Origin of the sequence: Leclercia sp. M-A074-M (assembly GCF_965195605.1) — a bacterium.
GTDB lineage: Bacteria > Pseudomonadota > Gammaproteobacteria > Enterobacterales > Enterobacteriaceae > Enterobacter.
The window spans coordinates 1-111546 of record NZ_CBDAHM010000003.1; the positions used below are offsets into that span (position 1 = coordinate 1).

At 54.4% G+C, this 111546-nt stretch carries 121 protein-coding genes, 5 tRNA genes and 1 pseudogene (1 of these 127 only partly in view); 54 read left to right on the forward strand and 73 right to left on the reverse strand.

The window, feature by feature from the left end; translation table 11 throughout:
- Window positions 1–138: 138 nt before the first annotated feature.
- Window positions 139–435: a hypothetical protein gene (locus ACOKCT_RS06675; RefSeq protein WP_420193294.1), complete on the reverse strand. Its 297-nt coding sequence runs from the start codon at window positions 433–435 to the stop codon at window positions 139–141.
- Complete coding sequence (locus ACOKCT_RS06680) at window positions 419–652, reverse strand: helix-turn-helix domain-containing protein (protein ID WP_219297507.1); 234 nt, start codon at window positions 650–652, stop codon at window positions 419–421. The genes ACOKCT_RS06675 and ACOKCT_RS06680 overlap by 17 nt, the downstream gene beginning before the upstream one ends.
- Before the next feature lie 119 nt (window positions 653–771).
- On the opposite strand from ACOKCT_RS06680, the gene ACOKCT_RS06685 reads away from it, so the two are divergent.
- The 16 genes from ACOKCT_RS06685 (at window position 772) to cmoB (ending at window position 9689) form a co-directional block, all read left to right on the forward strand.
- A complete protein-coding gene (locus tag ACOKCT_RS06685; RefSeq protein WP_219297509.1) occupies window positions 772–1461 on the forward strand; it encodes an XRE family transcriptional regulator in 690 nt (229 codons plus the stop codon).
- Window positions 1462–1644: 183 nt separating this feature from the next.
- Window positions 1645–1965 carry a hypothetical protein gene (locus ACOKCT_RS06690; RefSeq protein WP_420193295.1) on the forward strand — a complete coding sequence of 107 codons (321 nt, stop codon included), beginning with the start codon at window positions 1645–1647 and terminating at the stop codon, window positions 1963–1965.
- Complete coding sequence (locus tag ACOKCT_RS06695; protein WP_219297513.1) at window positions 1955–2152, forward strand: hypothetical protein; 198 nt, start codon at window positions 1955–1957, stop codon at window positions 2150–2152. The genes ACOKCT_RS06690 and ACOKCT_RS06695 overlap by 11 nt, the downstream gene beginning before the upstream one ends.
- 179 nt (window positions 2153–2331) lie before the next feature.
- The gene (locus ACOKCT_RS06700) at window positions 2332–2556 is read left to right on the forward strand and encodes a hypothetical protein (RefSeq protein ID WP_420193296.1); all 225 of its coding nucleotides are present in this window, start codon (window positions 2332–2334) and stop codon (window positions 2554–2556) included.
- Window positions 2557–2937, forward strand: coding sequence for a hypothetical protein (locus tag ACOKCT_RS06705; protein ID WP_420193297.1), 381 nt, complete (start codon window positions 2557–2559; stop codon window positions 2935–2937).
- Entirely contained in the window at window positions 2915–3157 is a 243-nt protein-coding gene (locus ACOKCT_RS06710; protein ID WP_420193298.1) for a hypothetical protein, read from the forward strand. Before ACOKCT_RS06705 ends, ACOKCT_RS06710 begins: the two co-directional genes overlap by 23 nt.
- A complete protein-coding gene (locus tag ACOKCT_RS06715; RefSeq protein WP_420193299.1) occupies window positions 3129–3347 on the forward strand; it encodes a hypothetical protein in 219 nt (72 codons plus the stop codon). The genes ACOKCT_RS06710 and ACOKCT_RS06715 overlap by 29 nt, the downstream gene beginning before the upstream one ends.
- Window positions 3344–3850 carry a hypothetical protein gene (locus ACOKCT_RS06720; RefSeq protein WP_420193300.1) on the forward strand — a complete coding sequence of 169 codons (507 nt, stop codon included), beginning with the start codon at window positions 3344–3346 and terminating at the stop codon, window positions 3848–3850. The genes ACOKCT_RS06715 and ACOKCT_RS06720 overlap by 4 nt, the downstream gene beginning before the upstream one ends.
- Before the next feature lie 12 nt (window positions 3851–3862).
- Window positions 3863–4711 (forward strand): ORF6N domain-containing protein, encoded by an 849-nt coding sequence (locus ACOKCT_RS06725; protein ID WP_219297521.1) that lies wholly within the window; start codon window positions 3863–3865, stop codon window positions 4709–4711.
- A 1-nt stretch (window position 4712) separates the two neighbouring features.
- Window positions 4713–5135, forward strand: coding sequence for a hypothetical protein (locus ACOKCT_RS06730; RefSeq protein ID WP_063135773.1), 423 nt, complete (start codon window positions 4713–4715; stop codon window positions 5133–5135).
- Window positions 5128–5373, forward strand: a complete 246-nt coding sequence (locus ACOKCT_RS06735) for an excisionase family protein (protein ID WP_029591919.1) — start codon at window positions 5128–5130, stop codon at window positions 5371–5373. Before ACOKCT_RS06730 ends, ACOKCT_RS06735 begins: the two co-directional genes overlap by 8 nt.
- Window positions 5374–5428: 55 nt before the next feature.
- Window positions 5429–6742: a tyrosine-type recombinase/integrase gene (locus tag ACOKCT_RS06740; RefSeq protein ID WP_420193301.1), complete on the forward strand. Its 1314-nt coding sequence runs from the start codon at window positions 5429–5431 to the stop codon at window positions 6740–6742.
- The gene (locus ACOKCT_RS06745) at window positions 6721–7494 is read left to right on the forward strand and encodes a DUF72 domain-containing protein (protein ID WP_156654800.1); all 774 of its coding nucleotides are present in this window, start codon (window positions 6721–6723) and stop codon (window positions 7492–7494) included. The genes ACOKCT_RS06740 and ACOKCT_RS06745 overlap by 22 nt, the downstream gene beginning before the upstream one ends.
- 50 nt (window positions 7495–7544) lie before the next feature.
- Entirely contained in the window at window positions 7545–7940 is a 396-nt protein-coding gene (locus ACOKCT_RS06750; protein ID WP_103180070.1) for an MAPEG family protein, read from the forward strand.
- A gap of 40 nt (window positions 7941–7980) precedes the next feature.
- Complete coding sequence (cmoA, locus tag ACOKCT_RS06755; RefSeq protein ID WP_103180071.1) at window positions 7981–8721, forward strand: carboxy-S-adenosyl-L-methionine synthase CmoA; 741 nt, start codon at window positions 7981–7983, stop codon at window positions 8719–8721.
- A complete protein-coding gene (cmoB, locus tag ACOKCT_RS06760) occupies window positions 8718–9689 on the forward strand; it encodes a tRNA 5-methoxyuridine(34)/uridine 5-oxyacetic acid(34) synthase CmoB (RefSeq protein ID WP_325940885.1) in 972 nt (323 codons plus the stop codon). Before cmoA ends, cmoB begins: the two co-directional genes overlap by 4 nt.
- Window positions 9690–9840: 151 nt before the next feature.
- Here the strand turns inward: cmoB and cutC are convergent, their stop codons facing one another.
- Together cutC and ACOKCT_RS06770 are read right to left on the reverse strand one after the other, a co-directional pair.
- Window positions 9841–10584 carry a copper homeostasis protein CutC gene (cutC, locus tag ACOKCT_RS06765; protein ID WP_159339519.1) on the reverse strand — a complete coding sequence of 248 codons (744 nt, stop codon included), beginning with the start codon at window positions 10582–10584 and terminating at the stop codon, window positions 9841–9843.
- Between the two features lie 84 nt (window positions 10585–10668).
- Window positions 10669–11229 (reverse strand): VOC family protein, encoded by a 561-nt coding sequence (locus ACOKCT_RS06770; protein ID WP_420193402.1) that lies wholly within the window; start codon window positions 11227–11229, stop codon window positions 10669–10671.
- A gap of 174 nt (window positions 11230–11403) precedes the next feature.
- Here ACOKCT_RS06770 and argS point away from each other — a divergent pair, with 174 nt between their 5' ends.
- Window positions 11404–13137, forward strand: coding sequence for an arginine--tRNA ligase (gene argS, locus ACOKCT_RS06775; protein ID WP_103180075.1), 1734 nt, complete (start codon window positions 11404–11406; stop codon window positions 13135–13137).
- Window positions 13138–13261: 124 nt separating this feature from the next.
- Here argS and ACOKCT_RS06780 read toward each other — a convergent pair whose 3' ends face one another.
- The 24 genes from ACOKCT_RS06780 to flhD all read right to left on the reverse strand — a co-directional run bounded on the left by ACOKCT_RS06780 (window position 13262) and on the right by flhD (window position 38840).
- Window positions 13262–14401: a glycoside hydrolase family 88/105 protein gene (locus ACOKCT_RS06780; RefSeq protein WP_420193302.1), complete on the reverse strand. Its 1140-nt coding sequence runs from the start codon at window positions 14399–14401 to the stop codon at window positions 13262–13264.
- A gap of 4 nt (window positions 14402–14405) precedes the next feature.
- Window positions 14406–15989: an MFS transporter gene (locus ACOKCT_RS06785; protein ID WP_159339520.1), complete on the reverse strand. Its 1584-nt coding sequence runs from the start codon at window positions 15987–15989 to the stop codon at window positions 14406–14408.
- Between the two features lie 259 nt (window positions 15990–16248).
- Window positions 16249–16761 (reverse strand): DUF805 domain-containing protein, encoded by a 513-nt coding sequence (locus ACOKCT_RS06790; RefSeq protein ID WP_180210368.1) that lies wholly within the window; start codon window positions 16759–16761, stop codon window positions 16249–16251.
- Window positions 16762–16802: 41 nt separating this feature from the next.
- Window positions 16803–17252 carry a hypothetical protein gene (locus ACOKCT_RS06795; RefSeq protein ID WP_103180079.1) on the reverse strand — a complete coding sequence of 150 codons (450 nt, stop codon included), beginning with the start codon at window positions 17250–17252 and terminating at the stop codon, window positions 16803–16805.
- Window positions 17253–17450: 198 nt separating this feature from the next.
- Complete coding sequence (flhE, locus tag ACOKCT_RS06800; protein WP_103180080.1) at window positions 17451–17843, reverse strand: flagellar protein FlhE; 393 nt, start codon at window positions 17841–17843, stop codon at window positions 17451–17453.
- Window positions 17843–19921 (reverse strand): flagellar biosynthesis protein FlhA, encoded by a 2079-nt coding sequence (gene flhA / locus ACOKCT_RS06805; RefSeq protein WP_103180081.1) that lies wholly within the window; start codon window positions 19919–19921, stop codon window positions 17843–17845. The genes flhE and flhA overlap by 1 nt, the downstream gene beginning before the upstream one ends.
- Window positions 19914–21062, reverse strand: a complete 1149-nt coding sequence (gene flhB, locus ACOKCT_RS06810; RefSeq protein ID WP_159339523.1) for a flagellar biosynthesis protein FlhB — start codon at window positions 21060–21062, stop codon at window positions 19914–19916. The genes flhA and flhB overlap by 8 nt, the downstream gene beginning before the upstream one ends.
- Window positions 21063–21335: 273 nt before the next feature.
- Window positions 21336–21980 carry a protein phosphatase CheZ gene (cheZ, locus tag ACOKCT_RS06815; protein WP_103180082.1) on the reverse strand — a complete coding sequence of 215 codons (645 nt, stop codon included), beginning with the start codon at window positions 21978–21980 and terminating at the stop codon, window positions 21336–21338.
- A gap of 10 nt (window positions 21981–21990) precedes the next feature.
- Window positions 21991–22380, reverse strand: coding sequence for a chemotaxis response regulator CheY (cheY, locus tag ACOKCT_RS06820; RefSeq protein ID WP_032611971.1), 390 nt, complete (start codon window positions 22378–22380; stop codon window positions 21991–21993).
- 16 nt (window positions 22381–22396) lie between these two features.
- Window positions 22397–23446, reverse strand: coding sequence for a protein-glutamate methylesterase/protein-glutamine glutaminase (locus tag ACOKCT_RS06825; RefSeq protein ID WP_156654806.1), 1050 nt, complete (start codon window positions 23444–23446; stop codon window positions 22397–22399).
- Window positions 23443–24312, reverse strand: a complete 870-nt coding sequence (gene cheR / locus ACOKCT_RS06830) for a protein-glutamate O-methyltransferase CheR (protein ID WP_103180084.1) — start codon at window positions 24310–24312, stop codon at window positions 23443–23445. Before cheR ends, ACOKCT_RS06825 begins: the two co-directional genes overlap by 4 nt.
- A 23-nt stretch (window positions 24313–24335) precedes the next feature.
- A complete protein-coding gene (tap, locus tag ACOKCT_RS06835; RefSeq protein WP_263950571.1) occupies window positions 24336–25937 on the reverse strand; it encodes a methyl-accepting chemotaxis protein IV in 1602 nt (533 codons plus the stop codon).
- Window positions 25938–25981: 44 nt separating this feature from the next.
- Window positions 25982–27637 (reverse strand): methyl-accepting chemotaxis protein II, encoded by a 1656-nt coding sequence (gene tar / locus ACOKCT_RS06840; protein WP_420193303.1) that lies wholly within the window; start codon window positions 27635–27637, stop codon window positions 25982–25984.
- 83 nt (window positions 27638–27720) lie between these two features.
- Window positions 27721–28683, reverse strand: a complete 963-nt coding sequence (locus ACOKCT_RS06845; RefSeq protein WP_103180087.1) for a spore coat U domain-containing protein — start codon at window positions 28681–28683, stop codon at window positions 27721–27723.
- Window positions 28680–31061 carry a fimbria/pilus outer membrane usher protein gene (locus ACOKCT_RS06850; protein WP_159339526.1) on the reverse strand — a complete coding sequence of 794 codons (2382 nt, stop codon included), beginning with the start codon at window positions 31059–31061 and terminating at the stop codon, window positions 28680–28682. Before ACOKCT_RS06850 ends, ACOKCT_RS06845 begins: the two co-directional genes overlap by 4 nt.
- Complete coding sequence (locus ACOKCT_RS06855; RefSeq protein ID WP_420193304.1) at window positions 31037–31792, reverse strand: molecular chaperone; 756 nt, start codon at window positions 31790–31792, stop codon at window positions 31037–31039. The genes ACOKCT_RS06850 and ACOKCT_RS06855 overlap by 25 nt, the downstream gene beginning before the upstream one ends.
- A 16-nt stretch (window positions 31793–31808) precedes the next feature.
- On the reverse strand, window positions 31809–32282 hold the full coding sequence (locus tag ACOKCT_RS06860; RefSeq protein ID WP_420193403.1) for a spore coat U domain-containing protein: 474 nt from the start codon (window positions 32280–32282) through the stop codon (window positions 31809–31811).
- Between the two features lie 86 nt (window positions 32283–32368).
- Complete coding sequence (locus tag ACOKCT_RS06865) at window positions 32369–32938, reverse strand: spore coat U domain-containing protein (RefSeq protein WP_159339529.1); 570 nt, start codon at window positions 32936–32938, stop codon at window positions 32369–32371.
- Window positions 32939–33415: 477 nt separating this feature from the next.
- On the reverse strand, window positions 33416–33919 hold the full coding sequence (gene cheW / locus ACOKCT_RS06870) for a chemotaxis protein CheW (RefSeq protein WP_032611989.1): 504 nt from the start codon (window positions 33917–33919) through the stop codon (window positions 33416–33418).
- A gap of 21 nt (window positions 33920–33940) precedes the next feature.
- Window positions 33941–35968: a chemotaxis protein CheA gene (gene cheA / locus ACOKCT_RS06875; RefSeq protein ID WP_159339530.1), complete on the reverse strand. Its 2028-nt coding sequence runs from the start codon at window positions 35966–35968 to the stop codon at window positions 33941–33943.
- A 4-nt stretch (window positions 35969–35972) separates the two neighbouring features.
- Window positions 35973–36902 (reverse strand): flagellar motor protein MotB, encoded by a 930-nt coding sequence (gene motB, locus ACOKCT_RS06880; RefSeq protein WP_103180093.1) that lies wholly within the window; start codon window positions 36900–36902, stop codon window positions 35973–35975.
- Window positions 36899–37786, reverse strand: coding sequence for a flagellar motor stator protein MotA (motA, locus tag ACOKCT_RS06885; RefSeq protein WP_103180094.1), 888 nt, complete (start codon window positions 37784–37786; stop codon window positions 36899–36901). The genes motB and motA overlap by 4 nt, the downstream gene beginning before the upstream one ends.
- Before the next feature lie 122 nt (window positions 37787–37908).
- Window positions 37909–38487, reverse strand: a complete 579-nt coding sequence (gene flhC / locus ACOKCT_RS06890; RefSeq protein ID WP_103180095.1) for a flagellar transcriptional regulator FlhC — start codon at window positions 38485–38487, stop codon at window positions 37909–37911.
- A 2-nt stretch (window positions 38488–38489) separates the two neighbouring features.
- The gene (gene flhD, locus ACOKCT_RS06895) at window positions 38490–38840 is read right to left on the reverse strand and encodes a flagellar transcriptional regulator FlhD (RefSeq protein WP_103180096.1); all 351 of its coding nucleotides are present in this window, start codon (window positions 38838–38840) and stop codon (window positions 38490–38492) included.
- A 790-nt stretch (window positions 38841–39630) separates the two neighbouring features.
- Here flhD and uspC point away from each other — a divergent pair.
- Window positions 39631–40059, forward strand: coding sequence for a universal stress protein UspC (gene uspC, locus ACOKCT_RS06900; RefSeq protein WP_103180097.1), 429 nt, complete (start codon window positions 39631–39633; stop codon window positions 40057–40059).
- A 19-nt stretch (window positions 40060–40078) separates the two neighbouring features.
- Here uspC and otsA read toward each other — a convergent pair whose 3' ends face one another.
- From otsA to ACOKCT_RS06930, 6 genes are all read right to left on the reverse strand, one after another.
- Window positions 40079–41503: an alpha,alpha-trehalose-phosphate synthase gene (otsA, locus tag ACOKCT_RS06905; protein ID WP_420193305.1), complete on the reverse strand. Its 1425-nt coding sequence runs from the start codon at window positions 41501–41503 to the stop codon at window positions 40079–40081.
- A complete protein-coding gene (otsB, locus tag ACOKCT_RS06910; RefSeq protein ID WP_103180099.1) occupies window positions 41478–42284 on the reverse strand; it encodes a trehalose-phosphatase in 807 nt (268 codons plus the stop codon). Before otsB ends, otsA begins: the two co-directional genes overlap by 26 nt.
- Before the next feature lie 165 nt (window positions 42285–42449).
- Window positions 42450–43430 carry an arabinose ABC transporter permease AraH gene (gene araH, locus ACOKCT_RS06915; protein WP_103180100.1) on the reverse strand — a complete coding sequence of 327 codons (981 nt, stop codon included), beginning with the start codon at window positions 43428–43430 and terminating at the stop codon, window positions 42450–42452.
- A gap of 14 nt (window positions 43431–43444) precedes the next feature.
- The gene (araG, locus tag ACOKCT_RS06920; protein WP_159339531.1) at window positions 43445–44959 is read right to left on the reverse strand and encodes an L-arabinose ABC transporter ATP-binding protein AraG; all 1515 of its coding nucleotides are present in this window, start codon (window positions 44957–44959) and stop codon (window positions 43445–43447) included.
- A gap of 68 nt (window positions 44960–45027) precedes the next feature.
- Window positions 45028–46017: an arabinose ABC transporter substrate-binding protein AraF gene (gene araF / locus ACOKCT_RS06925; protein WP_103180102.1), complete on the reverse strand. Its 990-nt coding sequence runs from the start codon at window positions 46015–46017 to the stop codon at window positions 45028–45030.
- 315 nt (window positions 46018–46332) lie between these two features.
- Window positions 46333–46890 (reverse strand): DJ-1 family glyoxalase III, encoded by a 558-nt coding sequence (locus ACOKCT_RS06930; protein ID WP_420193306.1) that lies wholly within the window; start codon window positions 46888–46890, stop codon window positions 46333–46335.
- A gap of 542 nt (window positions 46891–47432) precedes the next feature.
- On the opposite strand from ACOKCT_RS06930, the gene ACOKCT_RS06935 reads away from it, so the two are divergent.
- Window positions 47433–47936 (forward strand): non-heme ferritin-like protein, encoded by a 504-nt coding sequence (locus ACOKCT_RS06935; protein ID WP_103181106.1) that lies wholly within the window; start codon window positions 47433–47435, stop codon window positions 47934–47936.
- 167 nt (window positions 47937–48103) lie between these two features.
- On the opposite strand, the gene ACOKCT_RS06940 is transcribed toward ACOKCT_RS06935, so the two are convergent.
- Both ACOKCT_RS06940 and azuC read right to left on the reverse strand, forming a co-directional pair.
- Window positions 48104–48355: a DUF2766 family protein gene (locus tag ACOKCT_RS06940; RefSeq protein WP_039030868.1), complete on the reverse strand. Its 252-nt coding sequence runs from the start codon at window positions 48353–48355 to the stop codon at window positions 48104–48106.
- Window positions 48356–48451: 96 nt separating this feature from the next.
- A complete protein-coding gene (gene azuC / locus ACOKCT_RS06945) occupies window positions 48452–48535 on the reverse strand; it encodes a stress response protein AzuC (protein ID WP_098946254.1) in 84 nt (27 codons plus the stop codon).
- Between the two features lie 212 nt (window positions 48536–48747).
- Between azuC and ACOKCT_RS06950 the strand changes: the two genes are divergently transcribed.
- Window positions 48748–50169 carry an MFS transporter gene (locus tag ACOKCT_RS06950; protein ID WP_420193307.1) on the forward strand — a complete coding sequence of 474 codons (1422 nt, stop codon included), beginning with the start codon at window positions 48748–48750 and terminating at the stop codon, window positions 50167–50169.
- A 41-nt stretch (window positions 50170–50210) separates the two neighbouring features.
- Here ACOKCT_RS06950 and ACOKCT_RS06955 read toward each other — a convergent pair whose 3' ends face one another.
- Complete coding sequence (locus ACOKCT_RS06955) at window positions 50211–50849, reverse strand: RpiB/LacA/LacB family sugar-phosphate isomerase (protein WP_420193308.1); 639 nt, start codon at window positions 50847–50849, stop codon at window positions 50211–50213.
- A 293-nt stretch (window positions 50850–51142) separates the two neighbouring features.
- On the opposite strand from ACOKCT_RS06955, the gene yecR reads away from it, so the two are divergent.
- Entirely contained in the window at window positions 51143–51484 is a 342-nt protein-coding gene (yecR, locus tag ACOKCT_RS06960; RefSeq protein WP_103180106.1) for a YecR family lipoprotein, read from the forward strand.
- 206 nt (window positions 51485–51690) lie between these two features.
- Window positions 51691–52188 carry a non-heme ferritin gene (gene ftnA / locus ACOKCT_RS06965; RefSeq protein ID WP_103180107.1) on the forward strand — a complete coding sequence of 166 codons (498 nt, stop codon included), beginning with the start codon at window positions 51691–51693 and terminating at the stop codon, window positions 52186–52188.
- Window positions 52189–52222: 34 nt separating this feature from the next.
- Here the strand turns inward: ftnA and ACOKCT_RS06970 are convergent, their stop codons facing one another.
- Both ACOKCT_RS06970 and ACOKCT_RS06975 read right to left on the reverse strand, forming a co-directional pair.
- Window positions 52223–52462 carry a YecH family metal-binding protein gene (locus tag ACOKCT_RS06970; RefSeq protein WP_103180108.1) on the reverse strand — a complete coding sequence of 80 codons (240 nt, stop codon included), beginning with the start codon at window positions 52460–52462 and terminating at the stop codon, window positions 52223–52225.
- A 67-nt stretch (window positions 52463–52529) separates the two neighbouring features.
- Window positions 52530–52871: a hypothetical protein gene (locus tag ACOKCT_RS06975; RefSeq protein WP_103180109.1), complete on the reverse strand. Its 342-nt coding sequence runs from the start codon at window positions 52869–52871 to the stop codon at window positions 52530–52532.
- 249 nt (window positions 52872–53120) lie between these two features.
- Here ACOKCT_RS06975 and tyrP point away from each other — a divergent pair, with 249 nt between their 5' ends.
- Window positions 53121–54332, forward strand: a complete 1212-nt coding sequence (tyrP, locus tag ACOKCT_RS06980) for a tyrosine transporter TyrP (RefSeq protein WP_103180110.1) — start codon at window positions 53121–53123, stop codon at window positions 54330–54332.
- An 83-nt stretch (window positions 54333–54415) separates the two neighbouring features.
- On the opposite strand, the gene ACOKCT_RS06985 is transcribed toward tyrP, so the two are convergent.
- From ACOKCT_RS06985 to ACOKCT_RS07005, 5 genes are all read right to left on the reverse strand, one after another.
- The gene (locus tag ACOKCT_RS06985; protein ID WP_420193309.1) at window positions 54416–55084 is read right to left on the reverse strand and encodes a YecA family protein; all 669 of its coding nucleotides are present in this window, start codon (window positions 55082–55084) and stop codon (window positions 54416–54418) included.
- A gap of 165 nt (window positions 55085–55249) precedes the next feature.
- A complete protein-coding gene (locus tag ACOKCT_RS06990; protein WP_420193310.1) occupies window positions 55250–56824 on the reverse strand; it encodes a sulfatase-like hydrolase/transferase in 1575 nt (524 codons plus the stop codon).
- 283 nt (window positions 56825–57107) lie between these two features.
- Complete coding sequence (locus tag ACOKCT_RS06995; protein WP_103180113.1) at window positions 57108–57389, reverse strand: heavy-metal-associated domain-containing protein; 282 nt, start codon at window positions 57387–57389, stop codon at window positions 57108–57110.
- Window positions 57386–57742: a mercuric transporter MerT family protein gene (locus tag ACOKCT_RS07000; RefSeq protein WP_156654822.1), complete on the reverse strand. Its 357-nt coding sequence runs from the start codon at window positions 57740–57742 to the stop codon at window positions 57386–57388. Before ACOKCT_RS07000 ends, ACOKCT_RS06995 begins: the two co-directional genes overlap by 4 nt.
- Entirely contained in the window at window positions 57720–58862 is a 1143-nt protein-coding gene (locus ACOKCT_RS07005; RefSeq protein WP_420193311.1) for a transglutaminase-like domain-containing protein, read from the reverse strand. The genes ACOKCT_RS07000 and ACOKCT_RS07005 overlap by 23 nt, the downstream gene beginning before the upstream one ends.
- A 531-nt stretch (window positions 58863–59393) precedes the next feature.
- On the opposite strand from ACOKCT_RS07005, the gene ACOKCT_RS07010 reads away from it, so the two are divergent.
- The 4 genes from ACOKCT_RS07010 (at window position 59394) to ACOKCT_RS07025 (ending at window position 63866) form a co-directional block, all read left to right on the forward strand.
- A complete protein-coding gene (locus ACOKCT_RS07010) occupies window positions 59394–60377 on the forward strand; it encodes an autoinducer 2 ABC transporter substrate-binding protein (RefSeq protein ID WP_103822429.1) in 984 nt (327 codons plus the stop codon).
- Window positions 60378–60449: 72 nt separating this feature from the next.
- Window positions 60450–61931 carry a sugar ABC transporter ATP-binding protein gene (locus tag ACOKCT_RS07015; RefSeq protein WP_263950561.1) on the forward strand — a complete coding sequence of 494 codons (1482 nt, stop codon included), beginning with the start codon at window positions 60450–60452 and terminating at the stop codon, window positions 61929–61931.
- Window positions 61924–62904, forward strand: a complete 981-nt coding sequence (locus ACOKCT_RS07020; protein ID WP_103180118.1) for an ABC transporter permease — start codon at window positions 61924–61926, stop codon at window positions 62902–62904. The genes ACOKCT_RS07015 and ACOKCT_RS07020 overlap by 8 nt, the downstream gene beginning before the upstream one ends.
- Window positions 62901–63866 (forward strand): ABC transporter permease, encoded by a 966-nt coding sequence (locus ACOKCT_RS07025; RefSeq protein ID WP_420193312.1) that lies wholly within the window; start codon window positions 62901–62903, stop codon window positions 63864–63866. Before ACOKCT_RS07020 ends, ACOKCT_RS07025 begins: the two co-directional genes overlap by 4 nt.
- A gap of 6 nt (window positions 63867–63872) precedes the next feature.
- On the opposite strand, the gene ACOKCT_RS07030 is transcribed toward ACOKCT_RS07025, so the two are convergent.
- The 7 genes from ACOKCT_RS07030 to uvrY form a co-directional block, all read right to left on the reverse strand.
- Complete coding sequence (locus ACOKCT_RS07030; RefSeq protein WP_420193313.1) at window positions 63873–64055, reverse strand: hypothetical protein; 183 nt, start codon at window positions 64053–64055, stop codon at window positions 63873–63875.
- 211 nt (window positions 64056–64266) lie between these two features.
- A tRNA-Leu gene (locus ACOKCT_RS07035) sits at window positions 64267–64353 on the reverse strand.
- Window positions 64354–64365: 12 nt separating this feature from the next.
- Window positions 64366–64439, reverse strand: a tRNA-Cys gene (locus tag ACOKCT_RS07040).
- A 51-nt stretch (window positions 64440–64490) separates the two neighbouring features.
- A tRNA-Gly gene (locus ACOKCT_RS07045) sits at window positions 64491–64566 on the reverse strand.
- Window positions 64567–64718: 152 nt separating this feature from the next.
- Complete coding sequence (gene pgsA / locus ACOKCT_RS07050) at window positions 64719–65267, reverse strand: CDP-diacylglycerol--glycerol-3-phosphate 3-phosphatidyltransferase (RefSeq protein WP_032612063.1); 549 nt, start codon at window positions 65265–65267, stop codon at window positions 64719–64721.
- A 56-nt stretch (window positions 65268–65323) separates the two neighbouring features.
- A complete protein-coding gene (gene uvrC, locus ACOKCT_RS07055; protein WP_420193314.1) occupies window positions 65324–67156 on the reverse strand; it encodes an excinuclease ABC subunit UvrC in 1833 nt (610 codons plus the stop codon).
- Window positions 67153–67809: a UvrY/SirA/GacA family response regulator transcription factor gene (gene uvrY / locus ACOKCT_RS07060; protein WP_103180122.1), complete on the reverse strand. Its 657-nt coding sequence runs from the start codon at window positions 67807–67809 to the stop codon at window positions 67153–67155. The genes uvrC and uvrY overlap by 4 nt, the downstream gene beginning before the upstream one ends.
- Before the next feature lie 472 nt (window positions 67810–68281).
- Between uvrY and ACOKCT_RS07065 the strand changes: the two genes are divergently transcribed.
- Window positions 68282–68506 (forward strand): DUF2594 family protein, encoded by a 225-nt coding sequence (locus ACOKCT_RS07065; protein WP_103180123.1) that lies wholly within the window; start codon window positions 68282–68284, stop codon window positions 68504–68506.
- Window positions 68507–68572: 66 nt separating this feature from the next.
- On the opposite strand, the gene sdiA is transcribed toward ACOKCT_RS07065, so the two are convergent.
- The 10 genes from sdiA to ACOKCT_RS07115 form a co-directional block, all read right to left on the reverse strand.
- Window positions 68573–69295, reverse strand: coding sequence for a transcriptional regulator SdiA (gene sdiA, locus ACOKCT_RS07070; protein ID WP_156654827.1), 723 nt, complete (start codon window positions 69293–69295; stop codon window positions 68573–68575).
- A gap of 220 nt (window positions 69296–69515) precedes the next feature.
- Window positions 69516–70268 carry an L-cystine ABC transporter ATP-binding protein TcyN gene (gene tcyN, locus ACOKCT_RS07075; protein ID WP_103180125.1) on the reverse strand — a complete coding sequence of 251 codons (753 nt, stop codon included), beginning with the start codon at window positions 70266–70268 and terminating at the stop codon, window positions 69516–69518.
- Window positions 70265–70933, reverse strand: a complete 669-nt coding sequence (gene tcyL, locus ACOKCT_RS07080; protein WP_103180126.1) for a cystine ABC transporter permease — start codon at window positions 70931–70933, stop codon at window positions 70265–70267. Before tcyL ends, tcyN begins: the two co-directional genes overlap by 4 nt.
- A gap of 21 nt (window positions 70934–70954) precedes the next feature.
- Window positions 70955–71941: a D-cysteine desulfhydrase gene (dcyD, locus tag ACOKCT_RS07085; protein ID WP_103180127.1), complete on the reverse strand. Its 987-nt coding sequence runs from the start codon at window positions 71939–71941 to the stop codon at window positions 70955–70957.
- 105 nt (window positions 71942–72046) lie between these two features.
- The gene (gene tcyJ / locus ACOKCT_RS07090; protein ID WP_114314567.1) at window positions 72047–72847 is read right to left on the reverse strand and encodes a cystine ABC transporter substrate-binding protein; all 801 of its coding nucleotides are present in this window, start codon (window positions 72845–72847) and stop codon (window positions 72047–72049) included.
- An 88-nt stretch (window positions 72848–72935) separates the two neighbouring features.
- Window positions 72936–73487 (reverse strand): flagella biosynthesis regulatory protein FliZ, encoded by a 552-nt coding sequence (gene fliZ, locus ACOKCT_RS07095; protein WP_103180129.1) that lies wholly within the window; start codon window positions 73485–73487, stop codon window positions 72936–72938.
- Window positions 73488–73542: 55 nt separating this feature from the next.
- Window positions 73543–74262 carry an RNA polymerase sigma factor FliA gene (gene fliA / locus ACOKCT_RS07100; RefSeq protein WP_039030897.1) on the reverse strand — a complete coding sequence of 240 codons (720 nt, stop codon included), beginning with the start codon at window positions 74260–74262 and terminating at the stop codon, window positions 73543–73545.
- Window positions 74263–74441: 179 nt separating this feature from the next.
- Window positions 74442–77909: a methyltransferase regulatory domain-containing protein gene (locus ACOKCT_RS07105; RefSeq protein ID WP_420193315.1), complete on the reverse strand. Its 3468-nt coding sequence runs from the start codon at window positions 77907–77909 to the stop codon at window positions 74442–74444.
- A 305-nt stretch (window positions 77910–78214) separates the two neighbouring features.
- Window positions 78215–79117, reverse strand: a complete 903-nt coding sequence (locus tag ACOKCT_RS07110) for a CatB-related O-acetyltransferase (protein ID WP_420193316.1) — start codon at window positions 79115–79117, stop codon at window positions 78215–78217.
- Window positions 79118–79334: 217 nt separating this feature from the next.
- The gene (locus ACOKCT_RS07115) at window positions 79335–80315 is read right to left on the reverse strand and encodes a flagellin (protein ID WP_420193317.1); all 981 of its coding nucleotides are present in this window, start codon (window positions 80313–80315) and stop codon (window positions 79335–79337) included.
- A 392-nt stretch (window positions 80316–80707) separates the two neighbouring features.
- Between ACOKCT_RS07115 and fliD the strand changes: the two genes are divergently transcribed.
- The 4 genes from fliD to amyA are packed head-to-tail and all read left to right on the forward strand — an operon-like array spanning window position 80708 to window position 84473.
- Window positions 80708–82135: a flagellar filament capping protein FliD gene (gene fliD, locus ACOKCT_RS07120; protein WP_420193318.1), complete on the forward strand. Its 1428-nt coding sequence runs from the start codon at window positions 80708–80710 to the stop codon at window positions 82133–82135.
- 14 nt (window positions 82136–82149) lie between these two features.
- Window positions 82150–82554 carry a flagellar export chaperone FliS gene (fliS, locus tag ACOKCT_RS07125; RefSeq protein WP_156654831.1) on the forward strand — a complete coding sequence of 135 codons (405 nt, stop codon included), beginning with the start codon at window positions 82150–82152 and terminating at the stop codon, window positions 82552–82554.
- Window positions 82555–82559: 5 nt separating this feature from the next.
- Window positions 82560–82934, forward strand: a complete 375-nt coding sequence (gene fliT / locus ACOKCT_RS07130) for a flagella biosynthesis regulatory protein FliT (RefSeq protein WP_214422172.1) — start codon at window positions 82560–82562, stop codon at window positions 82932–82934.
- Window positions 82935–82988: 54 nt separating this feature from the next.
- Window positions 82989–84473 (forward strand): alpha-amylase, encoded by a 1485-nt coding sequence (gene amyA, locus ACOKCT_RS07135; RefSeq protein WP_420193319.1) that lies wholly within the window; start codon window positions 82989–82991, stop codon window positions 84471–84473.
- A gap of 50 nt (window positions 84474–84523) precedes the next feature.
- Here the strand turns inward: amyA and yedD are convergent, their stop codons facing one another.
- A complete protein-coding gene (gene yedD, locus ACOKCT_RS07140; RefSeq protein WP_103180136.1) occupies window positions 84524–84937 on the reverse strand; it encodes a lipoprotein YedD in 414 nt (137 codons plus the stop codon).
- A 68-nt stretch (window positions 84938–85005) separates the two neighbouring features.
- Complete coding sequence (fliE, locus tag ACOKCT_RS07145; protein WP_420193320.1) at window positions 85006–85320, reverse strand: flagellar hook-basal body complex protein FliE; 315 nt, start codon at window positions 85318–85320, stop codon at window positions 85006–85008.
- Between the two features lie 227 nt (window positions 85321–85547).
- Between fliE and fliF the strand changes: the two genes are divergently transcribed.
- The 14 genes and pseudogenes from fliF (at window position 85548) to rcsA (ending at window position 97042) form a co-directional block, all read left to right on the forward strand.
- Complete coding sequence (gene fliF / locus ACOKCT_RS07150; RefSeq protein ID WP_103180142.1) at window positions 85548–87227, forward strand: flagellar basal-body MS-ring/collar protein FliF; 1680 nt, start codon at window positions 85548–85550, stop codon at window positions 87225–87227.
- Complete coding sequence (gene fliG / locus ACOKCT_RS07155) at window positions 87220–88215, forward strand: flagellar motor switch protein FliG (RefSeq protein ID WP_103180143.1); 996 nt, start codon at window positions 87220–87222, stop codon at window positions 88213–88215. The genes fliF and fliG overlap by 8 nt, the downstream gene beginning before the upstream one ends.
- Window positions 88208–88915 (forward strand): flagellar assembly protein FliH, encoded by a 708-nt coding sequence (fliH, locus tag ACOKCT_RS07160; protein ID WP_103180144.1) that lies wholly within the window; start codon window positions 88208–88210, stop codon window positions 88913–88915. The genes fliG and fliH overlap by 8 nt, the downstream gene beginning before the upstream one ends.
- A complete protein-coding gene (fliI, locus tag ACOKCT_RS07165; RefSeq protein WP_103180145.1) occupies window positions 88915–90285 on the forward strand; it encodes a flagellar protein export ATPase FliI in 1371 nt (456 codons plus the stop codon). The genes fliH and fliI overlap by 1 nt, the downstream gene beginning before the upstream one ends.
- A gap of 20 nt (window positions 90286–90305) precedes the next feature.
- The gene (fliJ, locus tag ACOKCT_RS07170) at window positions 90306–90749 is read left to right on the forward strand and encodes a flagellar export protein FliJ (protein WP_103180146.1); all 444 of its coding nucleotides are present in this window, start codon (window positions 90306–90308) and stop codon (window positions 90747–90749) included.
- Window positions 90746–91945 (forward strand): flagellar hook length control protein FliK, encoded by a 1200-nt coding sequence (gene fliK, locus ACOKCT_RS07175; RefSeq protein ID WP_156654835.1) that lies wholly within the window; start codon window positions 90746–90748, stop codon window positions 91943–91945. Before fliJ ends, fliK begins: the two co-directional genes overlap by 4 nt.
- 111 nt (window positions 91946–92056) lie before the next feature.
- Window positions 92057–92524 (forward strand): flagellar basal body-associated protein FliL, encoded by a 468-nt coding sequence (fliL, locus tag ACOKCT_RS07180; protein ID WP_103180148.1) that lies wholly within the window; start codon window positions 92057–92059, stop codon window positions 92522–92524.
- Window positions 92525–92528: 4 nt separating this feature from the next.
- Complete coding sequence (fliM, locus tag ACOKCT_RS07185; RefSeq protein WP_103180149.1) at window positions 92529–93533, forward strand: flagellar motor switch protein FliM; 1005 nt, start codon at window positions 92529–92531, stop codon at window positions 93531–93533.
- The gene (gene fliN, locus ACOKCT_RS07190) at window positions 93530–93943 is read left to right on the forward strand and encodes a flagellar motor switch protein FliN (RefSeq protein ID WP_103180150.1); all 414 of its coding nucleotides are present in this window, start codon (window positions 93530–93532) and stop codon (window positions 93941–93943) included. Before fliM ends, fliN begins: the two co-directional genes overlap by 4 nt.
- A gap of 2 nt (window positions 93944–93945) precedes the next feature.
- A complete protein-coding gene (gene fliO / locus ACOKCT_RS07195) occupies window positions 93946–94320 on the forward strand; it encodes a flagellar biosynthetic protein FliO (protein ID WP_103180151.1) in 375 nt (124 codons plus the stop codon).
- The gene (gene fliP, locus ACOKCT_RS07200) at window positions 94320–95057 is read left to right on the forward strand and encodes a flagellar type III secretion system pore protein FliP (RefSeq protein ID WP_103180152.1); all 738 of its coding nucleotides are present in this window, start codon (window positions 94320–94322) and stop codon (window positions 95055–95057) included. Before fliO ends, fliP begins: the two co-directional genes overlap by 1 nt.
- Before the next feature lie 10 nt (window positions 95058–95067).
- Window positions 95068–95337, forward strand: a complete 270-nt coding sequence (gene fliQ / locus ACOKCT_RS07205) for a flagellar biosynthesis protein FliQ (protein WP_032612271.1) — start codon at window positions 95068–95070, stop codon at window positions 95335–95337.
- 2 nt (window positions 95338–95339) lie between these two features.
- Window positions 95340–96132 (forward strand): annotated as a pseudogene (gene fliR, locus ACOKCT_RS07210) (flagellar biosynthetic protein FliR); the annotation flags it as partial.
- Window positions 96133–96418: 286 nt separating this feature from the next.
- Complete coding sequence (gene rcsA, locus ACOKCT_RS07215; RefSeq protein WP_103180154.1) at window positions 96419–97042, forward strand: transcriptional regulator RcsA; 624 nt, start codon at window positions 96419–96421, stop codon at window positions 97040–97042.
- A gap of 91 nt (window positions 97043–97133) precedes the next feature.
- On the opposite strand, the gene dsrB is transcribed toward rcsA, so the two are convergent.
- Window positions 97134–97322 carry a protein DsrB gene (gene dsrB / locus ACOKCT_RS07220; protein WP_180209824.1) on the reverse strand — a complete coding sequence of 63 codons (189 nt, stop codon included), beginning with the start codon at window positions 97320–97322 and terminating at the stop codon, window positions 97134–97136.
- A gap of 127 nt (window positions 97323–97449) precedes the next feature.
- Between dsrB and yodD the strand changes: the two genes are divergently transcribed.
- Both yodD and ACOKCT_RS07230 read left to right on the forward strand, forming a co-directional pair.
- Window positions 97450–97677, forward strand: coding sequence for a YodD family peroxide/acid resistance protein (gene yodD, locus ACOKCT_RS07225; RefSeq protein ID WP_103180155.1), 228 nt, complete (start codon window positions 97450–97452; stop codon window positions 97675–97677).
- 299 nt (window positions 97678–97976) lie between these two features.
- The gene (locus ACOKCT_RS07230) at window positions 97977–98789 is read left to right on the forward strand and encodes a mannosyl-3-phosphoglycerate phosphatase-related protein (protein ID WP_103180156.1); all 813 of its coding nucleotides are present in this window, start codon (window positions 97977–97979) and stop codon (window positions 98787–98789) included.
- On the opposite strand, the gene dgcQ is transcribed toward ACOKCT_RS07230, so the two are convergent.
- The 3 genes from dgcQ to ACOKCT_RS07245 form a co-directional block, all read right to left on the reverse strand.
- Window positions 98771–100444: a cellulose biosynthesis regulator diguanylate cyclase DgcQ gene (gene dgcQ / locus ACOKCT_RS07235; RefSeq protein WP_420193321.1), complete on the reverse strand. Its 1674-nt coding sequence runs from the start codon at window positions 100442–100444 to the stop codon at window positions 98771–98773. The genes ACOKCT_RS07230 and dgcQ overlap by 19 nt on opposite strands.
- A gap of 126 nt (window positions 100445–100570) precedes the next feature.
- Complete coding sequence (locus ACOKCT_RS07240; protein ID WP_103180158.1) at window positions 100571–100753, reverse strand: YodC family protein; 183 nt, start codon at window positions 100751–100753, stop codon at window positions 100571–100573.
- A gap of 78 nt (window positions 100754–100831) precedes the next feature.
- Window positions 100832–101749 (reverse strand): DUF808 domain-containing protein, encoded by a 918-nt coding sequence (locus tag ACOKCT_RS07245; protein ID WP_420193322.1) that lies wholly within the window; start codon window positions 101747–101749, stop codon window positions 100832–100834.
- 177 nt (window positions 101750–101926) lie between these two features.
- On the opposite strand from ACOKCT_RS07245, the gene yedA reads away from it, so the two are divergent.
- A complete protein-coding gene (gene yedA, locus ACOKCT_RS07250; RefSeq protein WP_325940860.1) occupies window positions 101927–102841 on the forward strand; it encodes a drug/metabolite exporter YedA in 915 nt (304 codons plus the stop codon).
- On the opposite strand, the gene ACOKCT_RS07255 is transcribed toward yedA, so the two are convergent.
- Genes ACOKCT_RS07255 through drpB form a run of 4 tightly spaced genes read right to left on the reverse strand, consistent with a single transcriptional unit; the run spans window position 102813 to window position 105777 of the window.
- A complete protein-coding gene (locus ACOKCT_RS07255; RefSeq protein ID WP_420193323.1) occupies window positions 102813–103304 on the reverse strand; it encodes a very short patch repair endonuclease in 492 nt (163 codons plus the stop codon). The two genes, yedA and ACOKCT_RS07255, sit on opposite strands and share 29 nt — an antisense overlap.
- Window positions 103288–104718 (reverse strand): DNA cytosine methyltransferase, encoded by a 1431-nt coding sequence (locus tag ACOKCT_RS07260; RefSeq protein WP_420193324.1) that lies wholly within the window; start codon window positions 104716–104718, stop codon window positions 103288–103290. Before ACOKCT_RS07260 ends, ACOKCT_RS07255 begins: the two co-directional genes overlap by 17 nt.
- 49 nt (window positions 104719–104767) lie before the next feature.
- Window positions 104768–105463 (reverse strand): phosphohydrolase, encoded by a 696-nt coding sequence (locus tag ACOKCT_RS07265; protein ID WP_103180163.1) that lies wholly within the window; start codon window positions 105461–105463, stop codon window positions 104768–104770.
- A 41-nt stretch (window positions 105464–105504) separates the two neighbouring features.
- Window positions 105505–105777, reverse strand: coding sequence for a cell division protein DrpB (drpB, locus tag ACOKCT_RS07270; RefSeq protein WP_103180164.1), 273 nt, complete (start codon window positions 105775–105777; stop codon window positions 105505–105507).
- 639 nt (window positions 105778–106416) lie between these two features.
- Here drpB and ACOKCT_RS07275 point away from each other — a divergent pair.
- The 3 genes from ACOKCT_RS07275 (at window position 106417) to dcuR (ending at window position 109960) form a co-directional block, all read left to right on the forward strand.
- Window positions 106417–107490, forward strand: a complete 1074-nt coding sequence (locus ACOKCT_RS07275) for a porin (protein WP_420193325.1) — start codon at window positions 106417–106419, stop codon at window positions 107488–107490.
- 134 nt (window positions 107491–107624) lie between these two features.
- The gene (locus ACOKCT_RS07280; RefSeq protein WP_420193326.1) at window positions 107625–109238 is read left to right on the forward strand and encodes a sensor histidine kinase; all 1614 of its coding nucleotides are present in this window, start codon (window positions 107625–107627) and stop codon (window positions 109236–109238) included.
- Window positions 109235–109960 (forward strand): two-component system response regulator DcuR, encoded by a 726-nt coding sequence (gene dcuR / locus ACOKCT_RS07285; protein WP_103180167.1) that lies wholly within the window; start codon window positions 109235–109237, stop codon window positions 109958–109960. Before ACOKCT_RS07280 ends, dcuR begins: the two co-directional genes overlap by 4 nt.
- Before the next feature lie 161 nt (window positions 109961–110121).
- Here the strand turns inward: dcuR and ACOKCT_RS07290 are convergent.
- Window positions 110122–110211: transfer RNA gene (locus ACOKCT_RS07290), tRNA-Ser, on the reverse strand.
- A 92-nt stretch (window positions 110212–110303) separates the two neighbouring features.
- Here ACOKCT_RS07290 and mtfA point away from each other — a divergent pair.
- Both mtfA and ACOKCT_RS07300 read left to right on the forward strand, forming a co-directional pair.
- Window positions 110304–111101 (forward strand): DgsA anti-repressor MtfA, encoded by a 798-nt coding sequence (gene mtfA, locus ACOKCT_RS07295; protein ID WP_103180168.1) that lies wholly within the window; start codon window positions 110304–110306, stop codon window positions 111099–111101.
- Window positions 111102–111201: 100 nt separating this feature from the next.
- Window positions 111202–111277, forward strand: a tRNA-Asn gene (locus ACOKCT_RS07300).
- 85 nt (window positions 111278–111362) lie between these two features.
- Here ACOKCT_RS07300 and cbl read toward each other — a convergent pair.
- A protein-coding gene (gene cbl, locus ACOKCT_RS07305; protein WP_103180169.1) for an HTH-type transcriptional regulator Cbl crosses the window boundary here: on the reverse strand, window positions 111363–111546 show its 3' portion. It continues 767 nt past the right edge of the window; the window shows 184 of its 951 coding nt (coding positions 768–951); its start codon lies beyond the right edge, outside the window; its stop codon occupies window positions 111363–111365.

Genomic DNA, 111546 nt, shown 5'->3' on the forward strand with positions numbered 1-111546 from the left:
CCCTTACCCCCCTTTCCCTCTTCCCCATAAAAACGTACTACTTCCCTAGTACATATGAGGATTTGGGTCAGTTGGTTGCCGACCTAAACAGGCACCTTTAAGCCTGCTTCTGTTCGGGTACCTTTAAACCCGAAGTAATCAAGAACGCGCTTGCGTTCCAGCCAGGGGCGGTTCGGCGGTATATCCCTGTAATGCCCTGCCTTGATTCCTTACGAACAGGCGAAGCCGTGTGTTTGCTTCATGCCTTGCCCGGTTCTCCTTGCGGTATGAAACGGGCTCGGCTTCAAACGTTTCCTGATACACATCTGCATAGCGTTGAATGGCTTTTTGCCGTACTGCTGGCGTCAGGATTAATAATTGCTGCCTAATCCAATCCGAATCTGCCTGGCTATGGTTGTCAGGCATGACCAGGTGCTCATTACGGGTGATATCCATCAGAGCTAAACCTTTCGGGATAAAGAATCTGAATCTCTGTCAGTTCCGCGCTGAACAATTTGGCCAACTTCTCAGCAACTTCCGCAGATGGCCTCTGTATACCTCGCTCCATTCGACTAAGATTACCGGGGTCGCACTTAATGGATGATGCAACCTCCTGAATGGTCATCTTTGCTTTGAGGCGAGCTTTGCGTAGTGGTGTAGTAAACATGCGCATAACTCCATATGTGTTTTAGACATAATATGCGTGACAAACATATTATGCAAGTTGAGTTGTGTGAGTTGCAAAATTATGTATAAAATACAAATTAAATAACATTTGGCGGGGGTGCTTCGATGAACGTAGGGCAACGCATTAGAGAGCTGCGAAAAGCAAAAAAAATGACTATAAACCAGCTGGCGTCCCTGACTGACTGGGATGTCGGCAATATTTCTCGGCTTGAAAGAGGCATGCAGGGCTACAGTGAAGCCAGCCTCAAAAAGATTGCCGAGGCGTTAGAAGTTCCACTCTCTGAACTATTCTCTTTCCAAGATAAAAAAGATACTGTAGATACATACAGTATCAATTCACTTTCACCGGAAAGGAGAAGGGACGTGTATCGAGTTGATGTGATGGACGTTTCTGCAAGTGCAGGCAATGGCAACTCTACCCGTGACTTCATCGAAGTTATTAGTTCGATAGAGTACGTTACCGAAGAGGCGAGAAATCTCTTTGGCCACAGACCCGCAAATCAGGTCAAGCTCATTAACGTTCGCGGCGATAGCATGCAGGGCACAATCGAGCCTGGTGATCTCATTTTTGTTGACGTTGGTGTAAACCATTTCGATGGTGATGGCATATATGTTTTTGATTTTAGTGGCGATCTATTTGTTAAGCGCCTTCAGAAAATCAAGACTCAACTCCATGTGCTCTCAGATAACCCACTGTACAGAGAATGGCAGATCACTGATGAAGAAATGGACATGCTTCACGTTTGCGGAAAGGTACTTTTAAGCCAATCACAACAGTTCCGACGCCACGCGTAACTCTTCATTCCCGCACATACTAAAGAGCCTTTGGGCTCTTTTTTTTTGCTTTTGAAACATATCTTTTAAAGTCAGGAAAACAGTTGGTTAGACCTGAAATATGTTTGCCACGCATAAATATGTTTGACAGACAATTTTGGTGATCGTATGCTTATTTCATCGGCAAACATCGGAGCTAACTAAATGACCAGCCAGCCAACTACTGAGAAGTTTTTCCAGTTAGTTGATATCGAAGATTTTCGATACAGCAAAAATTGTTCTCATATTAACTATGGTGAAATTGCTTCTGATTGTGATAGCAAAACCATCTCTATTTTTGAAGCAATAAACCATCTGAGCTTAAGTATTTTTACTTTATCAGAAGAGGAAATTATCAATAAAGATAAAATCCTCAACCTCACCAGTATTATCGCTGACCTTGCTGAATTGGGTGTTGCGACAAATAAAATATCCCATACAGCTGCATATCTTTCTGGATTAAAGGATGCAAATCATGGCGCATGAAATTTCATTAGAGCAAGTAACAGAGCGTGCGCATCAAGCGGAAATTATTTGTCGAATGATGGAGTCTTATCCTGACCGAATGGCTGATTCCGAAGTGATAGCTATTGCCTCGCTACTGCGCAGACTCACAGGTGATGTATGCGCCTGGTTGATTGAAGAGCAGGCAGTTAAAGTTAAAAGCAAATAACCACCCCTTTAATTTAACCTGTAATAAATACAGTTTAATCGCTGGAGAATATTACATCCTTTTAATGGGTTTTTATTATGGTAAATAAATCCGCTTATAAAACAGCGCAATTAATGCGCAGCGCCGGATATTGGCACATCGCCAATCTCTTTTTAAAGAAAGCATATGGGAGATAATTTATGTCCACTCAACAACGGCAAGATATTCAGACACTGAATGTTAAAGCAGAACAGCTCAATTTCCTTATGCAAACCATCCACGCCCATCATAAGGATTTCGATTGCTACCAGCTTGATGGCCTTTTAGGTCTGGCTTATGACCTCGCTGGCTCTGTTTATTCCTGGACCGAAACAGAGGAGAAAATTGTACTGGCGAATGAAGACGCGCAAAGAAGGATTATTTAGATGGATAAATTAATCGAAACATATCGGCGTCGAATTCTTAAAGCAGCATTGCTCCGCCACCTGCGTAAGACAGGTAGCAATTGCATCATTATTAATCAGCCCAAAGGCGAAATAAAAACAATCGAATTAACAGAGATTCTTCTCGATGGCCTATTGAGTCGATTTGAAAAACAGGCCGTGGGCGAGTTCGGGAACATCGAAGGGGTTAAGGCGGTCAGGGGAATTTATAGCAGCGCCGTAGATGTGAATGGCCGCGGCGAGTTCCTGACAGAAAGCGGTAAAGAGTTAATCGACGATCTCATTAAGGAGCTGGTGGATTTTGCCAAAAAGCACAGACCAGCATTAGCGGAGGGTCAGCATGTTAAGTCAGCAAAACGCTAAACCGGGTTGCCGCCCGGTTCTGAATATCGATCTGCATGTTCTGCCTGACTTCACTGGTCGCGTCGTTCTCTACATCGAAAACGGGCAGGTGAAGTGTGATCGGCGGTTATCTCCCGACGAGCACATTTGCACTTTGGACACGTTTATTGAAATGGCTCGCGACATGGAGCTGCGGCTCGCGGAGGCGAAAAGTGACGCTGACTGCAATTCGAATTCCTGAGTGGGTTCACCTCAAAGCGGCTCACGTGTTGCGCCAGTTCAGAGCGAGGAGGATTCACCCCTGCCGCATGATCGGCTCCGGGAATCTGAGCCTGAAGGTTAATCACCGCTGGCGGCTGCTTTCACGCGATGGCGGCAAGAGCTGGGAAGTAATGAGCCATGAAACCTATAACCGGGAGAAAGATAAATGACCGACCATGAAAAAGAAAACGTGAAGCAGCTTGTTGCTCGCCTGAAGGAAATCCAGAAGCAATCCGACGTAACGATTCCTGGTTGGATGCTTGACGAAAACCGCTATGGCAAAGGCTCCCTTACGTTAGAAGAGCAGCATGAGTGGGCTCAAACCGTCGTCCAGTCCATGCGCGGTACGGTCGCCCTGCTTTATCTCATCAGCTGCGAAAACCGCTGGGGACTCCGTGATGGGCAATACCAGTTTAAAACCGAGGAGTTTACTTTCGGCTTAACCCGGGAACTTATTGAAAATCTGCTGATTAAGCATGTGGAATGCGCACTGATCGAGCACAAGCCTAAGGAACGCTATCTGGCGGTTTACCAGTTCTACTACGCCAACGATCAGCGCCTGAAAGAAGTCGGTCATTCGTGGTTCGCAGAGTTTCTCGACGAGATATTTGTAGATCTCGCTGCCCAGTTGCGCACCGGTAAAACAATGCCAGCCAACCACGTTTTGCATTAAGGAGCAATGAAGATGGCAATGAAAGCAGAATTAGCACCAGTAGCGGCCCGTGACTTGCAGATCATCGAGTATCGCGGCCTGCGCGTAGTGACCACCGAGCAAATGGCAGTGGGTTACGGTGCAACGGAGAAAATGCTCACAAATAACTTTTCTCGCAACGAATCGCGTTTCGTTGAGGGTAAGCACTTCTTCAAAGTGGAAGGTGCTGAATTGCAGGAGTTCAAAAGGCTCCCCTCTTTAAGAGGGTTGGTTAGTAAATATACGAGTCAGTTGATTCTCTGGACCGAGCGTGGCGCAGCCAATCACGCAAAAATGCTGGAAACTGATCAGGCATGGGGTTACCACGAAGACCTGGTGGAGTTTTACTTCACACAGCGTGACGCAATTGCCCTGCCAGTCAGCCGTAAAGAGCTGGCGCTGATGGTTATCGAGGCTGAAGAACGAGCCGAAGCCGCTGCGCTGGAAAACAAAACGCTCAGTGCCACCGTCGAGAGTCTGGAGAAGCACTTCACCAAAGGCATGACGATCCCGGCATTCTGCAAGGCGCTGAACGGCGTCAACATCAACAAAATGATGTGGTGGGCGTCCGAGCGTGACTGGGTTTTCAACGAGCAGCGCGATCCAGAAAAAGACCCACGCTGGCGCGTTGCCTCCTACGCCCGTGATAAATATCTGACCGAAGACCAGACGCAGATCACGCCGCACGGCAAGGATGCTTTCACGAAGTTTACGCCAGTGCTGCTGGAGAAAGGCTGCCACCGCCTGTATCAGCTGTACATGAAAGGTGAGCTGCCAATGAAAAAGACCTGGAATGGCGCGTACCTCCACGATAAAGCGATTTATACCCCTGAGGGGCGCTAGTATGAATAAGCAATTCTGGTATCCCGCTGGCTCACTGGAGGAAGCCCACCAGCAGGCGCTGACATGGGTGTGTGATGCCTACCTGTTCCATCTGGTCAGCCTGCACCGTCGCCCGGTATATCGCCACCAGTACGGTGATATTTCGCTAGACCAGCCAGCGCTGCGGGGTTTTATCGACTCGTATCTGGAAGAAAAGAGCTGGGATTTAGATCGCCGCCGCGCGCATTACATCAACATGCTTGACCTTATCCGCTATATGGGTCGAAAAAATTCGGACTTCATTGACTGGGGAACCGTGCCATCACTAACGCCTCGCGGGTTGCGCTGGATGAACGCCTGTTTCTCGAGGTTGGGAGAAATGGTCAACAGCTGCGGTGGTTGGGAAAACTGCGTCGAGAAGAAGATGGAGGGTACTAATGCGTGATACTGCCGATGTCGTTTTGCTGGTCCCGAATGATTGGGTAAGCGAAAAGGTGCTGATCGCGGTCACCGGGCTCAAGCCTGGAACCATCCTCCGGGCCAGAAAGGAGTGCTGGATGGTCGGGCGGGAATACGTGCACGTCTCACCGGACGGAAACCCGAAACCCTCCAGCGAGTGCATGTATAACCGGAAAGCGGTTGATGCATGGGTCGCCTCGATGAAAAACAAACAGCCAGGGTGATTTGATGCCATGAAAAAGGTAATCTCATATCGCTCTTGGGCGTCTGGAGGAGTTCATGGATAAAGTCACATATCCAACAGGCGTCGAAAACCACGGTGGCACATTGCGCATCTGGTTTAATTTTAAAGGTAAGCGTGTCAGGGAAAGTCTCGGTGTCCCTGACACCGCTAAGAACAGGAAGATCGCCGGGGAACTGCGGACGTCGGTATGTTTTGCCATCCGTACAGGCACATTTGAGTATGCGGCACAGTTTCCGGATTCCCCTAACCTCAAGACTTTTGGGGTGGGTAAAAAAGAAATTACAGTGTCAGAGCTTGCAGAAAAGTGGCTGGATCTGAAGAGGATGGAAATCTGCGCGAACGCACTCAACCGTTATGAGTCAGTCGCAAGGAACGTGGTGCCCAGGATCGGGGGAAATCGGCTGGTGTCAGCAGTGACCAAAGAGGAGCTGCTGTATATCAGGAAAGATTTGCTGACCGGTCACCAGACGCCAGTGAAGGGAAAGGCCCCGGCGAAGGGGCGAAGTGTTGTCACCGTGAATTATTACATGACAACCATTGCCGGAATGTTTCAGTTTGCCGCAGATCACGGCTACGTAGAGGCAAACCCCTTCGAGGGGATGAAACCTCTTAAAAAAGCCAGGGCAGAGCCAGATCCGCTAACTCGTGACGAATTTATTCGCCTGATCGATGCATGCCGGCATCAGCAGACGAAAAACCTGTGGTCACTTGCAGTTTACACAGGGGTACGTCACGGGGAGCTGACCTCCCTGGCCTGGGAGGATATCGATCTTGAAGCTGGAACAATAACAATCAGGCGTAATTATACAAAACTGGGCGAATTCACTCTACCGAAAACTGAGGCGAGTACAAACAGGGTCATACACCTTATCCAGCCCGCGATCAGCGTCCTGAGGAATCAGGCGGAAATGACCAGGCTTGGAAAGCAGCATCACATTGATGTGCAGCTGCGCGAGTACGGCAGAACGGAGAGCCACGACTGTACATTTGTTTTCAACCCTCAACTGGTCAGAAGATGTCAGCATGTCGGGTTCATCTACAAAGTCGACTCGATAGGTGATTTGTGGGATGCAGCGGAGAAGCGAGCAGGGATAAGGCACAGGAAAGCTTATCAGTCGCGTCATACGTATGCGTGCTGGTCACTGTCAGCTGGCGCTAACCCCAGCTTCATTGCCAGCCAGATGGGCCATGCGAGCGCCCAGATGGTCTTCAATGTGTACGGGGCGTGGATGGCTGACAGCAGCAGTGAGCAGATCGCGATGCTGAATCAGAGGCTTGCGAGTTTTGCCCCACAGATGCCCCAAAGCCTGCAAAGCAGCACCAGAGTATTATTGAAATCAGTAAGTTAAATACGAATGCCCGACATGTTAATTGCGTGGAAGGTAACACCACGCTCTATGCCCTGCCTAAACCTGAAGTGGTGGCGCGCTGGCGGGAGCAGACCGACGACGACTTTCGCTTCTGCTTTAAATTCCCGGCTACCATCTCCCATCAGGCTGCGCTGCGTAACTGTGACGATTTAACCGCAGAATTTTTTACCCGCCTGGCGCCGCTGGCCAACCGTATTGGCCAGTACTGGGTGCAGCTCCCCGCCACTTTTGGCCCACGCGATCTGCCCGCGCTATGGCAGTTTCTCGATGCCCTGCCCCGGGAGTTCACTTATGGAGTTGAGGTTCGTCATCCTGAATTCTTCATGAAAGGCGAGGCGGAGAAAGCGCTTAACCGCGGTCTGCATGAGCGCGGCGTCAATCGCACCGTTCTCGACAGCCGCCCGGTCCACGCCGCCGTGCCGCATAACGAGGCCATCATCGACGCCCAGCGTAAAAAACCGAAGGTGCCGGTACATGCGGTGATGACCGCCAGCAATCCGATGGTGCGTTTTATCGGTAGCGACAACATGCCGCAAAACCAGGCGCTGTTTGCTGTCTGGTTACAGACTCTGGCGAAGTGGGAACAGACCGCCACGCCATATCTTTTTTTGCATACCCCTGATATCGCCCAGGCGCCACAACTGGTCGATGCTCTCTGGCACGCCTTGCAGGCCGTGGCACCGTCCATCGGCGACGCCCCCGCAATTCCGCAGCAATCTTCTCTTTTCTGAGCTCACCCCCTATCATAGAAGTGCCATCTGCCAAAAAACAGGGAGTTTGTATGGTTTGCGCGCTGTATGCGGTACTGGGTGCGTTGCTGTTAATCAAGTTTTCGTTCGATATTGCGCGCCTGCGGATGTTGTACCGCGTCTCTTATGGCGACGGAGGTTTCTCTGAGTTGCAAACCGCAATCCGCATTCATGGCAATGCGGTGGAATATCTCCCGGCGGCACTGATCTTGCTGTTATTTATGGAAATGAATGGCGCAGAGACCTGGATGGTGCACGTCTGCGGCCTGCTGCTGATCCTTGGGCGCCTGATGCACTACTATGGTCTCCATCAGCGTCTGTTCCGCTGGCGCCGCTCCGGCATGAGCGCGACCTGGTGTTCGCTTGTGCTAATGGTGCTGGCTAACCTGTGGTATATGCCCTGGGAGTTGGTTTTCTCACTGCATTAGCGCACAATACGCCCCTTTATTTATCCCGGATTTTTACGTTATGTCAGATCGCGACACGCTTTTTTCTGCGCCTATCGCCAGTCTGGGCGACTGGACCTTTGATGAACGGGTGGCTGAAGTCTTCCCGGATATGATCCAGCGCTCGGTCCCCGGCTACTCTAATATCATCTCCATGATCGGCATGCTGGCGGAACGTTTTGTTCAGCCGGACACGCAGGTCTACGATCTGGGATGTTCGCTGGGCGCAGCCACGCTGTCGGTTCGTCGTAATATTAAGCACGACGGTTGCAAAATTATCGCCGTCGACAACTCACCGGCCATGGTTGAACGCTGCCGGCGCCATATTGACGCCTGGAAAGCCCCGACCCCGGTAGAAGTGGTCGAAGGCGATATCCGCCATATCGAGATTAAAAACGCCTCGATGGTGGTGCTGAATTTTACCCTGCAATTCCTGGTGCCCGAAGACCGTCAGCTATTGCTGGACAAAATTTATCAGGGGCTGAACCCTGGCGGCGCCCTGGTGCTGTCGGAAAAATTCAGTTTCGAAGATGCCACCGTCGGCGAACTGCTGTTCAACATGCACCACGATTTCAAACGTGCCAACGGCTACAGCGAGCTGGAGATCAGCCAGAAGCGCAGCATGCTGGAAAATGTGATGCTGACCGATTCGGTTGAGACTCACAAAGCCCGTCTGCACAAGGCTGGATTCCCGCACAGCGAGCTGTGGTTCCAGTGCTTCAACTTTGGCTCACTGGTGGCGCTGAAAGGCGGTAACGCATGATTGATTTCGGTAATTTTTATCAGCTGATTGCCAAAAACCACCTCTCCCACTGGCTGGAAACCCTGCCCGCGCAGATCGCCGCCTGGCAGCGTGAATCCCTGCACGGGCAGTTTAAGCAGTGGAAAAATGCGGTGGAATTCCTGCCGGAGATGACGCCCTATAAGCTCGACCTGCTGCACAGCGTTACCGCCGAGAGCGAACAGCCGCTGAGCGAAGGCCAGATGCTGCGTCTCGAAAACCTGATGCGCAACCTGATGCCGTGGCGCAAAGGGCCGTTTTCTCTCTACGGCATGCAGATCGATACCGAATGGCGTTCAGACTGGAAGTGGGAGCGCGTGCTGCCGCACCTCTCTGATTTAACCGGACGCACCATTCTGGATGTCGGCTGCGGCAGCGGCTATCACATGTGGCGCATGATTGGCGCAGGCGCCCATCTGGCGGTAGGCATCGATCCGACCCAGCTGTTCCTCTGCCAGTTCGAAGCGGTGCGCAAACTGCTTGGCAACGACCAGCGCGCGCACCTGCTGCCGCTGGGGATTGAGCAACTCCCGGCGCTGGCCGCGTTCGACACCGTCTTCTCGATGGGCGTGCTTTACCATCGCCGCTCCCCGCTGGAACACCTCTGGCAGCTGAAAGATCAGCTGGTCGACGGCGGTGAGCTGGTGCTGGAGACGCTGGTGGTGGAAGGGGATGAGAATACCGTGCTGGTGCCAGGGGATCGCTATGCCCAGATGCGTAACGTCTACTTTATTCCGTCGGCGCTGGCGCTGAAAAACTGGCTGGCGAAGTGCGGTTTTGTCGATATCCGCATCGCGGATGTCTGCCCTACCACTACCGACGAACAGCGCCGCACCGAGTGGATGACCACCGAATCTCTGGCCGAGTTCCTCGATCCGAATGACAGCAGCAAAACGATTGAGGGTTATCCGGCTCCGGTTCGCGCAGTGTTGATTGCTACCAAGCCGTAATTTATGCCGGGTGGCGGCTGCGCCTTACCCGGCCTACAAAAACGGTGCCGTGTCGCCGGAAAATGCATAAAAAAAGACCCCTGTTGAAATTGCAGGGGCCTGGTACAAACAAGCATCATATTGGGCGACATGATGCGCGGTAAAAACTGTTTTAGCGACAATAGCGTGCAATTATCGCCTTCATCTCTGCAACCGACTCTCCCTCGACGCCGTAGCGGGAATATTCATCCGCGTCGGCATCCGTCGACATCGACAAGCCTGTGTTGCGATAGCGCATGGGTGACGGTAGCCACTTCCCTGCTGAGCTGTGCAACTCTTCCACCCCTGCCCGCAAAAACGTCTCCAGATTGGCGGCGCGAACGCCAGCACCCGCCATTATTATTGGAACACCTGATTGGGCTTTTAGTTCCTTAATTAATGAAATACCTTTTTCGGCGGAGGCGTGTTGACCCGAAGTCAGCACGCGCGCAACCCCCAGTTCCGCGAGGTTTTCAAAGGCTTGCCGCGGATTTACACACATATCGAAGGCGCGATGAAAAGTTACCGCCATTCCCTTTGCAGCAGCCATAATCTGGCGCATGCGCGGCATATCGATATGACCATCTTCATTCAGCAGGCCGATGACCAGCCCCGGGAAACCCAGCGCCTTAACGAGGGCGATATCCTCCAGCATGGCGTTAAATTCGCCGCTGCTGTAGCAAAAGTCCCCGCCGCGGGGTCGAATAATCGGGTGAACCGGAATGCTCACCGCCTGACGCACCGATTTCAGCACCCCATAAGAGGGGGTCAGCCCGCCCTCTTTCGGAGCGGCACAGAGTTCAATACGATCGGCGCCATGCGCTTGCGCGGTCACGGCGCACGCCATGCTGTAACAACAGATCTCCAGCAATGCCACGAAATCTCCTTATAACCTGTTGGGTTTTGCATCATGCCATGCCGCTTTCCCCGCGACACGGCGTTACCTCACAACTCTTTCGCTTTATTGTTCGCTGGCGACAATCTCTTCGATTGTCCAGGGGTGAAACTTCACCGTCACGCTGCCGTCGGTAACCGCCAGGGTCGGATTTGGCAGTCGCTCGCGCTCCCCTTTTGGCGAGCTGGTTTTCACAAAAATGCCAGGCTGGCTTAAGCCCTCATCAGAGAGCAGCGCCAGGGCGCGGGCATTCAGGGTATCCGGGTCGCCGGGGAGGACGATCTCAATATGCTCCCAGCCTTCGTGGGGGTAGCGTTTTTCACCCGGCCACGGCAGTTCAACCACTGTAAAGCGCCAGTGGGCGACGCAGACGGGTTCATGCAGCTTAAAGAGGCAGATAGGACGGCCATTGATGATGTTCTCCGAGAGCAGTTCGCCGCACTGCTCAAACCCTCGCCACCAGCGCTCCGCCGTGGCATTCTGATGGCAGCGCAGGGAGATGTGGTCCGCCGCGAGCGGAGCGATATCCAGACCCAGGCGAGCGGAAAGCGCCGCAAAGGCGTCAGTGAAACGCGGTAAATCGGCTGCAATATCCTGCAGGTCGTCAATAGATTGCCAGTTCGCCATCATCAGTACTCTTATCGTCATGCAAAAGCGTTAATTTACTCTGTTGCTGGCCTGCGACCAACCGCTGTTTTGAGCCAGTGCTGACGGCAACGGGCAATTGCAGTATACTCCCGGCCTAAATTCGTTAACGGGCGCGGCAACGTGATGCGCGCGTCAAAAATGTAAGGTATCCCGGTGAATATTCAGGCTCTTCTCTCAGAAAAAGTCAGTCAGGCACTGATTGCTGCAGGCGCACCTGCAGACTGTGAACCGCAGGTTCGTCAGTCCGCGAAAGTACAGTTTGGCGACTATCAGGCTAATGGCGTGATGGCCGTAGCGAAAAAACTGGGCATGGCGCCACGACAACTCGCAGAGCAGGTTCTGTCCCATCTGGATCTCAGCGGTATCGCCAGCAAAACCGAAATCGCCGGACCGGGCTTTATCAACATTTTCCTCGATCCTGCCTTCCTGGCGCAGAACGTCGATGCCGCGTTGCAGTCCGATCGTCTGGGTGTGGCGCAGCCGCAGCCTCAGACCATCGTCGTTGACTACTCTGCCCCGAACGTGGCGAAAGAGATGCACGTCGGCCATCTGCGCTCCACCATCATCGGTGATGCCGCGGTACGCACCCTGGAGTTCCTCGGCCACAACGTAATCCGCGCGAACCACGTCGGCGACTGGGGCACCCAGTTCGGGATGCTGATCGCCTGGCTGGAAAAGCAGCAGCAGGAAAATGCCGGTGAAATGGCCCTGGCGGACCTCGAAGGCTTCTACCGCGATGCGAAAAAGCACTACGACGAAGATGAAGCCTTTGCCGAGCGCGCCCGTAGCTACGTGGTGAAACTGCAGGGCGGCGATGCGTACTTCCTTGAGATGTGGCGCAAGCTGGTGGACATCACCATGTCCCAGAACCAGATCACCTATGACCGCCTGAACGTCACCCTGACCCGTAAGGACGTGATGGGTGAAAGCCTTTATAACCCAATGCTGGCCGGTATCGTGGCCGATCTGAAGGCCAAAGGCCTGGCGGTCGAAAGCGAAGGCGCGACGGTGGTGTTCCTTGATGAGTACAAAAACAAGGAAGGCGAACCGATGGGCGTCATCATCCAGAAAAAGGATGGCGGCTTCCTCTACACCACCACCGATATCGCCTGCGCGAAATACCGCTACGAAACCCTGCATGCGGATCGCGTCCTCTATTACATCGACTCCCGTCAGCACCAGCACCTGATGCAGGCGTGGACCATCGTGCGTAAAGCGGGCTATGTACCGGACTCCGTACCGCTGGAGCACCACATGTTCGGCATGATGCTGGGTAAAGACGGCAAGCCGTTTAAAACCCGTGCGGGCGGCACCGTGAAGCTGGCGGATCTGCTGGACGAGGCGCTGGAGCGTGCCCGCCGTCTGGTGGCGGAGAAAAACCCGGATATGCCTGCCGATGAGCTGGAAAAACTGGCCAACGCCGTCGGCATCGGTGCGGTGAAATACGCGGATCTCTCCAAGAACCGGACCACCGACTACGTTTTCGACTGGGATAACATGCTGGCGTTCGAAGGTAACACCGCGCCGTACATGCAGTATGCCTACACTCGCGTGCTGTCTGTCTTCCGTAAGGCTGACATCGATGAAAGCGTACTGGCCCGGACGCAGGTGACCATCACCGAAGATCGTGAAGCGCAGCTGGCGGCGCGTCTGCTGCAGTTCGAAGAGACGCTCTCCGTGGTCGCCCGCGACGGCACCCCGCACGTGATGTGTGCCTACCTGTACGATCTGGCGGGCCTGTTCTCCGGCTTCTACGAGCACTGCCCTATCCTCTCTGCCGAGAGCGAAGCGGTGCGCAACAGTCGCCTGAAGCTGGCGCAGCTGACGGCGAAGACCCTGAAGCTGGGTCTGGATACCCTGGGTATCGAAACCGTCGAGCGTATGTAACATCGGTGCCTGGTTAACGCCTGATGGCGCTTCAACCGGTTATCGCAATAACACAAAACCCGGCGCAAGCCGGGTTTTGTGTTTGTAGCCCCGGTAAGCGTAGCGCCACCGGGGAGTGCAGTGGTCAAAAATACTTGCGCAGATACTCCGTCAGACAGAGGATTGCCATCGCCTGACCATACGGCATTGAGGTCAACGGGATCTGACGATAGAACGCCAGATCGCTGCCCATGCCGGTACCGAACGAGGTTTGCAGCAGTTCCCCTTCCGGGGAGATGTTCTTCACGATCCCGCGAATGGCTCTCTCCGCCACCTCCGCATATTCGGCTCCCACATAGCGCTTGCGTACCGCTTTCAGGATCCCGTAGCTGAACCCGGCGGTGGCTGAGGCCTCAAGATAGGAGTTGGGATCGTCGAGCAGCGTATGCCACAGGCCGCTCTCATCCTGACACTTCGCCAGGGCAGCAATCTGCGCGTTCAGCACCTGCACCAGATAGCGGCGCACGGCGTTATTTTCTGGCAGATCCACCAGCTCAAGGAAATCAGGAATAACGATCGTCAGCCAGCTGTTGCCGCGCGCCCAGCGGGCGTTGGCAAAGTTGTGGTGGCCATCGTAGTTCCAGCCGTGGAACCAGAGCCCGGTCTCCCGATCCATCAGGTTCTGCACGTGCAGCAGGAACTGATAGACCGCCTCCTCAACATAGTCGGGTTTATTGAGCAGTTTACCAATCTTCGCCAGCGGCAGGACGGTCATCATCAGGGTGTCGTCCCACATCTGCTGGTGGTTCTCCTCCGCCAGGGTGATGTGCTGCATACCGCCGTGATCGGTGCGCGGCATCTCGTTCATCGCCCACTCCGCCCAGCTCTCCAGCCACGGCAGCCAGGCCGGGTTGCGCGTCTCTTCATAGCGATATGCGAGGGTCAAAAACGGCGACATGGTGTTGACGTTTTTGGTGGTGGCCTCTTCGGCAAAACGCTCGGCAAACCAGCTGTCGATGATATCGCGCATCGCTTCATCCCCGGTCTGGCAGTAATACTGCCAGATACCGTAGAGACCAACGCCGTGAGTCCACTCCCAGCCCGCCCAGCCTTTGGTGTCGATTACCCGCCCGTCGTCCAGCCGCAGTAAAAACTCGCCGGTTTTATCGTGAATGTTCACCAGGTTATGCGTCACGTTTTGGATCAGCGTTTTCAGTTCATCTCTGGCGATAAAACGCTCTGGCTGACGCAGTAACGGGCTATGTTTGACAGGCCAAACCTTCATAATCTTAACCTCTGTTGTATGTCGAATTCAGTGGAGCACGTTCTTTCAGGGACGGTGCAGCGGGTTTATTGCGGTTCAGATAGCCGATGTTGTTGTTTCCCCACAGGCAGTCGTAAGGCATACCGGCCAGCATCTCAACCGTGGCGCGGGCCTGCGGCGTGGCGGCCTCCGGCATCGCGCGGCCAGATTCACGCATTTTGGCCGTCTCTTCACGCAGCGTACTGTGCGTCTGTAAATTCAGCTTAAAGCGCAGCGACACCAGGAAGCCGCAGGTCAGCACCAGGATAGTGCCCACGCTCAGGATCATCAGAATGGTGTGGCTTACCCCTTCCGGCTGCACCTTCTGGCCGCTGACAAAGCCAGACATCTGCATGACGATACCCACCAGCATGATGGCTCCCGCCTGGGACGCTTTACGGGTCAGAGTCATGATCCCGGCGAAGATCCCTTCGCGGCGCTGGCCGGTGATGACTTCATCCACGTCAGCGATATAGGTGTAGGTGTTCCACGGCACATAGTTGATCCCACCGCGACCCAGACCCGCCAGGGCAGAGACCAGCAGCAGCAGCGCGTAGATGTCGCTCATACCGGCGTAATACAAACCGGCATAGGAGAGCGACGCCAGACCAAACAGCACCACCACCATGCGGTACGACGGTGCCGGTCCAAAGCGGATGCAGAGCGGGATCATCGCGATAACGGCCAGGAACTGGAAGATAGCCATGGTGCCCAGCAGATTCGAGGCCATAGAAGCTTCCTGCATCAGCACAAAGACCACGTAGTAGGTAAAGACGGCGTTGAACACATCCTGGGCGATGTAGCCCCCAAGGTACATCCCCAGGTGCTGGCGGAAGATTTTGATCCGCAGGGTAGAGCTCAGCTCAACGAACAGACGGTTCAGGCTCTGGCCGAGGGTCAGTTTTTTCTTCTCCTCTTCGGCGCGCAGCGCGGCTTCGCTCCACTCTTCACGCGGACGTTCCCAGGTGAAGAACCAGACGAAGGTCAGCATCAGGGCGCACAGCACCGAGAAGACCAGGCTGGCATAGAAGAAGGAGATGGCGTTGTCTTTACCAAAGTGGGTTAACAGAATACCCGGCAGGAACGAGGCCAGAATCGCCGACATCTGCGCCATAGAGATACGCGCGCCGGAGAACTTGGTTTTCTGCTTGAAATCGTCGGTCATCTCCGGCACCAGCGTTTCGTATGGAACCAGGATCATGGTGTAGACGATATCGAAGATCAGATAGGTCAGCAGGTAGTACCAGAAGCCCATATCGCCGACCCACATCAGCGAGTAGCTGAAGACGCAGGGGATGCCGAGCAGAATAAAGAACTTGCGGCGGCCAAAGCGTTTGCCAAGCCAGGTGGTGCCAAAGTTATCGGTCAGGAAGCCCATCAGCGGACTGACGACGGCATCCAGAACCCTTGCCGCCGCAAAGATGAAGGTAGCCTCAATCGGCGTGAGGCCACAGAAGGTGGTGTAGAAATATAATAGCCAGGCAGCGGTCAGCGCTGTGGTCCCTGCCCCGAGAAAATCACCCGATCCGTAAGCAAGATAGTTCGCGAGTCCAATTTTACGTGTTTTCATTACCGTCGACCCTGTAAGTTTTAGATGACTCCCGGTTAACGCGACGCCAACGGGAGTGACTAGACGGTTACAGTAAGAGTATCGCTTACGGGATACCTTTCTGTTTCTGCCACCGCCAGGCGGCAACTGGCAAAAATGCAAAGAGAATTACTACGCGTGTCACTGTTTTATAAAACAGCGTTTCTTTTGCTTCAAAAGGAGGGGTCAGTTTTGCGAGCCAGTCATCAGAATAGCCTGATAACTGGCGAAAAAGCGATCACTAAACGGTCTGTTCAGAGGGTTGTGTTGGTAAGCAGCAAAGCCAGAGAATAGAGATAGCCGCTAATACATTTAGCGTAATCGTGATGAACGCCGTCACCTGCTCTGCAGAGTGATTATCTACCGGGATAAGCATAACCTGATGAATACCCGTCAGAATGAGCGGCAGGATCAGCAGAATGAAGAGTAGCGCCCCGCCAAACCACCACCCCGATTTTCCTGCATCGTGCATTCGGCGGATACCCAGTGAGACGACTGGTACGAGCAAGATTACCGGGGCAAGCGCCCTGAGCGGAAGCCAGACAAACCAGGCCCACACCAGTATCATTCCCCCGCGGCCGGTACGATCGGCAATCAATGCTATGAGAAAGCAATAACTCAGTGCGGCAATAAAGAGAACAATCGCTATATTAATGACGATAAATAACCAAAACTCTCTTCTTGTCGCTCGCCCCTTATAAACGAACGCCTTTTTCCAGCCGTCGAAATAACAATCCTTAATACTTTTATGCATACCTTCATCCTTTTAAAAGAATATCCCTGAGTGATTAAGCATTATTTATTTAATTTTCCTGAGATGATTACCGAACTGACCTTTAGCGCCTCTGAAATCAGCAATAAAAATAACGCCACCGCGACGTTCCCCGGAGTAATCCATTTCATAATCCAGGGTAAAAAGGTGAGAGACGGCACAACCACCAGCAGGCGCAAAGGGGTCTGCGCAGCTACCAGGTAGCCGACCTTATTCCATGCGGTAAGGAGAAACAGGGCAGAAAACCCAATGGACAGGGTTGTTATCATTGACAAAACAAAGAGAATAAGAAGCCAGTAGCTGCCACCCTGTTCTGAATAAAGCGCGCTAAAATTGATAATATCATCAACGAAAGGAATACGCCCCTGGGTACTACTCTTCCAGACATAGGTTGCCAGATATAAAACATCCATAACCCCCCAAAAGATGCATACTTGCTGAAAGCTCAATTTCATACCTGCTCCCTTTTGCATTATTGCGTTCCATCATTGATATGTATATCACATTATCTCAGCGCGTAGAGTATATTCTCCGGATGTTGACTTCCAGAGCTATTCTCTTAATGAAAAGAGTGAGGGAAAAATTAACAGGGCAAGAAGAGCAGGAAAAATAACGAAGCCTGTGGAATGACACCCCCATTCCGTTCGGGCGAACGGAATGGAGTCAGAGGGTTAGCGGTAGTTCACAATCACTTCGTTACGCTGGACCTTCAGGGCCGGGATGAGGCGACCACCGCCGGGGACTTCCCAGATAAAGCGCAGCGGCTCGACGGCGGGCACGTTGTTGAACGCATGGGTCGTGCCGCTGGCCCCATCCAGTTCGGTACAGCGCGTCTGGGAACAGAGCCGCACCCGCAGCCCGGCGGGGGTCGGGCCATTCAGCTCATAGCGCCAGGCCACCAGAGTCATCAGGCCCGATACCGGCTGCTGCGCCGACAGTGGGCGTGACGAAGCCGCCACGCCACGGTGGGCAAGGGTCAGGCCGATACTGCTGGCCTGCCATGCCCCCTCCCCTGCGGCCTGCGCCATCAGCGGCAGGGCCAGTAACCAGAGTAATTTACGCATTACTGGCCTCCGATGGTGGCGGTCATGCGGATATGGCGGTTGTCCGACAGTTCCATATTCGACAGCACGACCAGCTGCGACAGGCTGCGGCGCAGGAAGCGCGAGAGCAGCGGACGCAGGGCGTGATTCACCAGCAGCACCGGTGGCGCCCCCAGCATCTCCTGACGCTGCAACGCCTCCTGGGTTTGCGCCAGCAGACGATCCGCCAGCCCCGGCTCCAGCCCGCCGCCGCCCTGCAACGCCTGCAGCAGCAGACGCTCAAGCGGCGTGTCGAGTCCAATGACCTGCACCTCGCCGGTACCCGGGAACCACTGCTGAGTGATGGCGCGGCCTAACGCCACGCGCACCACCGCCGTCAGCTCGTGCGGATCGTTCTGCAGCGGTGCATGCTCGGCCAGAGTCTCCAGAATGGTGCGCATATCGCGGATCGGCACTTTCTCGTCGAGCAGATTTTGCAGCACCTTGTGCAGCGTGGTCAGGGTCAGGACACCCGGCACCAGATCTTCGGTGAGCTTCGGCATCTCCTGAGTGACGCGATCCAGCAGCTGCTGCGCCTCCTGGCGGCCGAACAGCTCTGCGGAGAACTGACCAATCAGGTGGTTAAGATGAGTTGCCACGACGGTACTGGCTTCCACCACGGTATAGCCTTGGATCTGCGCCTGCTCTTTCAGGGCACTTTCGATCCAGATGGCGGCCAGGCCAAAGGCCGGATCGATAGTTTGTTCACCCGGCAGCGTACCCGCCGCGGTGCCAGGGTTAATGGCCAGCCAGCGCCCCGGATAGGCATCTCCGCTGCCGATCTCCACCCCTTTCATCAGAATGCGATAGCGCGCAGGAGGCAGATCCATGTTGTCGCGGATATGCACCACCGGCGGCAGGAAGCCCATGTCCTGGGCGAATTTTTTACGAATACTGCGAATACGCCCCAGCAGTTCGCCATCCTGCTGGAAATCGACCATCGGGATCAGGCGGTAGCCCACTTCCATGCCCAGCGAATCTTCCAGCTGGACGTCGTTCCAGGTGGCTTCCACCGCCTGGGTGTTTTCCGGCATTTTCACCGGAGCAGGCTCGCTCTTCGGTTTGGCTTCGCGTCCGCGTAGCCACCAGGCCAGCCCCAGCAGTGCGGCGGTGAACAACAGGAAGACGAAGTTCGGCATTCCCGGCACCATGCCCAGCAGGCCAAGTACCGCGGCAGAGAGCATCAGCACGTTCGGGTTGTTGAACAGCTGCCCGACCATCTGCTCGCCGACGTCCTGATCGGTGGCGACGCGGGTTACGATCACACCGGCTGCGGTGGAGATCACCAGCGCCGGGATCTGGGCGACCAGACCGTCACCAATGGTCAGCAGCGTGTAGCTCTCTGCTGCCTGGCCCATAGCCATTCCGTGTTGCAGCACGCCCACCAGCAGGCCGCCGATCACGTTGATCACCATGATCAGAATACCGGCAATGGCATCGCCGCGAACGAACTTACTCGCACCGTCCATCGAGCCGTAGAAGTCCGCTTCCTGGGTCACTTCGGCACGGCGTTTTTTCGCTTCATCTTCGCCAATCAGACCGGCGTTAAGATCGGCGTCAATCGCCATCTGTTTACCCGGCATCCCGTCCAGGACGAAACGCGCGCCAACTTCTGCGATACGCCCCGCACCTTTGGTGATAACCATGAAGTTGATGATCACGAGGATGATAAACACCACGATCCCGATGGCGAAGTTGCCGCCGACCAGGAAGTGGCCAAAGGCCTCAACCACCTTACCTGCCGCCGCGCCGCCGGTATGCCCTTCCATCAGAATGATACGGGTGGAGGCGACGTTCAGCGCCAGACGCAGCAGCGTGGTGAAGAGCAGGATGGTCGGAAACGCGGCGAACTCCAGGGTGCGCTGGGTGAACATCGCCACCAGCAGCACCATAATGGAGAGCGCAATGTTGAAAGTGAAAAGCAGGTCGAGGATGAATGCCGGCAGCGGCAACACCATCATCGACAGGATTAGCAGGATGAGGATCGGCCCGGCAAGGATCTGCCATTGAGTCGATTTCAGGTTGCCGGGGAGGCGCAACATTGCCACCAGATTAGCCATCAGAGTCCTTCTCGTTCATAAAATCCAGCGCGGCAGGCACCGGGAGATTCTCAGGTTTGACAGGCCGTTGACCACCGGCAAGACGCCAGCGTTTCAACTGCCATACCCACGCCAGCACTTCCGCGACTGCGGCATAGAGCTGGCCCGGGATCTGTTGTCCTATTTCCGCATGCCGGTAGAGCGCACGCGCCAGTGGCGGCGCTTCCAGCATCGGGATACGGTTTTCATTACCAATTTCGCGGATGCGCAGCGCGATAAGCCCCGCCCCTTTCGCCACCACTTTAGGCGCGCTCATTTTGTTTTCGTCATATTGCAGCGCAACGGAGTAGTGGGTTGGGTTGGTAACAATCACATCCGCTTTCGGTACATCTTCCATCATCCGGCGACGTGCGGCGGCACGCTGCATCTGGCGAATACGCCCTTTGACGTGCGGGTCACCTTCCATCTGCTTATGTTCATCCCGGATGTCCTGGCGGGACATGCGCAGTTTTTTAATGTGGCTGTAGATCTGGAAGAAGACGTCAAATCCGACCATCGGGATAATCGAGAGCACCACCAGCAGCGAACAGAGCCCCACCAGATTGAGCGCGTTGCGCATGGCGGTGAACGGCGACTCGCTGATCAGGCGCATCATCTCCGGCCAGTTATGCCAGATAAAAAATCCCGCCACGCTGCCCATCAGCGTCGCTTTCATCAACGCCTTTAGCAGTTCGGCGGCGGTCTGCGCGGAGAACATTCTCGCGATACCAGGCAAGGGGTTCAGCTTGGAGAATTTAAACTGCAGCGATTTCCCGCTGAACACCAGCCCGCCCAGCATCACCGGCGATACGATAGCCACCAGCACTACGCCGGTGATTAACGGCAGCAGCGCGACCATCGCGCTTTTGATCAGCAAGATAATCTGGCTGAGGATCAGGTTAGGGTCGTTGACCATGCTGTGATCGAAGCGCAACCCGGCCGAGAGCATGCCGGCCAGTCTGCGGGCAAGGGACTCCCCGCCTATCCAGATAATGCACACGCCAACCAATAAAATCAGCAGCGAGGTGAGTTCTCGGGATCGGGGTATTTGCCCGTCCTCACGCGCTTTTTCAAGTCGGTGGGGTGTGGGGGCTTCTGTTTTGTCGTCGCTGTCTTCTGCCACGGCAAGCATCTCGCAGGTAGAGGTCTGGACGATATGATGCCAAAGCCGCGCCTGACCAATGCGTTAATTAGGGGCGTGAAAAGGGCTGATTTAGGGCTTTCGCCTGTGACAGGGAAAATGGAAGAACAAAACGCCACCTTTACAGGTAGCGTTTTTGCCTGGCGGCGCTTCGCTTGCACAGGCCTACCGGAACCGCGCAATATGATGATATTGCAGGTTTTGTAGGCCGGGTAAGCGCAGCGCCACCCGGCAATTCCAGCAAAACGCAGGCTATCAGAACCCTAAGCTGTCCAGCAGGTCGTCCACCTGGTCCTGGCTTGCCACGACACCGGCTTTGGTGGTGTCGAGCTGGGGGCCATTCAGCAGGCTTTCGTTTTCGCGTTGTGGACGTGCGGAAGGTTCCGGCATGTTCTCCAGCAGCACCATTAACAGCTGACGCTCAATCTCCTGGATCACGTCCATCATGCGCTTGATCACCTGACCCGTAAGGTCCTGGAAATCCTGCGCCATCATGATGTCCAGCAGCTGGGCATTAGTGAAGCTGGTATGGTCCGGCACCGCTTTCAGGTAGTGACGAGTATCGGTCACCAGTTCGCGGGCGTCGGAGAGTTCGATCGGATTTTCGAACCATTCGTCCCAGCGTTTGGTCAGCGCTTTTGCGCCCTTTTCCATCTCGTCCTGATGCGGCTGTGACGCTTCAACACTGTTCAGCGCACGCTCTGCCGCCTGGGCAGTCATCTGTACAACATAATCCAGACGGTCGCGGGCATCGGGAATCGCTTCCGCCGCTTCCGCAATCGCCTGATCCAGGCCCAGCTCACGCAGGCTGTCGCGCAACATACGCGTCAGGCTGCCGATGCGGGCAATTATGTCGCCGGGTGAATGCTCATCCGTAGGTTTAATCGAAGGCTGCATCATCTCCCGTACCTCACATGCCGAGTTTCTCGAAGATCTTACCGAGTTTTTCTTCCAGGGTTGCCGCGGTGAATGGTTTCACCACATATCCGCTTGCGCCAGCCTGTGCCGCAGCAATGATGTTCTCTTTCTTCGCTTCAGCCGTCACCATCAACACAGGCATAGAGGCCATCGCGGCATTCGCACGAATGGTTTTCAGCAGTTCCAGACCATCCATGTTCGGCATGTTCCAGTCGGAAATAACAAAACCAAAGCCGCCGGCATTCAGTTTGTTCAGCGCATCAACGCCGTCTTCTGCTTCTTCTACGTTATTAAAACCCAGCTCTTTAAGCAGGTTGCGCACGATGCGACGCATGGTGGAAAAGTCATCCACAACCAAAAACTTGAGCTCTTTGTCCGCCATAAAACTACACTCCTCGTTAAATACGTATTGCCTGTCCGGCACTGATTTTCGCCAGCATCTGCTGACTAACCTGACTAAGATCGACCACTTCGCTGACGCCACCCATATTGATGGCCTCGCGCGGCATGCCGAACACCACACAACTTGCTTCATTCTGCGCGATGGTCCAGGCGCCAGCCTGGTGCATCGCCAGCATTCCGGCGGCGCCATCGTTGCCCATCCCCGTCAGGATCACCCCAACGGCGTTGCGCCCCGCGTGTTTCGCCACCGAATGAAACAGCACATCCACCGACGGACGGTGCCGGTTAACCGGCGGCCCGTCATGAATTTTGATTTGATAGTTAGCGCCGCTGCGCGCCAGCTCCATATGCTTGTCGCCCGGGGCGATATAGGCATGCCCCGGCAGAACGCGTTCGCCATCCTCCGCCTCTTTCACGCTAATCTGACACAGCTTGTTCAGACGCTCCGCAAACGAGCGGGTAAAGCCTGGCGGCATATGTTGAGTGATCAGAATACCTGGGCTTGAAAGCGGCAATGGCTGGAGTACATGACGAATTGCCTCTGTTCCGCCGGTAGAGGCGCCGATAACCAGCAGCTTTTCCGAGCTCAGCAGCGGACCGGCTTTCAGGGTGGCCGGGGCCGCCAGCGGCTTATGCGTAGCAACCCGCGCCCTTGCCGCGGTACGAATTTTTTCCGCGATCATCTCGCTGTACGCCAGCATCCCCTCGCGAATGCCAAGCTGCGGTTTGGTGACGAAATCCACCGCCCCCAGCTCCAGCGCCCGCAGGGTGATTTCGGACCCTTTGCCGGTCAGAGAAGAGACCATCACCACCGGCATCGGCCGCAGACGCATTAACTTTTCGAGGAAGTCGATGCCGTCCATGCGCGGCATTTCGACATCCAGGGTCAGCACGTCGGGGTTATATTTTTTAATTAAATCCCGGGCTACCAACGGATCGGGGGCCGTCGCCACCATCTCCATGTCGCTGTGGCTGTTGATAATCTCAGTCATGATCTGGCGCATTAACGCTGAATCATCAACTGACAAGACCCTGATTTTACTCATGCTTTATCCTTACTCAGCGCATATACCGTCTGGCCACGCAGGCTAAACTCGCGCACAAGATTGCTGAAGTTCTCCGAGTGCCCGGCAAACAGTAAACCGTCAGGTTTGAGCAACGGCACAAAGCGGCGCAGGATCTCCTGCTGCGTCGTTTTGTCGAAATAGATCATCACGTTACGACAGAAAATGGCGTCAAAAGGCCCCGCCACGTTGTACTGCTTCTCCAGCAGGTTGACCATGGAGAACTCCACCGCATTTGCCAGTTCGCTACGCACCCGCACCAGCCCTTCGTGCGGACCGGTGCCACGCATGAAGTAGCGCTGAAGCTGCTGGGGTGACAGCGTTTTTAGCTCCTCCTGGCGATAGATCCCGCTCTGTGCTTTTTGCAGCACCTCGGTATCTATATCGCTGGCGATCACCTTCCAGCGGCCCGGGGCGGTACCCAGCGTGTCGGCCAGGGTGATGGCGAGCGAGTAAGGCTCTTCCCCTGTCGACGCCGCCGCGCTCCAGACGCGATATTCGCCGCCGCTGCGGCGGCGGGCATGCTCCGCCAGCACCGGGAAGTGGTGTGCTTCCCGGAAAAAGGCGGTCAGGTTGGTGGTCAGGGAGTTGATAAACGCCTGCCATTCCGCGCTGTTTGGATTTGCTTCCAGCATCCCCAGATAGCGACCAAAATCATCCAGTCCGAGCGTGCGCAGGCGACGCACAAGGCGGTTGTAGACCATGTCCCGCTTGTGATCGGCCAGCACAATCCCCGCGCGCTGGTAGATTAATTGACATATCCGACGGAAATGCGCGTCGGACAGCGCGAGGCGCTGTGTCATCTGTAACAATAATGACGATTGCCCTGAGGGCAGTGGTGATGTCATAGCGCCTTCTTACTTAATCACGTTCAGGTTCCGACTGGTACGGCCTGCGACCGCCCGACTTCTGTAACTGTTTCAACACGTTCATTCACATTAAATACTGCCACCAGCGAGGTAAGGTGATCCGCCTGGCCGGCTAACTGATCGGTGGCTGCCGCGGCCTCTTCCACCAGCGCGGCGTTCTGCTGAGTCACCTGATCCATCTGACTTACCGCCTGCGCCACCTGCTCAATACCGCGGCGCTGTTCATCGGATGCGGAGGCGATTTCGCCCATAATGTCGTTAACCCGGGTGACCGAGCTGACGATCTCGGTCATGGTTTTCGCCGCCGTATCCACCAGCGCCGAACCCTGCTGAACGCGGGACACCGACTCTTCAATCAGCACCTTAATCTCTTTCGCCGCGTTGGCGCTGCGGCTCGCCAGGTTACGGACCTCGCCGGCCACCACCGCAAAGCCACGCCCTTGCTCACCCGCGCGGGCGGCTTCGACCGCGGCGTTCAGCGCCAGAATATTGGTCTGGAACGCGATGCCATCGATCACGCTGATGATGTCGCCAATCTTTTGCGAACTGGCGGCGATCTCATTCATGGTGTTCGCCACGTGGGATGCCTGTTCGCCCCCCTTCTTCGCCGTCTGCGCCGCGCTCTTTGCCAGACCAGAGGCCTGGCGGGCGTTGTCGGCGTTCTGCCCGACGGTGGCGGTTAACTGCTCCATGCTGGCTGCCGTTTGCGCCAGCGATGCCGCCTGCTGCTCGGTGCGCGAAGAGAGATCGTTATTGCCCTCGGCAATTTCGGCGATCCCGGTGTGCATGGCGTAACTGCCCTGACGCACCTCCGATACCGTTTCACGCAGCGAGCCCTGCATCGCCTTCAGGCTGGCGAAAATGGCCGAAATTTCATTTTTGCCGTATACCGCCACCGGCCGCGCCAGATCGCCTTTGGCAATGCTGTCGAAATGGCTGCTGATAATTGCCAGCGGCTGGACAATCATCTTGCGCGACCAGAACAGCGCGGCGCTGGTCAGCAACACCGCCAGCACAATCATGGTGGCGAAAATCACGCCGGACATGTGGTAGCTGTTGCGGCTGTCATTCCCCGCCGCCTGCACAAAGTTATTGATCTCCTGCTGCCAGGCGTCGGTGCTGGCGTCAAATGCCGCCTGCGATTCCTGCACTGGTGCGGTCAGAAAATCTGACAGCTGGTTGTTCTCAAGCCACGTCGCCTGATGCTCCAGATCGCCATACCACTGGCTGAACGCACCCTGCATCGCTTTTTTCAGCTCTGCGTCCTTCGCGCTAATCGCCGCCTGGCCGCTAAAGGTTTTGAACAGGCCATCAGCCTGCTTCAGGCTACCGCGTGCGGTCACCATCAGCGCCTTAATGTCATCGGGCGGATAGCTCAGGGCGGTTAAGGTGCCCGCTTTATTCAGCGCCGTGCTGGCCTGCAACAAGACTGCCCGACTCTGGGTAAGCAGCTCACGCTGCTGATTACTGCCCTGCATCTCCTGTAAATTTTGATAACCATCGCGAAAAGCCCAAAATGACAAGCCGTTACTGCCAACCTGCAACACCCCACAGAGAATCAAAATCAAAAACAGGGTGGTCGAGATACGAATACGATTTAACATCCACGCTCCCATTTAGCGGCCAGCAGCCGCGATTTAACGTACAATCAAAATGTTTCCCAATTCTCATCTTTCCCGGTTGCCACTGCGCGTACGTAAGCCGGTGCGTTAACCGGCGCGGCCGGTTGCGGGCTGACGCGCGATGAAACCGTGCTTGCAGGTCCAGAGTTAAGACGAAACGCCGAGACGGCCATCTTCAGACGGCTCGCCTGCTCTTCCAGTTGCGCCGCAGCGGCTGCGGACTCCTGAACCAGCGAGGCGTTTTGTTGTGTGACGCGATCCATTTCCGATACCGCCAGGGCCACCTGGTCGATACCACGGCTCTGCTCATCGGAAGCGGAGGCAATTTCCCCCATAATGTCCGTGACGCGGGTAACGGCATTCACGATGTCATTCATGGTTTCGCCCGCGCTCTCCACCAGCACCGAGCCGGTGTCGACGCGCGCGACAGAGTCTTCAATCAGAGCTTTGATCTCTTTCGCCGCGTTGGCGCTGCGGCTGGCAAGGTTACGCACTTCACCGGCGACCACCGCAAAGCCGCGCCCCTGCTCACCGGCACGCGCCGCTTCTACCGCGGCGTTCAGCGCCAGGATATTGGTCTGGAAGGCGATACCGTCGATCACGCTGATAATGTCAGCGATCTTCTTCGAGCTTCCGGCGATGTCGTGCATGGTTTTCACCACGCCATCCACCACCTTGCCGCCGCGCTGTGCGGTTTCAGAGGCGCTGTTCGCCAGCTGTGAGGCCTGGCGGGCGTTATCCGCATTCTGTTTCACGGTGGCGGTGAGCTGCTCCATGCTGGCCGCGGTCTCTTCCAGCGCCGACGCCTGTTGCTCGGTACGGGAGGAGAGGTCGTTGTTACCCATTGCGATTTCGCTGGTGCCGGTGTAGATGGCCTCCGAGCCCTGACGCACGTTCGCCACCGTCTCGCTCAGCGAGCGCTGCATGTGGTCAACGCTGATGGCCAGCTGGGTGATTTCGCTGCGCCCGGTGATGGTCAGGGACTGGGTCAGATCGCCGCTGGCAATGTGACGGATATGGTCGATGACACGGTTTAACGGGTTAAGCAGGGTATGGCGAATGCCGTACCAGACCCCCACCAGTACGATCGCCAGCGCCAGGGCCAGGATCCCCATCTGCCATTTGGCGAAGGTGTAATCCTTCACGCTGGCATTAAACGCCGCCTGGTTACGCGCGTCGGACGCGGAAACGTAATCCCGCAGAGCGCTCCCCAGCGCGTTCTGTTTTGACTGGGTTGCCTGGGCGAAATAGGCCTCCATGTTGCCGTTATCAAGGAACTGGATCAGTTCAGTGAGCGCCGCTGCATAGTCCCGGTATGCCTCATTGATGGTCTGGCTCACCTGCTCCATCGAAGGCTGTGGAGGGATGGCGCTGTAAGCTTTGAAGTGTTTATCCGCTTCCGCCAGCGTAGTGCGGGCGCTGTTCATCAGTTCCGTTTGCGGCTTAGCGGGATCGGTCACCATACGTGCGGAGGCGCGGCTCAGGTTGATGCGCGTTTGCAGCAGGTAATCCCAGGTGGAGGTGATTTCACTTTGTTGAACCCGGAACGCGTTAGAAACCGCGAAACTGTCCTGGTTGGCTTTAATGGAAGAGAAAAAGAGACTGCCGGAAACGAGCTGCAGCAGAGCGAAGACAGCCAGCACCAACATCAGCATTGTCACAACGCGCATACGGTTCAACATACAACACCTTCTCATTGTTTTGTTCTCGGTGTTATCGGCACAACTGAGAGGAACTTTACATTTGCGAAAGGGAAAAGCGCGGTTCAGAACGCGACGTCTACCACGAGGGTATCGCTGTAGTTGCCGGCAGGGGGCGTGGTCTGGTTGGGGAGGATGCGGGCAGTGTAGTTATAGGTGCGCAGCAGGCCGTCGGTACTCACCTGGGATGAGGCTCCGCTCGACCAGCGCTCGGTGCCGCTTACGCCCCAGCGGTTGGCGGTGGCCTCTTTATAGATCTCATAGCTCATGCGGTTGTTGCCGCTGGCCATGCGCCGGACATTATTCAGGGCGTTGAGGCCGTTATTGATGCCGATGGTATAGGCGCTGCCCTTGGTGCAGGTGACGGCGATGGACTGGGAGATGGTAGGGAAATTCTGTACCAGCGGCGCGCTGTTAAAGTTGATGTTCGGGGTGGTCATGGCGCTGCAATCATTGGTGACGTTCATATTGAGGGTGATGCTGGTCACCGCCGTACCGGTCTGGGGGGTCAGGCAGAGCCCCACGGCCCCTACCTGGCAGACGTTGTAATTAACGCTGAAGTTAAGCGTCACCTGATAGGGCCCGGCGCTGACGTTCTGCCCGGCGACGGTGCGGAAATAGAGCGGAATATTGTACTGCCTGGAACCGAGCAGCCCCAGCAGCGTGCTACCGCTCCAGGTGTAGGAGCGGGCGATCTGCACTTCGCTGGTGCCGGTGCAGCCCGACGCACCGCACAGTCGGGTGGGAATAACATCGGTGATGGTGGCGTTATCGGTGCGTTTCAGGGTGGCGCGGCTGGCGGCGCTGACGGTGGCGCCGGTGTAGTTGAGGGTAATGGAGTCGTTGGTCAGCAGGTTTAGCACCGCATCGCAGCTTACCACCAGGGTGCCGGTGGTCTGTACCTCGTTGCCCCCACTCAGGGCGAAAGAGGTCACGCTGCCAAAGCTGGCGTTGACGGTACTGACGGTACAGGCCCCCCAGCCGGTACCGGAGACCAACAGCAGCAGTAACAGCAGCAGGCGCCTCATGGTGCCAGCCTGCAGGTCAGCGGGCCGTAAGTTTGCAGCTTATGGTCCGGGTTAGGGGCAAGGGTCAGGGTCACCTGGCAATATTTGCCCTCCGGGGTGCGCACCTCCAGTGGGTTAACGTCATTCAGGTTCTCCAGCCAGGCGATGCCATCATAGCCCACGGTGGCCGGGGCGCGTGAGGCGCGTCGCACCTGGCTGCCGAGCGGAATATCCTGGCCCTCGCCGTCGTGCAGGATCACGCTGGCCACCCGCTCCTCCTCCATCGGGAAATCCACCAGATACCCGCTGTTGCGGCGCAGCGCCACCCGCCGCTCGGTCTCTTTTAGCCGGGTATCGGCGGGCAGGTTCAGGGTGTTGATGCTGTAGCTCGCCGGATAGTAGGCGGATACGCCGCTCACCAGCAGGTAGCCATTTTGGTTGGTTTTTCCCACCGGCTGGTTTTCGTAGCTTACCGGCACGTCGGGCTTGCCGTCGGTGCTGATGACCACGAAGGCGTCGTTGATCTTATTGGCGGCAAAGAGTTCGCCGTCCATCAGCACCAGCGAGCCCAGCGCCTCGCCCCACCAGGTCATCATGTCGCGCTCGCCGTAGGTGCCGCCCTGCACTTCAATATTGTTGTTACGCCAGCCCAGCGAGGCCTGCTGGTAGCTGCGGGATCGGGACTGGTTCGCCAGGGCCATGTTCCAGCTAAAGCCGCCGTCGGTGGGCATGGCGTGGTTGTAGTTGATGCGCTGGGTGCTGCCCGCGTCCGGGGTGTTTTCCAGGGTGACGGCGGCACTGTCGCGTTCGCCGAGCGGAATTTGCAGCGACAGGGCGACCGTCCAGTCGCCCCGCTGCTGGTCCCGGCTGGCGGCAAGATAGATACTGCTGCTGCGCCACAGGTTGCGGCTCCAGGAGAGGTTGAGCAGCTCGGTTTTCTCGCTGTCGAAACTCTCCACCCCAATCCAGGCGGCGCCGATATTGCCATAATCACCCAGATTAAGGCTCAGGGAGTACTGGTCCGTATTGCGGCTAAGGCTGGCGATGGGCTGGTTGAATTCGTCGTATACCGTCGGCTGGTCGTAGAGGGCCAGGTTGCCAAAGCCGCGATCCCGGCGGCTGTGCTGGGTAGCAATGCTGAATTCGCTGGTGCTGTACTGGTAGCCCCAGTTAATCTGCCCCCCCTCTTCACCATACATCCGGCTGCGGGTATATGCGGTATTGACCACGCCGAAACGCCCCATTTTTACCACCGTACCCACACCGCCCAGCGCCAGCTCTTCGGCCCCTTCGCCATGTCCTTCGAGGGTCAGCCAGTCGGTCAGCCCATAGCGGTAAGAGCCGCTCCCCGCCGCCGGGCCGTAATCAAAGCTTTCAATACCGTAGTTGCGGCGCAGGCTGCCGAGGGTCACCGCCCCGTCGCTCAGCCCCGCCTTCAGTAGTTCGCTGGTGACGTAAAACGGCAGCGTGGTGCTCACCTGGCGGCCCAACGCATCGGTGGTGACCAGCACCGCATCTCCGGCGCCGTTGATATAGGGTAGATTGGTGAGGGTGAACGGCCCCGGCTGCAGGCGGGTGGAGCCGGCGCGATAGCCGTTAACGAACAGGTCTACCGAGGTGGGCACCGCCGCTTCCCCGGAGAACTCCGGCAGCGGCCAGGTGACCAGATCCGGGCGGAGGGAAAAGTCGCGGCCATAGCTGATGCCCCCCATGCGCACGCTGCTGCTCCAGCTGACGGCATCGCTGATGACATCCCCGGCGGTCCAGGTGGTGGCATTATCTTCATTGGTGACCAGCAGCGTGGTGTCGTAACGCACGTATCCCTCCTGCATGCTGCCGCCGGAGAGGTTTTTGCGCACAAAGCCGGTGGAGGAGAGAGAACCCCGCTCGTCAAAGTAGCGGAACTCATGCCAGAGCGAGGCTTGCCCGCCCGCATGATCGGTCTTGCTGGTATAGAAGTCATAGTTGAGCAGCGCCCCTCTGCCGTAGTGGGGAGTGCTCTGGGTCAGCTCGCCGCCAAAGGGGGTGACCCGGGCGGAGATCCACTCCCGGGGCACGCTCAACAGCAGGCGCTGCCCGGCGCTGTCATACTCGCTGCGCACATCGGCGAGGGTCGTCAGATTAACCTCCCCCGGCGGGACATTTTCCGGCGGCAGGCCTGCGCGCAGCAGGTCAGCGCTGGAGACCAGATAATCGCCGTTGCGCCGGGTGACAGGCACCACCAGCCCGGTATCGTAGTGGTTGACGATCAGCGCCAGCTGAAAGACCGCTTCGTCGTTCAGGGACTGGGGCGCGGGCGGCGGCGGTAGCGCATCGTCGCCGGTGTTGGCCCAGCCTGCCGTGGAGACGCAAAGCAGGATCATCATCGTGGGTTTCAGTTGACGGGGGCCGACTGCCATTCGGTATCCCTGGCATTAATTTGCGCACTCATCTGACCCGGCTGGGTGATGCCTGAGGGGAGAGGCCAGCTGCGTTCGCTGCCCGGCAAAACATACCCCAGCAGACCGTCCGCCATGGTCCTTTTCTGTCCGCCCTGAGTCAGGGAAACCTGACTGAGCCGAACGTGGACATCACCCCGGTTACGTACCTGCAGCGCGGGCTGGCCGTTTTCGCGGATAACCCGCCAGCTCAGGTTGCGCGGCTCGGCAAGGGCATGATGCTCCCCCTCTTTGATGGTTTCGATCCCCTGGCCGTAAACAAACAGCGGAATGGAGTAGCGCATCTGCAGCTTAAGGCCGATCTGCGGCGTGGTGTTGTCCTGAGGCTGGGGAATTTCGTCGACGATGATGCGGTAGGCCTGCTCAACCCCCATCGGCACCTCGCCCTGTTTTATCAGGCGAATAAGCTGCTTGCTGCCTTTGGCAATAGTGACAATCGGCGGGCTGGCTACCACCTCCTGCTGGGCGGTGTAGCGCTCAAGGCCGCCCTCCTGGCGCCAGCGCACAATGCGCACCTGCATGGTGGTGGCGCTGTTGCCCTGGTTTTGCACCCACAGCTCGGTCGCTTTGGTATCGGCCGATAGCCAGGGATCGATGGGCCACAGCAGAATGGATGCCGCGCCCTGGGCGGCGTGCGCCGTTATCCCCAGCGCCACCAGCAGCGCCAGCGGGCCGCTTGCAAATGCCTTCATGGTCGTTCTCCCTGTATCACCAGGACAAGGTCACGGTGAGTTGATCTGAATAGTTCCCGGCCGGGCTAAAGCCCGTCAGAAGCGCCACGCCAAACAGCGGCAGGGCGATGTTATTGCTATTGGTATAGGTTACGGGTACGGCCTGGTTAACGCCGATTTCGCTGTTTGCCCCCAGCGAACTGCTGCTGTAGAGCCGGTAGGCGACCCGTTGGGTGCCGCCGGCGCGCTGCATATTGCGCACCGAGGCGTAATACTGTCCGCCGTCGATGCTCATGCTCAGCGCCACCCCCGGCGTGCAGGCGATACTCAGCGAACCATTAGGCACAAAGCTGGTGCTGACCTGGCCGCTCTGCACCCCGCTGTAGCTGCCAAAATTGAGCGCCCCCAGGACTCCGCCGGTGCCGGAAGTCACCGAGCAGCCGGGAGTAATGGTGGCATTCACCTGAAACGACTGGCTGGTCACCGCCCGGGCACTGGTCGTCGTCAGCATCAGGGCGACCAGGCAAAAAATGGCATGCAGCCTCCCCTCACTCCACGACAGGAGTGATATGGTCACGCGCTTCATCAATCGCGCGGCTAGTAAGTGACGCTGACGTTTATGGTGTCGGTGTAGGTGCCAGGGACCACGGTGACGCTGTTGCCGCCGCCGGTAATACGGCCATAGAGCGTGTAGCTATTAACCCCGCCTGCGGTAGAGGCCACCGGGATCGGCGCGTTATTGGCGATCACGTTGTTAAAGCTGCTGTCGCTGAACAGGCTATATGCCACACCCTGAGCGGTATTCGCGGTGTTGACCAGATAGCGCGCTGGCGTGCCGGGCGTACCCACAACCGTTCCCGGCGAGGTGGAATTGGTATTGCCGGTAATGGCGACCGTGTAGCTGTCGGTGGTGCACTGGATGGTAAAGGTATTGCCCCCATTGGCTCCGGTGAGCTGGGTGGTGAGCGTGGAGAAGGTTGCCGGATGGGTACCGAAATCGAGGGTACCGAAGTTAATGCCGTTCTGGTTTGGCGATCCGTTGATCAGGCAGCCGTTGGTCAAGGTCAGGGTTGCGCCAATGGTCCCGCTGCTGGTTACCGCCTGTGCCGGAACTGCCGCCATCGCCAGGGCCGATCCCGCCAATAACACCAAAATTTTTCTGTTCATTTTCCACCCTCCAGAAAATGTCGCCGTCGTTATCCTCTATTTTTGATAACGCTCAAATTGTTAGCACCCATTACTATTGTTAATAGGTGGTTAAAATCAATTTAGATTAAGGCACCGCGAACAACCACTTTAGCCAGACGGCTAAGACAAACGGCGTATTGACAAAAATTATCTTTTAATAACAATAGGATAAATTTTTAAAACTCCTGAACATCGAAGCCAGACGAGATAAAAAATAGGAATAATGTGATACAGATCACAATATATCTTCTTGTTTTCATTGGTTATTTTAATAGCGGTTAAATAAGAGTTAAGCCAGAGAAACTATTACCTGGATTCGGATGATGAATATATTCACAATTTGAATAAATGACGGGCAGAAAATAAGAGCAGGTCGGTACATAACGGGAAAAATAAATAAGGGGACCAGCATGGTCCCCTTGAAGTGTTGTCCTGGCCGCCGCAGCGGTGATGGCGTCAGGCTACGTGGCTTGCCGCCACGTCCAGCAGCGCCATCTCATCACTGTTCAGCAGCTTCTCGATATTCACCAGAATCAGCATACGGTCACCGAGCGCCCCCAGACCGGTCAGGTATTCGGTGGACAGCGTAACCGCGAATTCCGGCGCCGGGCGGATCTGCTCGGCGGTCAGGGAGAGGACATCGGAAACCCCATCAACCACAATCCCGACCACGCGCTGGCCCAGATTGAGCACGATCACGACCGTATTGTCATCATACTCGACATCGCCCTGGCTGAACTTCACGCGCAGGTCGACGATTGGCACGATAACGCCACGCAGGTTGGTCACGCCTTTAATGAAATCTGGCGTGTTGGCGATGCGGGTCACCTGATCATAGCCACGGATCTCCTGCACCTTCAGAATATCGATACCGTACTCTTCGTCACCTAAGGTGAAAACCAGGAATTCCTGCCCTGATGGCTCGCCGGCCAGCTTGGTTACATTACTCATACCGGTCATTTTTTTACCTTCTTAACTGAATCAGGCGGCTGTGTGCGCCATACGTTGTTCACGATTTAATCCCTGAAGCGCCGAAACATCGACGATCAGCGCCACGCTGCCATCGCCGAGGATGGTGGCGGCTGAAATGCCAGGTACTTTGCGGTAGTTGCTCTCGAGGTTCTTCACCACCACCTGATGCTGACCAATCAGCTGATCGACCAGCAGAGCGTAACGGCGGCCTGCGCTTTGCAGAATAACCACAATCCCCTGCGTGGCTTCTGTTTTGGCGCCGTCCACGTCGAACACTTTCCACAGTTCCACCAGCGGCAGGTATTCGCCACGCACTTCCAGCACGCGCTCACCGCCTGCCAGCGGGTGCAGATCTTCTTCACGCGGCTGCAGCGATTCCATCACCGCGTTCAGCGGCAGGATGAACACTTCGTCCGCCACTTTGACCGACATGCCGTCGAGGATCGCCAGCGTCAGCGGCAGCAGAATGCGGATAGTGGTGCCTGAGCCCTGCTTCGACTTGATCTCAACGTGGCCGCCCATCTCCTGGATGTTACGTTTCACCACGTCCATACCCACGCCGCGCCCGGAGACATCTGTGACCTGCTCCGCGGTGGAGAAGCCTGGGGCAAAGATCAGCATGCCCACCTCTTCGTCGGTCATGTTTTCGCTGACCGCCATCCCCTGCGACATCGCTTTCGCCAGGATACGCTCGCGATTCAGGCCTGCGCCGTCATCGGTCACTTCGATGCAGATGTTCCCGCCCTGGTGTTCCGCAGACAAAATCAGGTTACCCACCGGGGATTTCCCTGCGGCAACACGGTTTTCCGGCAGTTCGATCCCGTGGTCAAGGCTGTTACGCACCAGGTGCGTTAACGGGTCGATAATGCGCTCAATCAGGCTTTTATCCAGCTCGGTGGAGCTGCCCATCAGCGTCAGTTCGATTTGCTTATTGAGCTTGCCCGCCAGGTCGCGCACCAGACGCGGGAAGCGGCTGAAGACATACTCCATCGGCATCATACGGATGGACATCACCGATTCCTGCAGATCGCGGGCGTTACGTTGTAACTGGCCCATGCTGGTGATGAGATCGCCGTGGTTGACCGGGTCCAGCTCGTTGGAGCGCTGGGCCAGCATCGACTGGGTGATCACCAGTTCGCCCACCAGGTTAATCAGCTGATCCACTTTTTCCACAGCGACACGAATACTGGTCGATTCGCTGGAGCGGGCGGCCGGTTTTTCACGCTCGCCGCGGTTTGGCGCAGCGGATTCGCCCGGAACGGCTTTCAGCGCAGGCGCGGCAGGTGCCACGGCCGGTACCGCCGGTGCAGCCGCGACTTCGGCCACTTCCGCCGTTTCTGCAGCCGGTGCATCGGTCACGGCCTCAAAGTCAATCTGCTCAGGTTCAATGACAAAACAGAGCACGGCGATCACGTCATCTTTGCTGATGCCGCCATCGAGGTTAGCTGCCAGCGTGTCCTTGCCCTTCACCACGTTGCTCAGGGTGGCGAGATTGCTCAGCTCTTCTTCCAGAAGGTTAACTTCGCTCTCTTTCAGGCGGGACAGCACCACGCGCAGACGGTTGTCAGCGGCAGGCGCGGCCGCCGGAGCGGGCTCAACAACGCTCAGTTTTGCCGGGCTGACGGCAACGGCTGCCGTCTCGCCTTTGGCTTCCAGCGCTAACTGACGCAGCGCGTTGCAGATATATTCAAAGCTGGCAGCGTCCGGCTCTTCCGAGCTTTTATAGGCATCGAGCTGTTCCTGCATAATGTCTTTCGTTTCCAAAAACAGGTTAATAATGTCGGTATTGAGCTGCATCTCACCGCGTCGGGCCTCATCGAGCAGGTTCTCCATCAGATGAGTGGTTTCCTGCAAAATGGTAAAGCCAAACGTACCGGCGCCTCCTTTAATGGAGTGAGCTGCGCGAAATATGGCGTTGAGCTGCTCTGAATCCGGCGCCTCGGGCACCAGGTCCAGCAGGTGTTGCTCCATATCCGCCAACAACTCGTCGGCTTCATCAAAAAACGTCTGGTAAAAATCGCTAATATCCATGCTCACGCTATCACCTCGGATTGGCTGGTGGCGATGTTGGAACGGCAGCCGAAGGCGCAGGGCCTGGCTGTTTTAAATCATCCAGTGACTCATTCTGACTTTCGGCATTTTCGTGCAGGATGGCCTGCTCTGCCTGTTTGTTGAGCACTAAGAGACTAATACGGCGGTTGATGGCGTCGTCCGGGCCGCGGTCGGTCACGCGCATGGTAGCGGCCATGCCGACGACGCGCAGCACTTTGCCATCGTCCAGCCCGCCGATCACCAGCTCACGACGGGATGCGTTTGCACGATCTGCCGAGAGCTCCCAGTTGCTATACCCTTTTTCGCCACCGGCGTAAGGGAAGTCATCGGTGTGACCGGAAAGACTGATTCGGTTAGGGATCCCGTTCAGCACTGGCGCAATGGCGCGCAGGATGTCGCGCATATAGGGCTCCACATCGGCGCTGCCGGTTTTAAACATGGGACGGTTCTGGCTGTCGATAATCTGAATGCGCAGCCCCTCCTGAACGAGATCGATCTTCAGGTGCGGACGCAGGGCGCGCAGCTTCGGATCCGCTTCGATCAGCTGATCCAGATCGCCGCGCAGTTTTTTCAGGCGGCTCTGCTCCATGCGTCTTTTCAGCTCGTCGATGTTCGGCTCGCGCTTCACCTCACCCTGCTTTTGCGTGTAGTCATCTCCACCGCCCGGGATCGGGCTGTCGCTGTTGGAGATACGCGGCCCCCCCGACACCGCCGTTGCCAGCGGGGTACGGAAATACTCTGCGATCTGAATCAGCTCTTTCGGGCTGGAGATAGAGATCAGCCACATCACCAGGAAAAACGCCATCATCGCGGTCATGAAATCGGCGTAGGCGATTTTCCACGAGCCACCATGATGGCCTCCATGCCCTTTATGCTTGCGCTTTTTGACTATGACGATGGGATGGGACTGGTTTTTCATGCGTCCTCAGTGCTCGTCTGCTGGTTTGGGTTCTTCACAGCGCGCACGTGCTCTTCAAGCTCAATAAACGACGGACGCTCGCTGGAGTACAGGGTTTTACGGCCAAACTCTACCGCGATCGGCGGGGCATAACCGTTAAGATTCGAGAGCAGCGTGATTTTGACGCACTGCATCATTTTGGTGGTTTCAGCGCTCTTCTGACGCAATACGGTCGCCAGCGGAGAGATAAATCCGTACGCCAGCAGGATGCCGAGGAAGGTTCCCACCATGGCGTGCGCGATCAAGGCGCCCAGTTCAGCCGCCGGACGATCCGCCGAGGCCAGGGCGTGAACGACCCCCATGACCGCCGCAACGATACCGAATGCAGGCAGGGAGTCACCCACCATCGCCAGGCTGTTGGCCGGGACTTCAGCTTCGCTTTCATGCGTCTCAATCTCTTCATCCATCAACGCTTCGATTTCGAAGGTGTTCATGTTGCCGCTGATGATCAGACGCAGATAGTCGACGATAAACTCAAGCATCATCTTATCGGCGATAATGCGCGGGTAGCTGGCAAAGATCTCGCTCTCTTTCGGATTCTCAATATCGCGCTCCAGGGAGAACATCCCCTGTTGACGCGACTTGGCCATCAGGCGATAGAGCAGCGCCAGAAGGTCCATATACATACTTTTGGTGTATTTCGAACGACGGAACAGTAACGGCAACGCTTTTAACGTTCCCTTGATCGCCTTGCCGTTGTTGCCAACGATAAACGCCCCCACCCCTGCACCACCGATAATAATCAGTTCGGCCGGTTGATAGAGTGCCCCAAGGTGCCCGCCGGTCATCATGTAACCGCCGAAAACTGTACCGAGAACTACCAGGTAACCTAATACGATAAGCACGACATCATCCTTCCGCTAGTGACTGTAGCCAGGATGCGCAGGTCGGGGTTTATCCTTCTGCGTGGCAAAAAAAAGCAGCGGTAATCTCTTACCGCTGCTGGATCCTTGCCCACACGTTAGGGTTAAACAGCCTGTTCGATCTGTTCATCCAGCAGTTGTGGATTACTATCGGCAGCATCCCGGGAAAGTTTACGTCTTTTTACCGCACGAGACGGTGGTTGGCACAAACTGCAGGCGAAGCTGCCCGCGGGCTGATGTGCATGGGTGATAAAGTTGCCGCTGCAGCAGTTGCAGCGGGAGAGTTCCAGCAATCCGCTCTCAACAAAACGCACCAATGTCCATGCGCGGGTCAGGGCCAGCAAAGGGCCTTCTTCAGGCTGCGGGCACTGCTCGAGGTAAAGTTTGTACGCTTTAATGACCGCATCAACGCCGCTGCATAAGCCGGTCTTGAGCAGGTACTGCCAGGCATTACAGAACATGGAAGCATGAATATTCTGCTCCCAGGTCATAAACCAGTCGGTAGAGAATGGCAGCATCCCTTTTGGGGGTGGGCTGCCACGTAATTCTTTATACAACTTGATAAGACGGCCACGGCTCAGCTGGGTTTCGCTTTCCAGCATTTGCAAACGAGCACCTAGCGTAATCAGTTCCATGGCCAGTTGAATATCACGCGCTTCCTGAACAATGCTCTTCTCACTCATTTTTAGGCCCTTTTCTTACGGGCTACGTCATCAGGCTGGCTGATTTCGTTAAGCAAACGGGTAGAAAGCAGAATGCCGGTGTGAACCTGTTGCAGATCATCCACGCGGGATTCCTGCGTCAGCTGCGTGACGGTCTGGTGATTATCAAAGCGGAACTGGCAAACCAGTTGGTTTGTCTCGGCCAGTTTAACCATTTGCGGCAACGTTAAACCGCCAAGCGTGGTGGCCATTTCTTCCTGAATACCCAGACGAAACATTGCAGAGGCTTTATCCTGGCTAATCAAACGTTGTGCAAGTAATAAATATGACAGGTTGATGTCATAGATGTGTTTTAGCAATTCGGATGTGTTCATTTATTCCTTCCCGAATAACACTTTAATTTCTTGTGCGGTCAACCCGCACCCCGTGATGTCGCCGGGAAAACCCCGGTAAAAAAAAGAAAAGGCTAAAACGCATAGTTGAATTAAGTTTTGTATCGATGAATCACGTTAAGAAAAACAAAATCTGTCTCTTACACATTTATCGCTTCTTACAATTAACTAAGACTTTTCCTAATTCGCGGCAACTTTACCCGTCCGATGTACCACATACAATGTGGCTTCACCTGAAATTTAAAAAAAATGTGACGCAGATCACATAATATAAGTGAATTTTACCCAAAAATCCATCAGCACTCCTTCTAATTTGTTTGTTTTATGAGCAATTAAGCGCAGAATATATTCTTTCCGGGCGAATATTCATGCAGAAGTATGAACAAAGAGGGCATGTTAATTGCCTGTCGTTGTCATAGCGTAAACTGGCAACAAACCAGTCCATATCTATCACAGAAACACTTTGTCAATATGGTTTTAAAACAAAGGCTTATATGAAAAAGTGACAAAAGTTATTACCTGGCGTTATCATTTTTAGTTGAAGCATTTAGGTGGATTTTTTGCGATTACAGCGGGCTCAAAGCGCATGATTTACGTTTAGGAAGCGGATTTTTGCCCTTTCGTCCAGTCCCCCTGCAATTCATTGCATAAGAATAATTAATGAATAATTATGACAACTGTCACACTAATGCCATCTTTGGCTATTGCGCAAAAAAAGCATTCGCGCTAATGCTGAAGTATGTGCAATAACCACACAATGAAGGTGGGTAAAATGAGCTATTCCCATATCCTTGTTTCTGTTTCAGTTTCTCCTGAAAGTCATCAATTGATCGCCAAAGCGGTTGCTATCGCCAGGCCAACGCAGGCGCGTATTACGGTGGTCACGTTAATGGCCGAACCAGAGATGTATAATCAACTGGCAGCACCGATGCTGGAAGATATTCGTGGTGTTCTTCAGGAGGAAACCAGGCAATTTCTTGACGAGCTCATTGCCCGCGCAGAATATCCCATCGCGCAAACTTTGTGCGCGACAGGAGAATTAAGCGAGCAGATAAGTGATATATGTCAAAAGCAAAAGGTAGACCTGGTGATATGCGGAAATCACAACCACAGCTTTTTTTCACGCGCAGCATGTTCCGCTAAAACAATCGTCAGCAACAGTCAGGTTGATGTGCTTTTAATTCCACTCGGCGCAGAATAAAACGCCGAGTGGAATATAATCAGGCTAATTTAGGAAAGGTTGCGACCTTTTTTTGCAGATTGCTCTCCACGCTACGGGGAGTGATCTGGTTCAGGTCCTCAATGAAGCGCGCCTGCCAGCGGTCTATGTCATTTTCGCGGATCACTTTCATCATGTCGGCATGACGTGAAATACGCTCCGTGAGGGGCATATTCAGCGCACGGTGCAGAGCATTGGCCACATCGTCGCGATCGTACGGGTTAACGATCAGCGCCGAGGTGAGCTCGTTAGCGGCACCGGCAAACTGCGACAGCACCAGCACGCCCGGATCGGCCGGATCCTGCGCGGCGACATACTCCTTCGCCACCAGGTTCATCCCGTCACGCAGCGGCGTGACCAGGCCGACATCGGCATAGCGGAACACCTTCATCAGGATCTTGCGCTCAAAGTGCTGGTTGAGATAGAACAGCGGCGTCCAGCCCAACTGGCCGTAACGGCCGTTAATGCGACCGGCTTCGTTCTCAAGCTGATGTCGGATGTCCTGATAGGCCTGCACCTCGCCGCGCGAGGTCGGTGCGATTTGGGTATAGCGGATCTTACCGTGGTGCTCAGGATAATTCTCCAGCAGGGTCTCGTAAGCCTGGAAGCGTTCCGGCAGCCCTTTGGAGTAATCGAGACGCTCAACGGAAAAGATGTTTTTTACGTGCTTCAGCTCTTCTTTCAGCTGCGCCAGCTTAGGCGGTAGTGACCCGGAGGCCTGCTCGATAATCTCGTCCGGCTCAATACCAATCGGATAGACCTCAGTGCGGAAGCGCTTGCCCCAGGCGGAGTGCGAGTCATCGTCATGCGCCGTCAGGCGCGTTTTGCTGGCCACGCTGTCAAGGAAGGCCAGGCGGTCATTTTCGGTCTGGAAGCCCAGCAGGTCGTAATCACAAAGCTCTTCAAGCAGCTCGTCGCTCGGCGGCAGCGCGTTGAAGATCTCCGGGGTCGGGAACGGAATATGCAGGAAGAAGCCAATCCGGTTGTTTACGCCGCGCTTGCGCAGCTCGCCGGCAAACGGCAGCAGATGATAATCGTGGATCCATAGCACGTCGTCCTGCTGGACTAACGGCAGCAGCTTATCGGCCAGCAGGCTATTGACCCGCGTGTACCCTTCCCAGGCCTCGCGCTTAAACTTTACCAGGTCGAGGCGATAGTGGAACGCAGGCCACAGCACGGCGTTGGAGAACTGGCTGTAATACTCATCGTAATTCTGTTCACTGAGATTAAATGAAGCCCAGGTGATATTCCCGCGCGTCACCTTTTTTAGCGGTTTGTCCTCATTACCAATCTCTCCACTCCAGCCAAACCAGAGCCCCCCCGTATTTTTTAACGCCCCCAGCACCCCAACAGCCAGGCCACCTGCGCTGGCTTTTTTATCATCCGGGGGAGCGATGCGATTAGAAACTACGATCAAGCGACCCATAAGGTTTTCTCCTGTTAATTTGCGCTATTTCTTGTTCTTGTTGATGGTTAGCGGCTTTAATTACCCATTGCCAGACATCAGGTACCGTAGCCAGCCGCCAGCTGGCTTTGGTCTCACCTGCGCCGACTTTCACTGATACCCCTTTAAGCTGATTCACCACTTCAAAGCCATGCTCATCGGTGAGGTCATCACCAAAGAAAACCGGCGTTCTGCCGAGGAAAGGCGCTTCATGCATAAAGGCTGAGATAGCCTCGCCTTTGTGGATCCCTCTCGGTTTGATTTCGACCACGCATTTACCAGGCTGGAGTGACAGCTGCGGATTGTCGTGCACGATCTGTTCCGCCAGGGCGAAAATATTCTTCTCATATTCCTGAGCCTGACGGTAGTGGATTGCAAATGCCATCCCTTTGGCTTCAAGTTCGGTGCCAGGCAGATATAAAAGCGCCGTTGTAAGCTGCGCATGCAGCGTCTGGATCAGATCCGGGGGAAGGGAAACGGATTGCGAATGACCATGGATGTCGCGGCGCTCCGCCCCGTGTACACCGGCAAGCGGGAAACGGTAGGGTCTGGCGAGCTGGTCCAGCTCGGCCATTGAACGCCCTGATATCAATGCCAGTGCCCCCTCATTCAGCTGTGCCAGCTGATTCAGTGCCTGTAATACTTCTGCGGGAACAACTACCTCATCGGGGTGTGGCTTGATGGTAGCAAGGGTCCCGTCGAGGTCGAAAAAGTACGCAAAGTTTTCTGATAGTAAAGGCGGTGAAGTTAACGTATCGGCCACCCTGATCCTCCTTACAGTTGGCGAGATGAAAAACGGCAAACATCTCAGTAGCCATGTAAGTATAGACAGTGTGACGGGGCTCGCCATTTGACATCCCCCTTCCCGCTGCGGCTGGGAAGGGGGGCTACACTTAAAAGTTAAGTCGGGAGGGGGTGGAAAAAAGGGTTAAACGGTGCGCTTTGCTTTTTGCTTGTAACGGTCGAAAATCACCGCCGCAAGCAGGATCAGGCCACGTACCACATACTGCGAGAACGGGGAGATGTTCAGCAGATTCATGGCGTTCTCAACCGTGCCAAGAATCAGTATCCCGGCCACCACATATGAGATTTTTCCGATGCCGCCCTTCAGCGATACGCCACCTAAAACGCAGGCTGAGATGACGATCAGCTCATAGCCGATAGAGGTCATTGGCTGGCCGCTGGTCATACGTGAAGCCAGAATAATCCCCGCCGCCGCCGACACCAGACCGGAAAGCACGAAGATGATGATCTTGGTCCGTACCACCGGCACACCCGCCAGACGCGCCGCCTCTTCATTACCACCAATCGCCAGGGTATTGCGGCCAAAAGTGGTTCTGTTGAGCAGGAAACCAAAGATGATCAGGCAGCCGACGGTCAGCCATATAGGGGCTGGCAGACCGAGCCAGTTGGCGTAGCCGAGGGTAAAGAAGCGCTCATCTTCAATCCCCACCGCTTTACCGTCAGAGATGATATAGGCCAGCCCGCGCACAATCTGCATGGTGGCGAGCGTGGTGATCAGGGCATTGATTTTCAGGCGCGCAATCACGAAGCCGTTCACCAGCCCGCTGAGCACACCGAGCAGCAGCCCGGCCGCCACACCAATCCACAGGCTTTCGGTCATGTTAATGACCACTGCAGTGGTGACACCCGCACAGGCGATAACCGAGGCGACCGACAGGTCGAAGTCGCCGGATGCCAGACAGAACAGCATCCCGCAGGCCACCATGCCCGACATGGAGATGGCGAGCCCCAGCCCTTTCATGTTAATGAAGGTGGCGAAGTTAGGCACAAAGATGGCGCAGCCGAGGAACAGTACGGCAAACACGACCAGCATGCCGTATTGATCCCAGATCCGCCCAAAGCTGAAGGCCGATTTTGGCGCTCCGGATGTAGTGACAGAGGACATCTTATTCTCCTTACTCAGGCGACAGCCTGGCTGACTTTAGGCATGGCGAGGCTTAACGCCTGCTGTTCATTCGCCTGTTCATGTAGCAATTCACCGGCAATGGCCCCTTCACGCATCACCACGATACGGTCGGCCACGCCCAGTACTTCCGGCAGATCGCTGGAGGCGAAGAGCACCGCCACGCCACGTTTTGCCAGGGCGTAAATGACGTTATAGATTTCGTGCTTGGCGCCCACGTCGATACCGCGCGTCGGTTCATCCAGCAGGATCACCTTCATCTCTTCCGACAGCCAGCGGCCCAGAATGGCCTTTTGCTGGTTGCCACCGGAGAGGTTCATGATCAGCTGTTCCGCGCCCGGGGTTTTGATGTTAAGTGAACGAATGTGGTGATCGGCGTTGCTAACCTCCCAGGTGTCGTTAATCAGGCATCCGGCACGGATGGTCTTCCGGCGGGCCGAGATATTGATGTTATCCCGTACCGAGTGCACCGGGATGATCCCTTCGGCCTTGCGGTCTTCCGGGCAGAGCATCATCCCTGCGCGAATGGCATGGGCCGGTTTCTGAATATCGACAGGCTGGCCGTCGATAAACACCTGGCCTGCGGTGATGCGGGTGCCGCCAAACAACCCTTTCATCAGCTCGCTGCGCCCTGCCCCTACCAGCCCGAAGAGGCCAACGATTTCACCGCTGCGCACCGTCAGGCTTATCGGGGTGCGTACGCCCGGGGCTTTAACCTCTTCAAGGCGCAGCAGTTCGCCGCCATACTGGCGCGGTTCCCAGTGATAGATATCACCCAGTTCGCGCCCCACCATCGCCTGCACCAGCAGGTCGTGGTTGACCTGCTGCATGTCGCTGAAGGTGCGGACATAGCGACCATCTTTAAACACGGTAATAGCGTCGCTGAGGGCGAAGATCTCTTCCATACGGTGCGACACATACAGAATGATGCGCCCCTCTTTGCGCAGCTCGCGGATCACCCGGAACAGGTTCTCGATTTCACGCGCCGACAGCGAGCTGGTGGGTTCGTCAAAAGCGATAATTTTGGCATTGCGCGCCAACGCCTTGGCAATCTCCACCATCTGCCACTGGCCGATGGAGAGATACTTCAGTGGGGTCTGGGGATCAATATCCAGCCCAAGGTGCTTCAGTTGCAGACCGGCCTCATAGTTGAGCAGCGAACGGTTAACAAAACCGCCTTTATGCGGAAGCTGCCCAAGATAGATGTTCTCCGCCACGGTCATCTCCGGCACCAGATGCAGTTCCTGGTAGATGATGGCGACACCGGCATTCAGCGCGGCGGTGGTGTCCGCGAAGGCGACCTCTTTGCCCTGGATGGCGAGGGTGCCTGTCGTGGGGGTGTAGTTACCGCTGAGGATCTTCAACAGCGTGGATTTTCCGGCGCCGTTCTCACCCATCAGGGCATGAACCTGACCCGCATAGCAGTCAAAGCTGATGTCGGTCAGCGCGTTGACACCGGGAAAGGTTTTGCCGATGCCGCGAAAAGAGAGATACGGTTCAGACTGTTGCATAACGTCTCCGAGGATCGAGTAGTGAACGTCTGGCCCCCCGATGCCCGGGGGGCGCAATCACAGTGGAATTACTTACCGCCCAGTCCCTTTTTCTCCAGCTCTGCTTTGAAGTTGTCACGGGTGATCAGCACCACGTCGGTAACTTCAGTGAATTTCGCTGGCTCGGCACCTTTGGTGACCCAGTTGTAGAGCATTTCGCTGGATTTATAGCCATGTACGTCCGGGCTTGGCAGCAGAGAACCGTAGAAGCCGGTGGCCTGCGCTTTAGAGAGCTCGCTCACCGCATCAACGCCGTTGATGCCGATGCCGATAACATCTGCCGCTTTGAAGCCCTGGCCTTCGGTGGCGCGCACGCCGCCCAGGACGGTGTTGTCATTCATCCCCACCACCAGCCAGTGTTTCACTTCAGAATGCTGCACCAGCATGGAGTTGGCCGCATCGAAAGCGCCCGGGATGTCGTTGGATTTGGTTGGCACTTTGTAGATCTGTTTTTCCGGGAAGCCGGCCGCTTTCAGGGCTTCCATCGAACCGGAGGTGCGACGGCGTGCGGTATCCAGTTCATCGGCGGTGATCGCCATAACCGCGGTGTCCTTCACGTCCCAGCCGCGTTTTTGCATCTCTTTATAGAGTTCCTGGCCCTGGCGCTCGCCGATTTTGGTCGCCGCCATCATCACCAGCGGCACGGTATCCATCGGCTTGCCCTTGGCGTTCACGAACTGATCGTCCACGGCGATGACTTTCATGTCGTAGCCACGCGCTTTCGCCACGATAGCCGAGCCCAGTTTTGGATCCGGAGTACAGATGACAAACCCTTTCGCGCCGCTGGCTGCCAGGCTGTCGATGGCGTTCAGCGTTTTTTCACCATCAGGCACAGCAATTTTAATGACTTCAAAACCCAAATCTTTCCCGGCTTTATCGGCAAATTTCCACTCTGTCTGGAACCATGGCTCTTCCGGTTGCTTCACCAGGAAACCGAGCTTCAGGTTCTCCGCCATAGCGGATTGTGACATAACGGCAGCCAGACCGATGGCCGCCAGCGCTTTAGTAAATTTGTGCATGGTTAACTCCAGCTTTAGCGTTTTAATTTGTAGGGGAATAACAACTAAAATGTTTTTAATCGGACTTAAAACAAGGCATTAGCGCCAGGCGTGTATGAAGCGCATTTGCTTGAGATAGTTTTAGCGGGAAATTAATCATCCATAAGAGAGCGCCATCACACCGCAGAATTACAGTAATTGCGTACATAGATTCAGCGGAAAAAGACATAAATATGCAGGTATTTGTCTGACAAATAGAAAGGGATAAAGCAGATTAGTCCATAAGATTAGCTAAGATATCCTTGTGATCCGGGCGCGTGGGCGCCCGGCATAATATTACCAGGGATAGTAGATATGCTCGGCGTGATCGCGTACCGGTGCTTCCTCACCCAGCAGACGTGCTGAGAGCGTCAGCGCAAAGTCAAAGGCATGGCCCAGTCCCTTGCCGCTGATGAGGTTGCCATCTTCCACCACTGGCGCATCGACATATTCGCCGTCCTGAATCTCCTGCCAGAGTTCCCCCGAGCAGACATAGCGACGCCCTTTTAACAGGCCATTGCCGCCCAGCACACGCGCCGCAGCCGAACAAATTGGAGCGATAAATTTACCCGCTTCGTCATGCGCGGCGACAAAACGCACCACATCGGCACTGGCCGCCAGATTCACGCTGCCCTGCGGGCCGCCGGGTAATACGACCGCATCGTAGTAACTGTCGATTTTTTCGCTGAGGGTGCTGTCCGCCACCATCGGGATATTATGGTAGCTCACAACCGCCCGCGACTCGGCGCAGGCCAGGGTATCTACCTCAATGTTGAGACGGCGCAGGATATCAGTAGTGATAATCGCCTCCGCCTCTTCAAATCCGGGTGCCAGCAGCACCGCTACTTTTGCCATAATGAACTCCGTCAGGGAATATAAAACAATGTTTCATTTTCACAGCGTGTGTAGCGGAAAACTTCCAGCGGGATCACATATCGCACTATTTCCAGCAAAAATGATCTGACGCAATTTTAGCCAGGTGTAAAAATCCATTAATTACCAGAATTATCTGTATTCCACCTGACAGGAATAATTATCTTTTTTTTCGCTAAGCGCCTATTTCACCGCTCCTGAGAAAAACATAAAGTAATTTCACTTTTCGGATAGCATTAAATTTATACAAATCCCTATAATACAATCTCTTAATCATCTTCAACCTCGACCCTCCCCTCTCCAAATCCTCCATTTTTTTTAATTCCTGATGGGGGGTAAGGTTTAGTAAGAATATATTTATAAGGATTTTCTTATAATGGATTCGCTGTTATGATGAATTTTACCTGATGCCTGAAACGAATTTGGGATCACATACAGGGAAAACAGAATGCTTTTATTCTGTAGTGAACTATCGTTAATGATGATTATTTTTTGGTTACATAAACGAAGAAAAGGGAATGGATATGGCTGTCTCGGATATGATCACCAGGCTCAACACGCAGATGAACCTCGAGTTTCATGCGTCTAATCTCTCTTTGCACCTCAGCGAGTGGTGTTCAGAACATCAGCTAACCGGTTCCGCGACTTTCCTGCGCCTCCAGGCGCAGAGCAACGTTACGCAAATGATGCGCGTTTTCGATTTTTTAAAAGCATCAGGCGCTATGCCGGTTTTGAAACCCGTGGATATGACTGACGAAGAGTGCAATTGCCTGGAAGCAGTTTTCCAGCGCACGCTGGAAGAGTATGAGCAGCGCTGTCAGACGCTGAATCAATTAACGGATGAAGCGCGGAAAATGAAAGACACTTCTACGCTTAACTTCCTGCATGATATTGAGAAAGAACAGCAGCAGGATGGGGTATTACTCAAAACCATCCTTGATGAAGTTCGCAAGGCACGTCTCACCGGCATGGGTCTGGAACAGACCGATCGCCAGCTGCTTAACGTCGTCAGCCGTCAGCACCACTGATTCTGCGCGTTAACTGAATTACCCGGCCTGTGCCGGGTAATTTTTTGCAAAAGAGTCACTACCCTACTGGTGCAGAGCTTCATGTAACTCACATTTCGGGCGACCCTGGGTCGCCCGTTCACATTATTCTCACAAAACCGTTTATAAAATCAAAACACCGGTTTATTTTAGTGAGACTCACCCTGCGGTGTGAATTTCAGCTCGATCAGCGCAATGGCTTTCTGCACGGCGCGCAGCGTAACAGGGTCGGCCGACGCAGGATTGCTGGCGAAATCGATGTTTTTCAGCTGACTGGACATTTTCTCGCGCACTTCTGCGGGAGCAATGATTTCAATCACATCAAGAATTTGTTTGATGACCAGCTGGCATGCAACGACGTCAGAGATCAGTTCCTGATCGGCACTCAGGTTTTGAGACATAGGCTTCTCCTGTTTGAAAGGCCGTCATAGTAGCAAAACGTCAGCCCTGATGCGGCGTACAGGCACAAAAAAACCTGCCGGAGCAGGTTTTTCTTATCAGAACATCGCGCCTGGCGGTACGTCCTTAAAGGTCTTGCAGTAGGACTCGAACATGCTTTTCAGGATTTTGCGCAATTTCATCGGTATGCTCCGGCTAGGTGTTATGCAGGTGTTAATGTTGATGCGGCTATAATATGACCTTCATCACAAAAATCAATGTTTTTGTGATATTCATCACGCCAGTTTATTTAAAACAAAACACCGTTCCGATTAAAATCTAATATTAATCAGTAAATTATCGCACCACGGGTTCCCGTAAATTTTTAAAAAAAATTTTAAGTGACAGAGAAAAAATGACTAAAAATCACTCCGCTAAAGCGGCCAGCGGGATCTCTCCCGCCGCGCTGCTGGTGGCCGGCGCGTTCTTTATGGAGTTTCTGGACGGTACGGTGATCGCCACGGCATTACCCGATATGGCGAAAAGCTTTGGCGTACAGGCGGTCGATCTTAATCTCGGGATCAGCGCCTATCTGATCACCCTGGCGGTACTTATTCCGGCCAGCGGCTGGATCGCCGATCGCTTTGGCGCGCGTAAGGTGTTTACCCTTGCCCTGGCGATCTTCACTCTCGCCTCGGTGCTGTGCGGTCTCGCCACCAGCGTGGATCAGTTCATCGCCATGCGCGTACTGCAGGGAATGGGCGGTGCATTAATGGTGCCGGTAGGCCGCCTTGCCGTATTGCGCACCACGCCCAAGCACCTGTTGATTACCGCCATCGCCACCCTCACCTGGCCCGCGCTGGTGGCACCCATCATCGGCCCGCCGCTGGGGGGCTTTATTACCAGCTATGCCAACTGGCGCTGGATATTCTTTATTAACGTGCCGTTAGGGCTAATAGCTATCGTGCTGGCACTGCGCATTATTCCCGATATCTATGAAGAGACCCGTCGCCCGTTCGATACGCCGGGCTTTATCGCCACCTCGGTGGCGATGGTGAGCCTGGTCTATGCCATGGAGATGATGGGGGCGCAGGAGGTGAATACAGGCGTGACCCTTGCACTGCTGGCAACAGGGATGGTGACCATGATTTATGCCCTGCGTCATTTCCGGCGCACCGAGTGGCCAATGATCCGTCTTGATGCCCTGCAGGTGCCCACGTTTCGCGTAACGATGTTTGGCGGCTCGCTGTTTCGCGCCTCCATCAGCGCCGTGCCGTTTTTGCTGCCGCTGCTTTTTCAGGTGGGCTTTGGCATGGATGCCTTCCACTCCGGTTTGCTGGTGCTGGCGGTATTCGTCGGTAACCTGACCATCAAACCCGCCACCACGCCACTGCTGCGCGGGCTGGGGTTTAAAAAGTTGCTGCTGATCAACGGCGCGCTGAACGTGCTGGCCCTGCTGGCCTGCGCTTTCCTGACCCCGCAAACCCCGGTGTGGGTTATCATGCTGGTGCTCTATCTCGGCGGCGTGTTCCGTTCCATTCAGTTTACCGCCATCAGCACCCTTGCCTTTGCGGATGTGCCTTCGCCGCAAATGAGCTATGCCAACACCCTATTTTCCACCGCCACCCAGCTGGCAGTGGGGCTGGGGATCACCCTCGGCGCCATCGGGATCCGCATCGGCGAACTGTGTAGCGAATGGCTGGGGATGGCGTCGCTACCGGGCATCAGCTTCCGGCTGGCGTTTGTGGCGATTGCGCTGGTCTGTCTGCTGGGGATGGTCGATACCCTGAGGCTGGTAAAAGATGCCGGCAGTGCGGTATCCAGAAAAGGGGCATAAAAAAAGCCAGCGCAAGCTGGCTTTTTATCGGTGTTAGCAACTTAGCCGATAATACCGCGGACAAAGGCTTCGATCTCTTTATCCTGGCAGTTCTCGAAGAAGCACTGCTGGAAACGCTGACCGGTAACCGCAGTTTTAACCAGCTCCGAATCGATGGCGCGCAGGGTGTCGAGATAGTTCTCTTTCACCACAGCCGCTTTCACCTGATTCAGGATGCCCGCGTTGCGAACCTGAGGCTCTTTACGCTCTGGCGGATAACCTTCGCCTTTACGGCCAGTGAAGGCTTTTTCAAAGATAAAGCGCACGTTCAGCTCTGCACCCCAGCCGAAGCCTTTGGCAAATGGCAGGGCGAGTGCGTTACCGTTGTTGATCTGTGCAAACAGGAAGGCGTCAGCAGGATCGATGCAGTAGCCACACACCACGCCCGGGTGGATGTTCAGGGACATCAGCGCACCCTGGCCGGTACCGCAACCGGTCACCACGAAATCAACCGCTTTAGAGTTCAGCAGAATGCTCGCCATGATCCCCAGATGAATATAGGTCAGGTGGTGATCGTTTTCGTCGCTCATCCCAACGTTATAAACCGGGAAACCTTTCTCTTCAGCAACGGCGTTCAATTCCTTGAGGATGATGGCGTTTTTTTGCGCCTGGCTGTTTTCCATCATCAGTGCAATTTTCATACTTCGTCTCCTGAATGCGATGCGGGGCACCCCGCTGTGAATAGCTTACTCAATCCACCTTACTACTAAGCAAACGCACTTTCAAATTAAGTGAAAAATAGTTTCAAAAAACAAAGATGCGCTCACAATTTTGATGGAGAGGGATGTGAGCACCGGTTCGCAAAAGGATGGCTTATGATTGAAGGAGCCGGATGGTCGTGGCGAAGAGAAAAGAGAGAACAGGTGGTTATTCCTGGCATTGCGCTTTACGTCTGGCGTTAGTATAGGTTATTTCAATGCATTCAGAGTGTTCTATGAAGAGATTATGCACGGTCGGTCTGGTGCTGTTACTGGCAGGTTGCGGTATTACCCGCAAAGCTGAAGTGAGCAGCGTCGATGTCACCTCGGGGGTCGTCAGGCTTGATTATGGTCAGCCACTATTCCAGACCTCTTATGATGATGCTTATGTAACAAGTGGCACTGCCACCCGCGAATGTCAGGCCATGGGATACAGTACAGCCCAGGCCTACGGTCAGCCGATCGAAACCTGTAGCGTGATCAGCGGCTCGTTGTGTCTGAACAAAACCGTCACTATCCAGTACCAGTGCCACGGTTACGCCCCCGCCCCTGCCGTCACGACCTCGGCTTATTACTAATTTCGTTGCCAGCTTTAGAGCTGGCAATAAAATTCTGAACACGAAACAGAATAATTCTCATTAATATATTTGAGTTGCGCGCAATGCGTTTTATTCCCATTCGTATTATGATTGCTTAAATATTTATTTTACTTTTTGCAAATAAATAAATAACAAATTATAGTGACGCTCACGTTGACCAGTTAATAATAAAACGGAGCCACACCATGCTTAAAAGTGAAATGATCGACAAGCTCAATGAGCAAATGAATCTGGAGCTTTACTCCTCCCTGCTCTATCAACAGATGAGTGCCTGGTGTAGCTATCACAGTTTTGAAGGCGCGGCGGCGTTTATGCGTCGTCACGCCCAGGAAGAGATGACACACATGCAGCGTCTCTTTGATTATCTTACAGATACCGGCAGCCTGCCGCGCATCAACCCGGTAGCATCGCCATTTGCAGAATATGCCTCATTAGATGAACTGTTCCGCGCTACCTACGAGCATGAACAGCTGATCACACAAAAAATTAACGAACTGGTACACGCGGCTATGACCAGCCAGGATTATCCCACCTTTAATTTCCTGCAGTGGTATGTGGCAGAACAGCACGAAGAAGAGAAGCTGTTTAAATCGGTTATCGATAAACTCACCCTGGCCGGAAAATCGGGTGAAGGTCTGTACTTTATTGATAAAGAGCTGTCGACGCTCGATGCCCAAAATTAATATTCATGCGGCGCTATCTGGCGCCGCGTTATTATTAATGGCGGCAGATTTTACTTTCATGAGTTGAAAAACCCGACGCCTGCGAAATGAATTTACCGCGCGCCGCCAGAAATGCCACCAGCTCTGCTGCCGTCATGTCCGCGGCTGAACAGGTGTGAAAACGCGCCTCGTCACCAAAACGCGCCGTAATCGCGGCAATCAGACTCTCTTCGCTGTATTGCTCGCCGGACTCGATCATCATCGTCAGCACATCGTGCCCATGAATGGATGCCATAAACCCTCCAGAAGAAAAGGCGCAGCCTAACCCTTTCCTCCCCACAACGCTTTGCGCTGGCGCAGGTTTACATGCAACCCGCACAGCTGGTGCAGCGCCAGTCCTGTTTATTGACCGCCTGATAAAACTGGCGATAGCTGGCCGTCTCCAGCGGAACGCCGTGGTCGAAAAAGAGATCGGTCAGCCATTCGACGTTTTCAATGATCCACTCATCTTCCTGCAACCCCTGGGCAAAGGTCTCATCTTCGGGATCGATAATCGAATAGATGGCCCAGGTACCCATATCCTTTTCCCGCCTAGCCTCCGGTAAGGTTAGCACCTGGCCCTGCCAGCTAATTATCCAGTGCCCGTGACACAATAAATTGCCTGAACGACTCCATTTCGCACAGAAGGGATTACTGGCCGTCATCGCCGTCTCACTTTTTTTGAATATTTATAAGAAACGTTTACGTTACGCCTGATTATCGGGCGAAAACATTGCTCTTATGAAGTAGGCAAACCTCCTCATTTTTACGGGCATATGACCAGAGCGACGCTTAAGTTAAATAACGTAAAGATTAAATTACACTCGTTGTAACGCCGGTTTGACGAGTCCGTTCTTTTCCCTTACTCTGCGCCGCAGATTTTGTCGTCGTGTCGTAGGGTTTTAGAGGAAAACGTGAAGAACAGAACGCTGGGTAGTATTTTTATCGTCGCCGGAACGACGATTGGCGCCGGGATGCTGGCGATGCCGCTGGCGGCGGCAGGTGTCGGTTTTGGCGTTACGCTGGTGTTACTGGGCGTACTATGGGCACTGATGTGTTACACCGCCCTGCTGCTGCTCGAAGTGTATCAACACGTTCCAGCCGATACCGGGCTGGGATCGCTGGCCGGGCGTTATCTGGGGCGATTCGGCCAGTGGATCGCCGGCTTTAGCATGATGTTCCTGATGTATGCCCTGACGGCAGCCTACATCAGCGGCGCCGGGGAGTTAATCGCCTCCAGCGTCAATGACGGGTTCAACGCTGATATCTCTCCCGCCACAGGGGTGATCTTATTTACCCTGATTGGTGGGGGCGTGGTCTGCGTGGGCACGTCGCTGGTCGATCTGTTCAACCGCCTCCTGTTCTCGGCAAAAATAGTCTTCCTGGTGGTGATGCTGGCCCTGCTGGTCCCGCACATTCATAAGGTCAACTTACTGACGCTGCCGCTGGAGAAAGGGCTGGCACTGTCGGCTATACCGGTCATTTTTACTTCGTTTGGTTTTCACGGCAGCGTGCCGAGCATTGTCAGCTATATGAATGGCAACGTGCGCAAGCTGCGCTGGATCTTTATCACTGGCAGCGCCATTCCGCTGGTGGCGTACATCTTCTGGCAGTTGGTCACCCTCGGCAGTATCAACTCGTCGAGCTTCATGGGAATGCTGGCAAACCATAGTGGGCTGAACGGGCTGTTACAGGCCGTACGCGAAGTGGTTGCCTCGCCGCACGTTGAGCTGGCGGTGCATCTCTTTGCCGACCTCGCCCTGGCGACCTCGTTCCTGGGAGTGGCGCTGGGTCTGTTCGACTACCTCGCCGACCTGTTCCAGCGCAGCCGCACGTTCAGCGGACGTATCCAGACCGGGGCGATCACCTTTCTGCCGCCGCTGGCCTTCGCCCTGTTCTACCCACGGGGTTTTGTGATGGCGCTGGGATACGCGGGCGTGGCGCTGGCGGTGCTGGCGCTTCTGCTGCCCTCGCTGCTGGTCTGGCAAAGCCGTAAGCATCATCCTGAAGGGAACTACCGGGTACCAGGCGGTAAGCCTGTGCTCTGTCTGGTCTTCGCCTGCGGGATCGCGATAATCCTGGTGCAGTTCGGGATTACGGCGGGGTTGCTGCCAGAGGTGGGATAGCGTGCAATGATGCCGGGTGGCGCTGCGCTTACCCGGCCTACGAATAGTGTAGGCCCGCGCAAGCGAAACGCCGCCGGGCGCTGTTAATGCAGACAGCAGTTCTTGAATTTCTTGCCGCTGCCGCACGGACAGGGATCGTTGCGTCCCACTTTGGTGCCGTTGATCACCGGCTGCTGAGTAACCGGCTCTTGCGGGTTGGCAATCCAGTAGTTATACAGACGCAGCGCTGCCGGACGAATCCCCTCGATGCTCTGCTGGAACTCCTCTTCACTGAAGGAATCCAGGCGCTCAAAGTTCTCTTCGGAGCCGTGCAGGGCAATTAAATCCAGATCGGCACGCAGTGACTCCGGCAGGGATGACCAGTCGGTCAGCGCCACGCCGCGCATATAGCCGAAGCACCACTCTTCCACCACGGTATAGGTTTCACCGTCGACATCGTTCATACCGAACATCGGTTCAAACTGATCCGGGTAGTCGCTCAGGCGTTCGGCGATATCGTTCATATGCTTGAAGCAGAGATCGATGAAGCGGTTCATCTCGCGCTCGTTCTTCCAGCGCGGAATGTTCTTTTCACCGCCCCACACCGCCACCAGCGAGCGGTCCGGCTCCACCACCACGGGGCCGGAAAGCACCGCGGTCAACATACCGTCGAGTTCTGAGACATCCATAACGGACTCGTCATCATGACCGTAGGTCATTAAGGTCTCTTCCAGCCACTCCATTTCGGTTTCGTTTAACGGGCCTTCAGTCATGGGTCAATCTCCTGCAGAATAGAATGGCGTGCAGGGTAACACAGAAACGGTTCTCTTCCCTGTTTATCCGCGGTCTTAGCTGGTGCAAAAAAGGTTAAATCATGACCGTTGCACCGGGTATCTGTTTTGCTGTTAATGAGATGGACTGAGCGTAACCGGCGCCCCCTACGGGTGGAAATCGTCCGGCAACTGCGCGAAATCTACTTTCTGCATCTTAAAGTTGGTCACCCAGGCGCTGCCCGCCTCCTGTTCCGAGACAAATGCGTATTTCGGCGTCAGCTCCTTCGCCTGAATGCCGGTCCAGACCGAGAAGAAATCGAGAAAATCATTGGCGGAACGCCGGGCTTTGATCAGGCGGTGCTCTTTATCGTCACTCGATACGATCATAAACGGCACCTGGTAGTTTTGCTGCCAGGCATCACCGTGAGCCATATATTGCCCGCCGGTCAGACGGGCTTTATAGGTCAGACCGTGATCGGAAAAGTAGACCATCGAGAAACTGTCGCCAGTGTTCTGCAATTGCTGATAAAGCTGTTTTAACAGGGTATCGGTCTGGGTGATGCTGTAGATATAACAGGAGGTCTCTTTCGACTGCACAAACTCGGCGTATTTCCCCTGGGTGCGTTCGCAGGCCTGCGGATGGGAACCCATCAGGTGCAGGACAATCAGTCGCGTTTGTATGCGCGGGGTTGAGAGCACCTGCTGGGTCATCTGCAGTAAGGCTTCGTCCCGAGGATTACTCTCGTCTTCGTAATACCCCTTTCTGAGAAACTGCACCTCATCGGCCCGCTTCGCAATACTGGCAATGGCGGTATCGTACTCGCCAATCTGCCCCTGATTGGAGAACCACCAGGTCTGAAATCCGGCGCGATTCGCCAGCGTGACAACGTTATTTTGATACTCCGGCGTATCACCACTCACCCGGCTCAGGGAGTACCCCAGCGAGGTTTGGGTGGAGGCGCTGGCGGCAATGTAATCGGTAAACAGGATTCCCTTCACCGAGCTGGCGAACGGCGTATTATTCCACTGCCCGCCAAAGGCACCCAGCGCATCCCGGCGTGCGCTTTCACCGATCACCATCACGTAGTTATGGTAGCGGGGCTTCACCGCCAGAACGGTCCAGTTGTCCTTCACTTTGGCCAGCTCCAGCATGCGGGCTTTCTCCGTAACCACTTCCCGATTGTTGATCACCACATCTTTTACAAAGCGGAACACCGGATACCCCACGTCCATCAGGGTAAAGTGCCCCCAGTAAACCAGGTTTTTCAGGGGGGTTAAAAAGAAACAGAGGACGCTAAAGGCCAGACAGAGCATATCGAAACGGCGCCAGCCCTGTTTGGGCATAATCTTACGCCGGAGTGCAATGAGGCCTAATGCCAGAATAATGAATGACACCAGATAGCTGTGCCACGGAAATATCGTCAGGATCTCGACGGACTCATTAAAATTGGTGGAATGTAATGCTAACAGCGTATTGAAATTTGGCGCGCCATACGCTTGCTGAAAAGGAAAGTAGATCGCAGCCAGCAGACTGCACAGGATAATAACGCCTTTTTGCAGGCGGGGGGTGATTCGCCAGAGCACTAACAGCACGCAGCAAAATGCCACCGTATAGATTGCGCTGAATGAGTAGCCGAAAGAGTAATTTATTAGTACCGACTGAAGAAAATAAAAGGCGATCCAGGGATTGAGCGTAATATCGCGGATCCAGAGGGTATATTTGCTGGCTGTTATATTCATATTTACCATCACCCAAAATATAGTGTAAAAACGCTGAGAGCAAGGATCGCTCCACCGCCGATAAAGAAAAGGCATGGATAAAAAGGATCGTTTTATGGAGAAACTTATCAAAAGATAGAGCGGACGAACGGGAAGATCAATGTTTCGTAACAATATATTTATAAAACTTAAGGCGTATCATCATTAATTATTCATAATTGTCTGAAATATCGCCTTTCCCTCATCCAGGGAAAGGCAAAAATACATTAAACAACAATTAATCCATCATGAGTTCGTATTATATTTACAGCTTTTCAATATGATTGAGCGTCGCCGTATAACCTGTTTTCGCCACCGCCTGTAATAATGTCTCGACAGGGAAACCTTCCGCGACGATAACGTCGGTTTGTCGGGTCTTTAATGACGCTTTCGCTTTCACTACCCCTTCGGTTTCCCGCAGCGCCTGGTTAACCGAAATGACGCACAGCGAACAGGTCATGCCCTGAACATCCAGCACCACTTTTTGATTCGCCGCCTGAGCAAACAGCGGAAGCAGCAGACACGCGCTTATCAACAGTCGTTTCATTCCATCACCTCATAAACCCAGGTCACCACCGTGGGGTAGAACAGCACCAGCAGCAGCACCGGCAGCGTGAGCCAGAACAGCAGACGCATCTGCCCCAGGGTTAAACGCCCGGTACACCACAGCCTTTTTGAAAAATAGAGCCGCCAGAACACCCGCAGCATCAGCCCGAGGGAGAGCACAATCATCGGCAGGCGCAGGAACTCAAGCTGGCTGAGCCCGGCAAACCCCGCCGCCGAGATGCCAAAGAGCAGATAGAGCAGCGGACCGACGCAGCAGAGCCCGGCGGTAACGGCAGCCGCGGCTGCCGTCAGCAGGGTAAGGCCTGCCCCCTTAGCGTTGTTCGGTTGAGACATAGTGGTAAGTGAACACCTTTGGATCGTAGAAATTGAGTGGATCGCCGTCCACCTCGGCATAGGGGTAGCCAAAGTTATTTACCGCCCCCTGCTCCGTCCCCGGATAGAGCTCAAAATCGCGCCCATAGTTGAAGCCCACCCAGTTCATCTCCCAGTTGCCAAAGAGGTAAGCATTCACCGCCTGCACATCGGGATCCTGATGGGCTTTTTTCTCCGCCAGACGCATTTTGGTGACGTCCGCCGGGTCACACGGCAGCCAGCCGTAACCGGCCAGATAAAACTCCGCGCGGCAGTGCTGTCCGCCGCTGACATCGGCCACGCCCGCGCTATCGGCTTTGCCGAAGGCGCTGGCGGAGTAGCGCTCCAGTTTGTTGGCTCTGCCCAGACGGATGCCGAACAGTTCCCGCGCCGGGATCCCGCTGGCGCGCGCCAGCGCCACAAACACCGAGCTGATGTCGGTGCATTTGCCGCTGAGCTTGCCGCTTTGCAGAATGGTCGCCACGTCGCCGGTGCCACAGCCAATGACGTCGTTATCGCGTTCCATATGGCTGCTGACCCATTCGTAAATCAGGCGCGCTTTCTTCAGTGGATCGGTTTCGCCGCCGGTAATTTTTTGCGCCGTTTCGCGCACCAGGCCATCAACCGGTGTGTGCGTTGTTGGCAGCAGGTATGGCTTCACCGCCAGCGGATAAACAATCTGTTCCGGTGCCTGCCAGTTTTTCAGCGCGTCATGTTTCAGCGGCTCCCAGTCCGCCGTTTCGATCTCAAGATCGAGCTGAAGCAGCAGATCGCCTTCACTTTTTGGCCAGGTTGCGAACAGGGTTTTCGCGCCATAAGCGTTGTTGGTGGTGACATAGGCCTGCTGATAGTTGCCGGTAAACGCCATGCCGGTCATCTGCTGAAAGGCAGTATCCACCGGAAGCGGGATCCACAGCTTCACGACGCCGCTGGAGCCCTGCGGCGGCACCAGTTTATAGGTTTGCGACAAGACAAAGCGGCGGCGCATCACCGGCGCTATGGGCGCCAGGCTGGTTTTTACCGTCTCGCTGGCGAGAGCCGGGCCTACTAAACCTGCGGCAGAAAGAAGAACGCTATTTTTAAGAAATTGTCGACGCTGCATGGCTATCTGTCCCTTGAAAATGAGTCTGGCGACGGCAAAACGGGCCGACAGCACAGAGGTTCATCACAGCAGACAGGCGCTGGCGCGAAGCGATGGGATTTATTCATCAATAACAGACCTGTTAACTGTGAATGATAAAAATTTTGGAGACGGTATTAGGCGCTTTTCAGCGCCGGTTGTACAGGCTTGAAGTCAAAAAAAGCGGCAGTTTCTCCCAAACGCGCCAGACGGTTGCTTCAGCCCGGCGGATGGCGCAGTAAACCTAATAAGTGATGGAAATCCCAAAACAGAGTATTGGCAAAATAGTCCATGCGATAAGCCAGTAGTTCCATAACATTATAAATATGAAAACCCTACTGTTAATTCTTTTAAACCAGCGGAGCTAACTTGCTATTTCCCCTGGCTTTATCCGGGATAAAGTCTGCGAGGAAAGGATTATTATCACCTAATATTAAAACGCACACGGGTAGGTCAAACAGCGAAACAACGTTATCACTATCATTTATTTTCACCACCATTCAGAGGTATGAGATGAGTAAAATGTGCTTAACAAAATTACTGTCGGCTGGTTTGCTGGGATTGATGGTCTTTTCCACTTCCGCAATGGCGAAAGAAATTGAAGTGGTAAATATTTCAAAAATAGATGGCATGCCCTGGTTTAATCGTATGGGGGAAGGTGTCACCAAAGCCGGCAGCGACCTCGGTATTAAAGCCTCTCAGGTAGGCCCTTCCAGCACAGATGCCCCGCAGCAGGTAAAAATTATTGAGGACTTAATCGCGAAAAAAGTATCGGCGATCGGGATTGTCCCCAACGATGCGGATGTGCTCGAGCCGGTATTTAAAAAGGCGCGGGATGCTGGCATCGTGGTATTAACCAACGAATCTCCCGGACAACCGAGCGCCAACTGGGACGTTGAAATTATTGATAACGAAAAATTTGCCGCCGATAACGTTGAAGAGATGGCCAAAGCCATGGGCGGTAAAGGAGGCTATGTTATTTATGTCGGCAGTCTGACCGTGCCGCAACATAACCTGTGGGCGGACTTGTTCGTTAAATATCAGAAAGAGCACTACCCGGATATGCATGAAGTCACCAGCCGTATGCCGGTGGCCGAGAATATCGACGATGCCCGCCGGACGACCATCGACCTGATGAAAGCTCACCCCGACCTGAAAGGGATTGTCTCCTTTGGCTCTCAGGGACCCATTGGCGCGGGCCGCGCGGTGAAAGAGAAACGGGCGAAAGGCAAAGTGTTCGTTTACGGCATGATGATCCCCTCTCAGGCCGCTTCCCTGATTAAGAGCGGTGATATCGCCATGGGCATCACCTACGACCCTGCCTCTGCGGGTTACGCCATTACCGCCGTGGCCGATAAGGTTTTGAAGGGAGAAGAGATTACTCAGGGTCTTGAGATCCCCAATCTCGGTAAAGCGGATGTGGATACCGAAAAACGCATCATCAAATTCCACAAAGTCCTGCGCGTGACGAAAGAAAATATCGACAGTCTGTATTAACCCGTTGGTTCTGCACGCCCTGCTGCGATCGTCGCAATAAGGGCGTGCTGTGTGAGCCCCTGAGAGGTAATAATGGAGCCGTTTATTTCACTGGGTCATATCAGCAAAACGTTCTACGGTGTGAAAGCGCTGGATAACATCGCCCTGACGCTATTTCCCGGGGAGGTTCACTGTCTGGCCGGGCAGAACGGATGCGGTAAATCGACGCTGATAAAAATTATTTCTGGCGTCTATAAACCCGATCCAGGCTTTCAGATCGTCATTGACGGTAAGCCCCGCTCCCACCTCTCCCCCATCGACTCGGTGAAAGCCGGAATACAGGTTATTTATCAGGATCTCTCGCTGTTCCCGAATCTCACCGTGGCGGAAAACATCGCGATCCACCAGCATCACCATAATCTGCTGGTGAATAAGAGCGAGATCCATCGCATCGCCGCGCGCACCGTGAAAAGCATTGAGGCGGAGCTGGATCTGGATGCCAATGTAGAATCCCTGCCCATTGCCCAGCGTCAGATTGTGGCGATCTGCCGGGCGCTGGCCCAGGAAGCCAGGCTGATTATTATGGATGAGCCCACCGCCTCTCTCACCATGCAGGAGGTAAAAGGACTGCTGCGGGTGATTGGCGATTTAAAGAAAAGAAACATTTGCGTCGTGTTTGTCAGCCACCGTCTGGATGAAGTGCTCTCTATTTCCGACCGTATCAGCGTGCTCAAAAATGGCACCCTGGTTGGCACCTGGCCTGCCAGCGACATCAATAATAAAAAACTCGCTTTCCTGATGACCGGTAAAGAGTTTTCGTATGCGTTATTACCGCCGATAGAAAAACTTGGCGACGTAGCGCTGAGCGTTAAGAACCTCACTAAGCATCACCAATACAAGAACATCTCATTTCAGGTGCATCAGGGTGAGATCCTCGCCATTACCGGATTACTCGGTGCGGGCAGAACAGAGCTTTGCCTGAGCCTGTTTGGGCTCACGCAGCCTGACTCCGGGGAGATAGTGCTGGCAGGCAAAGCGGTGCGCTTCGCCAGCAACCGGGATGCGATCAATGCCGGGATTGGCTATGTCTCTGAAGACCGGATGAGTACCGGCCTGGTGATGGAACAGTCCATCAACGACAACATTATCTCTACCGTGCTTCGACGGCTGAAAACCCCCTTTAAATTGTTAGACAGAGCCAAAGCGGACCGCGTTGTCGCCGATTTAGTCGGGCAGCTGAGCATTAAAATTGGCAGCGTCAATCTGCCGGTCAATACCCTCTCCGGGGGCAACGCCCAGCGTGTGGCGATAGCCAAATGGCTGGCGATCAATCCCAGGGTGCTGATCCTCGACTCCCCCACCGTCGGGGTGGACATTGCCAATAAAGCGGGGATCTATCAAATCATCTCTGCCCTGTCGCGCCAGGGGATCGCGGTGCTGATGATCACCGATGAGATCGATGAAGCCTACTTTAACAGTCATCGCATTTTAGTCATGCGCAAGGGTGAGATCGTCGCGGAACTCCTCCCGGAAAAGACCTCGGAAGCCGCGCTGGCGGAGGTGGTCAATGGTTAATAAATTCGGGATCAAAACCCACGAGCTGTTTTTAGGCCTGACCATTCTGGTGATTGGCGGCTATCTGTCGTTTGCCAGCAGCGATTTCCTGACGCTAGGCAATATCTATGATCTAATCAATAACTACGCCATGCTCACCATTCTGGCCTGCGGCTTGTTTATTGTGCTGATTTCCGGCGGGATCGATATCTCCTTTCCCGCCATGACCATCATTTCACAGTACGTGATGGTGACGCTGATTCAGGGTACCACCGGTAATTTTGCCCTCGCGTTTGCGCTGGCCGGGGGGCTGGGATTGCTGCTCGGGTTGATCAACGCCACGCTGGTCAACCGGCTCAACGTGCCTTCCATCATTATCACCATCTCAACCCTGAATATTTTTTACGGCCTGCTGCTCTACCTGACCAAAGGCGTCTGGCTCTACAGCTATCCTGAGTGGTTTGAAGAGGGGGTGATGCTATTCAAATTCACCGCCGCAGATGGCTACGATTATGGCTTAAGCCTGCCGATCCTCACCCTGCTGGCGGTGGTGGCGTTAACCGGCTTCATCATGAATAAAACCAGCGTCGGGCGGATGATTTATGCCATGGGCGGCAACCGGGAGGCGGCCTCCCGCATGGGATTTGGCATCTTTAAAATGCAGCTGTTTGTCTATGGCTACATGGGGCTGATGTCCGGGGTGGCAGGCGTAGTGCAATCCGCGACCGTCTTAACCGTCGCGCCCGACTCCCTGCTGGGCTACGAACTGACGGTGCTCGCCGCCGTGGTGTTAGGCGGAACCAGTATCGTCGGCGGGCGCGGCACCTTACTCGGCACCCTGTTAGGGGTGATTTTACTCGCCGTGTTGCAGAACGGTCTTAACCTGTTAGGGATCTCTTCGTACTGGCATACGGTCGTTACCGGGGTGGTGATCGTCACCAGTATCAGTATGACGGCATGGAGTCAGCGTAAAGGTCAGGGAGTCATAGTATGAGCGCCAACAAAACCCAGGATCGCGTCGAGATTTACCTGAGCGTGTTAATCGCGGTGGTGGTGATCGCGTTCAGCTTCCTGATACCCTCGGTCTTCTGGTCAGCCGCTAACTTCCAGTCCATTGCCTCGCAAATGCCGATTCTCGGCGTGCTGGCCCTCGCGATGGCGGTGACGATCCTCACCGGGGGGATCAACCTGTCCATCATCGCCACCATGAACGCCTGCGGGCTGGTGATGGCCTGGGTCGCTACCCATTATCCTCCAACCTTCAGCAGCATTCTGCTGGTGATTGCCGCCGGGTTAGTCATGGCCCTGGCGATCGGTTCGGTGATTGGATTTTTGGTTGCCGTGGTGCGGGTCTCGCCGATTTTAGCCACCCTTGGGATCATGACCCTGCTGAAAGGCATTAATATCCTCATCTCCAAAGGTTCGGCGATCTCTAACTTCCCGGACTATATTCTGGTGATTAACAACACCAACATCCTCGGCATCCCGCTGCCGCTGCTGGTCTTTCTGGCGGTGGTGGTCGTACTGTGGGTGATCCTCGAAAAATCCGCCTTCGGGCGCACCCTCTACCTGATCGGCTCTAACGAGCAGGCGACCCACTACTCCGGGATTAACACCCGTAAAACCCTCATCTGGGTCTATGTACTCTCCTCGGTGCTGTGCGTGATCGCCGCCCTGCTGATGATGTCGAAACTCAATTCAGCCAAGGCCTCTTACGGTGAATCTTATCTACTGGTGTCGATTCTGGCGGCTGTACTGGGCGGGGTAAATCCGGATGGAGGCTTCGGTAAAGTCTTTGGCATGGTGATGGCGCTGATCCTGCTCCAGATGCTGGAGAGCGGCCTCAATATTCTGGGCGTGAGCAGCTACATCACCATGGCTCTGTGGGGCGGTTTGCTGTTAGCGTTTATTTTCCTGAAAGGGGCGCAGATCTCGCGTCTGTTTGGTAAACCCTGATTGCCGCTAATTGTGCTCGCTGCGCCGGTTGGTGTGGTCGTCACTGCGCTGTTTGCCCGGATCATCATCCTGCTTATCATGGCGGATGGGATGGCCGTGGCTGTCATAGATGATATCGTCATCGCCCGCAGCCCAGGCGCATGATGCAGCGAATGTCACTAACGCGGTAATCAAGGTCAGTTTGTTCATTTTGAACCTCTCGCGAAATGGTCGTTATTAGCGAGTACTACCTTTTTACAGAATAGTTATCCGTAACGCGAAGCTGGTCGTAAAGAAAGGTGATTAATTCCGGTGAATACGAGGAAAGTTTGAGAGGGCGATGAAATTTCAGGCACAAAAAAACCACCTTTCGGTGGTTTCACGACACTGCTTATTGCTTTGATTATTCTTGTCTTTCCCATGGTAGCCGGAGTGGGACTTGAACCCACACAGCGCGAACGCCGAGGGATTTTAAATCCCTTGTGTCTACCGATTCCACCATCCGGCCTCGGGAAGAAAGTGGAGGCGCGTTCCGGAGTCGAACCGGACTAGACGGATTTGCAATCCGCTACATAACCGCTTTGCTAACGCGCCTTAAATCTTTTGTCTTACGACTGACACCCGCTATTGCGCATGTCTTAAATTTGGAGCGGGAAACGAGACTCGAACTCGCGACCCCGACCTTGGCAAGGTCGTGCTCTACCAACTGAGCTATTCCCGCATTTATCAAGTCATTATGCTAATCACTTGATTTTGCTATCGACTAACGGGCCGTGCCGTCGTTCGATGCGTTGCATTCTACTTACCTGACGTTTTGAGTCAACGTTAATTTTCGCAAGGATAGATCGTTTGCTGAAAATTGCGCCGAAACGATCACTGATCAAGCAAATCCCCACGCGCGGCGTTCAAATATTGCAACATTGACCACAGCGTCAGCACCGCCGCGACCATAAACAGGCCAATACCCGCCCACTCTACCCACTCGTTTGGACGCCACAGCATCCATACCAGCGCCGCCATCTGCGCGGTGGTTTTGACCTTACCGATCCAGGAGACGGCCACGCTGCTGCGTTTACCCAGCTCCGCCATCCACTCGCGCAGGGCAGAGATAATAATCTCACGGGCAATCATGGTTGCCGCAGGCAGTGTGACCCACCAGCTGTGATAGTGCTCAACCACCAGCACCATGGCGATGGCCACCATCACCTTGTCAGCCACCGGGTCGAGAAACGCGCCGAAACGGGTGCTTTGATTCCAGCGACGCGCCAGGTAGCCGTCGAACCAGTCAGTGACTGCCGCAACAAAAAAGATAAGTGCACATGCGAAAGGCGCCCAGACAAATGGCAGATAAAACGCCAGTACGAAGAAAGGAATGAGAACGACGCGGAAAAGCGTCAGCAATGTAGGGATATTTAATCGCATAGTGACGGTAACTGTTTGTTGTCAGTAATTATTAGCCCTATGTTGCTACAGAGCCCTCAATGTTTCAACGAGTAGTAGATCTTTTCTGCCAGCCCTTGCGAAATACCTGGCACTTTTGCAATTTCCTCTACGCTGGCGTTGAGTAATCCTTGCAAACCGCCCATATATTTCAGCAACATCTGGCGACGTTTTGGCCCGACCCCTTCGATCGTTTCCAGAGTGCTGGTATTTTTCACCTTTGCCCGTTTTTTACGGTGACCGCTAATGGCGTGATCGTGCGACTCATCGCGAATATGCTGGATCACATGGAGCGCAGGCGAGTCCGGCGGCAGGCTAAAGCCCTCCCCTTCCGGCTCAAGGAACAGCGTCTCCAGCCCGGCTTTACGATCGGTGCCTTTCGCCACGCCCAGCAGCAGCGGATGATGCTTATCCCAGCTTACATCCAGTTCGGCAATAACGGATTTTGCCTGGGCGAGCTGGCCTTTACCACCATCAATCAGGATAAGGTCCGGGATCTTACTCTCTTCAATAGCTTTACCATAGCGACGGCGCAGCACCTGATTCATGGCTGCGTAATCGTCACCGGGAGTGATATCCGTAATGTTGTAGCGCCGGTACTCCGCCCGCAGCGGTCCGTTAGCATCGAATACCACACAGGAGGCCACCGTCTGCTCCCCCATCGTGTGGCTGATGTCGAAACACTCCATCCGTTTCACTTCCGGCAGCTTAAGCACGGTTGCCAGCGCGATAAGACGCTGATGGACAGTCGACTGCTGCGACAGTTTAGTAGTCAATGCCGTTGCCGCATTGGTGCGCGCCAGCTTGAGGTAGCGGGCACGATCGCCGCGCGGTTTAGTCTGGACGTTAACCCGGCGTCCCGCCAGCTCCGACAGCGAATCTGACAGCAGCGTTTTATCGCTGAGATTAAAATCGAGCAAAATTTCCGACGGCAGGGTTCGCATCTGGCTGCCCTGCAAATAGAACTGGCCGACAAAGGTCTCGACCACTTCACCCAGTTCTGTACCGCCCGGCACTTTCGGGAAATAGCTGCGGCTGCCCAGCACCTTACCCTGGCGGATAAAGAGCACATGCACGCAGGCCATGCCCGCATCAAACGACACGCCAATCACGTCCAGGTCATCGCCGGTATTAGAGACAAACTGTTTTTCCGTGACCCGTCGTACCGCCTGGATCTGATCGCGGATCCGCGCCGCCTCTTCAAAGTTCAGCGCCTGGCTGGCCTTCTCCATACGGGCGATAAGCTGGTTCAGCACCTGATCGTCTTTACCGGCCAGGAACAGGCGCACATATTCTACCTGCTGTGCGTACTCCTCTTCGCTGACCAGCCCTTCCACACAGGGCCCGAGGCAACGACCAATCTGATACTGCAGACAAGGGCGAGAGCGGTTGCGATAGACGCTGTTTTCGCACTGGCGAATCGGGAATATCTTCTGCAGCAGCGCCAGCGTTTCCCGCACGGCGTAGCCGTTAGGGAACGGGCCGAAATACTCACCTTTCGCATGTTTGGCACCGCGATGGGTAGCCAGACGTGGATGTGTATCGCTGCTGAGAAAAATAAACGGGTAGGATTTGTCATCGCGCAGCAGCACGTTATAACGCGGCTGGTAGAGCTTAATGTAGTTATGCTCCAGCAACAGCGCTTCGGTCTCTGTGTGGGTCACAGTGACGTCGATCTGCTGGATCTGAGCGACCAGCGCTTCAGTTTTGCGGGAGGCAAGATTGCTGCGGAAATAGCTGGAAAGACGCTTCTTAAGATCTTTCGCTTTACCGACGTATATAACCGTCCCGCCTGCGTCATACATCCGGTAGACGCCTGGCTGGCTGGTGACGGTTTTCAGGAAAGCACTGGAATCAAACACTTCACTCACTGACTAATTAGGGTCTCGGCATTGCACAGACCATGACGGATGGCCAGATGAGTGAGTTCGACATCGCCATGAATGTTCAGCTTACTGAACATACGGTAGCGGTAGCTGTTCACCGTTTTTGGGCTGAGATTAAGCTGCTCAGAGATCTCATTCACCTTCTGGCCTTTGGTAATCATCAGCATAATCTGCAATTCGCGCTCAGACAAACTGGCAAACGGTGATTCGGTCTTTTCTGGTTCAATCTGGCTGAGCGCCATTTGCTGCGCGATATCAGAAGCGATATAGCGCTGCCCGGAATAGACAGAACGGATAGCGTTAACCACTTCCTGAGGGGCTGCGCCCTTGCTCAGGTAACCCGCGGCGCCCGCCTGCATCACTTTTGCAGGAAGGGGATTTTCAGTGTGAACCGTCAGCATGATCACTTTGGTATCAACCCAGGCGCGCGCGATTTTACGCGTTGCTTCAAGGCCGCCAATACCGGGCATGTTCATGTCCATCAGGACAACATCAGCACTATTCGTCCGGCACCATTTGACGGCATCTTCACCGCAGCAGGCCTCGCCAGCAACTTTTATACCTTTAATATCTTCAAGAATGCGTCGTATCCCTGCGCGCACCAGTTCGTGGTCATCAACAAGAAGGACGTTGATCAAAGGAAATTCTCCAGAATAGGGATAACGCTACAGACAGTTAATTCGGCTCATATTAACGTTTTTTATCGCAAACTGAAAACGTTAAAAAATGCAGGCCTTCGTTATAACTCTCTTTTTTGGAAATTAACTTGTACATCAACTGGAAACGGAAGCCTTGCGCCATGCGGCTTAGGCATCATTTTTTAGGCTAATGTTTTCAAAAATTTACAGATTTGAGAGGCTATTTTCTTATTGTTAAAATACCACACGTAATTTTGTAACAATAATTAACCTGTTAACTACCTTAGTTAAACAATTACCCTGCGCTTAACGCCTTAAAAGTGTAGGGCGAACGGTCATTCAATTAAATAACCAAACCGGCTAAAAGTACAAAAAACAAGCACTGCGTTTTTTTTTAAGGCTTGTGGTATACTCCGCCGCCTTGAACTTTGAACTATGCGCTCAAGCGCCGTTTTTATCATGAGGAAAATAAATGAGCACACCTGATTTTGCCACTGCTGAGAATAATCAAGAACTGGCACAGGAAGTCTCCTGTCTGAAATCTCTGTTGACCCTGATGCTGCAGGCAATGGGCCAGGCGGATGCCGGTCGTGTGATCATTAAGATGGAACGCCAGATTGCGCAGATGGAAGACCAGGCTCAGGCTGAGGTATTTTCCAGCACCGTTAAGCAAATCAAGCAAGCTTACCGTCAATAAAACAAAAACGGCTGAAAGCAGTGCATTCAGCCGTTTACTCGTCTGCCACGCAGAACTGAAGTGTAGTCAGATAATGCCCGTCGCTGCCGCATAGCAGGCTATTTGCGTTTTATTCGGCGCATTGAATTTCTTCTGCATATTCTTCTGGTGGAAGTTCACCGTGTTTTCAGAGATAGAGAGAATAATCGCTATTTCTGCTGAGGTTTTGCCTTCCGCTGTCCATTTCAGGATCTCCTTTTCGCGCTTGCTGAATTTCATCTCGGGTGGCATCACCATTTCATGCTCCAGGCGTAGCAGCGTGGTCAAGGCCATGTGCACCAGCATTTGCAGACGCAACTCAACCACTTCATTCGCCATCATATTAACCGACAGGCTGGTGCTGGAGACCGACAGGAACCCCATCGCATGATTAGGCAGCATCAGACACTGGGTGATCCCTTTGCGCAGGCCGTGGTCGCGCGCGCCGTCCCATAAGGATTGCGCTTCGGCGAATAAGGCGTCGTTCCAGGGTAAGTGCCCGTGGACGAAATTCTCGGGTTTCAGCACAGGATCGATGGTGAAATAATTTTCCGCCAGATAGTGCGCCATCCACTGTTGCGGATAGGTTGAATGCACCGAGACTTTCGGTCGGGTAAACGGTACCGGATGACGGACGCAGAGAGCGAAATACTCATAACCCAGGTTCTGAGTTTGACGCTGAAGTTCGGGATATACCTCGCTGGCGGATGTCATCTCCTGAAAACGGAGATAGCACTCCCGTCGCCATGTAAAAAAGTCTAAATCCTTCATACCAAGTGAATGAAGCCCCTGTAAAGATAATCATTATTATGATTTCTTAAATTAACACATAAATCTTATTTATATGTATAAAATATCGACCCTGAGGTAATTATCTACAGATTTTATGCACTTAGGGGGTTTGTGGCGGGATAAAATCGCGGGACCATTCTTTTCAGGGATGAATATTTTGCTCCGGAGATTAATTCCGGAGCAATTAAAAGCAAATATGCTATTGCATCAGGAATTTCTCAAGGAATTGCCGGGTACGGGGCTGCTGAGGATCGGCAAACAGCGCTTTCGCCGGCCCCTGCTCCACAATACGTCCCTGATCCATAAAAATCGCCCTGTCTGCCACATCGCGGGCAAAGCTCATCTCATGGGTGACAATGACCATAGTACGTTTCTCCTGTGCCAGCTGGCGAATGGCATTCAGCACCTCCCCCACCAGCTCCGGATCCAGGGCTGAGGTCGGTTCATCAAACAGGATCACATCAGGACGCATTGCCAGCGCGCGGGCAATCGCCACACGCTGCTGCTGTCCACCGGAGAGACGGCGCGGGTAACTGCCCTCTTTCCCGGAAAGCCCCACTTTTGCCAGTAACTCCCGGGCACGGGCTGTGGCCTCCTCTTTGGGTTCGCCTTTGACAATTACCGGCCCTTCAATAATGTTTTCCAGCACCGTGCGATGGGGAAACAGATTGAAGCTCTGGAAGACAAAGCCGACGTGCTGACGCAGACGACGAATCAGCCCTTTTTGCTGACCCAGCGACTTACCGGTATCAATGGTGATATCACCCACGCGAATGGTGCCGGCTTCCGGATGCTCCAGCAGGTTGATACTGCGCAGCAGCGTGGTTTTACCGGACCCGCTGGGCCCGATAATCGCCACCACTTCGCCCTCCTGCACTTCCAGGTCGATACCGTGCAGCACCGTCTGGCCGTGAAATTTCTTCACCAGGTTTTTAACGTCGATAGCACTCATTTCGGATCACGCTCCTGGCGGTTAAGCTGGTTTTCAAAATAGTTTTGCAGCGCGGACAGCACGGTTGCCATGATCCAGTAGATCAGCGAGGCAGCCAGATACATGGTAAAGACCTCCAGCGTGCGCGAGGTGATCAACTGCGCCTGGCGGAACAGCTCCGGCACCTGAATGGTGGCCGCCAGCGAGGTGTCTTTTACCAGACTGATAAAGCTGTTGCTGAGCGGTGGCAGGGCCACGCGCGCGGCCTGCGGCAGGATGGCCCGGCGCAGGGTCTGCCACGGCGTCATCCCGATACTGGCTGCAGCTTCCCATTGGCCTTTGTCGATGGAGGAGATGGCTGCACGCAGGGTTTCCGCCGCATAGGCAGCAGTATTAAGCGACAGGCCGATCATTGCCGCCGGGATGGGATCCAGCTCAATACCAAACTGCGGCAGGCCGTAGTAAATCATGAACAGCTGGGCAATTAGCGGCGTGCCGCGGAAGATGGAAATATAAAAACGCGCCAGCCAGCGCACGGGCAGCAGAGGCGACATGCGCATCAACGCCAGCACAAAGCCCAGCACCAGACCGAAAAACATCCCGCCAATACTCAGCTGCAGCGTAAATACGGCGCCTTTCAGCAGGAAGGGCAACGAATCAATCACCAGTTGGATACTTTCTTGCATTATGATTTTTCTGCCTGTGATTTAGACATGAGGATGGTAGGCAAAGAGAGCGGGCGCCCCGCCAGTATGAATAAACAGAATCGGGCCTTCATCTTTAAAGCGTTTCCGTTCGATTCCGTCAATAAGCCCGGCCATAGCTTTGCCGGTATAGACCGGATCCAGCAAAATCCCTTCAAGACGCGCCAGCAGTTTCACCGCCTCGGTCCCCTCATCATTAGGCGTGCCGTAGCCCGGCGCGAAATAGTCATCCCACAGCACGATATCCGCCTTTGCGCTCACCTCCAGCTGCTGTGCCACCGCCTGTTGCAACGACACTACCTTCGGTTTTTGATCGGCTACGCTGCGCGATACGGTGACGCCAATCAGTTCAACCTCCGGCATCAGCTGCTCAAGCCCGACCGCCAACCCAGCATGGGTGCCTGCACTGCCGGAGGCCACCACCACCGAGGAGAGACCGACCGTGCCCTCACACTGCTGGGCAATCTCCAGGGCGCTTTCGACGTAGCCCAGCGCACCCAGCGCATTCGAACCGCCAACCGGGATCACATACGGGCGAAAACCCTGGGCTTCAACGCGGGTCGCCAGCGCATTCAGCTGCGCCACGGGATCGGTCAGCGCATCGCACATCTCTATCTGTACATTGAACAGATCCAGCAGTAGACGGTTGCCGTTGCTGAGATAATTTTCCGCCTTTGTGCCAATCGGGTTTTCCAGCAGGGCGATACAGTGCAGCCCCAGCTTTGCCGCGACGGCAGCGGTCTGGCGAACATGGTTCGACTGGATAGCGCCTGCGGTGATCAGCGTGTCGGCCCCTTCACGCAGCGCATCCGCCGCGAGGAACTCCAGCTTGCGCAGTTTGTTGCCCCCCATTGCTATGGGCGTCACGTCATCACGTTTGATAAGGATGTCGCGCCCCAGGTAATCCGATAAGCGCGGCAAATACTCCAGCGGCGTCGGCGCGCCGATAAATTCCAGGCGCGGAAAACGCGTCAGGTTCTGTAATGACATGAAAACCTCCATAACCCTGTCTAAGTCTGATTTTTTTATTATGCACGTTGATGGCGAGGAAATAAAAAAGGCGCTTATCAAAGCGCCTTTTTTTCAGTCAACTGCTTACTTTGTGACGTCTGCCCCGAACCATTTTTCGGAGAGCGCCTTCAGGCTGCCGTCTTTCTGCATCTCGGCAATGGCACCGTCAACAGCTTTGACCAGATCCTCGTTGCCTTTGCGGATCGCAACGCCCGCTTCCTGACGGGAGAAGGCATCACCGGCTACGGCCAAAGTGTTGTTGGTCTTCTTCACCAGATCCAGCGCCGCCAGGCGGTCAACCAGAATGGCATCAATACGGCCTACGCGCAGATCCTGGTATTTGGTCGGGTCGTCGTCATAGGTGCGGATATCAACGCCCTGCACGTTCTGGCGCAGCCACTCTTCGTAGTTGGTCCCCAGACCGACGCCCACTTTTTTATCTTTCAGGTCGGCAGCAGATTTAATGGAGCCTTCGTTACCTTTTTTCACCAGCGCCTGGATACCGGAGACGGTATACGGGGTGGAGAAGTCATACTTTTTCTTACGTTCGTCAGAGATGGTGACCTGGTTAATCACCACATCAATACGTTTTGAGTCCAGCGAGGCCAGCATGCCGTCCCATTTGGTCGGCTTCAGCGACGCTTTAACACCGAGGTGTTTTGCCAGCTCTTCAGCAAACTCCACCTCAAAACCGGTCAGTTTACCGTCGTCACCCTGGAAGCTGAACGGAGGGTAGGTTCCTTCCAGCCCAACCAGCAGCGTGCCGCGCTCTTTAACTTTGTTTAAAAGACCCTCTGCAGCGAAGGTCTTGACGCTCATACCCGCAACCAGCGCAACGGCCATTACACCCATCAGCGCCTGACGACCCAGAAGTGCAAATTTCATACATACCCCGATATGATTGGAATTTTGGTTGTAGTGTAGGGCGTTCGGCCGCAAGGTCAAACACGACTGCGCTACATGTTATTCATTTTTAATATATATCAGAAGTTGTTTCACGGTGGACTTTCTGCTTCACCGCCATCGGCATTTGCGACCTGTATTGCGCATATTTGCGCAGCGCGATCCGGTAGTTGTTGGTGCTGGTCGCAGGCAGCCACGGTTCAAGGTTTTCATCCAGATAACCGTCGGTCAGAAGCTCACGGGAAATATTCAGCGAGGTCAGATGCTGGCCAAGACGACGTAGACGCACAACATACTCGCGCACCGTTCCGTGACTCATCTCTGTCTGTTCAAACAGGAACTGCTTGAAGCCAATAATATCGAAAAAGTCGCTCTGCTCTTTGCAGTGCAGATCGCCACAAAAACGACATAACGCCACCCACTCCTGCTGCTCTTGCTGCCATCCGGCTTCATCCAGCAGGGTATCGAGACGGGAGATCGCGATTTTATTGACGATCTCTCCACGACGGACCAGCGTGATGCGGTCAAGCAATTTATGGCAATGGGCGCAATGCGTCTGGCTATGTTTAAAGTCTTTCAGGTAGCGGCTTAATGGCCGTCTTTTAGATTGCTGCACCGTCATGATAACTCCTGGTTGTCAATACGTTGTGCGGCACTTAACGGGTGACAAGGATCACCTATAACTTACCCAGCTTGGTACGTAAGCGTTTAATGGCCTGGCTGTGCAGCTGGCTAACCCGCGACTCCCCCACTTCCAGCACGGCACCAATCTCCTTGAGATTGAGCTCTTCCTGGTAATAAAGGGTCAGCACCAGTTGTTCGCGTTCCGGTAAAGCTTCAATAGCTTCCATTACGCGCTGGCGTACGTTGCCTTCCATTAACTGGTGCAACGGGTTTTCCTGCTGATGATCGTCCGTCACCAGTTCAATGCTATCGCCATGCTCTTCGCGCCACTCATCATAAGAGAAGAGCTGGCTGTTGTTGGTATCGAGCAACATCTGACGGTAGTCGGCAGTAGTGATCCCCAGACGATCCGCAACTTCGGTTTCCGTCGCGTTACGTCCAAGCTCCTGTTCCAGCTGCCCCATCGCTTGCGCTACTTCGCGTGCATTGCGGCGAACGCTGCGCGGCACCCAATCCCGGCTGCGCAGTTCATCCAGCATCGCACCACGAATACGCTGTACTGCGTAAGTCGTAAATGCCGTTCCTTGCAGAGCGTCGTATCGGTCAACTGCATTCAGTAACCCGATCCCGCCCGCTTGTAGCAGATCGTCCAGTTCCACACTCGCCGGCAGACGTACCTGAAGCCGCAATGCTTCATGACGCACCAGCGGAACATAACGCTGCCACAGCGAGTGTTTATCCATTACACCTTCAGCGGTATAGAGTGAATTCACGATAAACAGCCCTGCGTTAGTTGAGTTATCGGCATGATTATCCGATTCTGGAGGGGTTTTAATCGTGTGAATAGGGGTGAAATGGGGGGGTATTTTGAGAGTTAAGCTAAATGCAGACAGATTGCAGCAAGGATAATTAAGATATCCTTGCTGCCGATGAGAGAAGTTAAGAAATTGCTTTATTTATTAACATCATAAATTTCTCCTACCGAGAAACTTTCAGGCTCACGCCCTTCGCAATAATCTTGCCAGCACTTATACAGCATCTGTTCAACATAACCAGCGATACTTTCTTTCTGATTATTTTTAATTTTCATGCTGTTACGAAGATTCATGCGAATCGAATAAAGTTCATTCAAACGCTGCGTCCAGCCTACTGCATTGGCGACATACTCTTCTTTACTGTGCGCAATAAATTCAGGTAAATCCAGCGAATACATAATGGATGCCCCCTGGCGCGACACCAGCGTTTCCCCTGAAAGTGAGACCGTCGGCACACCCATCCAGGCCGCATGGCTGGTTACCGTTCCACCGGTGAACGGGAAGGTATCCAGCAGCAAATCAACCTCATTATGCGCTTTCAAATAGGATTGCATATCGGTTGCTTCACGCAGCGTGATGCGGTCTTTATCGATACCGCGTATTTCAAATTTATGTTCCAGTTCTGGCCATGTCACCATTGGCATATTGGCAACAATCATCCGGGCCGTTGGAACCGCCAATAGAATTTCCGCCCAGGCATCCAGGACGCTGTCATTCACTTTATTTGGTCGGTTAAAACTTCCAAAGGTGAAATGATTATTTTCAAACGCAGGTAAGATATTAATGTCCGGACTCTCTTCCTTTGCCCCGAAATTGCGTGGCAGTGAAAGATAAATCAATTTCTCCGTGAATTGCGCCTCAAGTGCTGGATCTTTCGGTACCGGGAATATGGTCGCATAATAATCCATGGTCGGCAGTCCCGTGGTGGCATGGTAGCCCACCCAGGAGATCTGCACCGGTGCAGGTTTCAACGCAAACGTCATCAGACGGTTAAACGCCGTATGACCAGCCAGATCGATAAGAATATCAATCTGATCCTGCTTGATCATTTCCGCCAGTTCCGTAGTGCTGGTATGTTGAACTTCTCGCCAGCCGTCAGAGGTCTTCTCGTAATAGTCCGTGCCGGCATTTCTTCCATACGCAGGGGCGCTGTTATAGGCAAAGAGCTCGAATTTGCTTCTGTCCAGTGCATCCCAGACAGGTAAGAAGAAGAAGTTAACCGGATGGTTCTCTTTGAAATCGCCCGAGACAAAGCCAATGCGTAATTTGCGGTTAATAGATTTATCTGCCGGTTGGTAACCCTCAAATTTTTGCTGCTCGGCCCAGTGCATTGCGCCATTAGCGTAACCAAGGTGGCATTCTAAAATTTCCTGCACAGAGGCATTGCCGCTGTGCGTCAGAATAAACGCCAGTGCCCCCATATTGCCAAAATCGACCGCAGGATCTTTTATCGACTGTTTCAGGAATGCTATGCCTTCATCCGTTTTAGATTGATCGCACAAACAGCTGCCTAACAGATTAACCATCTGTTTGCTGGTCGGCACTAATTCCACACCTCGACGGGCACAATATTCCGCTCGCTCCAGCGTTTTACTCTCTTTATGCAAAATACCCAACAGATACCAGTCCGGACCGCTGGTGTTATCGCAACGCAAAATAGCCCTGGCTAAACGCCCAGCCGGCCACGACATACGGTAGTCGTACAGGGCCATAGCCAGTTCTGAATAGATAAACAGACTGGTGGAATTAAAGGAGAGCATGCGAGTCAGAGCCAGGATGGCCGCCGGATAATCCGCCACGCGCTTGAAGAAACGAACCAGATAATAGTTGCCGTTTAAGGTTTCCTGAAGTAACGGCAGCTTTTCAGCTACCAGCTCACGAGCCCTGCCATTTTCCCCTTTAATAATGAGTTTATTAATTTCAATAATCATATCCGCATCAACTTCCGGTTCTGTACCGGATTGGGTTGATAAGGTCATTTTATTAGCAATTTTCTCACATTCACTGGTATAGAATCCGCCAGCCGATTCATTACTGGAGAACAGTAGCAATGCAGTGGCAATGCGCCCTACTTCTGTAAGATCTGCCTGGCTAGCCTTTAGCTGATAATAACGTTTCCAGCCGATGACCGAGCCTGTCAGTAACCCTTTGAAGATCAGCCCTTCTAACAACAGACGATGTTCTTCATCCTGTGTGATTTTAGTATCGAGTAAGAAGGTACGCTCTTCATCACTGACATTTACCGTTTCATACCAGAGATTGATGAGCGAGCTGCTATCAGGCCGGGCCTGAAGTTGCGCAGTAACAGCGGGCACCACAACTAACTCATGTTGCTCAGAGGCAGGCTCCGCCTCACGTAGAAAATGCAAGCCAGCGAAATTGGTTTTGAACAGGGCGGTCAGCGCAGCCAGCACCTTTTTCCGGTGGGCCAGTTCGTTATACTCCAGTGGATCGTCATCAGGCAGGCGAGTATGGAACACGAGCTGTTCAAAGCTGACGCTAAGCGGCCAGGCCTCACCCAGGATATCGAGGATCCCAAGCGTAGTAATATCTTCCGTAGCAATCGGTGTCCCGTCATGCCCGACCAAAAAGTTAGGGCTGTGGCGAATATTCTGGCTTTTGCGGCGTAAGCTGCCCGCCCAGCGCATACCAGCCAGACGACTGTAATCAACGGTTTCCAGAACTTCACCGCTTCTGCTCGCATTTACTAATAAGCTAAAACGGCGGTTACGGTTAACCGCAATATCCAGATATTGCTGGGTTAAGATTTTCCCGGCGCCATTAGACAGCTCAAGCCATGACTGAGTCATGTCATCGTCAAAATAGCTGGTATGTTCGGTGGCAGGTCGAATATCACCCACATAAACCAGCCCGTTGTTCCCGATTCGCTCGTTAAATTCGATCAGGTAGCTGGCAGTATGATCGCTGCTCAGATAATGATGACTCAGCAGCGCGTCAGAGAGCCCCTGGGAAGTTTCATTGATATGAGAGATCAGTTTCTTAGTGGTACTGGTCTCAACAGTGGTTTGATCAAGCCAGTTTAACATCGCACGGGCGTGATCGACCTGCCCATGGTGGGTCTCGGCCCGGCTGCTGTGGATCTGCATCGCATCGCGAAGCGTTTCTGTGAACCTGGCACCTGGCTGGCAAAACCAGTCAACGGCAATGATCCCTCTCTCGCTTAAACGCTGCTGGCAGGAGAGCAAAATCGCATCCATTAGCGAATTTGCCAGGAAGGTGAAACTGCCCTGCACGATGATGAAATCAAATTTGCCTAAATCAGCCTCAAGAAAGGTTTCTATTGAAGCAGAATAAAGCTGCAGATTATCTCTGCCACTGGCCAGGGTGGCTAACATTGCATCCTGGCGATTTTCGGTCTCCAGCTCGATACCCACGACGTTTGCGTACGGATATTTGACCGACGTAGCGAGTAACTCTTCTCCGTTACCACATCCCAGTACCAGCACCGATGCATGTCGGGTACGCGCTGTCTCCACCCCATAGAGCCACGCTACAGCCCGAATATGGTCTATAGAGCTGTAAAGACGCCGGGATCCGGAGGGCGTAAACTCTATCGGCGTTTCGTTGTTGACCACGTTATTCATATGTCCACCTCATATTCTGATATGGTGGCAGAGTAGCAAAGCTCATCTCGGCTCAATTCGCGGAGCAGCCTGATCAATTACCCCTTAATTCACGTTTACCTGAACAGTATAAAAAACAATCAACTTAACGGAAATGAGCTGACGCCGCCAGGATGGGTGGGCCTGCGATGGCATGCGAGTACAAAGAGCGGGAAAGGCAGACTGAAAAGGCCTCGCGGTACGTGGCAAGCATACCACTTTATGCGTGAGGCCGTTCTGTTTGTGGTGTTAGCCCAGGGGAGTAGACGCTAACGGGACATGCACTTTTACGCTTTAAAGCGTGCGACAAATTCATTAATGTCTGACATCAGGTATTTAATTCTACTATCAACCTCTTCGTCACTCCACTCCCACCATTTGATCTGCAGCAGGGCTTCAATGATATCGTCGCTGTGCCTCATGCGTAATACTTTGGCCGGGTTGCCACCGACAATAGAATAAGGTTTAACATCTTTGGTCACAACGCTATTAGCTGCAATAACAGCGCCATCACCGATGGTGATACCTGACATGATAATGGCATTTCTCCCCATCCACACGTCATTACCAATATTCACATCGCCCTTAGTGCTATGGTCTTCAATAGGATTACGTCGGGCTCCGGGCCAGAACGATTTTAAAGAAGAAAACGGATAGGTTGTCGCCGTATTGGTGACATGATTACCCAGGATGATCATCACGCCGGGGGCTATAGAGCAGAATTTGCCGATTTTAAGACCCGCCATTTTTGCTTCCAGAATTAATGGCTTACCGTAGGTATGATCCCCAATATCCCAATTGAACTCTTCAATATAATCTTTGAGTTCTATTTTTGTCTGTTTAGGATTGACCTCAAGGGTGTCATTAACAAAATCAATTTGCGTAAGTTTATGTTTTATCTTCCATTGTGGCACGAGGACAAAGTCGCCAATAAAAGTTAGCTTTCCATTTTCCATAAAGGGTTTGCCAAATGCGGTACTGATTTTCCCATTATCAGCATGGAAAAATAATTCTCCGTTAATCATTCTCCACGAGTGCTCATTTTCATTAGAGTGGCCATGAATTTCTCCGCCATCCAGTAGACGGATAGGACTTACCTTATAGCTTCCATCTACGCGTGACATCTGAAAACGCAGCATCGATAGCTGCTCTATTAACATATTGATGTCCTTCTGGTTTTGATTATTCATCTGTAGTCTCTGGAATTTGATTAGTTCACGGCCTTAAAATTCACCGAATTATAAGGCATTTATAATAGAAATAATATGCGTAAACGCTTGCTCTTAATCTTGCATAGCATTCGTGTTTTTGAATATGCGCAACAAAGATAAATGCCTGGATATATCAAAATATACACATAAAAAAAGGCCAGCCGGCAGGCTGACCTTTGAAGAAAAAGAGGCGATATTAACGCAGCAGAGACAGAACGCCCTGAGGAACCTGGTTCGCCTGAGACAGTACAGAAGTACCAGCCTGCTGCAGGATCTGCGCGCGAGACATGTTGGAAACTTCGGTCGCGTAATCAGCATCCTGAATACGGGACTGTGCAGCAGACAGGTTGGTGATGGTATTGCTCAGGTTAGAGATGGTGGATTCGAAACGGTTCTGAATCGCACCCAGATCTGAACGCTGGTTATCAACTGCTTTGATTGCTGCATCAACGTCTTTCAGAACGTCAGAGGACAGTACGTCGAAGCCGCCAGAGTAAGTACCGACTGAACGATCCAGACCGTCAGCTTTAGTCAGCGCCTGAGTAGCGGTCGCGGTATCAGTTGGGGTACCTGCACCAGTGGTGTTTGTAACTGTAGCAGTACCAGTAGTCAGAGTTGCTACAGTAACAGATGCGCTCGCTTCGGCACCAACAGCAGATGCACCCAGTTTGTTCCACTCGGAGTTTGCATTGATGCTGATGTTGATGCTTTCGCTGTCGTTAGCACCCACCTGGATTTTGATATCAGAACCAGCAGTGTTACCGGACAGGATTTTGCTGCCGTTGAACTGAGTCTGCTGAGCAACACGGTTGATTTCCAGCAGACGCTGGTTAACTTCAGACTGGATGGAGTCGATGTCGGAAGCAGAGTTAGTACCGTTCTGCGCCTGAACTGACAGCTCACGAATACGCTGTAAGTTGTTGTTGATTTCGTTCAGAGAACCTTCAGCAGTCTGCGCCAGGGAGATACCGTCGTTGGCGTTACGGGAAGCCTGAGTCAGACCCTTGATGTTAGAGGTGAAGCGGTTAGAAATCGCCTGACCCGCTGCATCGTCTTTAGCGCTGTTGATACGCAGACCGGAGGACAGACGCTCGATTGCTGTACCCAGGGAAGACTGAGATTTGTTCAGGTTGTTCTGAGTAGTCAGGGACAACAGGTTAGTATTGATAACTGCCATAATTTTCATTCCTTCAAAATTGGGTTTAGGTTTCGGTGCCTAACACTCACGGCGTCTCTCACCGTCAACAAGGTTATCGACGGGTCGCCAAAAGACTTTAGAATCAATTTTTAAAAAATTTTAACCTGATGATAAACAAAGAATTTTATTAAAAAAATCACATTTAGTCTTTCTGAATAAATCCCCCCTAACGCAAACTCACTCTTTTGTTTTCACTCTCTCAATCGACGTTTTACTTCTTAGGGTGATCTTCACGACCTGACGCAATCCCTCCATATACCCTATTCAGTGGCGGCTTTTTCTTAGATTATTTTTTTTTTGAGGCCGTAAACTTTTATCCCAAGACGCCGATAACGAGTTCTGAACTACTTCGTCTTTTAAGGAAAATATGCATGGCAACTATCAGTAATCTCGGGATAGGTTCTGCAGGACTCGGGGATTTGTACAATCAGTTAGAAGCAGCGGAAAGAACCAAGCTAACAACGATTACTTCCCAGCAAACGACCTATAACGCGCAATTAAGCGCGTATGGCAAACTGCAGAGCGCCATGACCAGTCTGCAGACGGCAACTGCGACTCTGGGTAAAACCACTACCTGGAACTCGACGGCGGTGAGTAGTACCAACACGGCATTTACGGCGACAACATCATCCGAAGCGGCTATCGGATCTTATACGGTGAACGTCAACCACCTTGCAAAAGCGCAGTCTCTGACGACCGGGACTATTGGCAGCAACACCGATGCGTTAGGCGACACAACAGGCACCACGCGCAAAATTACGATTACCCAGCCGGGCACCGAAAAGCCGCTGGAAGTGGAACTGTCGGATTCCGACACCTCCCTGAACGGTATTGCCAGCGCCATTAATAAAGCAAACGGCAATGTGACCGCCAGCGTAATCAAAGCGAAAGATGGTGATTACCGCCTTATGTTGACGTCTAAATCCACCGGTACCGACGGTGAGATGACGATAAAAGTCACTGGGGACGACAAATTACAAAGTGCAATTGGCTATGACTCAACAGCCAAAACCGGTGCATTGAACGTTCAGGCCGCTGCACAAAATGCCACTATCGTGGTGAACGATATTACGATTGAGCGTCAGTCAAACACGATTTCCGATGCGATTCCGGGCGTGACGTTCAACCTGAAAGCAGAGAGTAAAGCTGACGAATCGCTGGATATTACCCGTGCAACGGACGCTAACCAAAAAGCAATTTCTGACTGGGTGACAGCGTATAACTCGCTGCAATCCACAATCAACAGCGTCACAAAGTATGTTGCTGTCGAGGCGGGAGCCGACAGCCAGTCCTCCAGTAATGGTGCACTGGTGGGTGATGGCAATGTCCGCGGTATTCAGTCTCAGCTGCGCGGTTTGTTGACCGAAGTGCAAAGCGGCTCAATGCAGATCATGGCTCAGCTTGGGGTAACTCAGGATCCTAACCGCGCGACGGATGGAACACTCGGCAATTTAAAAATTGATTCCGACAAGCTGAAAAAAGCTCTGGCCGATAATCCGGATGCCGTTCAGCAGTATTTTATCGGTGACGGTAAAACGACGGGGCTCGCCACCAAAATGAGCAAAACGCTGGATACCATGCTGAGTACCAGCGCAGGCAGTACCGGCGTGATCCAGAATGCGAAAGACGGTATCAATGCGACGATCAAAACGCTGGGTAAGCGATATGACGCGATGGAAGCCTCTATTGAAGCAACCATGGAGCGTTATAAAACACAGTTTACCAGTCTGAACGTCCTCGTGACGAAAATGACGAATACAGGTAACTACCTGACTCAACAGTTCTCTAGTTCATCGTAATTTCAGGAGCAAATATGTACAACACCTCTGGTGTTCAGTCCTATCAGCAGATAGGGGTGGAAAGCGCGGTAATGAACGCCAGTCCACATCAGCTAATTGTCATGTTGTTCGATGGGGCGCATAGCGCCCTTGTTCGGGCCCGCCTGTTTCTTGAAGCAGGCCAACTGCCGGAGAAAGGCGAAGCTTTATCTAAAGCCATTAACATCATCGACAATGGCTTAAAGGCTGGCCTGAATATGGATGTTGACAGTGAGTTGCCGGGAAATCTCGCCGCACTTTATGACTATATGGTTCGTCGTTTATTACAAGCGAACCTACGAAATGATGTCGAGGCGATCGTCGAGGTTGAGGGCTTATTGAATAACATTGCTGACGCGTGGAAACAAATCGGCCCCGATGCTGCCTCTATTTCAGGATAATTTTGATGAACAGTCCTAGCTCAGCTCTCAACAACTGGCATGCTCTCCATGCCTTGAGTATTGCCATGCTGAACCTCGCTCATTCCGGTCAGTGGGATGAGCTTATTGAAAAAGAAGTGGAATACGTTCAGTTAGTCGAGGGCATCTCGCATAACCCTATCTCCGCATGCCCTCCTGCGCAAATTGAGCAGGCACGCTTTATTCTTGAAAAAGTACTGCAAAATGAGACTGAGCTTAAGGCATTGTTGAAAGTAAGAATGGATGAACTGCGTGAATTGATCACCCAAACCGGCAAACAACAATCGGTCACTTCTACGTACGGCAGACTGTCTGGCAATATTTTGTATCCGGAAAATTTAACTAATATCACCCCGTTATGATTCTTATGATCCATACTCCAGAAGTCCGCCGAAACGGCTTCTGGAGCACGGAAGATGAAAAACCCCACCCTTTTGCAGTTCTTCCACTGGTATTACCCTGAAGGCAGTCAACTCTGGCCGGAAGTGGCCGAGCGCGCCGACGGCTTAAATGATATCGGTATCAACATGGTCTGGCTGCCCCCGGCGTATAAAGGCGCGACCGGCGGCTACTCTGTCGGCTATGACTGCTACGATCTTTTCGATCTCGGCGAGTTCGATCAAAAAGGATCTATTCCCACCAAATATGGTGACAAAACCCAGCTGCTTGCCGCTATCGACGCGCTGAAACGCAACAATATCGCGGTGCTGATGGACGTGGTTGTGAACCACAAAATGGGTGCCGACGAGAAAGAGGCCATCCGCGTTCAGCGGGTGAACGCCGACGATCGCAACCAGATCGATGACGAGATTATCGAGTGTGAAGCCTGGACCCGCTACACCTTCCCGGTTCGCGCCGGAAAGTATTCAAAATTCATCTGGGATTACAAATGTTTCAGCGGCATAGATCATATCGAAAACCCTGATGAAAACGGCATCTTCAAGATCGTCAATGATTACACCGGCGAAGGCTGGAACGATCAGGTCGATAACGAGATGGGAAATTTTGACTACCTCATGGGCGAAAACATCGATTTTCGCAACCGTGCGGTAACCGAGGAGATCAAATACTGGGCGCGCTGGCTGATGGAGCAAACCCAGTGCGACGGCTTCCGTCTGGACGCGGTGAAACATATTCCGGCCTGGTTCTATAAAGAGTGGATCGAACATGTCCAGGAGGTAGCGCCGAAACCGCTGTTTATCGTGGCGGAATACTGGTCGCCAGATGTTGATAAACTGCGACAATATATCGATCAGGTGGAGGGGAAAACCATGCTGTTTGACGCCCCGCTGCACATGAAGTTTCACGAAGCCTCGCTGCAGGGACGTGATTACGACATGAGCCAGATCTTTACCGGCACGCTGGTGGAGGCCGCTCCGTTCCATGCGGTGACCCTGGTCGCTAACCATGACACCCAGCCGCTACAGGCGCTGGAGGCACCGGTTGAAGCCTGGTTTAAGCCGTTGGCCTATGCCCTGATTTTACTGCGCGAAAATGGCGTTCCCAGCGTCTTCTACCCCGATTTGTACGGCGCCAGCTATGACGATACCGGTGGTGACGGCGAGATGTACCACATCGATATGCCGGTAATTGAGCAGCTCGATCAGCTGATTCTTGCCCGCCAGCGCTTTGCTCACGGCATTCAGACTCTGTGGTTCGATCACCCTAACTGCATCGCCTTCAGCCGCAGCGGCACCGACGATAATCCCGGCTGCGTGGTGGTGCTCTCTAACGGTGACGAAGGCGAAAAAACCATTACGCTTGGGGAAAACTACGGTCATAAAACCTGGAAAGATTTTCTCGGTAACCGGGAAGAGGTGGTCATCACCGACGAAACCGGTACCGGCGTCTTCACCTGCAACGGCGGCAGCGTCAGCGTGTGGGTTATAGAAGCGGAATAGTCGTGCGTTGATAGCCGGGCGGCGTTGCCCCTGCCCGGCCTGCAAATCCCTTAAGGCAGCTTGCTCTCAAGCGGATTTTTACTCAGGTAATTTGCACACTCGACGGTAGGTTTGTCGACGCGCTGCAGGCTCATGCCATCGTACTCAATGGCGGAGCCTTCCCGCTCCAGCGGGTAGATATCCAGCTTGCGGGTGACGTTGTAATAATCGTCAGAACGCAGCATGATTTTCCCCGGCACGGCCACCACGCGCTGCCACTGCCGGCAATCGAGGGTATCCCCCTCCTGCGTCACGACCAGCGTCGCGATCGCTTCCGGGCTGACCATGCTGCTCTGCGGCCCTTTCGACTGCCAGTAACCCGCCAGTTCAGCCGGGACAGGATGTTTGATCACATCCTGATATCTGTCGACCTGCACACAACCGGTTAAGGCCAGCAGCCCCGCTATAATTGCTATTTTTTTCATCATGATTCCGTCTATGTCGAAAAAAATAGTGTGGCATTAAAGCCGTCGCGTCGCCAGCACCAGAAGGACTAAACCTGCATCGACATAACGTCCTGATACGCCTGTATCAGTTTATTACGCACCTGAATGCCCATCTGCATCGATACCGATGCTTTTTGCATATCGGCCATCACATCGTTCAGACCAATGCCCGGTACGCCGAGGGTGAATTTTTCGCCCTGCACGCGCGCCGCGGTTTGCGTGTCGCTGATCCGGTCCAGCGCCGCATGCAGCTGGCCCGCGAAGCTGACCGTCGACTGCACATCAGCCACGTTCTGATTACGCGCGGTCATCGCCGTCGCCTGGAGCTGGCTGATGACGCTTTCAATGCCCTGTATTGCCATGACTTTCCCCTGATGGTTTTCTACGCGCTCAAGAGTAGCAGTCTGTCAATGAGATAAAGGCGCTAAATAGCGTTAAAAAACCAGGTTATTTGACGCATAGAAATTCCCGTTTCAACAAATAATGGCACAGCCATGATTATGGAATTTTTTGTGTGTTTGCCGACCCGGGAGTCTGTTTTGTTTCTCCACACTAATAATGAAATCCACGATGAGTCGCGAGGTGCGCTATGAGTGCGTCAGCAACAACAAGCCCTCAAACTAAATCTCTCGAATGGATGAGCCGCTTGCGCGCGAACCCTAAAGTGCCGTTGATCGTGGCAGGCGCTGCCGCCATCGCGATTGTTGTCGCTATGGTCTTATGGGCCAAACAACCAGACTACCGCACGCTCTTCAGCAACCTTTCCGATCAGGATGGCGGCGCTATCGTCACCCAGCTCACCCAGATGAACGTCCCTTACCGCTTCGCGGATAACGGCGGCGCGCTGGAAGTCCCCGCCGATAAAGTTCATGAACTCCGCTTACGTCTTGCCCAGCAAGGCCTGCCGAAAGGCGGGGCAGTAGGCTTTGAACTGCTGGATCAGGAAAAATTTGGCATCAGCCAGTTCAGCGAGCAGGTGAACTATCAGCGCGCCCTGGAAGGCGAACTGGCCCGTACCATCGAAACGCTGGGTCCGCTGAAAAGCGCCCGCGTGCACCTGGCCATGCCGAAACCGACCCTGTTTGTCCGGGAACAAAAAGCCCCTTCGGCATCCGTCACCGTTAATCTGCAGCCTGGCCGCGCGCTGGACGAAGGGCAAATCAGTGCGGTGGTGCATCTGGTCTCCAGCGCCGTGGCGGGTTTACCGCCGGGTAATGTGACCCTGGTGGATCAGACGGGTCGTCTGTTAACCAAATCCAACACCGGCGATCGCGACCTCAATGACGCACAGCTGAAATATGCCACTGATGTGGAAAATCGCATTCAGAGCCGCATCGAAGCCATTCTCGGGCCGATTGTAGGGACAACCAACGTTCATGCCCAGGTTACCGCGCAGATCGATTTCTCCGATAAAGAGCAGACCGAAGAGCAGTATCGTCCGAACGGCGATGCCGCCCAGGCGGTGATGCGTTCGCGTCAGGTAAATGAAAATCTGCAGGTGGGCGGCCCATTCCCGGGGGGCGTACCGGGTGCGCTCTCTAACCAACCAGCCCCGGCCAACACTGCGCCGATTAATGCGCCAGCGCAGAACCCGCAGAACGGTCAGCAGGCGAATCAGCAGCAAACGGCGGCTGCGGCCAATTCCGGCCCGCGCACCAGCAGCCGCAACGAAACCACTAACTACGAAGTCGATCGCACCATTCGCCACACCAAAATGAACACGGGTGATGTGCAGCGTCTCTCCGTGGCGGTGGTCGTCAACTACAAAACTCTGCCGGACGGTAAGCCGCTACCGCTGACCGCCGAGCAGATGAAACAGATTGAAAACCTGACCCGTGAAGCGATGGGTTACTCAGAGACGCGTGGCGATACCTTAAACGTCGTGAACTCGCCGTTCAGTGCGGTTGACGATAACAGCGGCGAGCTGCCGTTCTGGAAAACTCAGTCCTTTATCGCCCAGATGATGGATGCCGGTCGCTGGCTGCTGGTGGTGATTGTCGCCTGGCTGCTGTGGCGTAAAGCGGTACGTCCGCAGCTGGTACGCCGCGCCGAAGAGGCGAAGGCGCTGAAAGAGCAGACCATGCTGCGTCAGGAAACAGAAGAAGCGGTGGAAGTCCGTCTCAGCAAAGACGAACAGCTGCAGCAGCGCCGTGCTAACCAGCGCATGGGCGCTGAGGTGATGAGCCAGCGTATTCGCGAAATGTCAGATAACGATCCGCGCGTCGTGGCGCTGGTCATTCGCCAGTGGATGAGTAACGAAAATGAGTAACCTTACCGGAACGGATAAAAGCGTCATCCTGCTGATGACCATTGGCGAGGACCGGGCGGCGGAGGTGTTCAAACACCTCTCCCAGCGCGAAGTGCAGATTCTCAGTGCGGCAATGGCCAACGTGCGTCAGATCTCCAACAAACAGCTGACCGACGTATTGTCGGAGTTTGAGCAGGAAGCGGAACAGTTTGCGGCGCTCAACGTCAATGCCAACGAATACCTGCGTTCGGTGTTGGTCAAAGCCCTCGGCGAAGAGCGTGCCGCCAGCCTGCTGGAGGATATTCTCGAGACCCGCGATACCGCCAGCGGCATCGAAACGCTCAACTTTATGGAGCCGCAGACCGCAGCCGATCTTATTCGCGACGAACATCCGCAGATCATCGCCACTATCCTGGTTCACCTTAAGCGTGGTCAGGCGGCCGATATTCTGGCGCTGTTCGACGAGCGCCTGCGTCACGATGTGATGCTGCGTATCGCCACCTTCGGCGGCGTCCAGCCGGCGGCGCTGGCGGAACTGACCGAGGTACTGAATGGCCTGCTTGATGGCCAGAACCTCAAGCGCAGCAAAATGGGCGGCGTGAGAACGGCGGCCGAAATTATCAACCTGATGAAAACGCAGCAGGAAGAGGCGGTTATTACCGCAGTGCGCGAATTCGACGGCGAACTGGCGCAGAAAATTATCGACGAAATGTTCCTGTTCGAAAACCTGGTCGACGTGGACGACCGCAGTATCCAGCGCCTGCTGCAGGAAGTGGACTCCGAATCGCTGCTTATCGCCCTCAAAGGCGCCGAACAGCCGCTGCGCGAGAAGTTCCTGCGCAACATGTCCCAGCGTGCGGCGGATATCCTGCGCGACGACCTTGCCAACCGTGGCCCGGTCCGTCTGTCTCAGGTGGAAAACGAACAGAAAGCGATCCTGCTTATTGTGCGTCGTCTGGCAGAAACCGGCGAGATGGTGGTAGGCAGCGGCGAGGATACCTATGTCTGATGAACTGCCGTGGAAAGTCTGGACCCCGGACGATCTCTCCCCTCCCCGCGCGGAATTTGTGCCTGCGGCCGTCGCTTCTGCCGATCTGGGCGAGGAAGAGGACGCGCCAGAGCTGAGCGAAGAGGAGCAGCGCGCGCAGCAGCTGGCGCAGATCCAGATGCAGGCGCACGATCAAGGCTACGCGGCCGGTCTGAACGAAGGCAGGCAGAAAGGCCAGGAGCAGGGCTATCAGGAAGGTCTGACTCAGGGGCTGGCCCAGGGGTTAGAACAGGCGCGTTCGCAGCAGGCGCCGATCCATGCCCGGATGCAGCAGCTGGTGAGCGAGTTCCAGAATACCCTGGACGCGCTGGACAGCGTGATCGCCTCGCGCCTGATGCAGATGGCGCTTGAGGCGGCACGCCAGGTGATTGGCCATACGCCGCCAGTGGATAACTCTTCGCTTATCAAACAGATCCAGGGGTTGCTGCAGCAGGAGCCCTTGTTCAGCGGCAAACCGCAGCTGCGCGTCCACCCAGACGATCTGCAGCGCGTGGAAGAGATGCTCGGCGCGACCCTGAGCCTGCACGGCTGGCGTCTGCGCGGCGATCCGACCCTGCATCACGGCGGCTGCAAAGTCTCTGCCGATGAAGGGGATCTGGATGCCAGCGTGGCAACCCGCTGGCAGGAACTGTGCCGCCTGGCGGCACCGGGAGTCATCTGATGACCGCTCGCCTCACCCGTTGGCTCACCACCCTCGACAACTTTGAAGCGAAGATGGCGCAACTGCCCCCCGTTCGTCGCTATGGCCGCTTAACCCGCGCCACCGGTCTGGTACTGGAGGCGACGGGCCTGCAACTGCCGCTGGGGGCCACCTGCATTATCGAACGGCAGGACGGTAACGAGATCCACGAAGTCGAGAGCGAAGTGGTCGGCTTTAACGGCCAGCGTCTGTTCCTGATGCCGCTGGAAGAGGTCGAAGGCGTGCTGCCCGGCGCGCGGGTCTATGCCAAAAATTTCTCCAGCGACGGACTGCACAGCGGCAAGCAACTGCCGCTCGGCCCGGCGCTGCTCGGACGGGTGCTGGACGGCGCCGGTAAGCCGCTGGATGGCCTGCCCGCGCCCGACACCACCGAAACCGGGGCGCTGGTCACACCGCCCTTCAACCCGTTACAACGCACCCCAATCGAACACGTACTGGATACCGGCGTGCGCCCGATCAACGCCCTGCTGACCGTCGGTCGCGGCCAGCGTATGGGCCTTTTTGCCGGCTCCGGCGTCGGAAAATCGGTGCTGCTCGGCATGATGGCCCGCTACACCCAGGCCGACGTTATCGTGGTGGGGCTGATTGGCGAGCGTGGCCGTGAAGTTAAAGATTTTATCGAGAACATCCTCGGTGCGGAGGGGCGTGCCCGCTCGGTCGTGATTGCCGCCCCGGCGGATGTCTCTCCCCTGCTGCGCATGCAGGGGGCTGCCTATGCCACCCGTATCGCCGAAGATTTTCGCGACCGCGGCCAGCACGTGCTGCTGATCATGGACTCCCTGACCCGTTATGCGATGGCCCAGCGTGAGATCGCTCTGGCGATTGGCGAGCCACCGGCTACCAAAGGCTACCCGCCTTCGGTGTTTGCCAAACTCCCGGCGTTGGTGGAGCGCGCCGGGAACGGCATCAATGGCGGGGGCTCCATTACCGCCTTTTACACGGTGCTGACCGAAGGCGATGACCAGCAGGACCCGATTGCCGACTCGGCACGCGCGATCCTCGACGGCCATATCGTCCTGTCGCGCCGCCTGGCCGAAGCGGGCCACTATCCGGCTATCGATATCGAAGCCTCTATAAGCCGTGCGATGACGGCGCTGATTACCGAGAAGCATTACGCCCGGGTGCGTAACTTCAAACAGCTGCTCTCCAGCTTCCAGCGCAACCGCGATCTGATCAGCGTCGGGGCGTATGCCAAAGGCAGCGACCCGATGCTCGACAAGGCGATTGCCCTGTGGCCGCATCTGGAGGCGTATCTGCAGCAGGGTATTTTTGAGAAGGCCGACTGGGAAAGCTCAATCCAGGCTCTGGAGATGATCTTCCCGCAGGTGTAACAAGGTAGAGGGCGAATGTCATGGCACAACACGGCGCATTAACCACGCTGAAAGATCTGGCCGAGCAGGATGTTGATCATGCCGCGCAGCACCTTGGGGTGATGCGCCGCGGACAGCAACAGGCGGAAGAGCAGCTGAAGATGTTGATTGACTACCAGCATGAGTATCGCACCAACCTCAATACCGATATGACGCAGGGCATCGGCAGCCAGCGCTGGATCAACTATCAACAGTTCATCCAGACGCTGGAGAAAGCGATCGAACAGCATCGCCAGCAGGTGGTTCAGTGGAGCAATAAAGTCGACCTTGCGTTAACAGCCTGGCGAGAGAAGAAACAGCGCTTACAGGCCTGGCAGACACTGCAGGATCGCCAGCTTGCCGCCGCAACCCTGGCGGAAAGCCGTCTCGATCAGAAAAAAATGGATGAATTTGCCCAGCGGGCATCAATGAGGACCCCGGAATGATCACCCTTCAACAACTGCTTTCGAGCGACAGCGATCTTACGGCTGGCGCGCGGGGCGGAAAAGCGGCCGACGGCGCGCAGGATTTTCTTGCCCTGCTGGCGGGCGCGTTAAGCGATGCCAAAGGTCAGGGCAAAGATGTCGGCCTGACGCTGAACGATCTCCACTCATCGGGCGGCAAGTTCGCCCAGGCGGCGCTGCAAACCGGTGCCGCCGATAGCGACGTTGACGCCGATGCCGGCAAGCTTGCCGAGCTGCTGGCGCGTCAGGATCTGACGCTATCCGATGAAGATGCCAGCCAGCCGGGGCTGGCACACGGCCTGTTGCCGGTCGCCAAAAGCGAGGTGCTGAAATCGCTGGCCCAGGCCGCTAAAGAGGCTGACAGCAAAACGGAGCTTAGCGAGGAAGAGCTGGCGGGATTAAGCGCCCTCATGGCGATGCTTCCCCACCAGCAGACCGCAACCGCGGCCGCGCCTCAGCCAGTGAGCGCCGGAAGCCTGGATGTGAAGGCGACGCTGAATGGCGATCGTGGTCATCAGCCAGCGCTGGATACCGATGCGCTGCGCACCGCAAAAAACGTGGCTCAGGATAAAGGTGCGGCCTTAGCTTCTGACACCCAACTGACGCCAGCCGTCGCCGCGGCAACGACCAGACAGGCGGCTGAGAGCACACCATCCCCGACCGGGCCGACCATCACGATGGGGCCGATTGTCAGCAATCTTACCTCTGCTCAGCCGACGATGGCCGCCGCACCGGTGGTCAGCGCCCAGCTGGGCAGCAATGAGTGGCAGCAGACCATCAGCCAGCACATCACGCTGTTCACCCGTCAGGGCCAGCAGAGCGCCGAGCTGCGTCTGCACCCGGAAGATCTGGGCCAGGTGCAAATTACGCTTAAGCTGGATGATAACCAGGCGCAGCTGCAGATGGTGTCAGGCCACAGCCACGTTCGCGCGGCGCTGGAAGCGGCACTGCCGGTGCTGCGTACTCAGCTGGCGGAAAACGGTATTCAGCTTACGCAAAGCAGCATCAGCAGTGAAAACTTTAACGGTCAACAGCAGGCCTCCTCTCAGCATCAGCAGCAGGCATCCCGCTCCGGCAATAACGGCGGATTTGATGAAGAGAGCGATGAGCTGCTGGCGGCACCGGCCTCGCTGCAGTCTGCAGCCCGTGGAAACAGTGCCGTCGATATCTTCGCCTAAACCTAAACGCCAGAGGTAGCGTGATTATCCCCGTCTTTTCGACCCTTTGACGGCGACAGGACACGGGATAATCACCACATTAGCAGTCCCGAAACAGGAAGCACGCAACAGATGACTGACTCCGCCATCACCAAAAAAAGTAAGCGTTCCATCTGGATCCCGCTGTTGGTGTTAATTACGCTCGCCGCCTGCGCCACCGCAGGTTACAGCTACTGGCGTATGAATAAAGCCCCTTCAGCCGAAGCCAAAGTGGAGCCACCACCGCCGGCGGCACCTGTCTTTTTTGCGCTGGATACGTTCACCGTTAACCTGGGCGACGCCGATCACGTCTTTTACGTGGGCATTACGCTGCGTCTGAAAGACGAAGCTACCCGCGCGCGTCTGAGTGAATACCTGCCGGAAGTGCGCAGCCGTCTGCTGCTGCTGTTTTCTCGTCAGGATGCCACCCAGCTCTCTACCGATGAAGGTAAGCAGAAGCTGGTGGAAGCCATTAAGCAAACGCTGGCCGCGCCTCTGATCAGCGGTCAACCAAAGCAGGAAGTCACCGACGTTCTGTATACAGCTTTCATTCTGCGGTAACGACATGGGCGACAGTATTCTTTCTCAGGCGGAAATCGATGCGCTGCTCAACGGCGACAGCGATAAAGCCGACGAACCAAAAGCGGGCCTGGCGGGCGAAAGTGATATTCGCCCCTACGATCCCAATACCCAGCGTCGCGTGGTGCGCGAGCGTCTGCAGGCGCTGGAGATCATCAACGAACGTTTTGCCCGTCAGTTCCGTATGGGGCTGTTTAACCTGCTGCGCCGTAGCCCGGATATTACCGTCGGTGCGATCCGCATTCAGCCGTATCATGAGTTCGCCCGTAACCTGCCGGTGCCGACGAACCTCAACCTAATCCATCTGAAACCGCTGCGTGGCACGGGTCTGTTCGTCTTCTCGCCAAGCCTGGTGTTTATCGCCGTAGATAACCTCTTCGGCGGCGACGGACGTTTCCCGACTAAAGTGGAAGGCCGCGAGTTCACCCACACCGAACAGCGCGTTATCAACCGCATGCTGAAGCTGGCCCTTGAGGGGTACAGCGACGCATGGAAGGCGATCCACCCGCTCGACGTGGAGTATGTGCGTTCCGAGATGCAGGTGAAGTTCACCAACATTACCACCTCGCCAAACGACATCGTGGTCAACACCCCGTTCCACGTGGAGATCGGCAACCTGACCGGCGAATTCAATATCTGCCTGCCGTTCAGCATGATTGAGCCGCTGCGCGAAGTGCTGGTGAACCCGCCGCTGGAGAACTCCCGCCATGAAGATCAGAACTGGCGTGAGAACCTGGTACGCCAGGTTCAGCACTCCCAGTTAGAACTGGTGGCCAATTTTGCCGACGTGCCGCTGCGTTTGTCGCAGATCTTAAAATTAAAACCCGGCGATGTTCTGCCGATAGAAAAACCCGACCGCATCATTGCGCATGTGGATGGCGTGCCCGTGCTGACCAGCCAGTATGGCACCGTGAATAATCAGTACGCGTTACGCGTTGAGCACCTGATCAACCCGATTTTGAATTCTCTGAATGAGGAACAGCCCAAATGAGTGATATGAACAATCCGTCCGATGACAACACCGGAGCACTGGACGATCTGTGGGCTGAGGCGTTAAACGAACAAAAAGCACCGGCCAGCAAAAGCGTTGCCGATTCGGTATTCCAGCAGCTGGGCGGCGGCGACGTCAGCGGTACGCTGCAGGATATCGATCTGATTATGGATATCCCGGTCAAGCTGACCGTGGAGCTGGGCCGTACCCGCATGACCATTAAAGAGCTGCTGCGCCTGACGCAGGGTTCGGTCGTGGCGCTGGATGGCCTGGCCGGTGAGCCGCTGGATATTCTGATCAACGGCTACCTGATTGCCCAGGGTGAAGTTGTGGTTGTCGCCGATAAGTACGGCGTGCGTATCACCGACATCATTACCCCGTCTGAACGTATGCGTCGTCTGAGCCGTTAAGCATGAAGACCCAGGCAGTCGTCTCTCAGCCCTCTGCGGTGCCAGGTTCGCCGCTGCTTCAGGTCAGCGGCGCGCTGCTGGGTATTATTGCCTTTATTCTCGTTGCCGCCTGGCTGGCTAAACGCGTGGGACTGGCGGGCAAAACCGCCGGTGCCCGCGGGCTGAAGCTCGCTGCCAGCACTTCGCTGGGCCCGCGTGAGCGCGTGGTGATCGTTGAAGTAGAAGACGCCCGGCTGGTGCTGGGTGTGACCGCCTCAAACATTAATATTCTGCATAAATTACCGCCTGCGCCGGTCTCTGAGGAGAGTCGCACAGAGGTTCCACAGGATTTTCAGTCCGTGATGAAGAGTTTGCTTAAGCGTTCCGGGAGATCGTGATGCGCCGTTTGTTATCCCTTACGCTTGCCGGGGTTGGCCTGTTTGCTCCCGCCGTGTATGCCCAGTTGCCCGGCCTGATCTCGACGCCGATGGCCAATGGCGGTCAGAGCTGGTCTCTGCCTGTTCAGACGCTGGTGTTTATCACCTCGCTGACCTTTATCCCGGCTATTCTGCTGATGATGACCAGCTTTACCCGCATCATCATCGTCTTCGGTCTGCTGCGAAACGCCCTGGGTACCCCGTCCGCGCCGCCTAACCAGGTGCTGCTCGGTCTCTCCCTGTTTTTGACCTTTTTCATTATGTCGCCGGTGATCGACAAGATTTACACCGACGCCTATCAGCCCTTCAGCGAAGAGAAGATCTCCATGCAGGAGGCGCTGGAAAAAGGGGCGCAACCGCTGCGGGAATTTATGCTACGTCAGACCCGCGAAGCTGACCTGGCGCTCTTTGCCCGTCTGGCGAACGCCGGGCCGATCCAGGGGCCTGAGGCGGTGCCGATGCGCATTCTGCTGCCCGCTTACGTCACCAGCGAGCTGAAAACCGCCTTTCAGATTGGTTTTACGATCTTCATTCCGTTTTTGATTATCGACCTTGTTATCGCCAGCGTCCTGATGGCGCTGGGGATGATGATGGTGCCGCCAGCAACCATTGCCCTGCCCTTCAAGCTGATGCTCTTTGTCCTGGTGGACGGCTGGCAGCTGCTGGTGGGGTCGCTGGCACAAAGTTTCTACAGTTAAGGAGCGCCCGGTGACGCCAGAATCGGTCATGATGATGGGCACGGAAGCGATGAAGGTCGCCATCTCCGTTGCCGCTCCCCTGCTGCTGGTGGCGCTGGTCACCGGTCTGATCATCAGTATCCTGCAGGCCGCCACGCAGATTAACGAGATGACGCTGTCGTTTATCCCGAAAATCATCGCCGTGTTTGTGGCGATCATTATCGCCGGGCCGTGGATGCTCAACCTGCTGCTGGATTACATGCGCAATCTGTTCACTAACCTGCCCTATATCATCGGCTAGGTATGCTGCAAGTTACCAGCATCCAGTGGCTTGAGTGGCTGGGCCTCTACTTCTGGCCGCTCTTGCGCATCCTGGCCCTGATCTCCACCGCGCCGATCCTGAGCGAGCGGGCGATACCCAAGCGGGTCAAGCTGGGCCTGGCTATTCTCATTACCATCATCGTTGCCCCAACGCTGCCGCCGGTAAATGTGCCAATTTTCTCCGCGCCAGCCCTGTGGGTTGGGCTACAGCAGATCCTGATTGGCGTGGCCATCGGCTTTACGATGCAGTTTGCCTTTGCCGCCGTGCGCACCGCCGGGGAGCTGATTGGTCTGCAGATGGGTCTCTCCTTCGCCACCTTCTTTGACCCTGGCAGTCGGCTTAACATGCCGATCATTGCTCGTATCATCGACCTGCTGGCGATGCTGCTGTTTATGTCCTTTGACGGGCATCTGTGGCTGATTTCGATGCTGGTGGATACCTTCCACACCCTGCCGATTGGCGGGGAGCCGGTAAACAGCAACGCTTTTATGGCGCTGACCCGTGCGGCCGGGCTGATTTTCCTTAACGGCCTGATGCTGGCGCTGCCGCTGATTACCCTGCTGCTGATCGTCAACCTGGCGCTGGGTTTACTTAACCGTATGGCGCCACAGCTGTCGGTGTTTGTCATTGGTTTCCCTATCACCCTGACTATCGGCCTTGTGCTTATCGGCCTCTTAATGCCGCTTATTGCGCCATTCTGCGAACATCTATTTAGTGAAATATTTAATTTATTGGCCAATATCGTGCGCGAGCTTTCCGTGAAACAATAAACCCTCTTTTTTATATTGTCTTTCTGAGGATATTCCTAAAATAGAAAATGAGAAACATCTGCCAGGATATATCTGGAGCGGGTTTAATGCTTTTATACTCCTCACATAATTCAACATTTACTTTACTTTAAGAAGTTTCCTGGCAAATTATACGTAACTTTACGGGATAGTGAGTTCGCCTGAAAGTCCTTGTAATGCTCACAGGTAATTTATTTTTCCATCCCGTTTGGCTGTTAAAGAGCTCTCAGGCAGGTGGTGAATTATCGTTATGCATTGAGTGAGGGTATGCCATGTCAACGATCATTATGGATTTATGCAGTTACACCCGGCTAGGGTTAACCGGGTATCTGGCCAGCAGAGGGGTAAAGAAAAAAGAGATCAACGATGTACATACGGTTGACGAACTTGCCGCCGCATGTGACGCCCTTACGCCAGGTGTGGTGTTTATTAATGAGGACTGTTTCATTCACGATCCCGCCAACAGTCAGCAAATAAAGCAGATCATTAATCAGCATCCCGGCACCCTGTTTATTGTTTTTATGGCTATAGCCAATATCCATTTCGATGAATATTTGCGGGTGCGTCAGAATCTTCTGATTAGTTCGAAATCTATTAAGCCGGAATCGCTGGATGAACTGATCGGGGATTATTTAAACAAAGAGATAAAGAGTGTAGCGAAATTTAATTTTCCCACTTTATCATTAAGCCGAACTGAATCCAGCATGCTGCGAATGTGGATGGCTGGACAGGGAACGATTCAGATTTCAGACCAGATGAATATCAAGGCGAAAACCGTATCGTCACATAAAGGAAATATTAAAAGGAAGATTAAAACGCATAATAAGCAAGTGATCTATCATGTCGTTCGCCTGACCGACAATGTGACCAACGGAATTTACGTTAATCTGCGTTAACCCCTTCCCTTTTTGCCACGTAAACCGATCTCTGGCTATGCCAGAGATTTTTCATTTCGGCCGCGCCAGCCCGCGTCAGCCGACACGCATGTTACTCCACGCTCTCAACAAAAATCCCGTCAGGGTGGCCAAGCTCGTTAAAGAACCAGATCCCGAGCGGGTAGTCCTCCAGCGAGACCAGATACATCGTGCCTTCATTAAACTGCTCAACTGCCAGTACCACACCCGGGCGACGCGGCCCGCCGTCGGTTTTGACGGTTACCCGATCGTTGACGTTCATAAAATCCTCCTCTGGTTTTGAGCCAGTGTAGAACAAAACGTGAAAACTGGCAGCGTGTTGCTGCGCGATTGCCGCTTTTATCGGCGGTCTATACTTAAAGCTGTAAAGGGTAAACGAGGAGTACGCAATGAAGACCGAAAAAGAGTACAGCGAAACGGCTAAACGGGAAGTGAATGTTGATGTGGATGCCTTGCTCGCCGCGATCAATGAAATCAGCGAGAGCGAAGTACAGCGCATAGAGGATGACCCTACCCGGGTACGGGTTAACAATCGGGATTACCATACCTGGCGCGAGCTGGCTGAAGCCTTTGAGCTGGATATCCATGATTTCAGCGTCACAGAGGTGAATCGCTGATGCGAAAAAAATCCCGGTCATGGGGTGACCGGGATCAAACTTGCTCATGCAAGAAGCACTTGTAAATTCGTTACACCAGGAAATCTGATGTCGCGTAAACATTATCTGCAATTTTTTTGCAAGACAAGGAAATATTCTTCATATTTATAGTTTCCCTGTGCAATTAAAATGTTGATTATAGTTGCCCAACAGGCGTCAGCCGTGGGGTGCGCGGGATCGGTTCCATAAGATAACCGTTTTGCAGAATTTTATTTTAAGAAAATTCTTATAAAAGACCTTCATCTGTTAGGGGAGATGCTATGCCTTCACTCGACGATCCGCTGCTTATCTATAGCGATCTGGACGGCACATTGCTGGATATTCACACCTATGACTGGCAGCCCGCTCTTGGCTGGCTGGATACCTTACAGGACCATCAGATCCCGGTGATCCTCTGCAGCAGCAAAACCGCGGCGGAGATGCTGGAGATCCAGAGCGATCTGGGGCTGGAGGGCTTGCCCTTTATTGCCGAAAATGGCGCGGTGATCCAGCTGGATGTCCGCTGGGATGACCATCCCAACGCCCCACGGTTAATCAATGGCGCTCCCCATGCCGATATCGTTAACATCATCAATCAATTGCGCGCCCGGGAGGGTTACAAATTCACCACCTTCGATGACGTGGACGAGCGGGTTATTAGTGAGTGGACCGGTCTTAATTATGCCCGTGCTAGGCTGGCGAAACTGCATGAAGCCTCGGTGACGCTCATCTGGCGCGACAGCGATGAGAGAATGGCTGCGTTTGAAGATGCGCTGACCGCGCTGGGGTTGAAGTATGTTCAGGGCGCACGGTTCTGGCACATTCTTGATGAGCGCGGCGGTAAGGATCAGGCGATTAACTGGCTCAACGAGCAATACCTGCAGCGCGAAGGCGCGCTTCCCACTACTCTCGGTCTGGGTGACGGGCCAAACGACGCGCCGCTGCTGGATAGTGTCGATTTCGCGGTGGTGGTTAAAGGCATCAATCGCCAGGGAATTACGCTCAAAAACGACGATCCGGCGCGGGTTTACCACACCCACCAGCCTGGTCCTGCTGGCTGGCGTGAAGCGCTGGATCACTTCTTCTCGTCCTGACCCACCACCTGGTTGCGTCCTCGCTGCTTCGCCTGGTAAAGCCGGGCGTCGGCGATGGACTGTAGCTGTTCAAAATCGTAGTTACCGCTCTCCTCTGCGCTGCTGACGCCAATCGACACGCTGACGCGCGTCGTCTGGCTTTTTTTCACCAGGATTTCCCGACGATTGATGCGCTCGCGGATCCGCTCGGCAATTGCCATCGCCTGTTCCGGCCCGGTGTCCGGTAACACTACACAGAACTCTTCTCCGCCGACACGTCCGGCAACATCGGTGTCCCTTATCGTGCGGGTAATTAAGCCAGCCGCATGCGTCAGCACTTTATCCCCCGCGTGGTGACCAAAGCTGTCGTTAACCCGTTTGAAATGGTCAAGATCCATCTGCATCACCGAGTAGGGCTGATTTTGCTGTTCACACCGCTTCGCCAGCGCTTTTGCCCGCTCAAACAGCGCGCCACGGTTATTTATCCGGGTCAGCGGATCGTGCCAGGCCTGCCACTGCAGCGAGTGTTGCAGGCGGTACATATTGCTGACCATCCGGCGGATCACAAACCATGAGCCCACCAGCATCGCGGTAAAGAGCAGCCACAGCATCGCCAGCGCGATAGTAATGCTGCCGAAATCACCGTTCGCCCCTTCCCTCAGGGTGTGGATGCGCAGCACAAGACCATTAAAATGATCCAGATGATGCCAGTTGACGTAGCGGCTCCCCAGACGGATATCCCCTTCGGTATCTTTTTCCAGAGCAGCGGCAATTTGCGCCCGCTCGCGCTCGTCAAAATGATTCACGTTGTCCGCAATATTCTCCGACGTGGCGAGCAGATTAAAGCCTTTATCATAGAGCTGGAACTCACCTTCACCATTGCCGTCTACTGCATCCTGCAGCAGTTTCTTCAGCCCCGGGAGCGTAAACTCTAACGCCAGCGCGCCGTACCAGTAGCGTTGGTAATCGACCGGTACGCTGACGGTAACGGTGCGATCGTCTGCCCCATGCGTAAACCAGCGCACGCTTCGGGCCCGGTTCTCACGCTCCGACTGGCCGGTGTACCACGGACGTGTGACCAAATGATAGTAACGGGAGATAATGTCACCTCCCCAGTCGGTGGGATCGGTTGAGACGTAAAACCCGGCGCGGGAAACATAGACCACGCGCCTGGCGTGTGCTGCCGGAGAGTCGATGCGCAGCAAATAGCCCATTTCAAACGCGGCGCTCAACTCTCTTTCAATCCGTTCATCATCACGTGACAGGCTGGTGGTTTGCCGTACAAAGGCATCAGAAACACCGTTCAAGGGTAAGGTGCGACGCACATCGAAGGTCAGCTGCCAGGAGGGCTTGCCCTGCAGATCGTTAAAGTGGTCGACAGTATTACGCAACAGTGGGGATGCGAGGGGCGTTTCAAGGGCGTCGCGCATGCCGTTGCGAAAGAACAGCAGCTTTTCCACGCTGAACTCAAGCTGGCGATCCAGTGAATTGGCCACCGTCTCCAGATGATTTTTCTGGCTGGCCGCGTACGCATCCTCCAGCACCACGGCTTCACGCCAGGTCAACAGCGTGGAGAAGATGAGGACGACAATAAAGCAGATGTTAACAACCCGGCCCGGATGAAAGCGATGTCGTGCCGTAAAAGCGTCTTTTCCTGAAACGATGTCGTGCTCCACACCTACTCCGTGAAGGCCACCTTCGCCATCTGCATGACGTCAAAGCCTGGCTGATTTTGCAATGCTACTGCGGTTGGCGCGATTATAACGTACAAAAACGCCCGGCAGTGCCGGGCGTAGCGTGACTTAAGCCTTGTCCTGTCGCCGGGTGCCATCACCATGCTGAAGCTCATCTTCATGAAACGCTTCCTGCTTGATGCCGTAACCGTCGTACCAGCGACATTCCACCATTCCGCTTGCATAGCCGGTGACGACCATACGTGGGCCGCCATTTTTAGGCTTAACTTCATCGCTGACCAGAAAGACCATAACCGCCTCCTTTATCAGTGTGAAACTGTATCAATTTAGTCGAGGAATAACAGTTATGCCTGGTATAGCTTCAACCTATTAATGTGAGTGCCCTCGCATTTTTTCCACAACTTTCACGACTGCCACAACGATAAGGCCAATGATAAAGCCGAGCACAAGGTTGAGTAAGGTTGGCAAAATGGCTGCAATAACAGACGCTTGCGATTCTGAAAAGTGTTCAATGGCATGATGCAGCGGCGCAATACCGTGCACCACAATCCCGCCGCCGACCAGGAACATCGCCAGGGTGCCAATCACCGATAACGACTTCATTAGCCAGGGCGCAATCACCAGCAGCGCTTTGCCTGTGGCCTTCGCCAGCGCATTGCGCTTTTCGTTTAGCCAGTAGCCGATATCGTCCAGTTTGACGATGAGCCCTACCAGACCGTAAACCCCAATGGTCACCAGAACGGCGATCCCCGAGAGCACCAGCACCTGATTCAGCAGCGGCGCATCCGCCACGATACCCAGAGTGATGGCGACAATTTCCGCCGACAGAATAAAGTCGGTGCGAACAGCCCCCTTCACCTTATCGCGCTCGAACGCGACAGGATCCTTTGCTGCCAGCGCTTCCAGACGCTGTTGCCGCGCGGCCGGAGACTCCTTCTCCTTATCTTTACGTGATGCCAGGGAGTGGAGGATTTTCTCCGCCCCTTCAAAACAGAGAAACGCCCCGCCGATCATCAGCAACGGCGTAATGGCCCACGGAATAAAGGCGCTGATCAATAGCGCCAGCGGCACGAGGATCACTTTATTGAGCAACGATCCCTTCGCCACGGCCCAGACCACGGGCAGTTCCCGGTTGGCACGCACGCCCGTCACCTGTTGGGCGTTTAGCGACAAATCGTCACCCAGCACGCCTGCGGTCTTTTTCGCCGCCAGTTTTCCCATCAGTGAAATATCGTCCAGCAGCGTGGCGATATCATCCAGCAGAGTTAATAAGCTACTTCCCGCCAAAATAAGGTTCCTTCTTTTTGTTAATTACCACAACAGTATGGAGTAAAACCGCAAACCTCGAAACCACCCCGTATATGTCAACAAATTATTCACATCAACGACACAATTAAAGGACTCGCCAGCGTGATAGTTTTCACGTTAACTATATGCGACCTTTTTAATTCGCCGTGAGGGAGTATGCGTTTCAGGCAAGTCTTACCATTAGCGGGCGCCCTGTTTGCGCTCTATATCATCTGGGGCTCCACCTACTTCGTGATCCGCATTGGGGTGGAAAGCTGGCCCCCTCTGCTGATGGCGGGGGTGCGGTTCCTCTCGGCGGGTACGCTGCTGCTGGCGTTTCTGCTCCTGCGCGGCCATAGGCTGCCGCCGCTGCGTCCGTTGATCAATGCCGCCCTGATTGGCGTCCTGCTGCTGGCGGTGGGCAATGGCTTTGTCACCGTCGCCGAGCATCAGAATGTGCCGTCCGGTATCGCCGCGGTGGTGGTGGCCACCGTTCCGCTGTTCACCCTCTGCTTCAGCCGTCTTTTTGGCATCAAAACGCGCAAGCTGGAGTGGCTGGGGATCGCCATCGGGATGGTGGGCATTATTCTGCTTAACAGCGGTGGTAACCTCAGCGGTAATCCGTGGGGAGCGGTGTTGATCCTGATTGGCTCGATGAGCTGGGCGTTTGGTTCGGTTTACGGCTCGCGCATTGAATTGCCCTCCGGCATGATGGCCGGCGCCATTGAGATGGTCACCGCCGGGATCGTACTGCTGGCAGCGTCCCTGCTGTCGGGGGAGAAAATGACCGCCCTACCCGACCTCTCAGGGTGGCTGGCGGTGGGCTATCTGGCGATTTTCGGTTCGGTGATCGCGATTAACGCCTATATGTTTCTGATCCGCAATGTCTCACCGGCGGTCGCCACCAGCTATGCCTATGTCAATCCAGTAGTGGCCGTCCTGTTGGGCACGGGTCTTGGCGGGGAATCGCTCTCGGCGACAGAGTGGCTGGCGCTGGGGATTATTATTATGGCGGTGGTGCTGGTGACGCTCGGCAAGTACCTGCTGCCGGCAAAACCGGTGGTTACCTCTTGTCAGGCTGAGAAACCATAAGCGGGCGAATGCCCTGCGTGTCGATCTGCGCGGCGTTACCGCCGCTGCAGATCCACTCTTCCAGCCGCTCCGTGAGCGCCCTGTCATCGAGCTTCATTTTGCCGCGCAGCGCGCACTCCCACACCACCAGCACCCGCCAGCCCTGCTCCTGCAACACAGCGATATCTCGTGCATCACGCGCGACATTCTTGCCAATTTTTTCCAGCCAGAAATCGGTGCGGGTCGCCGGGACTTTAAACAGATAGCAGTCGTGACGATGCCAGAAACAGCCGTGGGTAAAGATCACACACGTATGGCTGTCGATGACAAAATCAGGCCGTCCGGCAAGGGCGGCATCCTGCACACGAAACTCAAAACCGACCTCCGTAAGCAGGCCGGCCAGCCGTTTTTCGATAGCCGTATCCCGCGTGCCGATGGCGCGCATGTTTTTACTGCGGGTGGCTTTATTATGAACGTCCGCCATTCGCGGCCTCAGCCTTGCGTTTCTCAACTGCCTGCAAAATGCGCGACTCCAGCAACCGGGCGACAGCTGCAAAAGCTGGCACGACCACCGAATTACCAAACTGGCGATAGGCCTGTGTATCTGATACCGGAATGCGGAAGCCGTAGCCCTGAGGGGTTTCAAATCCCATCAATCGCGCGCACTCCCGCGGCGTCAAACGGCGCGGACGGTGGCGCTGGTTTTCGGCATCATCGAAATCGCGCTCGCCAAGGGCTTTATCCCAGCCTCTGTCGATGAGGATCTCGGCGCCATCTTTGTAATAGCGTGCCGACAGCGTGCGGGCGACGCTGTGTGGGTTGGTAGGATCGACCATGCCGAAACCAAAACCGTTGCCCTTCGCCTGATGCTTTTTGGCATAGCGATAAAGATATTTCCACAGCACCGGGGTGAGAATGAATTTGGCGTCCACCACGGGCTCAAGCAGATCGGCAATGGTCGGGCGTCGGGTCGGCCACAGCCCCGGGAGATCCCGCAGCGTAAAATTACCACACAGGTTGAGATCGCGACGAAAGCCTACCAGCACAATGCGCTCGCGGTGCTGCGGCAGAAAATGTTTACCGTCAACGATCTTAGGATCGTCCGGGCCGCTGTCAGTGGCATCCGCCACGTCATATCCCAGTTCATCCAGGGTCTGCATGATGATGCGGAACGTTTTGCCCCCGTCGTGGCTCTTCAGGTTTTTGACGTTTTCAAGGACGAAGATGGCCGGGCGGCGGGCATCAATAATGCGCGCCACATCGAAGAAGAGGGTTCCCTGGGTATCGCAGGCAAAGCCGTGCGCGCGGCCCAGCGCGTTCTTTTTTGATACTCCGGCCAGGGAAAACGGCTGGCACGGGAAGCCCGCGAGCAGGACGTCATGGGCAGGAATGTTGTCACGAATGTGCTGCGCCGCCTCTTCGTCCGTCACACCGCTCTGGTGGCTGAGCGTCACTTCGCGAATGTCCTCGTTGAACTGATGCGCGTCAGGATCGCAATACCAGTTGGCTTTATAGGTACGCACCGCGTGTTTATTCCATTCGCTGGTAAACACGCACTGCCCGCCAATCGCCTCAAAGCCGTGGCGGATGCCGCCGATCCCGGCGAAGAGATCGACAAAACGGAAAGCATAGTGAGGATGACAGGCTGGCGGACGAGGCAGCAGATTTTGCAAGACGCTATATTCGCCGTCGCTGAGACGACGCCCTGCCCGCTCACTGGTCACCAGCCGCTTAATGATTGCCGGGCTCCAGTGGCTTTCGCCCTGAGCATTCAGCAGATGCGCCAGCGTTCTGGCATCGTAAATTTCCAGCAGTTGGCACAATAACGCCTGCACTGACGCCGTTGATTTTTCTGCCAGCAAAAACGCGGACTCCGTCACTGATACATTTTCCTGCATACATTTAACCGGACCAAAAGGGGTTAAAAGAGAGTAACACAGAAAGCCTTTACAGACTTTCCCGGAAACGCTGTAACACCGCACTGTCGGTGCCTTCGTAATCACCGCGTAGTTCGGCACTCAGCCGGGCCATAAACTGGATTAAAAAATCAGCGCTCTGACGCGCCAGCTCACGCCCGGCGGCGGTTTGCATCGTCTGCGGCAGGCGCAGCAATTTGGTCTGAAAATGGTCAAGCGCAAAGGCGCGGTCGTTCAGCTCGCGCTCATCGGCAAAGGGATCTTCCGGGTCGAAAAGCGGCACACCCAGCGCGCCAGAGACGGCAAACACGCGTGCCAGACCAATAGCACCCAGGGCTTCCAGTCTGTCAGCATCCTGCACGATTTTCGCTTCCAGCGTGCGCGGCGGGATCCCGGCACTGAAACTGTGCGCTTCAATCGCATGCTGAACGGCTGGGTAGCGTGGGGGCGGGAAATCGGCAAAGTCCTCGCGCAGGATCGCGATCGTTTTTTCCGCTGCAAGCTGCGACGAGCGGCCTCGCTGCGGATGATTTTTTGGCAGACTGACAATATCGTGAAAATAACAGGCGGCCAGGATCGCCAGCGCATCGACCGGCTGGTCAGCCATCAGGCGTTTAGCGGTGTTCCAGACACGACGGAAATGGGAGATATCATGGGCGGTATCCTCGCTGGCGTAATGCGCCGTCAGCCAGTTTTCAAAGCGTTGCTGCCACTGCACAAGTTCCATAGCGCTTTCCATAAAGTGAAAAGCTGTACAATAGCAACTATTTACCGATCTGACATATCACGCGGCCGGGTATACCAGGCAATGCCGCCGAGGATCGCCCCCACAACACTCAATACCAGAAAGCCGCACAGGGCGCCCAGCCACTTGCCGGCTGTCGAGCCGGGATCGCTTTGAATCAGCGAACCTGATACCGAGCTGACTTTACTGATGACCCATACATAGCGCGCCATCGCCCAGAGAAAGTAGCCGCAAAAGGCGTAAAATACCCACAATGCCAGTTTGCCGCCCAGGCTGCGTTCGTTTTTCATTGCCATGTTCTCCTCTCAGCGCAGCAGCACCACTACATTCACATCAATAATATAAAATGTGAAATAAATCACATTTTTCTATTTAATGCACTCTCCTGAGCAGATTTTATGCTGCCGATTTGCGTTAAGTTGATCTTAAGCAATTTTTAAGCGTGCCTGTTTATTACGCGGCTTCGCTTACGCGCTAATGAGAGGTCAGCAGGAGATCAATTATATTGCGGCATTATTTTGCTCTCAGTATTCCGATAAACCTGTTTTCTAAAGCTTATAATTATGTAATGATAAAGAGGTTATGAGCTTTTTTGTCGTTTCATGATTAAACACCCTTAAATTACCCTTATCTTCGCCCGATAATATTATCGGGCTTTTTTATTACTTTTTCCCGTCCTGAAAACATAAAGCAACCTAATAAATCCAAACCATCAATAACTAACTGATATAAAAATCAATAATCACCGTATATGCTTGTCTTAAACGTATAAAATAAACATATAAAGACACTTATATTAATATTTTGAAATACTCCAAATAATTGTGTTACATTTATTTTTAAACAGAAAAAACCTGCACTGAAATAGTATTACCTCCGTAACCCGGAGGGGCTTACGTATATTCATGAAGAAAATACACACAAAGGAATATATAATGAAAAGAAAAGTTCTGGCAGTTCTTGTCCCTGTTTTATTATGCGCTGGCGCGGCTAATGCGGCGGAGATTTTCAACAAGGACGGCAATAAATTCGATCTGTACGGAAAAATGGTCGGTGAGCGTATCTGGGACAAGACCGATGATAGCAACAGCGAGAATGCCGATACCTCCTATGCCCGTTTCGGTATCAAAGGCGAAACGCAGATCAACGACCAGTTGACCGGTTATGGCCAGTTTGAATACAACCTGAACGCCAGCACTCCGGAAGGCGAGCAGGATGAGAGCACCCGTCTGGCGTTCGCAGGCCTGAAATTCGGTGACTATGGTTCGTTCGACTATGGCCGTAACTACGGCGTGGCGTACGATGCAGGTGCATACACCGATATGCTGGTGGAATGGCGTGGCGACTCCTGGGTTCACACCGATAACTTCATGACTGGCCGCACAACCGGCGTGGCGACCTATCGCAACAGCGACTTCTTTGGTGCCGTTGAGGGTCTGGATTTTGCCCTCCAGTACCAGGGTAAAAACAACGATCGTCAGATGAAAAAAGCCAACGGTGACGGCTACAGCACTTCTCTGGCCTACAACTTTGATGGCTTCGGCTTCGTGGGTGTATACGGTAAGTCTGACCGTACCAACAAGCAGACTGCTGACGGCTACGGCGATACCGCAGAAATCTGGTCACTGGCAGCGAAGTATGATGCCAACAACCTCTATGCTGCGGTGATGTACGGTGAAACCCGTAACATGACCTGGGCGGGAGATGCGGGTTTCGCTAACAAAACCCGCAACGTCGAAGCCGTGGTCCAGTACCAGTTCGATTTCGGCCTGCGTCCTTCTCTGGGCTACGTCTACTCCCAGGGCAAAGACCTGTATGCACGTAACGGTCATGGCGGCGTTGATGCCGATCTGGTGAACTATGTTGAACTGGGTACCTGGTACTACTTCAACAAAAACATGAACGTTTATACCGCCTATAAATTCAACCTGCTGGATGAAGACGAAGCGGGTATTACTGGCGCGCATGCTGATGACCAGTTCGCGATGGGTATCGTTTACCAGTTCTGATTGAGATCGCCAAACGCTCTTAAGCCCGCTGCAAAGCGGGCTTTTTACTTTCTGTCGCCACCAGTTTTACATCGCTTTTACAAATCCCGCCCATCAGCGATAATGCCCCCCTTTCCCTCTTGACCGGAGTTTCAATGCGCGATTTGCCGCCCCTTCCCCCCACGCACAAGCGCCCAATGAAACTGAACACGCTGGTCACGCTGATGGTGTACGGTGTAACGGGCGCAATATTACTGGTGATTTTTGTTCTCTACTTTGCCCAAATCACCCGCGCCACCCGTGATGGTGTGCGGGATACCGCTCTCGCCGTCGCCAGAACCCTGGCCGACAACCCGGAGGTGATCCGCGGCTTATCCTTCCCGCCGGACAGCAACATTATTCAGCCTGTCGCTATGGCAGTGATGCAGCGTAATAATCTGCTGTTTGCCGTTGTCACCAATATGCAGGGGATCCGCTATTCCCATCCTAACAGCGCCCTGCTCGGCAAAGCTTTTATTGGGGCCGATCTGCGGCCTGCGCTGGAGGATAAAGAGAATGTCGCCATCAATCACGGCGTACTCGACGAGGCGCTGCGCGTGTTCACTCCGGTGTATAACGCGCACCACCAGCAAATTGGTGTCGTTGCCGTGGGGATCTCACTGAATAAAGTAGAGCAGCAGATCGCCCGCAATCGCTGGGACGCCATCTGGCTGGTGCTGTTCAGCGCGCTGCTGGGCGCGCTCGGCGCCTGGGGACTGGTGCGGATGCTGAAGCGCATTCTGTTTGGGCTGGAGCCTTATCAAATCTCAGCCCTGCTCGAACAACGTCAGGCGATGCTGCACTCCCTGCGCGAAGGGGTGATCGCCGTGGATCAGCAGGGGCGTGTAACGATGGTCAACCACGCCGCCCGCCAGATCCTGAATATCAGCGCCAGCAGCAAGGCCCTGCACGAGGAACCGCTGCTGGCGAATCTGCGCGAGGTGCTGCGTAGCGGCATGGCTCGCCAGGACCAGGAGCTCAACTGCCACGGCAGGTTGTTGCTCTGCAATACCTTGCCCGTCAGGAGCGATAATCAGCTGATGGGCGCCATCACGACGTTTCGTGATAAGACGGAGATTAGCCAGCTCCTGCAACGGCTGGACGGTATGGTGAACTATCTGGATGCGCTGCGCAGCCACTCCCATGAGTTTATGAACAAGCTGCATGTGATACTTGGGCTGCTGCATATGAAGCACTATGCCAGACTGGAAGAGTATGTTCTGTCGACCGCCAACGCCTGGCAGACCGATGTCGGCACGCTACAGCGCAACATCAAATCGCCGGTGGTCGCAGGATTTCTGCTGGGTAAAATCAATCGCGCCAGAGAGACAGGGTTTCGCCTGACGCTCTCCGATGCCAGTCAGGTGCCGGATAATCCCAATGCGCAGCAGGTCGCCGGGCTGATTACCGTGCTGGGTAATCTGATTGAAAATGCGCTTGATGCTATGACTGGGCAGCCCGAGGGCGAAATCGGTCTGCTGCTGCACTATCAGCAGGGCTGGCTTAGCGCCGAGGTGAGCGACGATGGTCCGGGCATCGCCCCGGAACATCTGCACGCCATTTTTAGCAAAGGGTTTTCTACCAAAGGGGAGAACCGGGGGGTGGGATTATACCTGGCCCGTCAGCAGATCGAGGATCTGGGCGGAGAGATCGTCGTTGAATCGGAACCGGGCGTGTTTACCCAGTTTTTTGTGCAACTCCCCTGGGAGAGTGAAAGGAATAGCGCGTGATACATGTTTTAATTGTTGATGACGATGCCATGGTGGCCGATCTTAACCGCCAGTACGTCAATCGGGTTGAGGGTTTTTGCTGCTGCGGCGTAGCCACTTCCCTGGCAGAAGCCGGGGCCATACTTCACTCCCCTGCCCGGCAGGTTGACCTGATCCTGCTGGATGTCTATATGCAGCGCGATAATGGCCTGAGCCTGCTGCCGGTTATCCGGGCATCCGGGCGCAAAACAGACGTCATTATGATTACCTCGGCCTCTGATGGTGCCACTATTCAGGTCGCCATGCACTATGGTGTGGTGGACTATCTGATCAAACCGTTTCAGTTCCCGCGTTTCGAAGAGGCACTAAAGGGCTGGCGCGAAAAAAAGCAGCTGATGGAAGCGCATCAGTATTATGACCAGGCTGATGTTGACCGGCTTCTGCGTGGCGGTGCGCCGGCGCTGGCAGACAGCCGCCGTCTGCCAAAAGGGTTAACCCCGCAGACGCTGCGAACGCTATGCCTGTGGATTGATGCGCATCCGGAAACGGAGTTCTCCACCGACGAACTGGCTGGCGCAGTTAATATCTCGCGGGTATCCTGCCGCAAATACCTGATTTGGCTGGCGCAGGTCAACATTTTGCACACCAGCATTCACTACGGCGCGACCGGCCGACCGGTCTATCGCTATCGCCTGCGGCCCGAGCAGATTGCCCTGCTCAGACAGTATTGCCACCAGGAGTAATGAATGCACTTCAACCTCTTCCGATAAACATCCTGATTTAGCTCACATATATTGTCTTGAGGCAGTAAAGGGCTATTACTCCACATAAGTGGAATGATAAGGTAGCCAGCGTAAAAGATCTCTGACGAGAAAACGTGCGGAAAGGGTGACGGAAGAGAGCGTGGCGGAGAGAGGGGGATTTGAACCCCCGGTAGAGTTGCCCCTACTCCGGTTTTCGAGACCGGTCCGTTCAGCCGCTCCGGCATCTCTCCGTTTTGATGTTGCCATCATGCCGGGTAATTTGGCATTTTAACAGACCATAACCGTTCAATTTTGTTCAAGTGACGAGTTTGCGAGCAAAGCGATGATTAAGTGGCCCTGGAAATCGAATGAATCCGCCCGAAGCGCGGCGCTGCCGTGGGAAGAGGCCCTGGCGATCCCCGTCCTGTCCACCTTATCGGATGAGGATAAATCGCGTCTGGTACAGCTTGCCATACGGTTCTTACAGCAAAAACGCCTGGTTCCATTGCAGGGTTTTGAGCTCGACGATCGCAAAAGCACCCGCATAGCGCTGCTCTTTTGCCTGCCGGTACTGCAGCTGGGGATCGAGTGGCTGGACGGTTTTCATGAAGTTCTTATCTATCCGGCACCTTTTGTAGTGGATGACGAATGGGAGGATGAGATCGGGCTGGTGCACAATCAGCGGATGGTGCAGTCCGGTCAGAGCTGGCAGCAAGGGCCGATTATCCTCAACTGGCTGGATATTCAGGACTCGTTCGATGCGTCAGGTTTCAACCTCATCATTCACGAAGTGGCCCACAAACTGGATACCCGTAACGGCGATCGCGCCAGCGGCGTTCCCTTTATTCCCCTGCGTGAAGTGGCAGGCTGGGAACACGATCTGCACGCCGCCATGAACAATATTCAGGATGAGATCGATCTGGTGGGCGAAAGCGCGGCCAGTATCGACGCCTATGCTGCCACCGATCCCGCCGAATGCTTTGCGGTATTGTCGGAATATTTCTTCAGTGCACCCGAACTTTTCGCTCCGCGCTTCCCGGCCCTGTGGCAGCGTTTTTGCCACTTTTACCAGCAGGACCCGCTACAGCGTTTACGTGAAAATGAAGGACCTGGCGAAGATTCCGCCGCGCAAGTACACTAAAACAGCAGCCTGTGTCATAATTAATCAATTGAATCAGTGCGTTGAATTTAGTGTTGACACAAAATAGCGAGGCCATTAATATGCGCCTCGTTCACACGATTCCTCTGTAGTTCAGTCGGTAGAACGGCGGACTGTTAATCCGTATGTCACTGGTTCGAGTCCAGTCAGAGGAGCCAAATTTAAGAAGCCCGCTTAAGGAAACTTAAGCGGGCTTTTTGCTATTTCTCACCGTTAAAACCCCGCATCGCAGGGTTAATCTGGCTATATCTGGTAGTCAATCGCCACCTCTTCCGGCTCCATAACCTGACGCTTGATCTCCTCTACCGACAATCCGGCGTTGCAGAGTTCGATAAAGCGCCAGACATAGTTGCGCTGCAACTGCCCTCGCTTAAGGCCGAGCCACACGGTGTTGGCATCGAAAAGATGACGGGTATCAAGACGCACC

Coding starts and splice junctions, on each gene's coding strand:
- ACOKCT_RS06675 (WP_420193294.1), bottom strand. CDS start 435: ATGGATATCACCCGTAATGAGCACCTGGTCATGCCTGACAACCATAGC.
- ACOKCT_RS06680 (WP_219297507.1), bottom strand. CDS start 652: ATGCGCATGTTTACTACACCACTACGCAAAGCTCGCCTCAAAGCAAAG.
- ACOKCT_RS06685 (WP_219297509.1), top strand. CDS start 772: ATGAACGTAGGGCAACGCATTAGAGAGCTGCGAAAAGCAAAAAAAATG.
- ACOKCT_RS06690 (WP_420193295.1), top strand. CDS start 1,645: ATGACCAGCCAGCCAACTACTGAGAAGTTTTTCCAGTTAGTTGATATC.
- ACOKCT_RS06695 (WP_219297513.1), top strand. CDS start 1,955: ATGGCGCATGAAATTTCATTAGAGCAAGTAACAGAGCGTGCGCATCAA.
- ACOKCT_RS06700 (WP_420193296.1), top strand. CDS start 2,332: ATGTCCACTCAACAACGGCAAGATATTCAGACACTGAATGTTAAAGCA.
- ACOKCT_RS06705 (WP_420193297.1), top strand. CDS start 2,557: ATGGATAAATTAATCGAAACATATCGGCGTCGAATTCTTAAAGCAGCA.
- ACOKCT_RS06710 (WP_420193298.1), top strand. CDS start 2,915: ATGTTAAGTCAGCAAAACGCTAAACCGGGTTGCCGCCCGGTTCTGAAT.
- ACOKCT_RS06720 (WP_420193300.1), top strand. CDS start 3,344: ATGACCGACCATGAAAAAGAAAACGTGAAGCAGCTTGTTGCTCGCCTG.
- ACOKCT_RS06725 (WP_219297521.1), top strand. CDS start 3,863: ATGGCAATGAAAGCAGAATTAGCACCAGTAGCGGCCCGTGACTTGCAG.
- ACOKCT_RS06730 (WP_063135773.1), top strand. CDS start 4,713: ATGAATAAGCAATTCTGGTATCCCGCTGGCTCACTGGAGGAAGCCCAC.
- ACOKCT_RS06735 (WP_029591919.1), top strand. CDS start 5,128: ATGCGTGATACTGCCGATGTCGTTTTGCTGGTCCCGAATGATTGGGTA.
- ACOKCT_RS06740 (WP_420193301.1), top strand. CDS start 5,429: ATGGATAAAGTCACATATCCAACAGGCGTCGAAAACCACGGTGGCACA.
- ACOKCT_RS06750 (WP_103180070.1), top strand. CDS start 7,545: ATGGTTTGCGCGCTGTATGCGGTACTGGGTGCGTTGCTGTTAATCAAG.
- cmoA (WP_103180071.1), top strand. CDS start 7,981: ATGTCAGATCGCGACACGCTTTTTTCTGCGCCTATCGCCAGTCTGGGC.
- cmoB (WP_325940885.1), top strand. CDS start 8,718: ATGATTGATTTCGGTAATTTTTATCAGCTGATTGCCAAAAACCACCTC.
- ACOKCT_RS06770 (WP_420193402.1), bottom strand. CDS start 11,229: ATGGCGAACTGGCAATCTATTGACGACCTGCAGGATATTGCAGCCGAT.
- ACOKCT_RS06780 (WP_420193302.1), bottom strand. CDS start 14,401: ATGAAGGTTTGGCCTGTCAAACATAGCCCGTTACTGCGTCAGCCAGAG.
- ACOKCT_RS06785 (WP_159339520.1), bottom strand. CDS start 15,989: ATGAAAACACGTAAAATTGGACTCGCGAACTATCTTGCTTACGGATCG.
- ACOKCT_RS06790 (WP_180210368.1), bottom strand. CDS start 16,761: ATGCATAAAAGTATTAAGGATTGTTATTTCGACGGCTGGAAAAAGGCG.
- ACOKCT_RS06795 (WP_103180079.1), bottom strand. CDS start 17,252: ATGCAAAAGGGAGCAGGTATGAAATTGAGCTTTCAGCAAGTATGCATC.
- flhE (WP_103180080.1), bottom strand. CDS start 17,843: ATGCGTAAATTACTCTGGTTACTGGCCCTGCCGCTGATGGCGCAGGCC.
- flhA (WP_103180081.1), bottom strand. CDS start 19,921: ATGGCTAATCTGGTGGCAATGTTGCGCCTCCCCGGCAACCTGAAATCG.
- cheZ (WP_103180082.1), bottom strand. CDS start 21,980: ATGATGCAGCCTTCGATTAAACCTACGGATGAGCATTCACCCGGCGAC.
- cheY (WP_032611971.1), bottom strand. CDS start 22,380: ATGGCGGACAAAGAGCTCAAGTTTTTGGTTGTGGATGACTTTTCCACC.
- ACOKCT_RS06825 (WP_156654806.1), bottom strand. CDS start 23,446: ATGAGTAAAATCAGGGTCTTGTCAGTTGATGATTCAGCGTTAATGCGC.
- cheR (WP_103180084.1), bottom strand. CDS start 24,312: ATGACATCACCACTGCCCTCAGGGCAATCGTCATTATTGTTACAGATG.
- tap (WP_263950571.1), bottom strand. CDS start 25,937: ATGTTAAATCGTATTCGTATCTCGACCACCCTGTTTTTGATTTTGATT.
- tar (WP_420193303.1), bottom strand. CDS start 27,637: ATGTTGAACCGTATGCGCGTTGTGACAATGCTGATGTTGGTGCTGGCT.
- ACOKCT_RS06845 (WP_103180087.1), bottom strand. CDS start 28,683: ATGAGGCGCCTGCTGCTGTTACTGCTGCTGTTGGTCTCCGGTACCGGC.
- ACOKCT_RS06850 (WP_159339526.1), bottom strand. CDS start 31,061: ATGGCAGTCGGCCCCCGTCAACTGAAACCCACGATGATGATCCTGCTT.
- ACOKCT_RS06855 (WP_420193304.1), bottom strand. CDS start 31,792: ATGAAGGCATTTGCAAGCGGCCCGCTGGCGCTGCTGGTGGCGCTGGGG.
- ACOKCT_RS06860 (WP_420193403.1), bottom strand. CDS start 32,282: ATGCTGACGACGACCAGTGCCCGGGCGGTGACCAGCCAGTCGTTTCAG.
- ACOKCT_RS06865 (WP_159339529.1), bottom strand. CDS start 32,938: ATGAACAGAAAAATTTTGGTGTTATTGGCGGGATCGGCCCTGGCGATG.
- cheW (WP_032611989.1), bottom strand. CDS start 33,919: ATGACCGGTATGAGTAATGTAACCAAGCTGGCCGGCGAGCCATCAGGG.
- motB (WP_103180093.1), bottom strand. CDS start 36,902: ATGAAAAACCAGTCCCATCCCATCGTCATAGTCAAAAAGCGCAAGCAT.
- flhC (WP_103180095.1), bottom strand. CDS start 38,487: ATGAGTGAGAAGAGCATTGTTCAGGAAGCGCGTGATATTCAACTGGCC.
- flhD (WP_103180096.1), bottom strand. CDS start 38,840: ATGAACACATCCGAATTGCTAAAACACATCTATGACATCAACCTGTCA.
- uspC (WP_103180097.1), top strand. CDS start 39,631: ATGAGCTATTCCCATATCCTTGTTTCTGTTTCAGTTTCTCCTGAAAGT.
- otsA (WP_420193305.1), bottom strand. CDS start 41,503: ATGGGTCGCTTGATCGTAGTTTCTAATCGCATCGCTCCCCCGGATGAT.
- araH (WP_103180100.1), bottom strand. CDS start 43,430: ATGTCCTCTGTCACTACATCCGGAGCGCCAAAATCGGCCTTCAGCTTT.
- araG (WP_159339531.1), bottom strand. CDS start 44,959: ATGCAACAGTCTGAACCGTATCTCTCTTTTCGCGGCATCGGCAAAACC.
- araF (WP_103180102.1), bottom strand. CDS start 46,017: ATGCACAAATTTACTAAAGCGCTGGCGGCCATCGGTCTGGCTGCCGTT.
- ACOKCT_RS06930 (WP_420193306.1), bottom strand. CDS start 46,890: ATGGCAAAAGTAGCGGTGCTGCTGGCACCCGGATTTGAAGAGGCGGAG.
- ACOKCT_RS06935 (WP_103181106.1), top strand. CDS start 47,433: ATGGCTGTCTCGGATATGATCACCAGGCTCAACACGCAGATGAACCTC.
- ACOKCT_RS06940 (WP_039030868.1), bottom strand. CDS start 48,355: ATGTCTCAAAACCTGAGTGCCGATCAGGAACTGATCTCTGACGTCGTT.
- azuC (WP_098946254.1), bottom strand. CDS start 48,535: ATGAAATTGCGCAAAATCCTGAAAAGCATGTTCGAGTCCTACTGCAAG.
- ACOKCT_RS06950 (WP_420193307.1), top strand. CDS start 48,748: ATGACTAAAAATCACTCCGCTAAAGCGGCCAGCGGGATCTCTCCCGCC.
- ACOKCT_RS06955 (WP_420193308.1), bottom strand. CDS start 50,849: ATGAAAATTGCACTGATGATGGAAAACAGCCAGGCGCAAAAAAACGCC.
- yecR (WP_103180106.1), top strand. CDS start 51,143: ATGAAGAGATTATGCACGGTCGGTCTGGTGCTGTTACTGGCAGGTTGC.
- ftnA (WP_103180107.1), top strand. CDS start 51,691: ATGCTTAAAAGTGAAATGATCGACAAGCTCAATGAGCAAATGAATCTG.
- ACOKCT_RS06970 (WP_103180108.1), bottom strand. CDS start 52,462: ATGGCATCCATTCATGGGCACGATGTGCTGACGATGATGATCGAGTCC.
- ACOKCT_RS06975 (WP_103180109.1), bottom strand. CDS start 52,871: ATGACGGCCAGTAATCCCTTCTGTGCGAAATGGAGTCGTTCAGGCAAT.
- ACOKCT_RS06985 (WP_420193309.1), bottom strand. CDS start 55,084: ATGACTGAAGGCCCGTTAAACGAAACCGAAATGGAGTGGCTGGAAGAG.
- ACOKCT_RS06990 (WP_420193310.1), bottom strand. CDS start 56,824: ATGAATATAACAGCCAGCAAATATACCCTCTGGATCCGCGATATTACG.
- ACOKCT_RS06995 (WP_103180113.1), bottom strand. CDS start 57,389: ATGAAACGACTGTTGATAAGCGCGTGTCTGCTGCTTCCGCTGTTTGCT.
- ACOKCT_RS07000 (WP_156654822.1), bottom strand. CDS start 57,742: ATGTCTCAACCGAACAACGCTAAGGGGGCAGGCCTTACCCTGCTGACG.
- ACOKCT_RS07005 (WP_420193311.1), bottom strand. CDS start 58,862: ATGCAGCGTCGACAATTTCTTAAAAATAGCGTTCTTCTTTCTGCCGCA.
- ACOKCT_RS07010 (WP_103822429.1), top strand. CDS start 59,394: ATGAGTAAAATGTGCTTAACAAAATTACTGTCGGCTGGTTTGCTGGGA.
- ACOKCT_RS07015 (WP_263950561.1), top strand. CDS start 60,450: ATGGAGCCGTTTATTTCACTGGGTCATATCAGCAAAACGTTCTACGGT.
- ACOKCT_RS07020 (WP_103180118.1), top strand. CDS start 61,924: ATGGTTAATAAATTCGGGATCAAAACCCACGAGCTGTTTTTAGGCCTG.
- ACOKCT_RS07025 (WP_420193312.1), top strand. CDS start 62,901: ATGAGCGCCAACAAAACCCAGGATCGCGTCGAGATTTACCTGAGCGTG.
- ACOKCT_RS07030 (WP_420193313.1), bottom strand. CDS start 64,055: ATGAACAAACTGACCTTGATTACCGCGTTAGTGACATTCGCTGCATCA.
- pgsA (WP_032612063.1), bottom strand. CDS start 65,267: ATGCGATTAAATATCCCTACATTGCTGACGCTTTTCCGCGTCGTTCTC.
- ACOKCT_RS07065 (WP_103180123.1), top strand. CDS start 68,282: ATGAGCACACCTGATTTTGCCACTGCTGAGAATAATCAAGAACTGGCA.
- sdiA (WP_156654827.1), bottom strand. CDS start 69,295: ATGAAGGATTTAGACTTTTTTACATGGCGACGGGAGTGCTATCTCCGT.
- tcyN (WP_103180125.1), bottom strand. CDS start 70,268: ATGAGTGCTATCGACGTTAAAAACCTGGTGAAGAAATTTCACGGCCAG.
- tcyL (WP_103180126.1), bottom strand. CDS start 70,933: ATGCAAGAAAGTATCCAACTGGTGATTGATTCGTTGCCCTTCCTGCTG.
- dcyD (WP_103180127.1), bottom strand. CDS start 71,941: ATGTCATTACAGAACCTGACGCGTTTTCCGCGCCTGGAATTTATCGGC.
- tcyJ (WP_114314567.1), bottom strand. CDS start 72,847: ATGAAATTTGCACTTCTGGGTCGTCAGGCGCTGATGGGTGTAATGGCC.
- fliZ (WP_103180129.1), bottom strand. CDS start 73,487: ATGACGGTGCAGCAATCTAAAAGACGGCCATTAAGCCGCTACCTGAAA.
- ACOKCT_RS07105 (WP_420193315.1), bottom strand. CDS start 77,909: ATGAATAACGTGGTCAACAACGAAACGCCGATAGAGTTTACGCCCTCC.
- ACOKCT_RS07110 (WP_420193316.1), bottom strand. CDS start 79,117: ATGAATAATCAAAACCAGAAGGACATCAATATGTTAATAGAGCAGCTA.
- ACOKCT_RS07115 (WP_420193317.1), bottom strand. CDS start 80,315: ATGGCAGTTATCAATACTAACCTGTTGTCCCTGACTACTCAGAACAAC.
- fliD (WP_420193318.1), top strand. CDS start 80,708: ATGGCAACTATCAGTAATCTCGGGATAGGTTCTGCAGGACTCGGGGAT.
- fliS (WP_156654831.1), top strand. CDS start 82,150: ATGTACAACACCTCTGGTGTTCAGTCCTATCAGCAGATAGGGGTGGAA.
- fliT (WP_214422172.1), top strand. CDS start 82,560: ATGAACAGTCCTAGCTCAGCTCTCAACAACTGGCATGCTCTCCATGCC.
- amyA (WP_420193319.1), top strand. CDS start 82,989: ATGAAAAACCCCACCCTTTTGCAGTTCTTCCACTGGTATTACCCTGAA.
- yedD (WP_103180136.1), bottom strand. CDS start 84,937: ATGAAAAAAATAGCAATTATAGCGGGGCTGCTGGCCTTAACCGGTTGT.
- fliE (WP_420193320.1), bottom strand. CDS start 85,320: ATGGCAATACAGGGCATTGAAAGCGTCATCAGCCAGCTCCAGGCGACG.
- fliF (WP_103180142.1), top strand. CDS start 85,548: ATGAGTGCGTCAGCAACAACAAGCCCTCAAACTAAATCTCTCGAATGG.
- fliG (WP_103180143.1), top strand. CDS start 87,220: ATGAGTAACCTTACCGGAACGGATAAAAGCGTCATCCTGCTGATGACC.
- fliH (WP_103180144.1), top strand. CDS start 88,208: ATGTCTGATGAACTGCCGTGGAAAGTCTGGACCCCGGACGATCTCTCC.
- fliI (WP_103180145.1), top strand. CDS start 88,915: ATGACCGCTCGCCTCACCCGTTGGCTCACCACCCTCGACAACTTTGAA.
- fliJ (WP_103180146.1), top strand. CDS start 90,306: ATGGCACAACACGGCGCATTAACCACGCTGAAAGATCTGGCCGAGCAG.
- fliK (WP_156654835.1), top strand. CDS start 90,746: ATGATCACCCTTCAACAACTGCTTTCGAGCGACAGCGATCTTACGGCT.
- fliL (WP_103180148.1), top strand. CDS start 92,057: ATGACTGACTCCGCCATCACCAAAAAAAGTAAGCGTTCCATCTGGATC.
- fliM (WP_103180149.1), top strand. CDS start 92,529: ATGGGCGACAGTATTCTTTCTCAGGCGGAAATCGATGCGCTGCTCAAC.
- fliN (WP_103180150.1), top strand. CDS start 93,530: ATGAGTGATATGAACAATCCGTCCGATGACAACACCGGAGCACTGGAC.
- fliO (WP_103180151.1), top strand. CDS start 93,946: ATGAAGACCCAGGCAGTCGTCTCTCAGCCCTCTGCGGTGCCAGGTTCG.
- fliP (WP_103180152.1), top strand. CDS start 94,320: ATGCGCCGTTTGTTATCCCTTACGCTTGCCGGGGTTGGCCTGTTTGCT.
- rcsA (WP_103180154.1), top strand. CDS start 96,419: ATGTCAACGATCATTATGGATTTATGCAGTTACACCCGGCTAGGGTTA.
- dsrB (WP_180209824.1), bottom strand. CDS start 97,322: ATGAACGTCAACGATCGGGTAACCGTCAAAACCGACGGCGGGCCGCGT.
- yodD (WP_103180155.1), top strand. CDS start 97,450: ATGAAGACCGAAAAAGAGTACAGCGAAACGGCTAAACGGGAAGTGAAT.
- ACOKCT_RS07230 (WP_103180156.1), top strand. CDS start 97,977: ATGCCTTCACTCGACGATCCGCTGCTTATCTATAGCGATCTGGACGGC.
- ACOKCT_RS07240 (WP_103180158.1), bottom strand. CDS start 100,753: ATGGTCTTTCTGGTCAGCGATGAAGTTAAGCCTAAAAATGGCGGCCCA.
- yedA (WP_325940860.1), top strand. CDS start 101,927: ATGCGTTTCAGGCAAGTCTTACCATTAGCGGGCGCCCTGTTTGCGCTC.
- ACOKCT_RS07255 (WP_420193323.1), bottom strand. CDS start 103,304: ATGGCGGACGTTCATAATAAAGCCACCCGCAGTAAAAACATGCGCGCC.
- ACOKCT_RS07260 (WP_420193324.1), bottom strand. CDS start 104,718: ATGCAGGAAAATGTATCAGTGACGGAGTCCGCGTTTTTGCTGGCAGAA.
- ACOKCT_RS07265 (WP_103180163.1), bottom strand. CDS start 105,463: ATGGAACTTGTGCAGTGGCAGCAACGCTTTGAAAACTGGCTGACGGCG.
- drpB (WP_103180164.1), bottom strand. CDS start 105,777: ATGGCAATGAAAAACGAACGCAGCCTGGGCGGCAAACTGGCATTGTGG.
- ACOKCT_RS07275 (WP_420193325.1), top strand. CDS start 106,417: ATGAAAAGAAAAGTTCTGGCAGTTCTTGTCCCTGTTTTATTATGCGCT.
- ACOKCT_RS07280 (WP_420193326.1), top strand. CDS start 107,625: ATGCGCGATTTGCCGCCCCTTCCCCCCACGCACAAGCGCCCAATGAAA.
- mtfA (WP_103180168.1), top strand. CDS start 110,304: ATGATTAAGTGGCCCTGGAAATCGAATGAATCCGCCCGAAGCGCGGCG.